This window comes from Mucilaginibacter sp. GW821-FHT07G05 (assembly GCF_059418565.1).
This window is the reverse complement of the sequence record NZ_JBWKQC010000008.1, coordinates 1-115,343: the sequence shown is the minus strand read 5'-3', so window position 1 is coordinate 115,343 and position 115,343 is coordinate 1. Positions and strand designations below refer to the sequence as shown.

At 43.3% G+C, this 115,343-nt stretch carries 118 protein-coding genes (1 of these 118 running past the window's edge); 39 read left to right on the top strand and 79 right to left on the bottom strand.

Going from position 1 to position 115,343, the window contains the following annotated elements; all coding sequences use genetic code 11:
• Positions 1 to 765, top strand: the 3' portion of a protein-coding gene (gene pepT, locus AC07NA_RS19475) for a peptidase T (protein WP_494899187.1). The gene continues 486 nt to the left of window position 1, outside the view; only the last 765 of its 1,251 coding nucleotides appear in the window; its start codon lies off the left edge, out of view; it ends in the stop codon at positions 763 to 765.
• A 385-nt stretch (positions 766 to 1,150) separates the two neighbouring features.
• Here pepT and AC07NA_RS19470 read toward each other — a convergent pair whose 3' ends face one another.
• Positions 1,151 to 2,389, bottom strand: coding sequence for a peroxiredoxin family protein (locus AC07NA_RS19470; protein WP_494899186.1), 1,239 nt, complete (start codon positions 2,387 to 2,389; stop codon positions 1,151 to 1,153).
• Positions 2,390 to 2,451: 62 nt separating this feature from the next.
• Positions 2,452 to 3,591 carry an acyl-CoA dehydrogenase gene (locus AC07NA_RS19465; RefSeq protein ID WP_494899185.1) on the bottom strand — a complete coding sequence of 380 codons (1,140 nt, stop codon included), beginning with the start codon at positions 3,589 to 3,591 and terminating at the stop codon, positions 2,452 to 2,454.
• 557 nt (positions 3,592 to 4,148) lie between these two features.
• On the opposite strand from AC07NA_RS19465, the gene pnuC reads away from it, so the two are divergent.
• The 6 genes from pnuC (at position 4,149) to AC07NA_RS19435 (ending at position 9,152) form a co-directional block, all read left to right on the top strand.
• A complete protein-coding gene (pnuC, locus tag AC07NA_RS19460; RefSeq protein ID WP_494899184.1) occupies positions 4,149 to 4,769 on the top strand; it encodes a nicotinamide riboside transporter PnuC in 621 nt (206 codons plus the stop codon).
• A 348-nt stretch (positions 4,770 to 5,117) separates the two neighbouring features.
• Positions 5,118 to 5,645, top strand: coding sequence for an AAA family ATPase (locus AC07NA_RS19455; protein WP_494899183.1), 528 nt, complete (start codon positions 5,118 to 5,120; stop codon positions 5,643 to 5,645).
• Positions 5,646 to 5,779: 134 nt separating this feature from the next.
• Entirely contained in the window at positions 5,780 to 6,352 is a 573-nt protein-coding gene (locus AC07NA_RS19450) for an RNA polymerase sigma factor (protein WP_345212824.1), read from the top strand.
• Positions 6,349 to 6,915: a hypothetical protein gene (locus AC07NA_RS19445; protein ID WP_494899182.1), complete on the top strand. Its 567-nt coding sequence runs from the start codon at positions 6,349 to 6,351 to the stop codon at positions 6,913 to 6,915. The genes AC07NA_RS19450 and AC07NA_RS19445 overlap by 4 nt, the downstream gene beginning before the upstream one ends.
• Positions 6,896 to 8,287 (top strand): hypothetical protein, encoded by a 1,392-nt coding sequence (locus AC07NA_RS19440; protein ID WP_494899181.1) that lies wholly within the window; start codon positions 6,896 to 6,898, stop codon positions 8,285 to 8,287. Before AC07NA_RS19445 ends, AC07NA_RS19440 begins: the two co-directional genes overlap by 20 nt.
• A 103-nt stretch (positions 8,288 to 8,390) precedes the next feature.
• Positions 8,391 to 9,152, top strand: coding sequence for a TerC family protein (locus tag AC07NA_RS19435; RefSeq protein ID WP_494899180.1), 762 nt, complete (start codon positions 8,391 to 8,393; stop codon positions 9,150 to 9,152).
• A 303-nt stretch (positions 9,153 to 9,455) separates the two neighbouring features.
• Here AC07NA_RS19435 and AC07NA_RS19430 read toward each other — a convergent pair whose 3' ends face one another.
• On the bottom strand, positions 9,456 to 10,643 hold the full coding sequence (locus tag AC07NA_RS19430) for a class I SAM-dependent rRNA methyltransferase (RefSeq protein WP_494899179.1): 1,188 nt from the start codon (positions 10,641 to 10,643) through the stop codon (positions 9,456 to 9,458).
• A 269-nt stretch (positions 10,644 to 10,912) separates the two neighbouring features.
• Here AC07NA_RS19430 and AC07NA_RS19425 point away from each other — a divergent pair, with 269 nt between their 5' ends.
• The gene (locus AC07NA_RS19425) at positions 10,913 to 11,746 is read left to right on the top strand and encodes a hypothetical protein (protein ID WP_494899178.1); all 834 of its coding nucleotides are present in this window, start codon (positions 10,913 to 10,915) and stop codon (positions 11,744 to 11,746) included.
• A gap of 8 nt (positions 11,747 to 11,754) precedes the next feature.
• Here AC07NA_RS19425 and AC07NA_RS19420 read toward each other — a convergent pair whose 3' ends face one another.
• Complete coding sequence (locus AC07NA_RS19420) at positions 11,755 to 13,065, bottom strand: carboxypeptidase-like regulatory domain-containing protein (RefSeq protein ID WP_494899177.1); 1,311 nt, start codon at positions 13,063 to 13,065, stop codon at positions 11,755 to 11,757.
• Entirely contained in the window at positions 13,058 to 13,627 is a 570-nt protein-coding gene (locus AC07NA_RS19415; RefSeq protein WP_494899176.1) for an RNA polymerase sigma factor, read from the bottom strand. Before AC07NA_RS19415 ends, AC07NA_RS19420 begins: the two co-directional genes overlap by 8 nt.
• Positions 13,628 to 13,708: 81 nt before the next feature.
• On the opposite strand from AC07NA_RS19415, the gene AC07NA_RS19410 reads away from it, so the two are divergent.
• Entirely contained in the window at positions 13,709 to 15,601 is a 1,893-nt protein-coding gene (locus AC07NA_RS19410; protein ID WP_494899175.1) for a vWA domain-containing protein, read from the top strand.
• A 336-nt stretch (positions 15,602 to 15,937) separates the two neighbouring features.
• Here the strand turns inward: AC07NA_RS19410 and AC07NA_RS19405 are convergent, their stop codons facing one another.
• The 3 genes from AC07NA_RS19405 to pdhA form a co-directional block, all read right to left on the bottom strand.
• Positions 15,938 to 17,722 carry a DUF885 domain-containing protein gene (locus AC07NA_RS19405; protein WP_494899174.1) on the bottom strand — a complete coding sequence of 595 codons (1,785 nt, stop codon included), beginning with the start codon at positions 17,720 to 17,722 and terminating at the stop codon, positions 15,938 to 15,940.
• Positions 17,723 to 18,436: 714 nt separating this feature from the next.
• On the bottom strand, positions 18,437 to 20,107 hold the full coding sequence (locus tag AC07NA_RS19400; protein ID WP_494899173.1) for a dihydrolipoamide acetyltransferase family protein: 1,671 nt from the start codon (positions 20,105 to 20,107) through the stop codon (positions 18,437 to 18,439).
• A gap of 24 nt (positions 20,108 to 20,131) precedes the next feature.
• A complete protein-coding gene (pdhA, locus tag AC07NA_RS19395) occupies positions 20,132 to 21,127 on the bottom strand; it encodes a pyruvate dehydrogenase (acetyl-transferring) E1 component subunit alpha (protein WP_345212836.1) in 996 nt (331 codons plus the stop codon).
• 261 nt (positions 21,128 to 21,388) lie between these two features.
• Between pdhA and AC07NA_RS19390 the strand changes: the two genes are divergently transcribed.
• Both AC07NA_RS19390 and AC07NA_RS19385 read left to right on the top strand, forming a co-directional pair.
• Entirely contained in the window at positions 21,389 to 21,961 is a 573-nt protein-coding gene (locus AC07NA_RS19390; RefSeq protein ID WP_345212837.1) for a C40 family peptidase, read from the top strand.
• 65 nt (positions 21,962 to 22,026) lie between these two features.
• Positions 22,027 to 23,145, top strand: coding sequence for a CapA family protein (locus AC07NA_RS19385; protein WP_494899172.1), 1,119 nt, complete (start codon positions 22,027 to 22,029; stop codon positions 23,143 to 23,145).
• Here the strand turns inward: AC07NA_RS19385 and AC07NA_RS19380 are convergent.
• A complete protein-coding gene (locus tag AC07NA_RS19380) occupies positions 23,142 to 23,327 on the bottom strand; it encodes a hypothetical protein (protein WP_494899171.1) in 186 nt (61 codons plus the stop codon). The two genes, AC07NA_RS19385 and AC07NA_RS19380, sit on opposite strands and share 4 nt — an antisense overlap.
• A gap of 80 nt (positions 23,328 to 23,407) precedes the next feature.
• Here AC07NA_RS19380 and AC07NA_RS19375 point away from each other — a divergent pair, with 80 nt between their 5' ends.
• Entirely contained in the window at positions 23,408 to 24,346 is a 939-nt protein-coding gene (locus AC07NA_RS19375; RefSeq protein ID WP_494899170.1) for an SPFH domain-containing protein, read from the top strand.
• 18 nt (positions 24,347 to 24,364) lie between these two features.
• On the top strand, positions 24,365 to 24,919 hold the full coding sequence (locus AC07NA_RS19370) for a DUF922 domain-containing protein (protein WP_494899169.1): 555 nt from the start codon (positions 24,365 to 24,367) through the stop codon (positions 24,917 to 24,919).
• A 198-nt stretch (positions 24,920 to 25,117) separates the two neighbouring features.
• Here the strand turns inward: AC07NA_RS19370 and AC07NA_RS19365 are convergent, their stop codons facing one another.
• The 32 genes from AC07NA_RS19365 to AC07NA_RS19210 all read right to left on the bottom strand — a co-directional run bounded on the left by AC07NA_RS19365 (position 25,118) and on the right by AC07NA_RS19210 (position 45,391).
• Positions 25,118 to 25,417 carry a hypothetical protein gene (locus AC07NA_RS19365; RefSeq protein ID WP_494899168.1) on the bottom strand — a complete coding sequence of 100 codons (300 nt, stop codon included), beginning with the start codon at positions 25,415 to 25,417 and terminating at the stop codon, positions 25,118 to 25,120.
• Positions 25,418 to 25,511: 94 nt separating this feature from the next.
• Complete coding sequence (gene dnaK / locus AC07NA_RS19360; RefSeq protein ID WP_494899167.1) at positions 25,512 to 27,410, bottom strand: molecular chaperone DnaK; 1,899 nt, start codon at positions 27,408 to 27,410, stop codon at positions 25,512 to 25,514.
• A 1,211-nt stretch (positions 27,411 to 28,621) separates the two neighbouring features.
• On the bottom strand, positions 28,622 to 29,188 hold the full coding sequence (rplQ, locus tag AC07NA_RS19355; RefSeq protein WP_494899166.1) for a 50S ribosomal protein L17: 567 nt from the start codon (positions 29,186 to 29,188) through the stop codon (positions 28,622 to 28,624).
• Between the two features lie 156 nt (positions 29,189 to 29,344).
• The gene (locus AC07NA_RS19350) at positions 29,345 to 30,337 is read right to left on the bottom strand and encodes a DNA-directed RNA polymerase subunit alpha (RefSeq protein WP_345212844.1); all 993 of its coding nucleotides are present in this window, start codon (positions 30,335 to 30,337) and stop codon (positions 29,345 to 29,347) included.
• A gap of 95 nt (positions 30,338 to 30,432) precedes the next feature.
• Complete coding sequence (gene rpsD / locus AC07NA_RS19345; RefSeq protein ID WP_345212845.1) at positions 30,433 to 31,041, bottom strand: 30S ribosomal protein S4; 609 nt, start codon at positions 31,039 to 31,041, stop codon at positions 30,433 to 30,435.
• A 68-nt stretch (positions 31,042 to 31,109) separates the two neighbouring features.
• Positions 31,110 to 31,499, bottom strand: coding sequence for a 30S ribosomal protein S11 (gene rpsK / locus AC07NA_RS19340; RefSeq protein WP_345212846.1), 390 nt, complete (start codon positions 31,497 to 31,499; stop codon positions 31,110 to 31,112).
• Positions 31,500 to 31,608: 109 nt separating this feature from the next.
• On the bottom strand, positions 31,609 to 31,986 hold the full coding sequence (gene rpsM / locus AC07NA_RS19335) for a 30S ribosomal protein S13 (RefSeq protein ID WP_345212847.1): 378 nt from the start codon (positions 31,984 to 31,986) through the stop codon (positions 31,609 to 31,611).
• A 79-nt stretch (positions 31,987 to 32,065) separates the two neighbouring features.
• Positions 32,066 to 32,182, bottom strand: a complete 117-nt coding sequence (ykgO, locus tag AC07NA_RS19330) for a type B 50S ribosomal protein L36 (protein ID WP_022833269.1) — start codon at positions 32,180 to 32,182, stop codon at positions 32,066 to 32,068.
• Between the two features lie 9 nt (positions 32,183 to 32,191).
• Positions 32,192 to 32,410, bottom strand: coding sequence for a translation initiation factor IF-1 (gene infA, locus AC07NA_RS19325; RefSeq protein ID WP_022833270.1), 219 nt, complete (start codon positions 32,408 to 32,410; stop codon positions 32,192 to 32,194).
• Positions 32,411 to 32,474: 64 nt separating this feature from the next.
• Positions 32,475 to 33,266, bottom strand: a complete 792-nt coding sequence (gene map, locus AC07NA_RS19320) for a type I methionyl aminopeptidase (RefSeq protein ID WP_494899165.1) — start codon at positions 33,264 to 33,266, stop codon at positions 32,475 to 32,477.
• 6 nt (positions 33,267 to 33,272) lie between these two features.
• Positions 33,273 to 34,616: a preprotein translocase subunit SecY gene (gene secY / locus AC07NA_RS19315; protein ID WP_345212849.1), complete on the bottom strand. Its 1,344-nt coding sequence runs from the start codon at positions 34,614 to 34,616 to the stop codon at positions 33,273 to 33,275.
• Between the two features lie 6 nt (positions 34,617 to 34,622).
• Positions 34,623 to 35,069: a 50S ribosomal protein L15 gene (gene rplO, locus AC07NA_RS19310; RefSeq protein ID WP_345212850.1), complete on the bottom strand. Its 447-nt coding sequence runs from the start codon at positions 35,067 to 35,069 to the stop codon at positions 34,623 to 34,625.
• Positions 35,070 to 35,073: 4 nt separating this feature from the next.
• The gene (gene rpmD / locus AC07NA_RS19305) at positions 35,074 to 35,253 is read right to left on the bottom strand and encodes a 50S ribosomal protein L30 (RefSeq protein WP_345212851.1); all 180 of its coding nucleotides are present in this window, start codon (positions 35,251 to 35,253) and stop codon (positions 35,074 to 35,076) included.
• 5 nt (positions 35,254 to 35,258) lie between these two features.
• A complete protein-coding gene (rpsE, locus tag AC07NA_RS19300) occupies positions 35,259 to 35,777 on the bottom strand; it encodes a 30S ribosomal protein S5 (protein WP_345212852.1) in 519 nt (172 codons plus the stop codon).
• A 12-nt stretch (positions 35,778 to 35,789) separates the two neighbouring features.
• Positions 35,790 to 36,143, bottom strand: coding sequence for a 50S ribosomal protein L18 (gene rplR / locus AC07NA_RS19295; RefSeq protein ID WP_345212853.1), 354 nt, complete (start codon positions 36,141 to 36,143; stop codon positions 35,790 to 35,792).
• 5 nt (positions 36,144 to 36,148) lie between these two features.
• The gene (gene rplF / locus AC07NA_RS19290) at positions 36,149 to 36,706 is read right to left on the bottom strand and encodes a 50S ribosomal protein L6 (protein ID WP_345212854.1); all 558 of its coding nucleotides are present in this window, start codon (positions 36,704 to 36,706) and stop codon (positions 36,149 to 36,151) included.
• Between the two features lie 17 nt (positions 36,707 to 36,723).
• The gene (gene rpsH / locus AC07NA_RS19285) at positions 36,724 to 37,122 is read right to left on the bottom strand and encodes a 30S ribosomal protein S8 (RefSeq protein WP_425562992.1); all 399 of its coding nucleotides are present in this window, start codon (positions 37,120 to 37,122) and stop codon (positions 36,724 to 36,726) included.
• 167 nt (positions 37,123 to 37,289) lie between these two features.
• Positions 37,290 to 37,559, bottom strand: coding sequence for a 30S ribosomal protein S14 (rpsN, locus tag AC07NA_RS19280; protein WP_345212855.1), 270 nt, complete (start codon positions 37,557 to 37,559; stop codon positions 37,290 to 37,292).
• Positions 37,552 to 38,115 (bottom strand): 50S ribosomal protein L5, encoded by a 564-nt coding sequence (gene rplE / locus AC07NA_RS19275; protein WP_345212856.1) that lies wholly within the window; start codon positions 38,113 to 38,115, stop codon positions 37,552 to 37,554. The genes rpsN and rplE overlap by 8 nt, the downstream gene beginning before the upstream one ends.
• Positions 38,115 to 38,459 (bottom strand): 50S ribosomal protein L24, encoded by a 345-nt coding sequence (rplX, locus tag AC07NA_RS19270; protein WP_345212857.1) that lies wholly within the window; start codon positions 38,457 to 38,459, stop codon positions 38,115 to 38,117. The genes rplE and rplX overlap by 1 nt, the downstream gene beginning before the upstream one ends.
• A 1-nt stretch (position 38,460) precedes the next feature.
• Positions 38,461 to 38,829 (bottom strand): 50S ribosomal protein L14, encoded by a 369-nt coding sequence (gene rplN / locus AC07NA_RS19265; protein ID WP_067059744.1) that lies wholly within the window; start codon positions 38,827 to 38,829, stop codon positions 38,461 to 38,463.
• A gap of 1 nt (position 38,830) precedes the next feature.
• The gene (gene rpsQ, locus AC07NA_RS19260) at positions 38,831 to 39,085 is read right to left on the bottom strand and encodes a 30S ribosomal protein S17 (protein ID WP_345212858.1); all 255 of its coding nucleotides are present in this window, start codon (positions 39,083 to 39,085) and stop codon (positions 38,831 to 38,833) included.
• 19 nt (positions 39,086 to 39,104) lie between these two features.
• Positions 39,105 to 39,314 (bottom strand): 50S ribosomal protein L29, encoded by a 210-nt coding sequence (rpmC, locus tag AC07NA_RS19255; RefSeq protein WP_345212859.1) that lies wholly within the window; start codon positions 39,312 to 39,314, stop codon positions 39,105 to 39,107.
• Between the two features lie 126 nt (positions 39,315 to 39,440).
• Complete coding sequence (gene rplP / locus AC07NA_RS19250) at positions 39,441 to 39,863, bottom strand: 50S ribosomal protein L16 (RefSeq protein WP_345212860.1); 423 nt, start codon at positions 39,861 to 39,863, stop codon at positions 39,441 to 39,443.
• A 50-nt stretch (positions 39,864 to 39,913) separates the two neighbouring features.
• Positions 39,914 to 40,807: a 30S ribosomal protein S3 gene (rpsC, locus tag AC07NA_RS19245; protein ID WP_345212861.1), complete on the bottom strand. Its 894-nt coding sequence runs from the start codon at positions 40,805 to 40,807 to the stop codon at positions 39,914 to 39,916.
• Between the two features lie 6 nt (positions 40,808 to 40,813).
• Entirely contained in the window at positions 40,814 to 41,242 is a 429-nt protein-coding gene (gene rplV, locus AC07NA_RS19240) for a 50S ribosomal protein L22 (RefSeq protein ID WP_494899164.1), read from the bottom strand.
• Positions 41,243 to 41,248: 6 nt separating this feature from the next.
• Complete coding sequence (gene rpsS / locus AC07NA_RS19235) at positions 41,249 to 41,515, bottom strand: 30S ribosomal protein S19 (RefSeq protein WP_078347776.1); 267 nt, start codon at positions 41,513 to 41,515, stop codon at positions 41,249 to 41,251.
• Entirely contained in the window at positions 41,515 to 42,339 is an 825-nt protein-coding gene (rplB, locus tag AC07NA_RS19230) for a 50S ribosomal protein L2 (RefSeq protein ID WP_345212863.1), read from the bottom strand. Before rplB ends, rpsS begins: the two co-directional genes overlap by 1 nt.
• Positions 42,340 to 42,347: 8 nt before the next feature.
• Entirely contained in the window at positions 42,348 to 42,638 is a 291-nt protein-coding gene (gene rplW, locus AC07NA_RS19225; protein ID WP_345212864.1) for a 50S ribosomal protein L23, read from the bottom strand.
• Between the two features lies 1 nt (position 42,639).
• Positions 42,640 to 43,272, bottom strand: coding sequence for a 50S ribosomal protein L4 (gene rplD, locus AC07NA_RS19220; RefSeq protein ID WP_345212865.1), 633 nt, complete (start codon positions 43,270 to 43,272; stop codon positions 42,640 to 42,642).
• A 1-nt stretch (position 43,273) separates the two neighbouring features.
• Positions 43,274 to 43,891, bottom strand: a complete 618-nt coding sequence (rplC, locus tag AC07NA_RS19215) for a 50S ribosomal protein L3 (protein WP_345212866.1) — start codon at positions 43,889 to 43,891, stop codon at positions 43,274 to 43,276.
• A gap of 240 nt (positions 43,892 to 44,131) precedes the next feature.
• Positions 44,132 to 45,391 (bottom strand): NAD(P)-binding domain-containing protein, encoded by a 1,260-nt coding sequence (locus AC07NA_RS19210; RefSeq protein ID WP_345212867.1) that lies wholly within the window; start codon positions 45,389 to 45,391, stop codon positions 44,132 to 44,134.
• Positions 45,392 to 45,613: 222 nt separating this feature from the next.
• On the opposite strand from AC07NA_RS19210, the gene AC07NA_RS19205 reads away from it, so the two are divergent.
• Positions 45,614 to 46,342: a hypothetical protein gene (locus tag AC07NA_RS19205; protein ID WP_494899163.1), complete on the top strand. Its 729-nt coding sequence runs from the start codon at positions 45,614 to 45,616 to the stop codon at positions 46,340 to 46,342.
• A gap of 51 nt (positions 46,343 to 46,393) precedes the next feature.
• On the opposite strand, the gene AC07NA_RS19200 is transcribed toward AC07NA_RS19205, so the two are convergent.
• Both AC07NA_RS19200 and AC07NA_RS19195 read right to left on the bottom strand, forming a co-directional pair.
• Positions 46,394 to 46,948 (bottom strand): hypothetical protein, encoded by a 555-nt coding sequence (locus AC07NA_RS19200; RefSeq protein WP_494899162.1) that lies wholly within the window; start codon positions 46,946 to 46,948, stop codon positions 46,394 to 46,396.
• Positions 46,949 to 47,012: 64 nt separating this feature from the next.
• The gene (locus AC07NA_RS19195; RefSeq protein WP_494899161.1) at positions 47,013 to 47,354 is read right to left on the bottom strand and encodes an MmcQ/YjbR family DNA-binding protein; all 342 of its coding nucleotides are present in this window, start codon (positions 47,352 to 47,354) and stop codon (positions 47,013 to 47,015) included.
• Between the two features lie 135 nt (positions 47,355 to 47,489).
• Between AC07NA_RS19195 and AC07NA_RS19190 the strand changes: the two genes are divergently transcribed.
• A complete protein-coding gene (locus AC07NA_RS19190) occupies positions 47,490 to 47,894 on the top strand; it encodes a VOC family protein (protein WP_494899160.1) in 405 nt (134 codons plus the stop codon).
• 68 nt (positions 47,895 to 47,962) lie between these two features.
• Here the strand turns inward: AC07NA_RS19190 and AC07NA_RS19185 are convergent, their stop codons facing one another.
• The 8 genes from AC07NA_RS19185 to AC07NA_RS19150 all read right to left on the bottom strand — a co-directional run bounded on the left by AC07NA_RS19185 (position 47,963) and on the right by AC07NA_RS19150 (position 54,864).
• On the bottom strand, positions 47,963 to 48,250 hold the full coding sequence (locus AC07NA_RS19185) for a type II toxin-antitoxin system RelE/ParE family toxin (protein WP_494899159.1): 288 nt from the start codon (positions 48,248 to 48,250) through the stop codon (positions 47,963 to 47,965).
• Positions 48,247 to 48,453 carry a DUF2683 family protein gene (locus AC07NA_RS19180; protein ID WP_494899158.1) on the bottom strand — a complete coding sequence of 69 codons (207 nt, stop codon included), beginning with the start codon at positions 48,451 to 48,453 and terminating at the stop codon, positions 48,247 to 48,249. Before AC07NA_RS19180 ends, AC07NA_RS19185 begins: the two co-directional genes overlap by 4 nt.
• Before the next feature lie 120 nt (positions 48,454 to 48,573).
• A complete protein-coding gene (gene rpsJ, locus AC07NA_RS19175) occupies positions 48,574 to 48,879 on the bottom strand; it encodes a 30S ribosomal protein S10 (RefSeq protein ID WP_022830652.1) in 306 nt (101 codons plus the stop codon).
• A gap of 157 nt (positions 48,880 to 49,036) precedes the next feature.
• Complete coding sequence (gene fusA, locus AC07NA_RS19170) at positions 49,037 to 51,148, bottom strand: elongation factor G (protein ID WP_494899157.1); 2,112 nt, start codon at positions 51,146 to 51,148, stop codon at positions 49,037 to 49,039.
• 99 nt (positions 51,149 to 51,247) lie between these two features.
• Entirely contained in the window at positions 51,248 to 51,715 is a 468-nt protein-coding gene (gene rpsG, locus AC07NA_RS19165; RefSeq protein WP_345212873.1) for a 30S ribosomal protein S7, read from the bottom strand.
• Between the two features lie 20 nt (positions 51,716 to 51,735).
• Positions 51,736 to 52,149 (bottom strand): 30S ribosomal protein S12, encoded by a 414-nt coding sequence (rpsL, locus tag AC07NA_RS19160; RefSeq protein ID WP_345212874.1) that lies wholly within the window; start codon positions 52,147 to 52,149, stop codon positions 51,736 to 51,738.
• Between the two features lie 726 nt (positions 52,150 to 52,875).
• Positions 52,876 to 53,865, bottom strand: a complete 990-nt coding sequence (locus AC07NA_RS19155; protein WP_494899156.1) for a hypothetical protein — start codon at positions 53,863 to 53,865, stop codon at positions 52,876 to 52,878.
• Between the two features lie 30 nt (positions 53,866 to 53,895).
• On the bottom strand, positions 53,896 to 54,864 hold the full coding sequence (locus tag AC07NA_RS19150; protein WP_494899155.1) for an NAD-dependent epimerase/dehydratase family protein: 969 nt from the start codon (positions 54,862 to 54,864) through the stop codon (positions 53,896 to 53,898).
• 296 nt (positions 54,865 to 55,160) lie between these two features.
• Here AC07NA_RS19150 and AC07NA_RS19145 point away from each other — a divergent pair, with 296 nt between their 5' ends.
• Complete coding sequence (locus tag AC07NA_RS19145; protein ID WP_345212903.1) at positions 55,161 to 56,342, top strand: formimidoylglutamase; 1,182 nt, start codon at positions 55,161 to 55,163, stop codon at positions 56,340 to 56,342.
• Positions 56,343 to 56,395: 53 nt separating this feature from the next.
• On the top strand, positions 56,396 to 57,568 hold the full coding sequence (locus tag AC07NA_RS19140; RefSeq protein WP_494899154.1) for a redoxin domain-containing protein: 1,173 nt from the start codon (positions 56,396 to 56,398) through the stop codon (positions 57,566 to 57,568).
• A 521-nt stretch (positions 57,569 to 58,089) separates the two neighbouring features.
• Here the strand turns inward: AC07NA_RS19140 and AC07NA_RS19135 are convergent.
• Complete coding sequence (locus tag AC07NA_RS19135; protein ID WP_494899153.1) at positions 58,090 to 60,645, bottom strand: ligase-associated DNA damage response DEXH box helicase; 2,556 nt, start codon at positions 60,643 to 60,645, stop codon at positions 58,090 to 58,092.
• Positions 60,646 to 60,707: 62 nt separating this feature from the next.
• Between AC07NA_RS19135 and AC07NA_RS19130 the strand changes: the two genes are divergently transcribed.
• Positions 60,708 to 61,319 (top strand): hypothetical protein, encoded by a 612-nt coding sequence (locus tag AC07NA_RS19130; RefSeq protein ID WP_494899152.1) that lies wholly within the window; start codon positions 60,708 to 60,710, stop codon positions 61,317 to 61,319.
• A gap of 144 nt (positions 61,320 to 61,463) precedes the next feature.
• On the opposite strand, the gene AC07NA_RS19125 is transcribed toward AC07NA_RS19130, so the two are convergent.
• From AC07NA_RS19125 to AC07NA_RS19100, 6 genes are all read right to left on the bottom strand, one after another.
• Positions 61,464 to 61,898 carry a hypothetical protein gene (locus AC07NA_RS19125; RefSeq protein ID WP_494899151.1) on the bottom strand — a complete coding sequence of 145 codons (435 nt, stop codon included), beginning with the start codon at positions 61,896 to 61,898 and terminating at the stop codon, positions 61,464 to 61,466.
• Between the two features lie 10 nt (positions 61,899 to 61,908).
• A complete protein-coding gene (gene trpC, locus AC07NA_RS19120) occupies positions 61,909 to 62,691 on the bottom strand; it encodes an indole-3-glycerol phosphate synthase TrpC (RefSeq protein WP_494899150.1) in 783 nt (260 codons plus the stop codon).
• A gap of 89 nt (positions 62,692 to 62,780) precedes the next feature.
• Positions 62,781 to 63,398, bottom strand: a complete 618-nt coding sequence (locus AC07NA_RS19115) for an anthranilate synthase component II (protein WP_494899149.1) — start codon at positions 63,396 to 63,398, stop codon at positions 62,781 to 62,783.
• 115 nt (positions 63,399 to 63,513) lie between these two features.
• Entirely contained in the window at positions 63,514 to 64,923 is a 1,410-nt protein-coding gene (locus AC07NA_RS19110; RefSeq protein ID WP_494899148.1) for an anthranilate synthase component I family protein, read from the bottom strand.
• 208 nt (positions 64,924 to 65,131) lie between these two features.
• Entirely contained in the window at positions 65,132 to 65,578 is a 447-nt protein-coding gene (locus tag AC07NA_RS19105) for a cytochrome B (RefSeq protein WP_494899147.1), read from the bottom strand.
• Between the two features lie 230 nt (positions 65,579 to 65,808).
• On the bottom strand, positions 65,809 to 66,999 hold the full coding sequence (locus tag AC07NA_RS19100; RefSeq protein ID WP_494899146.1) for an anhydro-N-acetylmuramic acid kinase: 1,191 nt from the start codon (positions 66,997 to 66,999) through the stop codon (positions 65,809 to 65,811).
• Positions 67,000 to 67,513: 514 nt separating this feature from the next.
• Between AC07NA_RS19100 and AC07NA_RS19095 the strand changes: the two genes are divergently transcribed.
• The 3 genes from AC07NA_RS19095 (at position 67,514) to hflX (ending at position 73,408) form a co-directional block, all read left to right on the top strand.
• Positions 67,514 to 68,629: an acyltransferase family protein gene (locus AC07NA_RS19095; RefSeq protein WP_494899145.1), complete on the top strand. Its 1,116-nt coding sequence runs from the start codon at positions 67,514 to 67,516 to the stop codon at positions 68,627 to 68,629.
• Between the two features lie 163 nt (positions 68,630 to 68,792).
• Positions 68,793 to 71,654 carry a M16 family metallopeptidase gene (locus tag AC07NA_RS19090; RefSeq protein ID WP_494899144.1) on the top strand — a complete coding sequence of 954 codons (2,862 nt, stop codon included), beginning with the start codon at positions 68,793 to 68,795 and terminating at the stop codon, positions 71,652 to 71,654.
• A gap of 569 nt (positions 71,655 to 72,223) precedes the next feature.
• Complete coding sequence (gene hflX / locus AC07NA_RS19085; RefSeq protein WP_345212889.1) at positions 72,224 to 73,408, top strand: GTPase HflX; 1,185 nt, start codon at positions 72,224 to 72,226, stop codon at positions 73,406 to 73,408.
• A gap of 63 nt (positions 73,409 to 73,471) precedes the next feature.
• Here the strand turns inward: hflX and AC07NA_RS19080 are convergent, their stop codons facing one another.
• Entirely contained in the window at positions 73,472 to 74,113 is a 642-nt protein-coding gene (locus AC07NA_RS19080) for a DNA-3-methyladenine glycosylase family protein (RefSeq protein ID WP_494899143.1), read from the bottom strand.
• The gene (locus AC07NA_RS19075) at positions 74,110 to 74,778 is read right to left on the bottom strand and encodes a hypothetical protein (RefSeq protein ID WP_494899142.1); all 669 of its coding nucleotides are present in this window, start codon (positions 74,776 to 74,778) and stop codon (positions 74,110 to 74,112) included. Before AC07NA_RS19075 ends, AC07NA_RS19080 begins: the two co-directional genes overlap by 4 nt.
• Positions 74,779 to 74,842: 64 nt before the next feature.
• Between AC07NA_RS19075 and AC07NA_RS19070 the strand changes: the two genes are divergently transcribed.
• Complete coding sequence (locus tag AC07NA_RS19070; RefSeq protein WP_494899141.1) at positions 74,843 to 76,123, top strand: replication-associated recombination protein A; 1,281 nt, start codon at positions 74,843 to 74,845, stop codon at positions 76,121 to 76,123.
• 475 nt (positions 76,124 to 76,598) lie between these two features.
• Here AC07NA_RS19070 and AC07NA_RS19065 read toward each other — a convergent pair whose 3' ends face one another.
• The 9 genes from AC07NA_RS19065 to AC07NA_RS19025 form a co-directional block, all read right to left on the bottom strand.
• Positions 76,599 to 78,353: an ABC transporter ATP-binding protein gene (locus AC07NA_RS19065; RefSeq protein WP_345212893.1), complete on the bottom strand. Its 1,755-nt coding sequence runs from the start codon at positions 78,351 to 78,353 to the stop codon at positions 76,599 to 76,601.
• A gap of 74 nt (positions 78,354 to 78,427) precedes the next feature.
• A complete protein-coding gene (gene frr, locus AC07NA_RS19060) occupies positions 78,428 to 78,991 on the bottom strand; it encodes a ribosome recycling factor (protein ID WP_345212894.1) in 564 nt (187 codons plus the stop codon).
• Positions 78,992 to 79,158: 167 nt separating this feature from the next.
• On the bottom strand, positions 79,159 to 79,863 hold the full coding sequence (gene pyrH / locus AC07NA_RS19055) for a UMP kinase (RefSeq protein ID WP_345212895.1): 705 nt from the start codon (positions 79,861 to 79,863) through the stop codon (positions 79,159 to 79,161).
• Positions 79,864 to 79,890: 27 nt separating this feature from the next.
• Complete coding sequence (nagA, locus tag AC07NA_RS19050) at positions 79,891 to 81,015, bottom strand: N-acetylglucosamine-6-phosphate deacetylase (protein WP_494899140.1); 1,125 nt, start codon at positions 81,013 to 81,015, stop codon at positions 79,891 to 79,893.
• Positions 81,016 to 81,152: 137 nt separating this feature from the next.
• Complete coding sequence (tsf, locus tag AC07NA_RS19045; protein ID WP_345212897.1) at positions 81,153 to 82,004, bottom strand: translation elongation factor Ts; 852 nt, start codon at positions 82,002 to 82,004, stop codon at positions 81,153 to 81,155.
• Between the two features lie 90 nt (positions 82,005 to 82,094).
• Positions 82,095 to 82,934 (bottom strand): 30S ribosomal protein S2, encoded by an 840-nt coding sequence (gene rpsB / locus AC07NA_RS19040; protein ID WP_345212898.1) that lies wholly within the window; start codon positions 82,932 to 82,934, stop codon positions 82,095 to 82,097.
• A 21-nt stretch (positions 82,935 to 82,955) separates the two neighbouring features.
• Positions 82,956 to 83,342 (bottom strand): 30S ribosomal protein S9, encoded by a 387-nt coding sequence (gene rpsI / locus AC07NA_RS19035; RefSeq protein WP_345212899.1) that lies wholly within the window; start codon positions 83,340 to 83,342, stop codon positions 82,956 to 82,958.
• A gap of 26 nt (positions 83,343 to 83,368) precedes the next feature.
• On the bottom strand, positions 83,369 to 83,806 hold the full coding sequence (gene rplM / locus AC07NA_RS19030; RefSeq protein ID WP_345212900.1) for a 50S ribosomal protein L13: 438 nt from the start codon (positions 83,804 to 83,806) through the stop codon (positions 83,369 to 83,371).
• A 629-nt stretch (positions 83,807 to 84,435) separates the two neighbouring features.
• Complete coding sequence (locus tag AC07NA_RS19025; protein ID WP_494899139.1) at positions 84,436 to 85,263, bottom strand: hypothetical protein; 828 nt, start codon at positions 85,261 to 85,263, stop codon at positions 84,436 to 84,438.
• Positions 85,264 to 85,923: 660 nt separating this feature from the next.
• Between AC07NA_RS19025 and AC07NA_RS19020 the strand changes: the two genes are divergently transcribed.
• The 8 genes from AC07NA_RS19020 to AC07NA_RS18985 all read left to right on the top strand — a co-directional run bounded on the left by AC07NA_RS19020 (position 85,924) and on the right by AC07NA_RS18985 (position 92,262).
• Positions 85,924 to 86,598: a hypothetical protein gene (locus AC07NA_RS19020; RefSeq protein ID WP_494899138.1), complete on the top strand. Its 675-nt coding sequence runs from the start codon at positions 85,924 to 85,926 to the stop codon at positions 86,596 to 86,598.
• Positions 86,599 to 86,707: 109 nt separating this feature from the next.
• Positions 86,708 to 87,577, top strand: a complete 870-nt coding sequence (locus AC07NA_RS19015; RefSeq protein WP_494899137.1) for a PKD domain-containing protein — start codon at positions 86,708 to 86,710, stop codon at positions 87,575 to 87,577.
• A 117-nt stretch (positions 87,578 to 87,694) separates the two neighbouring features.
• Complete coding sequence (locus AC07NA_RS19010) at positions 87,695 to 88,387, top strand: hypothetical protein (RefSeq protein WP_494899136.1); 693 nt, start codon at positions 87,695 to 87,697, stop codon at positions 88,385 to 88,387.
• A gap of 93 nt (positions 88,388 to 88,480) precedes the next feature.
• A complete protein-coding gene (locus AC07NA_RS19005) occupies positions 88,481 to 88,669 on the top strand; it encodes a hypothetical protein (protein WP_494899135.1) in 189 nt (62 codons plus the stop codon).
• Positions 88,612 to 89,502, top strand: a complete 891-nt coding sequence (locus tag AC07NA_RS19000; protein ID WP_494899134.1) for an LLM class flavin-dependent oxidoreductase — start codon at positions 88,612 to 88,614, stop codon at positions 89,500 to 89,502. Before AC07NA_RS19005 ends, AC07NA_RS19000 begins: the two co-directional genes overlap by 58 nt.
• A 76-nt stretch (positions 89,503 to 89,578) precedes the next feature.
• Positions 89,579 to 91,057, top strand: a complete 1,479-nt coding sequence (locus tag AC07NA_RS18995; protein ID WP_494899133.1) for a DUF5687 family protein — start codon at positions 89,579 to 89,581, stop codon at positions 91,055 to 91,057.
• 2 nt (positions 91,058 to 91,059) lie between these two features.
• Entirely contained in the window at positions 91,060 to 91,764 is a 705-nt protein-coding gene (locus AC07NA_RS18990) for an ABC transporter ATP-binding protein (protein ID WP_494899132.1), read from the top strand.
• 3 nt (positions 91,765 to 91,767) lie between these two features.
• Positions 91,768 to 92,262: a GNAT family N-acetyltransferase gene (locus AC07NA_RS18985; protein ID WP_494899131.1), complete on the top strand. Its 495-nt coding sequence runs from the start codon at positions 91,768 to 91,770 to the stop codon at positions 92,260 to 92,262.
• 237 nt (positions 92,263 to 92,499) lie between these two features.
• Here the strand turns inward: AC07NA_RS18985 and AC07NA_RS18980 are convergent, their stop codons facing one another.
• Positions 92,500 to 93,372 (bottom strand): menaquinone biosynthesis family protein, encoded by an 873-nt coding sequence (locus AC07NA_RS18980; protein WP_494899130.1) that lies wholly within the window; start codon positions 93,370 to 93,372, stop codon positions 92,500 to 92,502.
• Between the two features lie 296 nt (positions 93,373 to 93,668).
• Positions 93,669 to 94,355: a futalosine hydrolase gene (mqnB, locus tag AC07NA_RS18975; protein WP_494899129.1), complete on the bottom strand. Its 687-nt coding sequence runs from the start codon at positions 94,353 to 94,355 to the stop codon at positions 93,669 to 93,671.
• 77 nt (positions 94,356 to 94,432) lie between these two features.
• Here mqnB and AC07NA_RS18970 point away from each other — a divergent pair, with 77 nt between their 5' ends.
• The 4 genes from AC07NA_RS18970 (at position 94,433) to AC07NA_RS18955 (ending at position 100,371) form a co-directional block, all read left to right on the top strand.
• Positions 94,433 to 94,849, top strand: a complete 417-nt coding sequence (locus AC07NA_RS18970) for a 6-pyruvoyl trahydropterin synthase family protein (RefSeq protein WP_345213180.1) — start codon at positions 94,433 to 94,435, stop codon at positions 94,847 to 94,849.
• Positions 94,850 to 94,858: 9 nt separating this feature from the next.
• A complete protein-coding gene (gene folE / locus AC07NA_RS18965; protein WP_494899128.1) occupies positions 94,859 to 95,497 on the top strand; it encodes a GTP cyclohydrolase I FolE in 639 nt (212 codons plus the stop codon).
• A gap of 167 nt (positions 95,498 to 95,664) precedes the next feature.
• The gene (gene fabD, locus AC07NA_RS18960) at positions 95,665 to 96,552 is read left to right on the top strand and encodes an ACP S-malonyltransferase (RefSeq protein WP_345213168.1); all 888 of its coding nucleotides are present in this window, start codon (positions 95,665 to 95,667) and stop codon (positions 96,550 to 96,552) included.
• Between the two features lie 69 nt (positions 96,553 to 96,621).
• Positions 96,622 to 100,371 carry a sensor histidine kinase gene (locus AC07NA_RS18955; protein WP_494899127.1) on the top strand — a complete coding sequence of 1,250 codons (3,750 nt, stop codon included), beginning with the start codon at positions 96,622 to 96,624 and terminating at the stop codon, positions 100,369 to 100,371.
• 494 nt (positions 100,372 to 100,865) lie between these two features.
• Here AC07NA_RS18955 and AC07NA_RS18950 read toward each other — a convergent pair whose 3' ends face one another.
• Positions 100,866 to 101,786, bottom strand: a complete 921-nt coding sequence (locus AC07NA_RS18950; protein WP_494899126.1) for a DUF8428 domain-containing protein — start codon at positions 101,784 to 101,786, stop codon at positions 100,866 to 100,868.
• A 244-nt stretch (positions 101,787 to 102,030) separates the two neighbouring features.
• On the opposite strand from AC07NA_RS18950, the gene AC07NA_RS18945 reads away from it, so the two are divergent.
• On the top strand, positions 102,031 to 103,590 hold the full coding sequence (locus AC07NA_RS18945; RefSeq protein ID WP_494899125.1) for a glycoside hydrolase family 10-like protein: 1,560 nt from the start codon (positions 102,031 to 102,033) through the stop codon (positions 103,588 to 103,590).
• Here AC07NA_RS18945 and AC07NA_RS18940 read toward each other — a convergent pair.
• From AC07NA_RS18940 to AC07NA_RS18930, 3 genes are all read right to left on the bottom strand, one after another.
• Complete coding sequence (locus AC07NA_RS18940) at positions 103,587 to 104,372, bottom strand: DUF1835 domain-containing protein (protein WP_494899124.1); 786 nt, start codon at positions 104,370 to 104,372, stop codon at positions 103,587 to 103,589. The genes AC07NA_RS18945 and AC07NA_RS18940 overlap by 4 nt on opposite strands.
• Positions 104,373 to 104,491: 119 nt before the next feature.
• Positions 104,492 to 106,207, bottom strand: a complete 1,716-nt coding sequence (locus AC07NA_RS18935) for a TonB family protein (RefSeq protein WP_494899123.1) — start codon at positions 106,205 to 106,207, stop codon at positions 104,492 to 104,494.
• 7 nt (positions 106,208 to 106,214) lie between these two features.
• Positions 106,215 to 106,583, bottom strand: coding sequence for a BlaI/MecI/CopY family transcriptional regulator (locus AC07NA_RS18930; protein ID WP_345213165.1), 369 nt, complete (start codon positions 106,581 to 106,583; stop codon positions 106,215 to 106,217).
• 150 nt (positions 106,584 to 106,733) lie between these two features.
• Between AC07NA_RS18930 and AC07NA_RS18925 the strand changes: the two genes are divergently transcribed.
• Positions 106,734 to 108,137 carry an MBL fold metallo-hydrolase RNA specificity domain-containing protein gene (locus AC07NA_RS18925; RefSeq protein WP_494899122.1) on the top strand — a complete coding sequence of 468 codons (1,404 nt, stop codon included), beginning with the start codon at positions 106,734 to 106,736 and terminating at the stop codon, positions 108,135 to 108,137.
• Between the two features lie 141 nt (positions 108,138 to 108,278).
• Here AC07NA_RS18925 and AC07NA_RS18920 read toward each other — a convergent pair whose 3' ends face one another.
• Positions 108,279 to 109,187: a T9SS type A sorting domain-containing protein gene (locus AC07NA_RS18920; RefSeq protein ID WP_494899121.1), complete on the bottom strand. Its 909-nt coding sequence runs from the start codon at positions 109,185 to 109,187 to the stop codon at positions 108,279 to 108,281.
• Positions 109,188 to 109,324: 137 nt separating this feature from the next.
• On the opposite strand from AC07NA_RS18920, the gene AC07NA_RS18915 reads away from it, so the two are divergent.
• Together AC07NA_RS18915 and AC07NA_RS18910 are read left to right on the top strand one after the other, a co-directional pair.
• Entirely contained in the window at positions 109,325 to 111,178 is a 1,854-nt protein-coding gene (locus tag AC07NA_RS18915) for a sensor histidine kinase (RefSeq protein WP_494899120.1), read from the top strand.
• 30 nt (positions 111,179 to 111,208) lie between these two features.
• Positions 111,209 to 111,901, top strand: coding sequence for a response regulator transcription factor (locus AC07NA_RS18910; RefSeq protein ID WP_494899119.1), 693 nt, complete (start codon positions 111,209 to 111,211; stop codon positions 111,899 to 111,901).
• A gap of 285 nt (positions 111,902 to 112,186) precedes the next feature.
• Here AC07NA_RS18910 and AC07NA_RS18905 read toward each other — a convergent pair whose 3' ends face one another.
• From AC07NA_RS18905 to AC07NA_RS18895, 3 genes are read right to left on the bottom strand one after another with little or no spacing between them, the layout of a single operon-like run.
• The gene (locus AC07NA_RS18905; protein WP_345213158.1) at positions 112,187 to 112,549 is read right to left on the bottom strand and encodes a bleomycin resistance protein; all 363 of its coding nucleotides are present in this window, start codon (positions 112,547 to 112,549) and stop codon (positions 112,187 to 112,189) included.
• Positions 112,550 to 112,551: 2 nt separating this feature from the next.
• Positions 112,552 to 113,007, bottom strand: a complete 456-nt coding sequence (locus AC07NA_RS18900; RefSeq protein ID WP_494899118.1) for a nucleotidyltransferase — start codon at positions 113,005 to 113,007, stop codon at positions 112,552 to 112,554.
• A 4-nt stretch (positions 113,008 to 113,011) separates the two neighbouring features.
• Positions 113,012 to 113,215, bottom strand: coding sequence for a hypothetical protein (locus AC07NA_RS18895; protein WP_494899117.1), 204 nt, complete (start codon positions 113,213 to 113,215; stop codon positions 113,012 to 113,014).
• Positions 113,216 to 113,323: 108 nt separating this feature from the next.
• On the opposite strand from AC07NA_RS18895, the gene AC07NA_RS18890 reads away from it, so the two are divergent.
• Positions 113,324 to 114,892 (top strand): M28 family metallopeptidase, encoded by a 1,569-nt coding sequence (locus AC07NA_RS18890; protein ID WP_494899116.1) that lies wholly within the window; start codon positions 113,324 to 113,326, stop codon positions 114,890 to 114,892.
• Positions 114,893 to 115,343 lie beyond the last annotated feature (451 nt).

Here is a 115,343-nt window from a genome sequence, read left to right as displayed (position 1 = left end):
ATCAATAATCCGGAGATAAAACATGGAAAAATCCGGGTATTGTTTACCCCGGATGAAGAAGTTGGTAAAGGTGTGGATAACGTAGATATTGAAAAGCTGGGCGCTTATGCAGGTTATACTATTGATGGCGAAAGCGCGGGCAATATGGAGAACGAAACCTTCTCGGCCGATGGCGCTAAGCTTACCATTAACGGGATCAGCACGCACCCCGGTTTTGCCAAAGGCAAGATGGAAAGCGCCATAAAGATTGCCGGTAAAATAGTAGCGGCATTGCCGGATAACCTGTCGCCCGAGCATACCGAAGATATGCAGGGTTTTATACACCCGGTTGGTATACAAGGCTATGTGGAAACAGCGGTAATCGACTTCATTATCCGCGATTTCGACGATGAAAAACTGCACCAACATGCCGAAGTATTGAAGCAGGTGGCAGATGATATACTTGCAGGATTTCCCGGTTCATCATACTCATTAAAAATAACCGCCCAATACCGCAACATGAAAAAAATGCTCGACCAGCATCCCGAAATAGTTGAATACGGTATGGAAGCCATCAAACGCGCCGGGTTGAACGCAAAGCTATGCAGCATCCGCGGCGGTACTGATGGTTCGAGGCTATCATTCATGGGGCTACCGTGCCCTAACATATTTGCAGGCGAACATGCCTTTCACAGTAAACAGGAGTGGGTATCGGTACAAGACATGCAAAAAGCGGTAGACACCATATTGCATTTATGCGCGATATGGGAGGAGCGGGCTTTTTAGTTGTGGGTTGTGGGTTGTGTGTTGTAAGTTGTGAGGGGAGGGTTTCAGGATTGGGGTTTCAGGGTAGGGAGGATAAAAACCTGAGAGCTCCATTAGAATTACTCATCCGGTCTTAGCTTCGCTCCACCACCTTCTCTGCTGCGCAAAGAAGTGATAGCTGTACTCCGCCCTCTTTACGAAGTAGAGAGGGTCGACCAGCGAAGCGAAGTCGGGGTGAGTTGATTGCCCGTTTATCCGCGATGCAATCGCTAACCCATATTAAGCACACGTCGCAGACGTGCGCAATTAGAAAAGAAAAAGGGTTACGAAGTTTTCAAAACTTCGTAACCCTGTCTTATCCCTCGAAAGGTCCTGATTCCTGTCTCTTAATTCCTGAATCTAAACCTCACTCTCCTGCTTTCTCCGCCAGCAAATCATCCGTCAGTTTCTCAAATTCGCTGATGAATTCGGTGTAGTGGGCGCCTGTAGCCGGGCCGCTAAACCCGGTGTGTATTTTGCGTACTTCGCCTTTTTTATCAATGATAATAGTTGTTGGGAAGCCCACTACTTTGCTCAACGCGGGTAAGCTTTTGGCTGTTTCTTTTTTGTCGCTGGTGTAACCGGTTACCAAAATTGGGTACGGAATATTGAACCTGGCTTTCAGCGGCAGCAATGCCTTTACCGATTTGTCGAAATCTTTGGTACGTTCATAAGCCAGGCCTACTACCTCTACGCCTTTAGCCTGGTATTTTTTGTAATAGTTAACCATGTAAGCGGTTTCGTCCATACAGTTTGGGCACCACGAACCTAATATTTGTACAATAACCACTTTGTTTTTGAAGCGGTCGTCGCTGGTGGAGATAGTTTTGCCATCTAAACCGGGAAAGCTGAACTCCAGTTTTTTATAACCCGGGTTTAAAGCCGTCAGCGAGTAAGCATCCGGGAGTTGGGCGTTCTCGTTGCGTACGGCTGTCCAGGTGGCAGAGCCTGAATAGCCCGAATAAAACCTGCCCGATGTTAGTATATTGGCATCGCTGATTTTCGCCTTAAACAAAAACGCGTGGCCGCCATCAAAGCACGAAAGGTATAAACTATCGGCAGCTACAACGCCCTCTAAAAAGCGGTAATCGCCGGTGGTAGTTAAAAATGTACCTGTAATTTTTTGTCCGCTTTGCTTAAACTCACCTACGGTGCTGTCGCGCCCTTCGCCCTCACCAAACACTGCCGACCAGCGGCCGCCTAAATTTTGAGTTGGTTTTGCCGGTTCTTTAAAAAAACGCCAGTTGGTGTTGGGGGTAGCGGTAAAATCGGTAAGTACATCGGCAGTCGCGGTATGTTTTATCCATTTACCGGCGAGGTTGCCGTTGGTTTGTTTCAGCTTAAATTCGGTGTTAAACAGCGGCATCTTTATAAATACCGAATCGCCCTGTGTGGTAACGTCGGTTACTTTAAAATGCTCGTTGCCGTTAATAATGGCCAGTTGCGGTTTGCCACCTTGCTGACTAACCTCAAAATTAAAAGGTATCTCATTGCCCGACGCGGTTTTTAAAGCACCACGCCAGGTGCCTGTTTTTAGTTGTTGTGCAAAGCCTGCGGTAAATGTAAATAGTACTGCCGCGGCCGTTATAAATATTTTATTGATCATCCCTCTTGAAAAAAATCTACTAAGTTGATATACTTTCTTCCAAAGGTAAATAAAAAGCCCAATTACTTTAGCACTTCGCGGGAAATGACAATCTTCTGAATTTCGGAAGTGCCTTCGTAGATCTGCGTAATTTTGGCGTCGCGCATCAACCGTTCTACATGATATTCTTTTACGTAACCATATCCGCCATGTATCTGCACGGCTTCAACGGTAGTTTTCATAGCAGTTTCGGAAGCGAAGAGTTTGGCCATAGCGCTCATTTTGGCGTAGGGTTGTCCATTATCTTTCAGCCATGCCGCTTGCAGGCAAAGCAGGCGGGCCGCTTCAATTTCGGTAGCCATATCGGCCAGTTTAAATTGAATGGCCTGGTGCTCGGCAATAGGTTTTCCGAACGATTTACGTTCTTTAGCATATTGCACCGCCAACTCGTAAGCTCCCGAGGCAATGCCCAAAGCCTGCGCGGCTATGCCTATACGACCACCCTCCAACACCTTCATGGCAAACTTAAACCCAAAGCCATCTTCGCCAATGCGGTTCTCCTTCGGCACTTTAACATCGGTAAACATCAGCGAATGTGTATCCGACCCACGGATGCCCATCTTATTTTCCTTTGGCCCTACAGTAAAACCGGCCATGCCTTTTTCTACTATAAAAGCGTTGATGCCGTGATGCTTTTTCGCCGCATCGGTTTGCGCGATAACGATATAGGTTGATGCCGAATTACCATTGGTGATCCAGTTTTTGGTGCCGTTGAGCAGGTAATGGTCGCCCATATCAATAGCCGTGGTGCGTTGCGAAGTAGCATCAGAACCGGCTTCGGGTTCCGACAGGCAGAACGCGCCTATCTGCTCGCCCTTGGCCAGTGGTACCAGGTATTTCTCTTTTTGGTAATCGCTACCGTAGTTTTCCAGCCCATAGCAAACCAACGAATTATTTACCGATACCACTACCGATGCAGAAGCGTCCACCTTTGAAAGCTCTTCCATAGCCAGCACGTACGATATGGCATCGAGGCCACTGCCGCCGTATTGGGGCGCTACCATTATGCCTAAAAAGCCCAGTTCGCCAAGTTTTTTAATTTGTTCTGCCGGAAACTTCTGGTGTTCGTCGCGCTCAATTACACCGGGTTTTAATTCGGTTTGTGCAAAATCACGCGCGGCCTGGCGTATCATCAACTGCTCTTCGGTTAATTGAAAGTCCATCGGTTTATAATTTAATTGAAGGTATGCGTTTGGTATGCAAGCATAGTAAATTTTAGTCAAAAAAAAAGAGAGCTTTTTTGAAGCTCCCTTTCCCCTAATTAATTTAAACTATTGATTAAACCCAAAACAAAGAACATAAAATCCCAGCCTGGGCGTCTGAGAATTCAAAAACAAAGTTTTTCAAAGGTAGATGTTGTTTTATATTTCTTCACAGATGATGCAAGGTCGATAAGGGAATAACAAACACGAAGCCACAATTTATAAACTTTGAAAAGGGGAGGTAACTAACCTGTTACAAATGGCCGGAATAAAATATTTTAACTGAAAAATTAACCTGATTGTAATTTTTTTAAGAAGAATTTATTTTGACAAATAATACATGTTACAACCTTAAAACATACGCTATTTTGTACACTGTATGTTATTTAAAACACATTTATGTATTTTATTCACTACAATGTCTTATTTTGATGGCACTTTTTGAGTAGTATTTGTGTGCAATTTTGTGTTGTTAACGTTTTGCTGCCATTTCGTTGAGGTTAATATAAATGCTTAACATGTTATATTTGGCAATAATGAACATCAGCCAGGAATTAAGCCAGTGGTGGCACCAGCAAACAGCTATCGAAATGGCTGGCTTTGTAACCGGCCTGGCCTGCGTTTACCTCGCGGCCAAAAACAATATCTGGAACTGGCCTTTCGCCATCGTTAATGTGAGCATCTATATCTTCATTTTTTTCAAGGCACACCTTTTTGCCGATATGTATTTGCAGGTATACTTTTTATGGATGAATATTTACGGCTGGTATTACTGGAGCCATAAGCCCGGGGCGGCACTTAAAACCCCGGTAAAATTAATTACCCGGCAACAGGTTTTGCTGTTTTCGGCAGCAATAATAGTGTTCACCGTTATATTAGGCAGCGTTTTAAAATACACCACGGCATCATACCCATATATCGACAGCTTTTGCGCCGCTTGTAGCATGGGCGCGCAAATATTAATGGCCCGCAAGGTATTAGAGAACTGGCTGATATGGATATTTGTTAACGTAGTATATGTAGGCGTATACCTGTTTAAAGATCTTCACCTTACTGCAATAATGTACGCCGTGTACATTGGTATAGCATTATTAGGCTATATTGAATGGCGACGAGACTGGAAGAAGCAGGTAGAGTGATGAAGAAAATGGAGTTATTCGTCAGCAAACAGCTTCGGGCGAAAGCGGGCAGAACTTTGGTGGCCCAAGAGCGCAAAGGCGGGCATAGCGAACTTGTTGCATGCGGGATGGAATAGCGCAGTGGGGCAAAAGTTCCAGCCCTAAGTTCTGCACGGTTTGCAGGGCATGGATATGTGCGGCAAGAAGCCTTTTGCTGGACAAGCCTTTTGTTACTTTTGGGCTCAAAAGTAATGGGGCACTGCGCCCAAGAGCAGACTAACGTTGATTACAGCACAAGCAAAACCTAAGTGGAGATTGCTTAGTACCTCGCGATGACAATCATCATTATTTTTTAATAACAAAGCATAAATGAATAACCCCTCTATAATAAAAATAGCCATCGTTGGGCCCGAGTCAACGGGAAAGTCAACCATGTCGGCGTACCTGGCGGAGTATTATAATACGATATGGGTACCCGAGTATGCACGCGGGTATTGTGAAAAACTTACCGAACCCTGTACCTGGCAGGACGAGATCAACATGTTTTACGGACAAATAGCTCTGGAAGAAGAGATGCTGCCACAGGCCAACCGTATTTTAATATGCGATACTACCTTTATTACCGTAAAAATATGGAGCGATGAAATATTCGGTCGCTCCCCGCAGGAGGTACTCGACGAACTACCAAAACACCCTTATGACCTGTACCTGCTGTTGGATATCGATATGCCGTGGGCGGATGACCCGCTGCGAAACTTCCCCGATATGCGTGAGCACTTTATGCAGGTTTGGCATAATGAGCTAAAAGCGCTTAATGCCAATTACCGGGTGATCTCCGGCCTGGGTGATGAACGCTACCAAAACGCAGTAAACGCTATCGACGCGTTTATTGGCTAACTATTATTACTGTGCTTTGGTAATATGCTTATTTTTATAATTGTTTGATATTTAGCTGTATTAATAAAATATTAAATAATTTATCACTCTCCGTGCAACGTTGGTAAATATCATGTGTCATATAACCAGAAAGCTTGATATCACAGTTGGAAGCCATATATATAGATAAACATTACGACCTGGTGGTTGAGTGTAAGCAGGGCAGCAAAAAAGCCTGCTACGAGTTATACCGCCTGTATTCTAAAGCCATGTTGAACGTGGCCTTCAGGATATTGGGAAATATTGCCGAAGCCGAAGATATTCTTCAGGAGGCTTTTCTGCACGCCTTTAACAAGGTGCACGATTTTAGGCAGGAAACCACTTTCGGGCTATGGCTCAAGCAAATTGTGGTATCGCGCTCCATCAACCTGCTGCGTAAACGCAAGCTGGAATGGGCCGAAATGGAAGGCGACGAGCTGGAAAACATACCCGATGAGGTAGCGCCCGATGATGATGAAACGCAATATAAAGTGGCCCAGATAAAACAAGCCATGAACGAATTGCCCGAAGGTTACCGTGTAGTATTATCGCTATACCTGCTTGAAGGCTACGATCATGAAGAGATAGGACAGATTTTGAATATTACAGAAAATACATCAAGAACACAGTTTTTGAGAGCAAAAAGAAAGTTGAGTGAAATTTTAAACAGAAAGGGAATTAAACAATGAGCAAGCGATTAGAAGATTTCATTAGAGCTAACCACAATGAGTTTGATGAGCTTGAGCCCCGCATGGAGCTTTGGGATAACATTGAAAAGCAGCTGACATTAAAGGGCGGCGATCAGCCAAAAAAGCAAGAGGCCAAAACCTTCTCGCTTGGCTTTGTGCTCCGGGTGGCCGCTTCCGTTATCGTTGTGATGGGTATAGGTTTCGCGTTGTATCTGCACAACGGCAAAAAACAAGGCGTAGACCTGGCCGCTATTAACCCAACTTATGCCAAACAACAAGTGCAGTATGCCTCAATGGTGCAAACCAAGCGTACCGCTTTAAAAGAACTGGCAAAATCAGATCCACAGCTATATAAAGAATTTAATGCCGAGTTGACAAAAATGGATTCGGCCTACAAAAAATTAAGTGTTGATTTAGGTACCAGCCCTAACCAGGAACGTGTTTTACGTGCAATGATCCGGAACTTGCAAATACAAACCGAAGTGCTTAATCAGCAGCTAAATGTGATAGAACAATACAATCAGATGAAAAAGGAAGAGAAAAATGAAATCAAAAGTATATAACCCCGCACTTTTTGTACTTATAGCGTTTTTGGCTATCAGTACACCCGGCCTGGCACAAAATGCCATTGCAGTGCCCCCAACACCACCTGCAACTCCGGCTCCGCAGGTAAACCCGGTTCCGCATGTTATTGTGATACCGAAAGATTACCACATTAGTAAGGATAAAGATTACCAAAAGAGCATGGCCAAATTGCAAACTCAAATGAAAGAGCTGCAAAAAAAGATGAGTAAGCTTAAGCTGGATAAGAACCTGAACAAGACCCTTACTTATACTTTTAAAAATTTGGATAAAACTATTACGACCAGTGTTAACAGCAGCTTAAGCAATCTCAACACCGATCTGGATATCAACTTTGATCACTTTGAGCCGCTGGCATCGGTTAATTATGATACCAACTCAAATACGATATTAATTAGTGGCGACAATAACATTCAAACACAGGATCTTGACGAGCAGGTGAAAACCTACAGCAAAAGTTACTCTGCCGATAGGAATGATGTACTTAGCATTGATAACCGTTATGGTAAGGTAACCATAAATACATGGACCAAAAACGAATTTAAGGTTGATGTGCAGATAAAAGTAGGTACCAACCGCGAAGGTGAAGCCAAAAAGATGCTGGATAATGTGAACATCAGCGATGGTAAGGATGGCGAAACCGTATGGTTCAAAACCAAAATTGACGATGAAAGCAATGGCGGCTCGTGGTCATCACTCTTCTCGGGCAGAAAAGTGGTACGTAAAATGGAGATCAACTATATTGTATATATGCCGGTTAAAAATGGACTGATAGTAAGTAACCGTTATGGCGCTACCGTACTGCCCGACCTCACCGGAAAGCTGAATATCAACAGTGCTTATGGCAACCTTACCGCGAAAAATTTGAGTAACCCCGATAACGTGATCAAGGTGAAATACGGCAGTGCCAATATCGAAGGCCTGGTAGGCAGCGACCTCGATGTGGCTTATGGCAGCCTTATACTGGGTGCCAGCGATAAACTAACCGCTAATGTAAGTTATGGTTCGGCCAAAATTGGCAGCATCAAAACATCGGGCAATATCAACGTACGCTACAGCGGCACGCTTAATATAGCAACGCTCGATAGAAACCTAAAGGCCTTGCAGGTAAATTCATCCTACTCGGGCGTAAAGGTAGGCATGGGCGCCTTAGATAATGTTGACTTTGACGTAACCGTACATTACGGAAGCTTTAATTATGATAACAATACCGTAAGCGTGGTTAACCAAACCCCATCCGAAGAAGAAAAAGGCTGGAGCTCTACCAAAAACTATAAAGGTAAGCTGGGTAAAGGTAATGGCGATAAAGTGATTACCATTAAATCAAGCTACGGCAGCGTGAAATTTGAATAAGCCCCCTTTCGATTTTAATTAATATACTAATTACCGCAAACCCTTGCCCCACGGCAGGGGTTTTGTTATTTTAGGCACTCCAAACACTCACACTGCCCATCCTATGGAAATATTTTCGAACCCGGAAACGTGGATCTCCCTCATTACCCTTACTGTGTTAGAAATTGTATTGGGTATTGATAACATCATCTTCATCTCCATACTTGCCGATAAGTTACCTAAAGATGAACAGAACAAGGGCCGCAAGGTAGGTTTGGGCATGGCCCTGATCACCAGGATATTGTTATTGCTGTCTATCAGCTGGGTAATGAAACTCACCTCGCCACTGTTCAACCTTTCGGGCTTGTTTGGTATTACCAATGCCGAATGGGTAGAAAAACTGGCTATCTCCGGCCGCGATTTGATATTGCTGATAGGGGGCTTGTTCCTGATTTATAAAAGCACGCATGAGATACACGGCAAAATTGAAGGCGAAGAAGAAGAAACCAACGTTAAGCCGCATTCTTTTTGGGGAACCATCTTCCAGATCATGATACTCGATATCGTTTTCTCGCTCGACTCGGTAATCACCGCCGTGGGCATGGCCGAACACGTGGAGATCATGATAGCGGCAGTAGTCATCGCGGTGGGTATCATGATGTGGGCATCTGAAAGTGTGGCCGGCTTTGTGAATAAGCACCCTACTGTAAAAATGCTCGCACTGTCGTTCCTGCTGCTCATCGGCGTGTCCCTGCTTGCCGAAGCCTTAGAACAGCACATCCCGAAAGGATATATCTATTTCGCCATGGCTTTCTCGGTACTGGTTGAAATGCTGAACCTTAAAGTTAAAAGTAAAAGCCAGGCAAAGAAGGCAGCCAAGAAATAAAAGAATTTGAAAAGCATCCCTCCCGAGGGAGGGATGCTTTTCAAACGAATATTCGTCTCTTAATTCTTAACTCTGCGATCGGTGTTATCAACAGTGTTCAGAAGATTATTTTAATTCCCTCCTTGAGGAGGGGTGTGTTGGGAACAGTGATGGGAGGGAGGTGTTTATGCAGTATTTTAAAATAGCTGATGAACCCAGATAGTTGACGTCGCTTGTACAGACCCCTCCCTACCCTCCCGTGGGAGGGATGCCTTTCAAACAAGTATTCTCGTCTCTTGATTCTTAACTCTTGCGTCTCAAAAACTAAAACACTCTGCACAACAACCCCTTCAAATACTCACCTTCGGGGAAGGATGACCTTACCGGATGATCTTCGGGTTGGCAAAACTGGTGGATGAACTGTACTTGTTTACCGGCATCCAGCGCGGCCCAGGCAAGTACCTGTTTAAAGGTTTCCATATCCATAGCGCCCGAGCAGGAGTAGGTAGCCAGCAAACCGCCCTCGTTAAGCAATAGCATGCCTACACGGTTAAGGTCTTTATAGGCGCGGGAGGCACGATCGAGCGCGGAGCGCGATGGCGCGTATTTGGGTGGATCGAGTATCACAATGTCGAACTTTTCGCCTTCTTCTTTGAACTTGCGTAACTGCTTGTTTACGTCAGACTGTACCGAGGTATGTTTACCAGTGTCGAAATTATTCAGACGGATGTTTTCTTGCAGGGTTTCAATGGCCAACGCCGAACTATCTACACTGCATACCGATGAAGCGCCGTTTTTGAAGCTGTTAAGCGTAAAGCCGCCGGTATAAGAAAAGCAATCGAGCACCTTTTTGCCTTTGGCGTATGATGCTACAATTCGGCGGTTATCGCGCTGATCGCAGTAAAAGCCCGATTTTTGTCCTTCGGCGATGTTGATGCCGTAGGTTATACCATTCTCTTTTACCTCCACCAGTTCGGGTGGATGTACGCCGGCCAGCAGGTTATTCACAGTTTCTAAACCCTCATGCGCACGGGATGATGCATCGCTTTTATCAAAAATACTTAATGTGTTGAGCAGCTTTTGTAGTTCATCGATAATTACCGGCATCACATTTTGTATGCCTGATGTAAGCACTTGTACAGCCAAATGATCGGCATATTTATCAACGATAAGTCCGGGCAGGTAATCGGCTTCACTAAAAATTAGGCGACAGGTATTGGTACTGCCATCTTCTAATATATGCTTGCGGGCGGCCACGGCGGTAGCTACTTTGGCACGAAACCAGGCTTCGTCAATAGCTGTTTCCTCGTCCCATTCCAGCAAACGTAAAGCAACCCGCGATTGATCGTTGTAAAAACCATAGGCCATAAATATGCCCTGCGCGTTCAATAACTTTACCACATCGCCATTAGCCGGTTTACCCTTTACCTTTTCAATAGCCCCCGAAAACACCCACGGATGACGTTGTAAAACCGCTTTCTCCTTACCCTTTTTAAGTATAGCATTGATCATAACCGCAAAGGTAACGAAATTAAGAGCAGGCAAATAAGAATTAAGTATTAGCAGTAATCTATCCAATGGCATATTATAGACGGGTCATCCTGAGCTTGTCGAAGGATTGTGTGCAGAGGCCTTTTACCCACGTACCCTTTGACAAGCTCAGGGCGACAGCCCATCCCAAATCATATATCATTACACCCTTAAAGTGCTCCCGGAATTTTAAACTCAGTAGGAAATACGTTTTTTGTTACTTTTGAACATTGCCTTTACCATTACATATTATGAAAAAGCTTGTTTACGCGTTATTAGTTGTCATTCTTTACGCTTCGTGCCAAAGTAAAACCACGCATCAGGATGATGATACCTCTAAAATTGTTGCACCCATAGCTAACGATGCGCCGGAACTTATAAATACTTTTAAGCCTATAATTAATGGCATCTGGATTAAAAAAGATTATATCGATAAGATTAGTAAAACCAAATCGCCATACGCGGCAAAAGATCTGGCCGAAGGTATAACAGGGATGGAGATCAAAGTAGGCTCTATTAAAGATGATAGCCTTATGGTATTAGTCGGATGGAATAATCACGATGCTGGTGAGATGCCTTTGAAATTTCGCAAAGGGAAAAGGCCATTTACAATTTTGCTTGGTGGAAACGATTTTGGATACGAGATAAAGGGCAAGGATACTCTGCTTGTTTTGTACTATGCGGAGGGAAATGTTAACCAAACTATTAAATTTATAAAGGCGCCCAATTTAAGCCCTGATGCTGGTTTACAGCCAGGTTTGGATAAATTAGTAAATCAAGCCATAATAACAGGTACTTACATTTTAAACGATAGCTTAAATGTGCATAATAAAGTACAGTTTACTACGGATGGTAAGGTAAATGGCTTAAGCAATTTTGAATTATATAATCTCCAAACCGATTTTAATTCAGGCCCAATGAATAATATGGATGAAATAGCTTTCGATGAGTATAAGAAAAATCAAGCTAACTTCATTTTTTTAATAAATAGGGATACATTGAATATTTATGAAACGCTTGCCAATGCCGATTCTTCAGAACTGGTTTTAGGAACGTTAAAGTATAAATTGGTCAGAAAGCATTAGTAACAATACTACTCCGTTTTCCTGAACTTGATGCTTAATTTGATCTCCTTAGGTTCGCCGTTGAGTTCGCCAATCCATTTAGGGCCTTCCTGTACCAAATCTATAGCCTGCTGATCAGTTTTAGGGCTTACGCTTTTCAGTATCTTAAACTCGCTTAAATCACCATCTGCTTCAACAATAAATGATAGTTTAACGGTTCCCTGTTTGCCATCCGGCGATTCGGCTGTTTGACCCAGATATTTGTTATACTCTTTCCAGCCGACTTCGGGGTGGGCGCTTTTTACAGGCTTTTGTGGTCTGCTATAGCCTGAAACTACTACCTCGTTTAAAGATTTTGAGTTAGGTTCCATAGCAATAACCAAAGAATCGAGGTTTTTATTAACCTTGATCTGTTTATTTTCAAAGCCTATAAAGGAAATATCTAATATTGATTTTTCGGGAACAACAGCAATTTTAAATTGACCGCGGGCATCTGTTTGTGTTGCTGTATTAGCGCCAATTACACGTATATTCACACCCGGAAAAGGCATGCCTGCTTCATCTAATACAGTTCCTGTAAAATAGCTTGGCGATATTTTTAAACCTGAAACTCTTCCTGCTAATGTATTTTGTACATCCTTTGATGCTTTTTTCAGAATATCATTTTCAGATACTTTTGCGTCCGCTGCATTATTTCCAAATACAATAGGTGAGGTGCCCGGTTTAGCATTGGCTGATAAGGATTTGTCTTCCTGTTTTTTGGTTGAGTAATCCATCACAACCATTTCTTCAAGCGCGCCGGTTGAATCTTTACCCTTACTGCTCTTATCAAATAACGGTACGCTTTCTTTTACTACAGGGGGGGCAAATCTTTTAGCCCGGTATCTGGTAGGGATGTATGCTTGTGCGGGAGGTTCCGTTTCAATTATCACTTCATCATTTGTAGCAGAATCCGGTTTTTTTTGCAAATCTACAGGCGGTGGCGGAGTTTGCTGTGCTTTTTCGGCCAGCGCTATCTTAGGTTTTTGCGCGCTTTGTTTAGTATCCTTATTTAATACCAATATACCTACAGTTAGCACAATCAGTATTGATGCGGCTATAGAAATTACCTTCCAGGGGATAAGCCTTTTTACAGGCGGATTCAGGCGTTGCTGTAACCGGGCTTGTATATCGTTCAGGTTACTTCGCTGATCGGCAGCCGCTTTTTCGTAGCCCTCTATGGCATCTGCCAAAAAAGGATCGTGCAGTGCTTCGCGTTCCAGTTGGTGCATAGCACGGGCATCCAGTTCCCCGTTAAGGTACTTGGTTATTCGCTGCGATATGTCGGTTCGTTTATTCACTGTTCTTCTCCAGGCAAATTTTAAGGTTGCGCTTTCCGTTTTGTATATAACTTTTTACTTCGTTTAAGGTATAACCGGTTACTTCGGTAATTTCTTTGTAGCATTTTTGCTGCAAATAAAATTGGTTTACGCTTTCTTTTTGCGCGCCGGGTAACTTATCCATACATCGTTCCAAAGCTTTAATGTGCTCTTCACTATATTCATTATCAGGATGCAAAACGGGAGTGAATTCCATAAAGTCGTCCAAATTAACGGTATCTACCTTTTTGGCCGACCGCAATTGCATCAGGCAATAATTACGGCTTAGTACGTAAAGCCAACTCCGGAACTGCTTAATATCGTGTTGCTTAGCTTTGGTTATCAGTTCTTCAAATATAGCCATTACAGCATCTTTGGCAGCATCTTCATTGGGCAGATACTTTAAACAAACACCATAAACTATAGGAGCATATTTTTCATACAGCGAGCCTAAAACCGACAGGTTACCACTGCTGCGGTAGCTGTTCAGCAACGCCGTATCATCCGCGTCGTCAGGTTTATTGGTTCGTTTAAAAAAGTTCATTTATGGCGTCACAAAATAAATTTTTTAAATGGTTTATGGAAATCTGCTTTTGGGTGCATCCTATCGGCAAAACCAGTAATCATGAAAAGGATCATTATCATTATTTTGCTGTTCACCGGCTTAACGGCATTTAAGCTAAACAGCAGCCGAACTATCAGCGGTACCGTATCTGATCAATTGGGCGTATTGCCAGGTGTGTCGGTAATTGTTAACGAAACAAATATCAGTACAGTTACCGATGCAAAAGGTTATTACAGTATTACGGTGCCCGATGGCAAAAAATATCTCACTTTCAATTTTATAGGCTTTATTAAGCAAACAGTTAAAATAGGGTCGCTTAATATCATCAATGTAGTACTTAAAGAGGATGGTAAAGCGTTGAACGAAGTTGTGGTTTCGGGCTATGCGTCCCCTGTAATAACGAAAAAAATGCGCCGCTCTGCCGAAAGTGTTATGATGTATAAGGCAACAACGAAAGATGTAAATTATGGATATTCAGATAATAAAGCCTTTTCGCCACCACCAATGGCCGAGAATACCGAAAGCTACAAAGGCATCACCGAAAACGGCTTTAATATAGCTAAGAGCAACCCATTATCCACCTTCTCGGTAGATGTGGACGCGGCATCATACAGTAATGTTCGTCGTTTTATAAATGGTGGGCAATTGCCGCCTGCCGATGCGGTGCGCATTGAGGAGATGATCAATTATTTTAATTACAACCTGCCGGGCCCTGCGGGTAATGAGCCGGTAGCTATCCACACCGAGCTATCATCAGCACCATGGAATAGCAAACACCGCCTGCTGCGCATCGGCCTTAAGGCTAAAACTATACCTGTTGATAATTTACCTGCCTCGAATTTGGTTTTTCTGATCGATGTTTCGGGGTCAATGGAGAGCGAAAATAAACTGCCGCTGGTAAAATCATCTATGAAAATGCTGGTAAACCAGTTGCGTGCTAAAGATAAGGTAGCTATTGTGGTATACGCAGGCGCGGCAGGTTTAGCCTTGCCACCAACCGACGGCGATAAAAAAAGCACTATTAACAATGCCATTGATAACCTGAATGCCGGTGGCTCAACAGCAGGCGGCGAAGGGATTAAACTGGCTTACCGTGTAGCTGCCGAAAACTTTTTAAAGGAGGGCAACAACCGCATTATACTGGCTACCGATGGCGATTTTAACGTAGGCGCTTCCAGCGATGATGATATGGAAAAGCTGATCACTAAAAAGCGAGAAAGCGGTATTCATCTATCGGTATTAGGCTATGGCATGGGTAATTATAAAGATAGCAAGATGGAAACCCTTGCCGATAAAGGTGATGGCAACTATGCTTATATAGATAACATTACCGAAGCCCGCAAAACGCTGGTTAGCGAGTTTGGTGGCACTTTATTCACCGTGGCTAAGGATGTTAAGTTGCAAATTGAGTTTAATCCGGCCAAAGTACAGGCTTATCGTTTGGTGGGTTATGAGAACCGGATGCTGAATAAAGAGGATTTTAATAACGATAAAAAGGATGCCGGTGATATGGGCAACGGGCACACCGTTACCGCCTTATACGAAATTGTACCTGCCGGGATAAAAGATGACTACAGCGGTTCGGTTGATGCTTTGAAATACCAGAAGACCGATGAAAAACCGGCGGCATCAAGCTCTGATGAAATGATGACTATTAAATTCAGGTATAAAGATCCTAAATCATCAACCAGTAAGTTAAGCCAGGTGGTTGTGAAAGATATGCCTAAAGAATTTAACAATACTTCTACCGATTTCAAATTTGCCGCTTCTGTAGCTGAAATAGGGATGTTGCTGCGCGATTCGCAATTCAAGCAGAACGCTACTTATGATCAGGCCATCCGCATAGCCCGTTCAGGCAAAGGCGACGACCATGAAGGCTACCGCGCCGAATTTATCAAACTGGCAGAAAGCGCGAAGCTGTTGGCGAAATCGGAATTGGCGGCGGGAAAATAGGGTGGTTTTAGAGTCAGGAATTTAGATACAAGAGACAAGAAAGAGACGGGAACAGATAGACAAGAGTTAGCCCGAAGAACCTACTTAAACCATATATATCACAAACAGAACCAGCGGTGGGGAAGCCACCGCTGGTTTGCTATTTTACTCTTTTGTTGTTGCATTTTACATTGATCGTCATTGCGAGGAGGAACGACGAAGCAATCTCTAAACTATACAGAGCGGCTCTGAAAGTCGGGGATTGCTTTCCTACGTTCGCAATGACGATAGGGGAATATTGTTAATCACACGTTCCGGACTTCCCGTCTTTCCGACTTCCGGACTCCCGCAAAAAAATTACTTCTGTTTCGCAGCCCAGGCGTCCATTTTACTTTCGAAAACGCTTAATGGCATGGCGCCGTCTTTTAATACCTGATCGTGGAATTCGGCGAGGTTGAATTTGTTGCCCAGCAGGCTTTCGTAACGGTTGCGCAGTTCGCGTATTTTTAATGCGCCGGTTTTGTAGCCTAAAGCTTGTGCCGGGATACCCATGTAGCGCTCAATTTCGGCGGTAGCGCCTTGCTCGCTGATGGCTTCGTTATCCATCATGTATTTAATGGCTTGCTCGCGGGTCATGCCTTTGGTATGGATGGCCACGTCGACCACTAAACGGATAGCGCGGTGCATTTCATCGCCCAAAGCACCCATGTGCTGATATGGATCGGTATACAAGCCAAGCTCCTTACCTAACGATTCGCAATACAGCGCCCAGCCTTCTACATAAGCGTTTTCAAATATCAAGAACCTGCGGAATTTTGGCAGCGAAGTATTTTCCTGTGTTAACGAGATCTGGTAATGATGCCCCGGGATGGCTTCGTGCAGGAACAATGATTCCATACCTGAAGTAATATTGAACTTGGTAGCATCCAGTATAGGCACATAAAAAATGCCCGGCCTTGTACCGTCCGCCGAACCCTGGTTGTATTCCGCGCTTGCTGACGCGGCTCTGAACGCTTCGGTTTGCCTGATCACAAATGGTGTTTTAGGCACGTGGTTAAACATTTTTTTCAAGTTGGGTTCCATACGTTTATGGATGTTCTCGAAGGCGTCAAGCACCTCTTTAGGCGTTTTATACGGTGTAAACTTAGGGTCGTTCTTCATGTATTCAAAAAACGCCTTTAGGTCGCCTTTAAAATCTACGGCATTTTTAATGCTATCCATCTGCTTGTTTATGCGGGCCACTTCATCCAAACCTATCTGGTAAATTTCGTCGGGCGTACGGTCTGTAGTGGTTTGTTGTTTTACCAGGTAAGCATATTTGGCAGCACCATCAGTAACCGACGATAAACCGGATGTACTGCGGGTGTGTGGCAGATAATCTTTTTGCAGGTAATCGGCCAGGCGCTTATAGGTAGGCACGGCCACTTCGTTTATAGCTTTTATGTAGGCATCGGTAACGGTCTTTTTATCGGCCTCGCTAAATTCTTTCGGCAAGTTTTTCACCGGCTCGTAAAACAAGCTCTTGGTGGCATCGGTAACCACAAAACTTTGCATTTGCGGTATCATTTTCACCACTAACGATTTTGGCAGTACCACACCTGTTTTAATACCCTTGTTAAAGTTGGCGATGGCAGTATCGGCCCAAACAGAGAATGCGCCGAGGCGTTTCAGCCAGTCGTTATAATCTTTAACGGTTTTAAAAGGCTGCGCGCCTGATCCCGAACCCAGCTGACCAATAGTAAGCGGCAAGGCGAACATCTGGTTAAACGGCAGGTATTCGAGGTGGTGTTTAAAGCCATCAAGCGCGGTTTGTGTTTCGTAAACAAATATATCGTACGATAGCTTGTCGTTATCGTTCAGCTCTTCGCGGTTAAAGGTTTTTACGCTATCAAGATAGGCGGTATAAAAATCGTGTGATTTTTTGAGGAAGTCCGCAGCGCCGTTATTGGTTAGTTGATCGTTATAACGCGTGTCGCCAATGTAGGTGGCAGTCAGCGGATCGAGCTTTAAATAGCCTTCATAATAGTTGTCGAACAGTTTGGCGAGATCTTTATTCTCTTCGCCCGTTGCGCTGCCCGATTTAGGCTGCTTACAAGCCGCGAAGGCGCAAGCAAGGCACAGGATTAAAATTGGTTTTTTCATTATTGCGGTAAGTTAATAACGTAAAGCTAATGATTGTGACGGGATTATCAATCGGGCGATTGGAAATCACCCTTTATGGGGGAGAAGGGGATGATTCGGGCAAATTTTCCACTTCACTCACCCTTTACAATGCTGAGTTCTTATGCGATTGGTTTTTGCGTCGATTAGTTCTTCGTTAGGAATGTTTCTGCTATTATTATCGTTAGTGGATGTTACTTTCTTTTTTCTCTCAAAAAAGAAAGTAACCAAAGAAAAAAGTCGCGGCTGCGCAAGGAACTATGCTTGGGTTGTGCTTAGGCAGGGCTTGTGCTACCCGTTCCTTACGATGCCGCATTTTCGTCGGTTATTAAGAGGTTGTGCGTTTGCATGGTGTTGGATAGGCAACCCTTGACAACTTTTTAAAAGTTGTCAAAGGTATCGTATAACTAATCCTCTTTCTCTCTAAAATCCTCAAAACCTCCGTTTAACTCCGTGAAAATCTCCGCGCACTCTGTGGTTAAAATAAACAAATGCCAAAGTTATTCACATAGCCAACTCTCTTTCACCTCCTACACTCAAAGCCTCCGCGTAACTCCGTGAAAACCTCTGCGCACTCTGCGGTTAAATCAACAACATATCGTCATCAACAACATGTCCCCACCATCAAATCTCCACAAAACAAAAAAAGCGATGAGCCTGAACTCATCGCTTTTCAATATGCTAATTCTTGGTTGATTAGATCAGTAACCTAACCGGTTCTTCAAGGAATGATTTTAACGTTTGCAGGAATGCTGCTGCTGATGCGCCGTCAACAGTACGGTGATCTGCACTCAGGGTAACTTTCATGATGTTGCCCGGTACTACCGCGCCATTTTTAACTACCGGTACTGCCTGTATACCGCTAACTGCCAATATACATGAATCAGGAGTGTTAATGATGGCGGTAAACTCGTCAACGCCGAACATACCTAAGTTAGAGATAGTGAAAGTTGAACCTTCCCAGTCAGATGGTTGCAGTTTTTTATCTTTCGCTTTCTTGGCAAATTCTTTTACCTCGGCAGATATGTGGCTTAATGATTTACCATCGGCAAAACGTACAACCGGTACTAATAAACCTTCGTCAACCGCAACGGCTACACCAATGTTCACATGCTCGTTAAAGCGAATTTTATCGCCCAACCATGATGAATTGATAACCGGGTGTTGTTTCAATGCTTTAGCAGTAGCTTTAAGCACTAAATCGTTGAAAGAGATCTTAACCGGTGCAACTTCGTTCATTTTGTTACGGGCCACAATAGCAGCATCCATATCAATTGACATAGTTACGTAGAAGTGAGGCGCGGTGAACAAGCTCTCAGATAAGCGTTTGGCAATAACCTTACGCATTTGAGTAACCGGTTTCTCGGTGTATTTCTCTTCGCCAACGTAAGCAGGGATTGAGATGGTTTGGCCACCTTTGGCTGCTTCTTTAGCAGGCGCTTCTGCAGGTTTGCTTGCAGCGGCTTCCTGTACTTCTTTGGTAGAAGGGGTAAAGCCTTCAATATCTTTCTTAACAATACGGCCGCCTTCTGCGCTGCCTTTTACATCGTTAAGGTTGATGCCTTTATCTTTAGCTATTTTACGTGCCAGTGGAGATGCTTTTACACGGCTGTCATCATCAGATGAACCACCGGCTTGAGCAGTTGCCTGCGGAGCGCTTTCTTTAGCTTCAGGAGCAGTTTCTTCTGTTGCAGTTTCAGCAGCAGGAGCGTCGCCGCCATCCTGTAATAATGGGGTAATATCGGTACCTTCTTTACCTACAATGGCAATAATGCCATTAACAGGAGCAGCTTCACCTTCTTTTACGCCAATGTATAATAATGTGCCTTCTTCATAACCCACAACCTCCATGGTAGCCTTGTCGGTTTCCACATCGGCCAGTGAATCGTCGGCCTTTACTTTATCGCCTACTTTAAAGTTCCATTTATTGATCACACCTTCTGTCATGGTGTCGCTCAATAATGGCATGCGTATTACAGCAGCCGGGATGCTTGAAGTATCAACTTTTTGAGCAACCGGCGCATGTTTTTTATCTTCGGTCGGTTTTTCTTCGGCGGCAGGTTTTTCTTCTTTGGTTTCGGCAGCAGGTGCGCTTCCTTCGCCTTCTAAAGCGGCTTTATAGTCTTCGCCATCCTTACCTAAAACGGCAATTACAGCATCAACCGGAACAGCTTTACCTTCCTCAACTCCAATATACAATAAAGTACCATCCTGGAATGATTCGAAATCCATTGTGGCTTTGTCGGTTTCCACTTCGGCAATTACATCGCCTGATTTTACCTTGTCGCCAACTTTTTTATGCCATTTAGCCAATACCCCTTCGGTCATGGTATCGCTCATTTTAGGCATTTTAACTACTTCAGCCATATTAATTCAGATGTATATAATGGGTTAGTCTAAAATGTAAGGATAATCTTTTTGCACGTAAACATCAGTGTATAGTTCTGATGCCTCAGGCCAAGGTGACTCTTCAGCAAATTTTACCGCTTCATCAACAGTGTTTTTTATTTTGGCATCAATTTCCTCAATCCATTTCTCATCAGCATAACCTTCTTTTAATATGGTTTGTTTTACCACCTCAATAGGGTCTTTGGCTTTGTAGCTTTCAAGCTCCTCTTTAGTACGGTATTTTTGCGGATCAGACATCGAGTGACCTTTGTAGCGGTAAGTACGCATTTCAAGGAAGGTTGGGCCTTCACCTGCACGTGCGCGTTGCGCGGCTTCGTCCATAGCGTTGTGTACAGCTACCGGATCCATACCGTCAACAGCAGATGATGGTATACCGTATGGTAAGCCTAATTTATATATATCAGGTTGAATTGTAGTACGTGCTACTGAAGTACCCATGGCGTAACCATTGTTTTCGCAAACGAAAATAACAGGCAGTTTCCAAAGGGCAGCCATGTTAAAGGTTTCGTTAAGCGCGCCCTGGCGTACGGCGCCATCGCCCATGTAGGCAACGTTTAAAAACTCGGTACCTTTAAATTTTTCGGCGAAAGCGATACCGGCACCCAGCGGAATTTGACCGCCTACAATACCGTGACCACCGTAAAAATGGTTTTCCTTATCAAACATGTGCATTGAACCACCTTTGCCTTTTGAACAGCCGGTAGCTTTACCATACATTTCGGCCATAATGGCTTTAGGGGTTGTGCCTTTTGCAAGGGCATGAGCGTGATCGCGGTACGCGGTGATCATACTATCCTCATGACGTAATACCGACATGGCACCGGCCAAAACAGCCTCCTGCCCAATATATAAGTGGCAAAAGCCCCTTATTTTTTGTTGTCCGTATAATTGTCCGGTTTTCTCCTCGAACTTACGCATTAGCATCATCGACTCGTACCACATCAGGTAGGTGTCTTTATTTATTTCGATTGAACTCATTATATTTTAAAAGAACCAGTTTTGTGTTAACAGAAGCGCAAATCTAACTATATACTTTAAATTATGAAAATACATTACAAATGTTACTTACAATTATCCGGGTACGTAATGCAGGCTGCAAAAATTACATTAATTTAAAAAAAGTGTGCCATAAATTTGCAATTTTAAAATGTTTGGATAGCTTTGTATTCAACAATAGACACACTGTATAGTTTAATAAACAATCTGTTGAACCCCTATTAACAACAAGGTAAGGATTAAATGAAGAAAATTACTATTGCTATTGCACTAATTATCAGCGTGCTAAGTGCAAGTGCACAAACAAAGCCAGCCACGGCGGCTACTGATAATGCGGCAGATGATCAGGAAAGTTTAGCTAAAACATACCTCTCTCAAATAATGGGTGTAGCTTTATCGGCCACCTCAAACTTAAAACTTTTTGAATTTGTTCATGATTGGATCGGTACTCCGTATCGTTTCGGCGGAACTTCGCGCAGGGGCATCGATTGTTCGGCCTTTACCAAAGAGATGTACAGCAAGGTTTTTAACCTGAGCATCAAACGCAGCTCACGCGATATTTTCAGCATGGTTAATCCTGTTAGTAAAGATGAGTTGAAAGAAGGCGATTTGGTTTTCTTTAAAATACACAGCCGCAGCATATCACACGTAGGTGTGTATTTGGGCAACGGCAGGTTCGCGCACGCTTCATCAAAGGGTGTTGCCATATCAAGCCTTGATGATAACTATTACAACCGCTACTTTTATAAAGGCGGCCGTTTGCTGGCATCATACAAAGATCAGCTGGAAAACGAAGAAGAAGATGACAGCCAATAAGATTTTTATATCTTTGAATTAATATTTGAATCCTTTCGTTATAACGAAAGGATTTTTTTTTGACTATGAAACAGTACCTGAACCTTTTACTGATCACCCTGTTATTTTCGGCCTGTCGCTTCAATAGCGAACAGGGGCAAAAGCCCGATTCCGCGAATGTTCTTCAAAACGATACTGCCACCAAAACAGTGGTTAAGCACGGGGCCGATTCTATATGTATTGCCGCCGTTGGCGATATTATGCTTGGTACATCATATCCCGATAAGCATACTTTACCGCCGGATAGCGGCAAGAACAGTTTTAAGGCTGTGGCCGATGAGTTACGCAGTGCCGATGTCACCTTCGGCAATCTCGAAGGTGTACTCTTGGATACCGGCGCGGCTGCCTATTATAAACTGCACCAGGTAAGTAAAGCCTATTTGTTCCGGATGCCGCGGCATTATGCCGGTATTTTGAAGGATGCAGGCTTTGATGTGTTGAGCATTGCCAATAACCACGTAGGCGATTTTGGCCTTGCCGGGCAAAAGAGTACCGTAAAAATGCTCGATTCGGTAGGCATAAAATATGCCGGACTGCACAAATATCCTTCCACCATATTTAAAATAAATGGGGTTACTTATGGCTTTTGCGCCTTTTCGCCAAACGCGCCAACGGTATCACTGCTCGATCATGCCAAAGCAGCCGCGATCATCAGCGAATTAAAGCAGCGGGTTGATATAGTGATCGTATCGTTTCATGGCGGTGGAGAAGGAACCGATCATGAACACTTGCCTCCCGGACCTGAATCTTACAAAGGCGAACGCCGTGGCGATGTTCGCTTGTTTGCCCACAACGCCATTGATGCCGGTGCTGATGTGGTTTTGGGCCATGGCCCGCACCTTACAAGGGCTATGGAGAAATACAATAACCGTTTTATAGCGTATAGCCTGGGTAATTTTTGTACCTATAAAGGTGTGAATACTACAGGCGTTTGCGGCATTGCACCCCTTCTTAAAATTTATATCAACAAAAGTGGAGAGTTTTTGAGCGGCCGTATCATTTCAACCCGGCAATCAATGCCGGGTGGTTTACGTGTAGATACTGCTAACCGTGTAGTAAAGCGCATAAAAATGCTCAACGCTACTGATATCCCCGAAGCCGGCCTCAACATCAGCGACTCCGGGATTATTACACCCGCGGGTTAGGCTTCGTCTTTGGTGTTGCGCACAAGGCCAACGCCTGTAAAAAAGAAAATGATAGCGATTATGCCTACTACTATTAAGGTGGTGTAGGCTGAGCTTTTTTGTATCACACCCAGGCCGGTATAAATAAGTCCGATGATGCCCAATATGGTGAGTACAGTGCCGAAAGTACGTTTTAAGTTCATTGATTTTAGATTTACATTGTTAAAAAACAAATTATACACCAATAATTAATTTATATTTATTCCGTAATCAATTATTAATCATGGCGTCAACTATAAGCATTTCAATAGTAGTTTTTGTTTTAATTATTATTTTGTTCAGCTCGTTTGTAACTGTAAAGCAGGGTACCATAGCTGTAGTAACAGTATTCGGGAAGTATCGCCGGATACTTACACCAGGCCTTAATTTTAAGGTTCCGCTGATTGAAATGATCTACTCGCGAATCTCTATCCAGAACCGCTCGGTTGAGCTGGAATTTCAGGCAGTAACTTTTGATCAGGCCAATGTATACTTTAAGGCCATGCTGCTTTATTCGGTACTTGATCAAAATGAAGAGACCATTAAAAACGTGGCCTTTAAGTTTGTGGATGAACGTAACCTGATGCAGGCGCTGGTGCGTACCGTTGAGGGCTCTATTCGTGCGTTTGTGGCCACCAAACGCCAGGCAGACGTACTGATACTGCGCCGCGATATTGTAGAGCATGTAAAAGAACAGTTGGATAATATATTGGAGAGCTGGGGGTATCACCTGCAAGATTTGCAATTAAACGATATTACTTTTGATGATGTGATCATGAAATCGATGAGCCAGGTAGTGGCTTCCAACAATCTTAAAGCCGCTGCCGAGAACGAAGGTCAGGCTTTACTCATCACCAAAACCAAAGCCGCCGAGGCCGAAGGTAACGCCATCAAAATATCTGCCGAAGCCGAACGCCAGGCTGCTCAACTGCGCGGACAAGGTATCGCGCTATTCCGCGAGGAAGTGGCCAAAGGTATGACGGTAGCCGCCAAAGAAATGCAGCATGCCAATATGGATACCTCGGTGATCCTTTTCACCATGTGGACAGAGTCGATCAAGCACTTCTCCGAGAACTCTAAAGGCAACGTGATCTTCCTTGATGGCTCGGTTGAAGGAATGGAACGGACACTGAAAGAAACTATGGCATTAAACCTTTTAAAACAGGATGACGTCAAAAAGTAAAAACTAACTTTTTGATGTATGCTTTCTACCATTAAAAAAGCGATAGCTGCAAGCGTATTGCTGCTGTCGCTTTCCTCAATATCATTTGCCCAGGGCTACCGCATACTCACCGCGGCCGATTTTCAGGGTAGTCCCAAAATAACTAATTACGGTGCCGTAGCTTATACCAATTGCAGCATCAGTTATAATTACCAGGTTCGCCGCTTAAACGGTGTGTTCAAGCTCAATTTTAATGTGCAAATGGTAATGAATAAAGGGCTATCGTGGCTCAACCGCAGCAAAATAACCAACGATATGTTACCCGAAGTATTAAAGCACGAACAAGGCCATTACATTATAGCCTATCTCCAACAGCAGGAAGTATTGCGGACATTCAGCCAGACCCGTTTCGGCAGAGATTACAGCATTGTTGTCGCCAATATATTTAACCGTATTGATGCCAAATACCGCCAACTCAATATCGACTACGAAGCAGACACCAACCACATGCAAAACCGAGTACAGCAAGTAAGCTGGGATAGGTATTTTGCCAAATGTTTGGATAATATGCCGGCGGTAGGGGCTGGGTATTGATCTTGCGCTCGTTTGTAAGCACAAGTGTTGGGAAGGCCATAAAAGTCATGCTGAACTTGTTTCAGCATCTCACGAGCAAGGGAAACAATTTGCTTATTTGATACTTTTCTAATGAGATGTTGAGATAAATTCGGCATGACGGACTTATAATTTAATATTCTCACACTGCCAGTTGCAAATGAACGCAAGTAATCATCTTTAATTATTAATATCCAAAATTGCAGCTTTAAGCTCTACGGTAATATCAACCCACCGGGTTACGTCAGTTATTTTCAATGTGCACGAATATTCGTCTTTAACAACGCTGGTTATGTGTTTATACCAATCCAAATATGACCATTCTTTGGGCTTTGGTGAGTATAAATATTTGTTGTTAATATCCCAATGCACTTCAGTCGCACTCCGCCAAATCAAAGTGAAGTTTTCTTTCTCGGGTTTAATAAATAATTGACCGACACTGTCGATGCCTATTTCAATAATATTATCAGTTTCGCTCATAAGACTATTTTTCAAATATAGCACGTAATTCCTCCCAAACGCAAAACGGCCTGACTGATCACTCAGTCGGGCCGTTTTTATATGATGAGTTATATTATTTTACCTCTTCATAATCAACATCGGTAACGCCATCAGCATTGCCTGCTTGTGCACCAGGGGCACCGGCATCAGCACCCGGTTGTTGACCTGCTTCTGCCGAAGCTTTGTACATATCTTCAGAAGCTGAAGTCCATGCAGTGTTCAATTCGTTTTGAGCCACTTCAATATCGGCCAAGTTCTTAGATTCGTATGCTGCTTTCAATTTAGTTAAGCCTTCTTCAATTGGGGCTTTCTTGTCAGCAGGAATTTTATCGCCATACTCTTTCAGTTGTTTTTCTGTAGAGAAGATCAGGGCATCAGCAGCATTCAGTTTTTCAACTTCTTCTCTTGCTTTTTTGTCCGATTCAGCATTTGCTTCTGCTTCGTCTTTCATTTTCTTGATCTCGGCATCAGTTAAACCTGAAGAAGCTTCGATACGGATCTTTTGCTCTTTACCGGTTGCTTTATCTTTTGCAGATACATGCAATATACCGTTGGCATCAATATCAAAAGTTACCTCAACTTGCGGCACACCACGCGGTGCAGGTGGAATACCATCTAAGTGGAAACGGCCAATAGTACGGTTGGCAGCAGCCATTGGGCGCTCACCTTGTAATATGTGGATCTCAACTGATGGCTGGCTATCAGACGCGGTTGAGAAAGTTTCCGATTTTTTAGTAGGGATAGTAGTGTTAGCTTCGATCAGTTTGGTCATTACACCACCCATAGTTTCAATACCTAATGAAAGCGGGGTAACGTCAAGTAACAATACATCTTTAACTTCACCTGTTAATACACCACCTTGTATAGCGGCACCAATAGCAACAACCTCATCAGGGTTAACACCTTTTGAAGGCGCTTTACCGAAGAATGATTGTACAGCTTCCTGAATTGCAGGGATACGGGTTGAACCACCTACCAAAATAACTTCGTCGATATCAGAAGTGCTTAAACCTGCGTTTTTCAATGCAGAACGGCAAGGATCGATAGTACGTTTGATCAGGCTATCTGCCAATTGCTCAAATTTAGCACGAGTTAAAGTTTTAACCAAGTGCTTAGGCAAACCGTCAACAGCGGTAATGTATGGTAAGTTAATTTCAGTTTGCGCAGTGCTTGAAAGCTCAATTTTAGCTTTTTCAGAAGCCTCTTTTAAGCGTTGTAAAGCCATAGGGTCTTTACGCAGATCAATACCTTCGTCGCTTTTGAATTCATCAGCTAACCAGTCAATAATTACCTGGTCAAAGTCGTCACCACCTAAGTGAGTATCACCATCGGTTGATTTTACTTCAAACACGCCATCACCTAACTCAAGTATCGATACGTCATGCGTACCACCACCGCAGTCAAATACCGCGATTTTCATATCCTTGTGTGCTTTATCCAAGCCGTAAGCAAGGGCAGCAGCAGTAGGCTCGTTGATGATACGGCGTACTTTTAAGCCTGCAATTTCACCGGCTTCTTTAGTAGCCTGGCGTTGTGCATCGTTAAAGTAAGCAGGCACGGTAATAACCGCTTCTGTAACTTCATGACCCAGGAAATCTTCAGCAGTTTTCTTCATTTTTTGAAGCACCATAGCCGAAATTTCTTGCGGAGTATATTTACGGTCGCCAATTTCAACGCGTGGTGTGTTGTTTTCACCCACAACTTTGTATGGTACACGTGAAGCTTCTTTAGTAACCTCGTTAAACTGGTTACCCATGAAGCGTTTAATAGAATAAATAGTTTTTGTAGGATTGGTGATCGCCTGACGTTTTGCCGGGTCACCCACTTTACGTTCGCCGTTGTCAACAAATGCAACTACTGATGGCGTAGTGCGTTTACCCTCGCTGTTGGCAATAACTACAGGTTCGTTACCCTCCATTACTGCTACGCACGAGTTTGTTGTCCCTAAGTCGATTCCAATGATTTTAGACATATGATTGTTTTTTCTTATTTAATTGTATTTACCACTGCTATTTATCAATGCTTGTGCCAATTGACAAATGGCAGTAATACTGCTTTATAATGGCATTTGGCAGGGATATTTTTGCAGAAAAGGTGTATAGTGAAATGACAGGTTGTCAGAAATGGCGTTTGTTATGGCAAGTCTTATTCATAGCGTAAAATGTGTCATTGAGAGAATTTAATCCTTTTTGACGTTGGAGGTAAAATGACGATGACTCCCCCTCTCCCTGTCATGCTGAAGAACGAAGCATTTGGGTTTTAGGGGCCATTGTTGTAATTGACGCTATAAGTGTGTAATGGGAGTTAAATAATGTTAGCTTATCAGAAGGAGGTAAAAGCCTTATCTAATAACTTTCAGCAATCTACTGCACCTGGTGGTTTAGCTCCCCTCTCCCCTATGAAAGGATGCTTTATATTTCTTATGATTCGTTTCCCGTCAGCAAACAGCTTCGGGCGAAAACGGGCAGAGCTGCGGAGGCCACGAGCGCAAAGGCGGGCATAGGAACTTGTTGCATGTGGGGAGGAAATGAGTGTCGGAGCAAAAGTTCCAGCCCAAAGTTCTGCACGGTTTGCAAGGAAGGCCTTGTGCGGCAAAGAAGCCTTTTGCTGGACAAGGGTTTTGTTACTTTTGCCCTCAAAAGTAATGGGGCACTGCGCCCAAGAGCAGACTGTCGTTAATATAGCATCGGCACAGCCTAAGTAGAGATTGCTTCGTACCTACTCTTTACGTATTAAAAAAACTGTTATTCTGAACGTTTAAAGAATCTTCTTCGCTATGCTTATCTGCGATAGATGCTTCGTTCCTCAGCATGACAGTGGAGAGTGGGTGTGGGCAATCGTCATTTTACCTTCAAAGTGCAATTATACATTTTTCCTTACAGCCCTTACAGGGAGTAATTACACTAATAAGAGGAAAAGTTCTGCGAATTCAACAGGGGCGAATTTATTATATATCCATTATCAGGGCGTTACCTTCGGCCCGGGTTATTCGCTCATACGCCTACAGGCCTTATGCGCAATGGCCGGTATCCGCTACTACCCCTAACGCGAAACGGAGAAAATGTTATGGCATACCTCACGCAATTGAAAATGCAAGTGGCTGTTAATCCAAGAAACTGCCATAAACGAAAAACGCCCCACTTAAATAAGCGGGGCGTTTTTCGTATTGATCTCTTTTAAAGATTACTCACCTTTTTCAGCGTTTTCTTCTTTATCAGTTGCAGCTGGTGTTTCAGCGGCAGGAGTTTCTTCAGTAGAAACTGCTTTTGGAGTTTCTTCAACTACTACTGCTTCTTCAGCAGGAGCAGCGTCAGCAGCTTTAGCTTTACCAGAACCACCACGACGACGTGTTGTTTTCTTAGCAGCAGGAGCAGCATCAGCACCGTAAACAGTGTTATAATCTACTAATTCAATTATTGCAACTTCAGCGTTATCACCTAAACGGTTTTCCAGTTTGATGATACGTGTGTAGCCACCCGGACGGTTAGCTACTTTTTCAGCTACTTCGCGGAACAGGATAGAAACAGCATCTTTATCTTTAAGATAGCTGAATACTGTACGACGTGAGTGTGTAGTATCGCTTTTTGATTTTGTTATCAAAGGCTCTACATAAACGCGTAAAGCTTTCGCTTTAGCTAAAGTAGTTGTAATACGCTTGTGTAAAATAAGCGAAGTAGCCATGTTACTTAACATCGCCTTGCGGTGACTGTTGGTACGGCCTAAGTGATTTACTTTTTTTCCGTGTCTCATTGTTTTTTGTTGTTATGGCACGTGCATACCGTTGGGCGGCGTTACCGTCAAGCCCTCGGAATTATGCCGGGTTAAATTTATTTGATTTAAGAATAAAGAGCCAGGATGCAAGACAGAAGTCCTGATTCCTGACTCTTTGCTCTTTATTTCTGTTGATTATTCTTCGTCTAATTTAAATTTAGACAGGTTCATACCGAATGACAGGCCTTTTGATTTAACCAGGTCCTGAATTTCAGTTAATGATTTTTTACCGAAGTTTCTGAACTTTAACATATCAGCTACATCATAAGAAACCAGGTCTGCAAGGCTGCGGATATCGGCAGCTTTAAGGCAATTTAATGCACGAACAGAAAGATCAAGATCAACCAGTTCAGTTTTTAGGATCTTGCGCATGTGCAGAATCTCTTCGTCAACCTCTTTGGTTTCTTCTTTAGCTTGTGCTTCAAGCATCATGTTCTCATCAGAGAATAGCATAAAGTGTTGGATAAGGATCTTAGCCGCTTCTTTTAATGCATCTTCCGGATGGATCGAGCCATCAGTAGCAATATCAAGTACCAGTTTCTCGTAGTCGGTTTTTTGCTCAACACGATAGTTCTCGATAGTGTATTTTACGTTTTTGATAGGGGTGAAGATCGAATCGATAGCGATCACGCCTATGTTGGCATCAGGGTTCTTGTTTTCTTCGTTTGAAATGTAACCACGGCCTTTGGCAACGGTTAATTCAACTTCAAGTGTAACTGATGAATCCATATTGGCCAAAACCAAATCAGGATTTAAAACAGTAAAGTTATTTGAGAATTTAGTGATATCACCGGCTTTGAAAGTATCCTGACCGTTGATGATAACAAATACTTTTTCGTTGTCGCCTGATTCACCTGTCTTTTTGAAACGAACTTGTTTTAAGTTCAAAATGATTTCGGTAACGTCTTCAACAACGCCTTTGATCGTTGAAAATTCATGCGTAACTCCTGAAAAACGAACAGAAGTAATAGCAAAACCTTCTAACGAAGAAAGTAAGATACGACGCAGAGCATTACCAATGGTTACACCGAAGCCTGGTTCTAACGGACGGAATTCAAACGTGCCATCAAAATCAGTTGATTTTTGCATGATAACCTTGTCTGGTTTTTGAAATGCTAAAATTGCCATTTATATCCTTTGTTTATTGTTTTTAATTGAATTGATTTAAACCACAAAAATGATTGGTTTAATAAACCAACCATTATGTGGATAAGTATCATTACTTATTTAGAGTACAACTCGACGATCAGGTTTTCCTTGATGTTTTCAGGGATCTCATCACGATTTGGATAGGTTAGGAATTTACCTGTTAAGGTGTTAGCATCCCATTCTAACCAGCTATATTTATTGATCCTGCGGCCTGCTACAGAAGTAGTAATAGCCTCAAGAGATTTTGATTTTTCGCGTACGGCAACTACATCACCAGCTTTTAAAGCGTAAGAAGCGATGTTTACCACTTCACCATTGACAGTGATGTGTTTGTGACCTACCAACTGACGGGCAGCTGAACGGGTTGGAGCGATGCCTAAACGATATACCGCGTTATCTAAACGAGCTTCTAAAAATTTAAGCAAGTTTTCGCCGGTGATACCTTCTTTTGCTGATGCACGGTGAAACAAGTTTTCGAACTGACGCTCTAATACACCGTAAGTGTATTTAACTTTTTGTTTCTCTTGCAATTGAGTAGAGTACTCAGATTGTTTTCCTCTTCTTTTAGAGGCGCCATGCATACCCGGTGGGTAATTTTTTCTTTCCAGTGCTTTATCCGGACCGAAGATCGGCTCGCGGAAACGACGTGCAATTTTGGACTTTGGTCCTGTGTATCTTGCCATTTTTGTTTGTTGTTTAAAGTATCAGGCAGCCTGTAGCTGCTGAATCTTAGCTTTAAAAATCGAATTAATTAAACTCTTCTTCTTTTTGAAGGACGACATCCGTTGTGCGGAAGCGGGGTGATATCTTTAATGGTAGTTACCTCGATACCGGTTGTTTGTAAAGTACGGATAGCCGACTCACGACCTGAACCCGGGCCTTTAACAAATACCTCTACTTTACGCAAGCCTAAATCATAAGCAACTTTACCGCAATCGGCAGCAGCTTGTGAAGCAGCGTAAGGAGTGTTCTTTTTTGAACCTTTGAAACCCATTTTACCGGCAGATGACCATGAAATAGCCTGTCCGTTTTTGTTGGTAAGGGTTAAAATGATGTTGTTAAAAGTAGCGTTGATGTGTGCTTCGCCAACCGGCTCAACAATTACGATACGTTTTTTGGTAACTTTTTTAGTTTTAGCCATTTTTTTAATTATTGAGCTAACGAATTACTGGATCAATGCTATAACCCGGACCCGTTGAGCTGTTTTATAATTTTATAGTCCTGGCAGGCGTTAACCTGCCAATCAGTTATTACTTAGTAGCTTTTTTCTTGTTAGCAACTGTTTTACGTTTTCCTTTACGGGTACGTGAGTTGTTTTTAGTGCGCTGACCACGTAATGGTAAGCCCTTGCGATGACGGGTGCCGCGGTAGCAACCAATATCCATTAAACGCTTAATGTTAAGCTGTACTTCTGAACGCAGTGCACCTTCAACCTTTAAACGGTCGTTAATGATACCACGGATAGCGCTTAACTGCTCATCGGTCCAATCCTGTACTTTAATGTTAAAATCAATACCTGCCTCAGTCAAAATGCTTTGAGCTGTAGTACGGCCGATACCGAAAATGTAAGTAAGTCCGATCTCTCCTCTTTTATTTTTTGGTAAATCAATACCTGAAATCCTTGCCATATTTTTTTATTTGTTGATTTGTTGAATTCATGAACATTGAATTCACTCATTCAATTCTTCAATCCTTCACTAATTGTTCTTAGCCCTGGCGTTGTTTAAATTTGGGGTTCTTTTTGTTGATCACATAAAGTTTCCCGTTGCGGCGGATGATCTTGCAATCAGCACTGCGTTTTTTAATGGATGCTCTAACTTTCATCGCTTTATTTTATTTGTATCTATAAGTTATTCTGCCCTTGGTTAAATCGTATGGGCTCATCTCCAGTTTCACCCTGTCGCCAGGAAGAATTTTGATGTAGTGCATACGCATTTTACCAGATATGTGTGCAATAATCTCGTGGCCGTTTTCCAGTTCAACCCTGAACATTGCATTTGACAATGCCTCCCTAATTGTACCGTCCTGCTCAATCGAAGATTGTTTCGCCATATTTTGTTGATTATTACTTAATTATCCAGCCTTAAAAGCGGGACGCAAAATTAATAAAATTTTTTTAATTATTATTTTTTTCTTTTAAAACATCATCAATGTATGAAAACGTTGATAAGATGTCTGCTTTTCCCTTTTTTACCGCAACGGTATGCTCGTAATGCGCTGATGGTTTGCCATCAACAGTTGATACTGTCCAGCCATCGTCCCAAAACTTAACCCCGGCACGGCCGGCATTGATCATCGGTTCAATAGCTATCACCATACCTTCTTCAAGCTTAATGCCTGAGCCGCGTTTACCGTAGTTAGGCACTTCGGGTTTTTCATGCAGCTGTAAGCCTACACCGTGACCAACCAGTTCTTTCACCACACCGAATTTATACTGTTCAGCATGCTCCTGTACCGCGCTGGCTATATCGCCTACGCGTAAACCTGCTACGGCTTTCTCAATCCCTTTATCAAGGCATTCACGGGTAACACGCATCAAAGTCCTGGTAGTTTCGTCAACCTCGCCTATAGCGAAAGTAAAGGCCGAATCGCCGTAATACTTATTCAGTATCACACCGCAGTCAACCGATATAAGGTCGCCGTCAACTAGTTCTTTTTTACCTGGAAAACCATGGACCACCTGATCGTTAGGCGAAATGCATAACGAATAGGGGAATCCATGATAATTCAAAAATGCCGGTACGCCGCCGTTGTCCCTTATAAAGGTTTCGGCAAGCTCATTTAGTTTTATGGTTGTTACACCCGGTCCAATTACTTTGGCTACCTCTGCAAGCGTTTTGGATACTAACAGGGCACTTTCCCTGATCAGTTCAATCTCCTCTGCCGACTTGTAATGGATCTTAGACATCGATAATTAGATAGCCGGTGGAACAGTGCCTGTGGCAGCCGGAACGGCTGAACGGCCTTTAATTCTACCTGTTTTCATTAAGCCATCGTAATGACGCATCAATAAGTGGCTTTCAATCTGCTGTAAGGTATCAAGTACCACACCCACTAATATAATCAGTGATGTACCTCCAAAGAATCTTGCGAACAGGCTGTTTACACCTACAACACTTGCCAGGGCAGGTATGATAGCGATAATAGCCAGGAAGATTGAACCTGGAAGGGTGATCTTTGAAATTACATCATCAATATAATCTGCAGTAGTTTTACCCGGTTTAACGCCTGGTATAAATCCGCCGTTCTTCTTCATATCGTCTGACATTTGGGTTGGATTAACCGTAATGGCAGTATAGAAGTAAGTGAACAGGATGATCAGCACTGCAAACAGCACGTTATGTGCCCATGAGTTGTAGTTTGATAATGACATCAGCACACTGTTAGTAGCCAGGCTTGGCACAAACTGAGGGATAGTAGCCGGAATAAACATCAGCGCCTGGGCGAAGATGATCGGCATTACACCTGCAGCGTTTACCTTTAACGGAATGTACTGACGTACACCACCGTATTGCTTGTTGCCCACCATACGTTTAGCATATTGTACGGCAATTTTGCGCGTACCCTGTACTATAAGTATAGTAAACATTACTACCAGTATCAATGCTACAATTTCAACAATGAAGGTAATTAAACCACCACTGCCGCTTGTGCGCGTTTGAAACTCGGTAACAAATGCACCCGGTAACTGCGCGATGATACCCACCATAATGATGAGTGATACACCGTTACCGATACCTTTATCCGTAATTTTTTCACCCAGCCACATTACAAATAAAGTACCTGCGGTAAGTACGAAAGTACTTAAAATAGTGAACAATGGTTCGCCTATCAGTTTAGCTTCAGGTGTAATTTGTGCACGTGAGTAGGCTATTGACTGTGCTATGGTGATAGCAACTGTCAAATAACGGGTCCACTGATTGATTTTGTTACGGCCGCTTTCGCCTTCTTTTTGCATTTTAGCAAAGTAAGGTACAGCAATACCTAATAGTTGCACTACGATAGACGCCGATATGTAAGGCATTACACCTAATGCAAAAATAGAGGAACGTGAAAACGAACCTCCTGCAAACATATTCAGCAACCCAAGTAATCCCTCTTTAGCATTTTGGCTGTTAAGCGATGCCGGATCTACACCCGGCAGAACCACGAATGAGCCTATACGATATATTAAAAGAAATAAGAGTGTGTTAATAATACGCACTCTTAAATCTTCAATTTTCCAGATATTGGATAATGTAGTGAATAATTTCTTCATTGAAATTTACAACTTAACGATGGTACCACCAGCTGCTTCAATTGCTTTTTGCGCAGTAGCAGTAAATGCATGAGCTTTAACGTCTAACTTGGCTGTAAGTTCGCCACGGCCTAATATTTTAACAAGGTCGTTTTTTGAAGCCAGGCCATGCTCTTTCAATGTATCAAAATCAACTACGGCAATTGAATATTGCTCGGTTAATTTTTGAAGCACATCAAGGTTTACACCTACGTACTCAATACGGTTAGGATTTTTGAAACCTACCTTTGGTACACGGCGTTGTAACGGCATCTGACCACCTTCAAAACCAACTTTAGTGCTGTGACCTGAACGTGAACCGGCACCTTTGTGACCGCGTGTTGAAGTACCGCCACGGCCTGAACCTGTACCACGGCCAATTCTTTTTCTGCTTTTGGTAGAACCTTCAGCAGGTTTAAGATTACTTAAATTCATAATATTAAATGCTTTCTATTGCTACCAAATGATTAACTTTTCTTACCATACCGATGATAGCCGGAGTAGCTTCAACTTCCACGCTATGGTTTATTTTTCTTAAGCCCAGTGCCTGCACTGTCTTTTTCTGGCGCTCACTTCTATCGATCACGCTTTTAATCAGGGTTATTTTGACTTTTGCCATGATGATTATCCGTTAAATACTTTACCTAAATCTACACCACGGTGCTGAGCTACTGTAAAGGCATCACGCATTTGCGCTAATGCTGATACAGTTGCTTTAACCACGTTGTGCGGGTTTGATGAACCTTTTGATTTTGCAAGTACGTTGTGTACACCTGCCGACTCTAATACAGCACGCATCGCACCACCTGCAATTACACCGGTACCGTTTGCAGCCGGTTTCAAGAATACGAAACCACCTGAAAATTTACCGATTTGCTCGTGAGGTATAGTGTTGTTGATAATCGGAACCTTTACCAGGTTCTTTTTAGCATCATCAATACCTTTGGCAATAGCCTCGGTAACCTCTTTTGCTTTACCTAAACCGTAACCAACTACGCCGTTTTCATCACCTACTACCACAATGGCAGAAAAGCTGAAAGTACGACCACCTTTAGTTACTTTGGCAACACGTTGTATGCTTACCAAGCGGTCTTTTAATTCGATCTCGCTTGTTTTTACTCTTTTTATGTTGATTGTTGACATCTCTTGTTTCGATTAAAAGTTTAAACCACCTTCACGTGCACCTTCAGCCAGTGATTTAACACGGCCATGGTACAAATAACCATTTCTATCGAAAACTACATCTTTGATGCCAGCCGCGATTGCTTTTTCAGCTACCAGTTTGCCTACGGCTACTGATTGATCTGATTTAGTGCCTTCTGCTGCTGTGAAATCTTTTGATAAAGATGAAGCTGATACTATAGTTTTACCGGTTACATCGTCAATGATCTGAGCGTAAATACCTTTGTTGCTCCTGTATACTGACAAGCGCGGACGCTCTGAAGAACCTGAAATACGTTTTCTGATTCCTCTTTTAATTCTGTCTCTTCTTGATAATTTACCTGCCATGACGATTATTTTTTAGATGCTGATTTACCTGCTTTTCTTCTTAACACTTCGCCAACAAATTTAATACCTTTACCTTTGTATGGTTCAGGGGCACGTAACGAACGTATTTTCGCAGCTACCTGACCGATCAACTGTTTGTCGATAGACTCCAGAATGATAGTTGGGTTTTTACCCTTTTCAGCAGTAGTTGTAACTTTAATTTCTTGTGGTAATTCAAATACATAGTGGTGAGAGAAACCCAACACTAAATCTAAAGTATTACCTGTATTAGTTGCACGGTAACCAACACCTACAAGCTCTTGCTGAACTTTGTAGCCTTCAGTTACACCAACAACCATGTTGTTTAAAAGCGAGCGGTATAAACCGTGCAGCGCTTTATGACGTTTTTGATCAGAAGGGCGTTTAACTAATAAGTTTCCTTCTTCTTGCTCTACCGTGATATCCCTATCAACAGCTTGATGCAATTCACCTTTGGGGCCTTTTACAGTTACTACGTTATCTGCTGATACGGTAACTGTTACGCCTGAGGCTAATGCTATAGGTGCTTTTCCTATTCTTGACATTGCTTAAATTCCTCCTATTAATAAACGTAGCATAAAACTTCACCACCAACATTTAACTGACGGGCTTCTTTATCGGTCATTACACCTTTAGAAGTTGACAGGATGGCGATACCTAAACCATTTAATACCCTTGGCATGTTAGCCGTGCCTGCGTATTTCCTCAAACCTGGTTTACTAATACGTGAAATGCTGCGGATTGCAGGAATTTTAGTGATAGGGTGGTATTTCAAAGCTACTTTAATAGTGCCTTGTACACCAACTTCTTCAAACTTGTAATTAGCAATGTAACCTTTGTCGAAAAGCACTTTCGTGATTTCCTTCTTCAGATTTGATGCAGGAATTTCAACAACCCTATGGTTGGCTTTAATAGCATTCCTTACTCTTGTAAGATAATCTGCGATTGGATCTGTATTCATTATTGTTGTTTATGATGGTGGTTTCCTTCTGCTTCACAGCGACGACCTTCCATCGGTTAAAAAATTCATTAATCGGCAAGCGCAGGTATATGTTGCGAATTGCCGGCCGCAAAGGTAAGAATTTAATTCTCAACCTGCAACCGGCAATTCGGTACCTGCTTTTTGTATTACCAGCTTGCTTTTTTAACTCCCGGTATCTGGCCTGCTAATGCCATTTCACGGAATGTTACACGTGAAATGCCAAACTGGCGCATATAACCACGAGGGCGGCCGGTTAGCTTGCAACGGTTGTGCAATTTTACCGGTGATGCTGCTTTAGGTAATTTATCAAGAGCGATATAATCACCAGCTTCTTTCAAAGCAGCTCTTTTTTCAGCATATTTAGCTACTAACTTAGCACGTTTTACTTCACGTGCTTTTACACCTTCTTTAGCCATTAGTATTTTGATTTTTAAATGGTAATCCAAATTGTTTAAGCAATTCCAAAGCTTCAACATCGTTGGTAGCTGAGGTTACAAAGGTAATATCCATACCTTGAATTTTATTGATCTTGTCAATATTGATCTCAGGGAAGATAATTTGCTCAGTGATACCTAATGTGTAGTTACCTCGGCCATCAAAACCTTTATCGTTGATACCTTTGAAGTCACGGATACGTGGCAAAGCAACAGCGATTAAACGGTCAAGAAACTCATACATTGTATTGTCACGTAAAGTTACACGTACGCCTACCGGCATGTTTTTACGCAATTTGAAGTTTGAGATATCTTTTTTAGATTTTGAAGAAACCGCTTGCTGACCGGTAATGGTTGTTAACTCGGTGATTGTGTTCTCGATAAGTTTTTTATCGGTAGTAGCACCACCAACACCCTGGTTGATTGCAATTTTTTCAAGCTTAGGAACCTGCATTACGCTTTTGTACTGAAATTTATCTTTCAGCGCGGTGCGAATTTCGTCCTTATATTTTGATTTTAATCTTGGTACGTAAGTCATTACTTAATTTCCTCCCCTGATTTTTTTGCTACCCTTACTAATTTGCCGGCATCGCTTAATTTGCGGCCAACGCGGGTTGGGTTACCTGTTTTAGGATCAACCAGTGCTAAGTTTGAGATATGGATAGCAGCTTCTTGCTTAACTATACCACCATTAGGGTTAGCAGCATTAGGTTTTGTATGTTTTGATACCAAGTTGGCACCTTCAACTACAGCCCTGTTAGTTGCTGTGATCACTTCAACTATTTTACCTTGTGATCCTTTTGAATCACCGGCAATAACCTTAACAAGATCTCCTTTACGAAGCTTAATCTTGCCGGTTTCTACTTTCTTTTTATATGCCATGTTACAATACCTCCGGTGCTAATGATACAATTTTCATAAATTGTTTCTCACGCAGTTCTCTTGCAACCGGGCCGAAGATACGTGTACCTCTTGGCTCATCCTGGTTATTTAACAAAACAGCTGCGTTGTCGTCGAAACGGATATATGAACCATCTTTACGACGGATCTCTTTTTTAGTTCTAACCACTACGGCTTTAGATACGGTGCCTTTTTTAACGTTACCTGAAGGTATCGCGCTTTTTACGGTAACAACAATTTTGTCACCTATCGAGGCGTATCTTTTACCTGTACCACCTAACACACGGATAACTAAAACTTCTTTAGCTCCGCTGTTATCGGCTACATTTAATCTTGATTCCTGTTGTACCATCTTATTTAGCCCTTTCTAAAATTTCAACTAATCTCCAGTTCTTACTTTTGCTCAGCGGGCGGGTTTCCATAATTAATACGGTATCGCCAATACCACAGGTATTAGTTTCGTCATGAGCCATAAATTTGGTAGTTTTCTTTACGAACTTACCATAGATCGGGTGCTTCACCTTCCGCTCCACAGCTACAACAATAGATTTTTCCATCTTATTGCTAACTACCAGACCGGTACGTGTTTTTCTTAAATTTCTTTCCATTTTTTCGACGTTTAAAAAATTAATTTTTATCTGAAGCTGACGCCGCTTTACGCTTTGTTATTTCAGTATTTAAACGAGCGATGTCCTTACGCACTTTAGTGATACGGGTTGGGTTTTCAATAGCCGATACCGCATGAGCAAATTTCAGTTTGGTAAGATTGGTTTTCTCCTCACCGATCTTCGCAACCAATTCTTCGGTCGAAAGCTCTAAAATTTCTGAGTTCTTCATTTTCTTTGTTTGTTATTCGTTGTAATGTTGCAAAGTTGTAATGTTTAATGTTGCCTGTCTTTTCAAATGGCAGGTGTAATTTAACATTACAACCTTTCAACATTTACAACCTTTCAACCTCTTTATTTATGCCTCTACGTAATCTCTACGTACTATAAATCTCGTTTGTACAGGTAATTTTTGCGCTGCAAGGCGTAGTGCTTCTTTAGCTACTTCTAAAGGCACACCTTCTGCTTCAAAGATGATCCTTCCGGGGCGTACTACCGCTACCCAGTATTCAGGGGCACCTTTACCTTTACCCATACGTACCTCTGCAGGTTTTTTAGTTACAGGCTTGTCAGGAAATATCCTGATCCATACCTGTCCTTCACGTTTCATAAAACGTGTTACAGCGATACGGGCTGCCTCGATCTGACGGCTGGTGATCCATGCCGCCTCGAGTGATTTTATACCGAAAGATCCAAATGAAAGTTCAGCACCACGGGTGGCTAAACCTTTCATTCTGCCTTTTTGCATCTTTCTGAACTTCGTTCTTTTTGGCTGTAGCATTTTTTTAAGCTTTTATATCTAAACGATGTCTGTCTCGACTTTGTTAATAATTATCTTCTACCTGGTCCACCCGGGCGGTTTCCACCACCCTGTCCACCACGATTCTGACCACCTTGGCCACCACGATTTTGTCCACCCGGACCACGGTTGTTTCCACCCGGGCCACGATTGTTTCCGCCACCTCTGTTATCGCGACGCTCACCGCCTCTTTCGCCGCCGCGCTCATTGCCACGACCGCCAAAGCCTGCGTTACCTTCAGGACGGCCACCTTTGCCGCTGCTGCTGCTGGTGCCACCAATGTTAGGTGATAAATCGCGTTTTCCGTATACTTCGCCTTTGCAAATCCATACTTTAACACCTATTTTACCATAAGTAGTTAAAGCTTCAGCCAATGCATAGTCAATATCAGCACGGAAAGTGTGCAAAGGTATTCTGCCTTCTTTGTATTGTTCAGAACGGGCCATCTCCGCGCCGCCTAAACGGCCTGAAGTCATTACTTTGATACCTTCGGCACCCATTCTCATGGTTGCTGCGATGGTAGTTTTCATGGCTCTACGGAAAGATATACGAGCTTCTAATTGTTTTGCTATGCCTTCAGCTACTAATTGCGCGTCAAGCTCAGGACGTTTGATTTCGAAAATGTTGATCTGAACTTCTTTTTTAGTAAGTTTTTTCAACTCTTCTTTGATCTTGTCAACTTCCTGGCCGCCTTTACCAATTACGATACCCGGACGGGCAGTGTGGATAGTTACAGTGATACGTTTTAAAGTACGCTCGATAACTACTTTTGATACACCACCTTTATTGATACGTGCTGATAAGTATTTGCGGATTTTTTCGTCTTCAACTAATTTGTCGGAGTAGTTGTTGCCACCGAACCAATTAGAATCCCAACCTCTGATGATTCCTAATCTGTTACCTATTGGATGTGCTTTCTGTCCCATTTCAAATTAATTGTTTTCGTTTTTACTATCCACAATAAGGGTTACGTGGTTTGAGCGTTTACGGATACGGTATCCTCTTCCTTGCGGAGCAGGGCGTAATCTTTTTAACTGACGACCACCGCCTACTGATACTTCTTTAACGAATAAACCAGCATCTTCGGCTTTTTTGCCTTCGTTTTTAGCTTCCCAGTTGGTAATTGCTGATACCAGTAATTTCTCAACACGGATAGCAGCTTCTTTATTTGTAAACTTTAATATGTTTAAAGCTGCAAATACATTCTCACCGCGTATCAGGTCAACCACCAAACGCATCTTGCGTGGTGATGTTGGGCAGTTCTGTAACTTAGCAACAGAAGCGCCGCCTAGCTGAGCTTTTTTCTCAGTTTTGCGCTGTGCAATCAGTACAGACTTTTTAATTTTTGTTGTTGCTTCCATTGCTAATTATTTTTTCTTCTCTGCGTGACCGCGGAATGTACGGGTTGGGGCAAACTCTCCCAGCTTATGACCAACCATGTTTTCTGTTACGTACACAGGTATAAATTTATTACCGTTGTGTACTGCAAATGTGTGACCAACGAAATCAGGAGAGATCATGGAACGACGTGACCATGTTTTTACAACTGATTTTTTGTTTGTATCATTCAAGGTAAGAACTTTTCTTTCCAGGTTATGATCAATATAAGGTCCTTTTTTAATTGAACGAGCCATTATTTCTTCCTTCTTTCAATGATGTAGCGATCCGATGTTTTCTTTTTGTCGCGGGTTTTGTAGCCTTTAGCTAATAAACCTTTGCGAGAGCGTGGGTGACCACCTGATGAACGGCCTTCACCACCACCCATAGGGTGATCTACCGGGTTCATGGCAACACCACGAACTCTTGGCCTTCTGCCCAACCAGCGTTTACGGCCGGCTTTACCTAATACCTCATTTGCTTTCTCTGCATTTGAAACAGAACCAATGGTTGCAAGGCAGGTTGACAGTATCATACGTGTTTCGCCTGAAGGCAATTTGATAATGGCGTATTTGCCATCACGTGCTGAAAGCTGTGCGTAAGTACCTGCACTACGTGCGATAGTACCACCCTGACCAGGGTTTAATTCAATATTGTGAATAATTGAACCCAATGGTATGTTTTTCAAAGGTAAAGTGTTACCAACCTCTGGGGCTGCAGTAGCGCTTGAAAGTACGGTTTGACCAACTGTTAGGCCTTCCGGTGCTATCATGTACCTTTTTTCGCCATCAACGTAAAACAATAATGCGATACGTGCTGAACGGTTTGGATCATATTCAATAGTTGCAACCTTTGCAGGTATGTCAAACTTATTGCGTTTAAAGTCGATTAATCTGTATGACTGTTTGTGACCACCACCTAAGTAGCGCATGGTCATCTTACCACTATGGTTACGACCGCCTGATCTTTTGTGCGATACAACCAGTGACTTTTCAGGCACGTTGGTTGTTACGTCCGAATAATCAGCACCTACTCTGAAGCGGGTACCCGGGGTAACTGGTTTAAATCTTTTTACTGCCATCTCTCTTTTTATATAGTGCTATAAAAATCTATTGTTTCACCATCTTTCAACGTAATGATCGCTTTTTTGTAAGTTGCAGAGCGGCCTTGTACGGCACCTGCCTTAGTGTTGCGGGTTTTCAGTTTTCCGATGTACTTCATGGTGTTAACAGCTTTTATGTTTACACCATACATTTGTTCAATTGCTGCCTTGATCTGAATTTTGTTGGCTCTGTGGTCAACTTTGAAAGCATAACGGTTAAGCTTCTCAGTTAATTGAGCTACTTTTTCAGTAAGTAAGGGTTTCTTTAAAATTTCCATATTACTTAGCTAATGCTTCCTCCAAAGTTTTAATAGCACCTTCAGTTAACAAAAGTTTACCGGCGTTAAGCACATCATATGTGTTTAATTGTTCAACCGAAATAACTTTGGTTTTTTTCAGATTTCTGCTTGATAAATAAACATTGTTGTTTTCAGCAGCTGCTAATACTAATAATGTTTTATCATTAGTAACATTAAGATCAGCTTCCATTTTGATGTAAGTTTTAGTTTTGATGGTATCAAAGCTAAAATCTTCCAATATTACAATGTTGTTGTCTTGTGCTTTATATGATAAGGCTGATTTACGTGCCAGTGATTTTAACTTCTTGTTTAATTTGAAGCTATAATCGCGTGGCTGCGGACCGAATACACGGCCACCACCATTAAACAATGGTGATTTTACGCTACCTGCACGGGCACCGCCTGTACCTTTTTGCTTATATAATTTGCGGGTTGAACCTGCAATTTCGTTACGTTGTTTTGATTTGTGCGTACCCTGACGTTGGTTAGCAAGAAATTGCTTAACATCAAGATAGATCGCATGATCATTAGGCTCAATTCCGAATACGGACTCAGGAAGCTGCACCTTGGCACCTGTCTCTTTACCTGAGATGTTTAATACATTAATCTCCATCTTATTTATCCACTATTACGAATGAACCCTTAGCCCCAGGGATTGAACCTTTAACAACTAACAGATTATGCTCCGGGTAAACTTTCACAACTTCTAAGTTTTGAACTTTTACACGTACATTACCCATTTGGCCGGCCATGCGCATACCTTTAAATACGCGAGAAGGCCATGATGACGCACCCAAAGAACCCGGCGCACGTAAACGATTGTGCTGACCGTGAGTTTGCATACCCACACCACCAAAACCGTGACGCTTTACCACACCCTGAAAGCCTTTACCTTTTGAGGTACCAACCACATCCACAAAATCACCTTCAGCAAAAATCTCAACGGTAACAGTGTCACCTAATGATTTTTCGTCTTCGAATGTTTTGAACTCAACCAGTTTGCTTTTTGGAGCAGTACCGGCTTTTTGGAAATGGCCTTTCAGAGGAGCAGTAGTGTTCTTCTCTTTTTTGTCACCATATGCCAGCTGAACAGCTGCATATCCGTCTGTTTCTACAGACCTAACCTGTGTAACTACACAGGGGCCAGCTTCGATCACAGTACAAGGGATATTTTTCCCCGACTCGTCGAAAATGCTGGTCATTCCTACTTTTTTACCAATAATTCCTGACATTTTCTTATTTAGTTTGTGCCCATCGAAGCAGTAGGGCTTCGTTCAAGGCATATTATTCCCCTCGAAAGGGACGGCAAAGATAGAAATTTTAGATTAATTGTCAAATAGTTAGCAAGTTATTTTTAAATATTTATTTACAGACGATTAAACCAAAACCACCGGTGCCGCCATGTACAGAAAAGACAGGTGGAATGCGCGTGAAGAGGGTCGCGGTATTTTTATTTTCAGGCGAAATATTTTTTACTCCGTCATCAGTCGCCTGATGAGTTCGCCACTTTGTTTGTTGCCCTCGGCAAGGCGATCTTTAAAGAAGGCCTGAGTTTCATTAAAATGCTTTTTATAGCCTTCCATATCGCCATATCCTATTATTGCGGCCCACTCGCGCACGGCCGAATGGAACTCCAGATCGTCGCCTCGGATGGTTTTATCATATAATGCCGTTTCAATGGATTCTTCCAGAAGTTCTTCATTTTTAAACAGATACTCGGCAATACCTAAACGCAGTCGGAAAGGTGGCGTTTGCCCGATCAGGTTATCATAAGGGTTTACATCCAGGTGGTACCAGGCATCAACCATACTTAATATGCTCAGGTGCGAGTTGGGTTTTTGAACTTCGGCATTTTGCGATAACGAAAATTCTTTCATTACGCTATCGTTCAGCATAATAGGTTTACGACTTTCATGAAAAACAAACTCACGGGCACGGTACAGCCGCTCCCGAAATTCGTCTTCCTTCTCCATGATCATCAACTTAAACAATTCCGATTCAGATTGCGCGTAGCGTTTAACCTGCTGCCTTGCATAAGGGTTAAGGATAGCCAAACCTGCATATACGTGTGCCTTGTAACTGAATATACGCAGCGTGGTGAGTATCTTTACATTATCGATACCTCCTATGTACGAGCTATTATCCCAAGGGAAGAAACCGGCTGATTTCCAGGCGGTACCCATACTTTCGAAACCTACGTGTGTTACGGCCTGTGTATCGGCCACAATTTTATCGTGCTCGTGGTAATCCTTCAGTTCTACAATGTCTGATCCTATGGCCGTAAACAAGTCGAGCATGCGCTGGTAGGCATCGCCGGTTGAACGGTGGTTGATGAGGATCAGCTTTTGATTTTCGGGCTGAAAGCCAGGCCCGTGCATAGCATGAAAGGTGATGATGTTGGCATCGGCAGGCAAATGTTTTTCAAACATGGCAATCTCGGGCGATTTAACCGAGGTTTGCCCCGCCACAATTGCGCCGTATTTGGTAATAGGACCATATTGAGCAACCACCTGCGGTAGTTTTTCGGCCTCGATAGAATAAATGATGAGGTCGCAGGTGTGTGATACCTCTTTGCCGCTCTCCAGCAGTTTTATGCCAAGCGGACTAAGTTCTTCTTCGAGTTTCTCGCGGTTTTGGGGCATATCGCATCCGCACACATCATAGCCTGCTTTGGCAAAGGCCTTGGCGTATAAACGCCCCATATCTCCTAATCCTATAATACCTATTAACATTCGTTTATTAAAAAGGCTAAATATAATAAGGCTTTTTCTCAATAAGTACAATTAGGTGTGGTATTTTGTACATGTGGGGATATTAGGGCGGTCTTATTGTTCATTGGCCTACCTATAGCCGATTATTGAATAGTTTTTATAGTTTTGTTAAAAACAATGTCAATAATTGGCAATAATTTAATATTAAAATTGTTTTTTAGTACGATATATCTATTTAAGCCCATGATGAACAAATTAGTAAATACCCCGCTACTGGTTTTAATTGCACTTATTACTATTATATCAAACGTGTACGCGCAAGATTCTGTAAAGCGCACAGGCGTTGTTAAACCCACTACGTCGCAGTATGCGAAACCTGTAGTACAACAAGGTGCTAAACCAGGTACGCCGCAAACTACTGCAAAGCCTGTTTACACCCAGCAACAACCGCAACAAGCGCCTGTAGTGAATACCGACCGCACACTTAACGGGCAATACCGTTACCTGCTTACCAAAGTTTATAACTACCAGCAACCGCTTGTAGCGGCACTGTACCGCAACATGACGGATACGCTTAAAATTGCCCGTGCCGAATTGCAAAAAGCTAAGTCGACCGTTAGCAGCCAGGCGGCTACCATAAAAGGCCTGAATGCTGATGTAAGCACTAAAGACGAAACCATATCGGCCTCAAACGCCCGTGTAGACGAGATTCGTTTGCTGGGGATCCCTTTTACCAAGGCAACCTACAATTTATTAATGTGGGGATTGGTTATCGGTTTCGGCGTGGCATTGGCCATTGTGATATTTACTACCGCGAGGTTTAAGCACGAAGCAAAGTACCGCATTAAACTTTACGATGAGCTATCATCAGAGTTTCAAACCTATAAAGCCAAAGCCAACGAAAAAGAAAAGAAACTTGCCCGCGAACTGCAAACCGAGCGTAACAAGCTTGATGAGTTGCTGGGAAGATAGGTTTGAAGGGAGGCAAGAAATAAGAGTCTGGAGACAGGACGCTTTTGATTGTTATGCCTGGTTCAACTCCTTTTTCTTTGTTTTGACGACTCCCCATTTATAGGATACATACAATAGCATGCAGGTAATGCTTAATTGTATAATAGCTATAGCCATAATAGTGTTGCTTATAACGCCGGCATTCTCTATAGTAAAGGGATGCAGTTTGGGCAATGCGTAAGATGGAGGATCTATGGTGGTATGCCAGCCTGCCGTTACATGAGCGGGTGTTATTATCATAGTGCTTAATGTGACGATCATTTGCTCTGCCAATATGATTTGCGCGAGCAGAAATAATCCTGATAACATGATGATACTATTGGAAAATGGCCTGCTGAATTTTTTGAAAAGTTCCTTTATAAAAAATACCAGGAACACCACAAATGTGAATATCAGGGTTACTATCGTGGAGTTTTTGATCACGAAATAGGTATCTTGTAAATTGATATCTAAACTGTAGTTACCTGCTATTGTACCAAGGAAAGGGTATGCTATTAAAATAGTGATGCTGCCTGCAATAGCCAGCCAGGCCAGCTCTATTAATACAATTCGGTAGATAGGTTTCATATAGGTGATAGATGCGATAAGGCACCACAAGATAATAATTTGTGGCATTAACAACAAAAACAGATTATCCCCGCTGTACCATGGCTGCCAGCTTTTTTGGCGCTACAAAGCAATACGCGGTCTTAAGCGCGTCAGTTAGCAGTTGTTCGTTCACTTTAGCGAGGTTTACAATCGTCCAGCCTTGTTTGCCCCATTTATTGGGTACGGGGTAAATGATGGTATTATCGGCCAGTGAAAAAACGTCCTGATCAATTTCGGATAGTTTAAGCGATGCTAATTGCGTGTGCACATCCACAGTGGCAAATATTTTTTTATTAACTCTGAACGATGTTTTTTCAAAATGGGGTTGTTCACTAACCTCGGGGAGCGATAGTGCAATTTGCCGGAGTAGATCGATGTTTACCATTCACCAAGATAAAAACTAATTGGCAACATTTCTGCGATAAGTCACTGGCGCAAATGCCCCCTTAAATTGACAGTATTACACTCCGGTTTTGCAATAAATAGGCGCTATGTTTGAGTAATTAAAAACACTAACATTATGGCAAAGCAAATTTTTGTAAACCTACCGGTAAAAGACCTGAACAGATCTGTTGAATTTTTCACTGCGTTAGGATATACTTTCAACCCGAAATTTACCAATGAAAATGCAACCTGCCTTATTCTTGGCGATAATATCTTCGCGATGCTGCTGGTTGAACCATTTTTTCAATCATTTACCAAAAAGGGTATTGTGGATACCGCTAAAGGTAATGAAGTGATCGTATGCCTGTCGGCCGATAGCAGGGATGAAGTTGATGCGTTTGTTAGCAAGGCCGTAGCTGCGGGTGGCACCGTAGCCGGTGAAAAGGAAGATCACGGCTGGATGTACGGTCACGGCTTTCAGGATCTTGACGGGCACCTTTGGGAGATGTCGTATATGGATATGAGCGCGCTGCCGCAATAGGGGTTTGTATGATTAGTGATCTTCACTGTCACGAGTTTAACAAAGTATAACTCGTGACAGTGGGTAGGTTAAAAGATGGGTTCCTGCCGATTATCCCAAAAGTAAAGGATCTCGATTTTATCTTCAGAAACCTGATAAAACATCGAGCAATTTTTATGTACCAATCCTTTTCTTACAGAAGCGTCTGTTGATATGGCCTGGTATATAAATGGTGATTCGGCTATTATTTCGAGTATGGTGAGGATTCTTTTCTCAAACACCAGCACTTGCTTATTTCCCCATCTGCTCTGTATTTGATTTCTGATGGCATCAAAGGACTCAATAGCATATTCAGAAAATATGATCTGAAATCTCATTCAATAGAAGTCAGCTTTTTTTTGAACTCTTCTAATGATACTGTTCTTCCTGCTTTAATGTCTTCTTTGCCCTTAGCAATACCATTAATTACGTGCTGTGGCAAAGCTTCTTCATTTTTTTCAAACGAGATGTTTAATGCTTCAAGAAAAGCTTTCACAACCTTTTCTTGCGCCTTGGTGGGATATACAACGTAAGCAGCCATTATTACAAAATTATAGTTATTACTTTACATAATCAATAAGTAAATATACAGGCAACGGGCACAAAAAAAGACCATCCGTAAAACGAATGGTCTTTTTTATATCGAAGGTAATATTGCCTATCAAACTTTGATTTCCACTTCAACGCCACTTGGCAATTCAAGTTTCATTAGGGCATCAACAGTTTTTGAGTTTGAACTGTAGATGTCTAATAAGCGTTTGTACGAGCACAGTTGGAACTGCTCACGTGCTTTTTTGTTTACGTGCGGTGAACGTAATACAGTGAAAATTTTCTTTTCGGTTGGTAACGGAAGTGGTCCGCTAACTACAGCGCCTGTAGGCTTTACTGTTTTTACGATCTTCTCGGCAGATTTGTCTACCAAGTTGTAATCGTAAGATTTCAATTTGATCCTGATTCTTTGGCTCATTGTTAATTTAATTGTGGGATTTCACCGTTTATAGATGATTTCGCCGATTTGTTAATTGACTACCCTAAGAGCTATTTATTAGAGCAATCTTGTTTATGTTAAGATTACACCGACAATCTGTGAAATCACATATTTATCGGTGTAATCAAAAAATCAATTACGCGTTTTGAGCAGCTTTTTTGCCTTTTGCTTTAGCAACTACTTCTTCTTGTACGTTACGTGGCGCTTCAGCATAGTGATCAAACTCCATGGTTGAAGTAGCACGGCCAGAAGTAATAGTACGTAATTGAGTTACGTAACCAAACATTTCTGAAAGTGGTACAGTAGCTTTAATTACCTGTGCACCTGCACGTGAATCCATACCTAACAGCTGGCCACGACGACGGTTCATGTCACCGATTACATCACCCATGTTTTCTTCAGGGGTAAGGATCTCGATTTTCATGATCGGCTCAAGCAATACCGGTTTACATTTTGGCAACGCCTCACGGTAAGCCATCTTAGCAGCTAACTCGAAAGATAGCGCATCTGAATCGACCGCGTGGAATGAACCATCAATTAAACGTACTTTTAAGCTGGTTAATGGGTAGCCGGCTAATACACCGTTTACCATTGAAGCTGCAAAGCCTTTTTCAACAGATGGGATAAACTCACGTGGAATAGAACCACCGCTGATTTCGTTAACGAATTGTAAACCTTCTTTACCTTCATCGTTAGGTGAAAGTATAACCTGGATATCAGCGAATTTACCACGACCACCGGTTTGTTTCTTGTAAGTTTCGCGGTGTTGGACAGTACCTGTGATAGACTCTTTATAAGCTACCTGTGGCGCGCCCTGGTTAACCTCTACTTTAAACTCACGTTTCAAGCGGTCCATGATGATATCTAAGTGAAGCTCGCCCATACCTGAAATTACAGTTTGGCCGGTTTCTTCATCCGAGTTTACACGGAAGGTAGGATCCTCTTCGGCTAATTTACCTAAAGCCATACCTAATTTATCTACGTCGGCCTGTGTTTTAGGCTCAATAGCTAAACCGATAACCGGCTCAGGGAAGTTCATCGATTCAAGAATGATCGGGAATTTCTCGTCGCAAAGGGTATCACCTGTTTTAATATCTTTAAAGCCTACTACCGCAGCAATATCACCTGCACCTACGTTAGGTATAGGGTTTTGCTTGTTAGCGTGCATTTGGAATATACGTGATATACGCTCTTTATTGTCAGAACGCATGTTGTGTACATACGAACCTGCATCCAGGTTACCAGAGTATACGCGGATAAAGCACAAACGACCTACGAAAGGATCGGTCGCGATTTTAAATGCTAAAGCTGCAAATGGCTCTTTAACATCCGGTCTGCGTAAAATTTCTTCGCCTGTATCAGGGTTAGTACCAATAATACCTTCAACATCCATAGGTGAAGGAAGTAATTCCATCACATAATCAAGCATGGTTTGTACACCTTTGTTTTTGAAAGATGAACCGCAAACCATAGGAACGATCTTGGCATCTAAAACAGCTTTACGTAAAGCGTCAAGTACTTCACGCTCAGTAATAGTTTCAGGAGCGTCAAAGAATTTCTCCATCAGGCTTTCGTCATACTCAGCTACTGATTCCAGTAATTTTTCTCTCCACTCGGTTGCTTCCTCGATCATATCTTCAGGGATAGGCACTTCAGTAAAGGTCATACCTTTATCATGCTCATTCCAAACGATACCTCTCCAGTTAATAAGGTCAACCACACCTTTAAAGCTTTCTTCAGCGCCAATTGGCAATTGCAATGGCACGGCGTTGCTGCCTAACATGCTTTTTACCTGTTTTACAACATTTAAAAAGTCGGCACCAGAACGGTCCATTTTATTAACGAAACCTATACGGGCAACGTTATAGTTGTTAGCAAGGCGCCAGTTGGTTTCAGATTGAGGCTCAACACCATCAACAGCCGAAAATAGGAACACCAAACCATCCAATACACGTAACGAGCGGTTTACCTCTACGGTAAAATCCACGTGTCCCGGAGTATCAATAATGTTGATGTGGTAGCTATGATCTCTGTATTTCCAGTTTACAGTTGTAGCTGCAGAAGTAATGGTAATACCACGTTCCTGCTCTTGTGCCATCCAGTCCATGGTTGCAGCACCTTCGTGCACTTCACCAATTTTGTGGCTCACACCAGCGTAATACAGGATACGCTCGGTAGTAGTGGTTTTACCGGCATCAATGTGGGCGGCAATACCTATGTTTCTTGTATATCTAAGATCTCTTGACATAATATTTTGATTGAGTGAATTAGCGAAGTAGTGAATTACTGATTAGTATAATGTTACCAAATCAATAATTCACTACCTCATTCATTCAAAAATTATTTATTAGAATCTAAAGTGTGAGAACGCCTTGTTAGCCTCAGCCATTTTGTGCGTATCTTCTTTCTTCTTCACAGCAGCACCTTCACCTTTAGCAGCAGATATAATTTCGCCGGCTAATTTTTCCATCATGGTTTTTTCGCCACGTTTACGAGCGTAGCTGATCAGCCATTTCATACCTAAAGCGATTTTACGCTCCGGACGAACTTCTGTTGGAACCTGGAAGTTTGCACCACCCACACGACGTGATTTTACTTCAACGGCAGGCATTACATTGTTTAACGCTTTTTTCCAGGTTTCTAAGCCGTTTTCACTTGTTTTTTTCTCAACAATTTCAACAGCGTTATAAAATATAGAGTATGCGGTTGATTTTTTACCATCATACATCATGTTATTTACAAACCTTGTTACCAAAGTATCGTTGAACTTTGGATCAGGAAGGATAATTCTCTTTTTTGGTTTTGACTTTCTCATTGCTTGCTATCCTCCTTTAATTATTTCTTTTTACCTTTTGTAGGAGCAGCAACAACCTGTCCTGGTTTAGGGCGTTTAGTACCATATTTAGAACGACGTTGGTTACGGCCTGCAACACCTGAAGTATCTAAAGCACCACGAATGATGTGGTAACGTACACCTGGTAAATCCTTAACACGGCCACCACGGATCAAAACGATAGAGTGCTCTTGTAAGTTGTGACCTTCACCCGGAATGTAAGCATTTACTTCTTTACCGTTGGTTAAGCGCACACGGGCAACTTTACGCATTGCTGAGTTTGGTTTTTTAGGGGTAGTGGTATACACGCGTGTGCATACGCCTCTTCGCTGTGGACAGCTGTCCAACGCTGGTGACTTACTCTTGTCAACCATAGCTACTCTACCTTTTCTAACTAATTGCTGAATAGTAGGCATTTTTTCCTTTTTGTATTTACTGTTTTATCCTTATTTTAAGGACTGCAAAGGTAGGTACAATTTTTTTATTTTCAAGTAGTTGAGTGAAAATAATATAAGTCTAAAACGTGAACCTGTAAAATACCCTCATTTTTAGTATGGTATTTATCATACATGGGCTATGTATTAATTAAATTATGGCTTAGCAGTATGGTTTGTAGCAGGTTACTATTTTCAATAAAAAGTATTAAGGGTATATTATAAAATAATGGCACCTGTTTGGCAAACAATCAAAACTCATCGTATTGGCCTATTCTTGTATTGTTGTTATTTGTATTACTGTTATACGGTAGTGCAAACACATTTTAAGTACGTTGCAGATACAGATCATATAAAAGCAAGTAAACAAGTAGCCCTTGGAGAAGGTAGCATATACGGGCAACTTTTAATGATTATTGTAGGTTTGGGTGCCGCAATAATAATATTAATGCAGGCTATGATTTATAAGAATAACCGGAAGTTTAATTTTATAACTGCGTTATCACTAATAGGAGCTCTGACAGTTTCCTTATACCTGATCGATTTTTTTTGAAAGCAAGTCCGGTAGTGCTTTTGCCGGGCCTGCTCCTGCTTTCCGCTCATACTGCACAGGCCTTAGCCGCATTGGCCGGTATACGCTACAATCAGGTTTAGTTGTGTACGGCAGGGCTCAACTATCCGGATTTAGCTATTACCTATTTTGCCACATCATTTTTCAGTCATTAAAGCTGAAAGGCCGGGTGGGGCGGCCACGTGAACATTGTTTTTATCATCAAGCGTTACCGGCACAACTGTAAACTTGCCTTGATAATACCAAAAAAACTGATTGGATACCGGTGCGGTACTTTCTGAATATGACTTATTAATTAACGGCAGCATTCGTTGTATAAACTTAACAAAGTCAACAGGTTTTGCCTTGCTTATCTTGCAAATCGAAATTAATCCTTTATTAGGTATAGCAACCACAGAGCCCCATTCGCCCACAAATGCAGGCTTATTTATTGCCAGGTTAAGTGCATAACTTGCTGCATAATCTTCATTCTCTAAAAAAGTAAACTCTATTTTGGCGCCATCAATATCTATTGTTGGAGAAGCGCTTGCCATTTGTTTATTAGCTACATTAGCAAGTGCATCTGTAAACACATCATCTGTGTGTTTTTGCCATGCCTCAAATTGTTTTTTGGACACCGGGGTGAATGCATCCGGAAGGTCCAGCATCAGTAATGATTTTGTACCGGCGAGATCGGTTCTGGCAACCAGTGTTTCTGTACCGCCTCTTTGCGCTATAGTGGCATCATTATAAATGCGTACACTTAAATAGGGCTTTATCTTATCGTAATTAAACGCATCAATACCCTTTTGTGCTTCAATTGAGCTGAATATGGCGTTAAAATGCGCTTTTATAATGGTCGGCCATTTAGAATGGTCTGCTTCTTTACTACACTTTAATATTAAATTATCTAAATTAAAAACCTGCATCCCCTGGCCGCTTGCAAGAGTGATGGTGCCATTTTTTACGTTGTCAATTTTATAACGTTTGGCTATTTCTGTAATGGCGGTATCAACAATGGTTTTATATTCGGCTGTGTTAACCGTGTTTTTAAAGCCATCGGGCAGGTTGTAAGTAATTGTTTGAGCAAATAAATTGCAGTGCAGTAAAACTGCCAACAAAAGAGGAGCGAATAATCGTAATCTCATGGTAATTATTTACAGCTTCATATAAAAAGACTATTTACTCAGCTTTGCGCAAACTTCTTTTATACTTTGGCTCACTGGCTTAAACTCAATACCGATAGCTTTTTTGATTTTGCTGTTATCAAACTCTTTTAGCATTACTGACGATTGCGCGGCTATTTTATCGATAAAAGGATCTTTACCGGTTATGGCGGCCACAAATGCGGCTATGCGCCACGCGAGGCCCATCATCCATGGTTTAGCTTCGCTGGCCGGTGGCTTTATGCCGAAGCCTTGGGCAATTTCTTCTACCAATTGCTTGTAACTGCGGTTTTCGGCGTTGATAATATAGCGTTCGGCGGTAATGTCGGTAGCCATCAGGGCGATCATGCTTTTGGCCACATCGGCCACATCTACCAGTCCGGCGGTACCCGGGGTATAAAATTTAAGCCCTTTACGTACGGTTTCAAACAGCTGCCCCGTGCCTTCGGTACCGGCATCGGCACCTAAAATAAGTGATGGGTTTACTATTACGGCATCCAAACCTTCGGCAATGCCACGCCAAACTTCCATTTCGCTTTCCAGCTTTGATATGGCATAGCCGTCGTTTTCGGCAGTCTCTTCAAGGTGATGGTTTTCGGTGATCAGTTCGCCGGGCTTGGCCAGACCTAATGCTGCTATCGAACTTACATGCACCAGCCTCGCGCTGAACCGGATACACAGGTTAACGATATTAGCAGTGCCCTCAATGTTGGCAGCGATCATCGGTTTTTTATCCTTGGTTTTTAACGATACCCAAGCCGCGCAATGGTATACCTGCGTAACGTTTTCAAAAGCGGCTTCCAGCGCGAAAATATCCAGCATATCGGCTTCTGCCCATTCAATTAAGCCGTTATAAGGTTGCAATATGGCAGGTATGGCAGATGAAGCCCGTTTAGTACAACGGATATGCTCGCCTCTTTGTGCCAGCTGCCTTGCTACTTCGGCCCCAAGAAAACCGGTTGCGCCTGTAATTAGTATCATATTTTTGGATGTGCAAATGTGCTGATGTGCAAATGTGCATATTATTGACCACGATTTTGGATCAGAATTTACAGGATTTGAGAATTTACAGAATAAGTAATTAGGATTTAAGAATTTATAGAATGGGGATCAGTATTTTCAGAGACTTGTGTTGTTTTTATACAATTTAGATAATTACGTGTGTAAGCTAAACCATTTAAAATGTGCTGACGTATAATTCATTAATTCTGTAAATTCTTAAATCGTGTAAATTCTGATCAAGATTTCGCACATTTGCATACCGCCATTACACAATGATGTCATTAGCTGATTTTTTTACACCCATCGATATAAAGAAGATAACTCCTAAAAAAGGTTATTATACCAGTCAGTTGGGGCAAAAAATTGAGCACCACTCTGTTGACTTTCCTGATCTGGAACAAAAAGTGGATATTGCCATTGTTGGGGTACAGGAAGACAGGAACGGCACCAATAACGCGGGCAGTTCCTTAGCACCCGATTATGTGCGCGAAAAGCTGTACCTGCTGCACGAGGGCAGCTACACTACCAAGATCGTAGACCTGGGGAATATTAAGCAAGGCGCAACCGTAACCGATACCTATTACGCCCTTAAAACGGTGGTAGAGGAATTGATAAAGAACGATATTCTGCCAGTCATCATCGGCGGCAGCCAGGATCTTACCTACGCCCAGTATCTCGGTTACGAAAATCTCGAACAAAAGGTAGACCTCGTAGTGATCGATTCCCATTTCGACCTTGAAGAAGATATCAATGAGGGTAGCATTGCCACCACATCAAGTTCATTCCTTAATAAGGTTTTCCTGCATGATCCTAACTACCTCTTCAACTACAGTAATTTAGGTTATCAAACCTACTTTAACAGCCAGGAGAGCCTGCGGGTGATGGAGAAGCTGTATTTTGATGTGCACCGCCTGGGCGAGTTAAGCGGCAACATTGCCGTTACCGAACCTGTGATCCGCAACGCGAACATGATCAGTTTTGATATTTCGTCTATCCGTTCGGCTGATGCCATGGGGAATGCAAATGCGAGCCCGAATGGCTTTTACGCCGAAGAAGCCTGCCAGCTATGCCGCTATGCCGGTTTCAACGATAAGTTAAGTTCTATAGGCTTTTACGAGTTTAACCCGGCTTATGATAATAATGGCCAAACCGCTATGCTGCTGGGCCAAATGATATGGTGTTTTATTGACGGTTTTTATAACCGCAAGCGCGATTTTCCGCTCAATCCTAAGTCGCAGTATCTTATTTACAAAACCAGTCTTAAGCATGAAGATCATGAACTGGTATTTGTAAAAAGCAAAAAATCAGATCGCTGGTGGATGCAGGTACCTTACCCTACTGCGGGGTCGCTCAACGAGCGTTTTCACCTGGTGCCTTGCCGATATGACGATTACAAGACCGCTGTATCCGGCGAAATGCCCGATCTTTGGTGGCGTACTTATCAAAAATTGATCTGATAAGGCAATCCCTAACCTGTTTATCCGTTAAAGTAGCTCAAGTTTTTAAATTGATGAAGAAGATATTCTTTTATATAGCGGCTTTTGTGCCGGGATTATCCATGGCGCAAACAGCGCAGCCTTTTACTATTGATGCTAAAATTGGCAAACTGAACGCGCCTGCCAAAGCATTTCTGGCCTATCGTGTGGGCGGTACTAACATTACCGATTCGGCCACTATCAGCAACGGCGCTTTTAAGTTTAGCGGTACGGTTGCTGAACCTGCCAACGCCACGCTTTTTATTGATTATAAAGGTGTAGGGTTTGCCAAATACGTGCAGCAGAATTTCCCGGATGGCGGCCCGTCAAAAACGGCTGATGCGCTTACCTTTTTTGTGGAGAAAGGCACTATTAACATAGCGGGTGCTGATTCGGCCAAAAAAGCCGTGGTTACAGGTTCGCCGGTTAACGATGATAATAAAAAGCTCATAGCCCTGCTAAAACCGGTTAACGATAAAGCGCAAAAGTTAATGGCCGAAAATAAAGCGGCTACCGACGTGCAAAAACAATCGGCCGATTTTCAGAACGCTATGCAGGCTAAATTTAAGGTATTGCAGGACGAGCAAAAAAATGTATTGCGTGCTTTTATCAAGGCCAACCCTAACAGTTACATGAGCCTGCTGGCTTTAGGTTCGTTAGGTGGCCCATCGCCAAACCCTGCCGAAATTGAGCCGGTATTTAACAGCCTGGCACAAAATATACAGGAAACCAATTTGGGCAAATCGCTTAAAAGTTCATTAACTGTATTGAAAGGCGTTTCGGTAGGTTCCATAGCGCCCGATTTTACACAGGCCGATGTTGATGGCAAAGATGTATCGCTATCATCATTTAAAGGCAAGTACGTATTGCTCGATTTTTGGGCTTCATGGTGCGGCCCGTGCCGTATGGAAAACCCTAACGTGGTAAAGGCATACAATAAATACAAAGACAAAAACTTTACCGTATTAGGGGTTTCGTTAGATAACGAGAATGGTAAATCAGCCTGGTTGGCAGCCATCAAAAAAGATGGTTTAACCTGGACCCAGGTATCCGACCTCAGATACTGGAATAACGAGGTTGCCCAGTTATACGCCGTGCAATCCATCCCCCAAAACTTTCTGATCGACCCAACCGGCCGCATCATCGCCCGCGATCTGCGCGGTGCCGATCTGGAAGCTAAATTGCTTGAGTTGTTTGGGAAGATATAAGGTTTTTGAATCTCTTTAACTGTCATCCTGAGTGTAACGAAGGATCTATTATGCGATTGTAGTTCTTCGTTAGGAATGGTTGTGCTTTAATTGAACGTTAGTGAATGTACTTTTTCTTTTCTCCCAAAAGAAAAAAGTACCAAAAAGATACTAAGCGTAGCGACCTAATGAACACCTTAAAAAAGTAAACAACGTCGCGGCTGCGCAAGGAACTATTAACGTTTGTGCTTGAGCAGGGCTTGTGCTCCCCGTTCCTTACGATGTCGCATTTTTTTAGGGTATGTTAGGGTAGTGCGTCTGTTGGTGTAGAGGACTCACCCCGACTACGCTTCGCTGGTCGACCCTCTCTCCACTTTGTGGAAAGAGGGTAAGAGAAAGAAAAAATTAGAAAATCCCTCTTTGCGCAGCAGAGAGGGTGGTCGAGCGCAGCGAAGATCGGGTGAGTTAACTAATCCGTTGCTATGCTGATTTTCAAAAAAATCAGTGAAATCACCAATAAAATCGGTGTAATCCAAAGAAAATTAAAAACCCTTCTTCCTCCTAATCCCTGCCGGGCGCGCTTTCTTCTTATCGGGTTCTTCCTCGTCGCTGCCAATGTCGGTACCGTAACGACGGGCCATTTTGGCTACACGTTCTTCGAGGGTTTCGGTGGTGAGTTTGTCGCGGCTTAGGTTATCTACCATTATCGGGAAGGCGAACGGGGTAGGGCGTTCTATGGTTTTCAGGATGATGCTTTGCTTTTCTATCCGTTGCAGTGCCATCCTCAGCCTGAACTCTTCCAGCTGAAAAGCGAGGGCTTCGTTATAGGCTTGTCGTATCAAAAGGTTGTCGGGCTCATACTCGCTGAATACCTCGAAAAGCAGGGAAGTAGATGCCTGCAAATGCTTGTTCTTGATTTGCTGACCGGGATAGCCTGTAAATACCAGGCCGCCGATGTGGGCAATATCCCTGAAACGGCGTCGGGCCATTTCGTTGGCATTCAAACTATGCAGAATGTCATCTAATAAATTATTGATGGAGAAAAAATCGGCATCTTCCAATATTTCTTCAATGGCGATGTCTTCGTCAGACAGGAGCTCAAAGCCGTAATCGTTCATGGCGATGGAAAAGCTGGCAGGCCTTACCTTGGCAATGCGATAGGCGAACAGTGAGGCCATACCTTCGTGTACCAAACGCCCCTCGAAAGGGTAAAATATAAGGTGGTGCCCCTCGCGCGATTTAAACGACTCTATCAAAAACTCGTGACTTTGCGGCAGGTGCGAAAGTTCGGCCTGTAATTTAAACAGCGGCTTCAGGGCAATCACCTCTTCGTCGGTTTCGCCGCCATGGGCTACTTCGTCCAGTTTGTCCCTGAAAACGGCGGATAGCTGTGATGACAGCGGCATTCGCCCGCCTGCCCAGCTGGGGATAAGGCCTTTTTTAGCATTGGATTTTTTTACAAAGGCCGTCATCTCCTTTACATGTAAAAACTCCAGACTGCGGCCCGCGAACCAAAAGGTGTTGCCCGGTTTCAACTTTGATATAAAGCCCTCTTCAATAGTACCCAAACTACCGCCGCTAAGCCATTTCACCCGGATGCTTAGTTCGCTGGTGATGGTGCCAATGCTAAGTCGGTGGCGCATGGCCACCCTACGGCTATTTACCTTGTATAAGCCTTCTTCAACCTCTACCTTTAAAAATTCATCATATTGGGCGAGGGTTTTGCCGCCGTTGGTAATGAAATCGAGCAGTTGGTTGTACTCGTTGCGATTCAGATCGGCAAAGGCGTAAGTTGATTTTACTTCGTTGAACAATTCATCTGCCCTGAAACCATCAGAAACCGCCAGCGTGACCATGTATTGTATCAGCACATCCATGGTAAGCAGCATAGGGTCGCGGCTTTCAAATATGCCCTGTCTTATGGCCTGTTTAAGCGCCGCGCCCTCCAATAGTTCGAGCGAGTGGGTGGGTACAAAATAGGCCTTTGATACCGCGCCGGGGTGGTGACCGCTTCGCCCTGCACGCTGCATAAAACGGGCCACGCCTTTAGGGCTGCCCACCTGCACCACGGTATCTACCGGCCGAAAATCGACCCCCAAATCTAAACTTGATGTACATACCACTGCCTTCAGTGCTTCGGCATGCAGGGCTTGCTCTACCCAGTTGCGTAATTCATTATCCAGCGAGCCGTGGTGCATGGCCAAAATACCCGCATATTCCGGATAGTTATCGATGATGGCATGGTACCATATTTCTGCCTGTGAACGGGTATTGCAAAATATCAGTGTGGTTTTACTTTTGGCCACCAACTCCATTACCTGCGGTAACAGCTTTACGCCGATGTGCCCCGTCCACGAATAGTTTTCAATATTGGGTGGAATAACTGAACGGATATCCAACTTCTTTTCCAGATTAGCCCGCACCATCTTTATCTTATCCGCCGGGAAGGTATTGCCTAATAATACTTCTGCTGCTTGTTCTAAATTGCCAATGGTGGCGCTGATCCCCCAGATTCTTAGGTGAGTTGTGGGGGTTAAGTGCCCGTTGCTTAGTACTTTTAGTTTGCTTAGGCCCAGTTCAACCTGTACGCCGCGTTTGGTGCCTAATAGTTCGTGCCATTCGTCAATTACAACTACTTGCAGATTTTTAAATATCCTGGGATACTCCTTTTGGGCCAGCATCAGGTGCAGGCTTTCGGGGGTGGTAAGCAGTACTTCGGGCAGCTTGCGTTTTAGTGCCTGTTTTTCGGCGGCAGATGTATCGCCGGTGCGGGTACCAATGCGCCAGGGCAGGCCGAGCTCGTCGCAGGCTTCCTGCATGGCCTTGCGGATATCGTTGGTAAGTGCCCGCAGTGGGGTGATCCACAGCATTTGCAGGCCATTATCCTTACGGGTTGAGTAGGTATCAGGGTGCCGGTTAATATAATCGGCCACGAAGGGTAAAAACAGCGCGAATGTTTTGCCGCTACCGGTAGGAGCATTCAGCAAGCCGGAGTAACCTTGCAGGTAAGTGGCCTCCATTTCTTTCTGAAACGGAAACTGTCTCCAGCTTTTTTCCTTGTACCACGCTTTTATTACCTGCTGCCCTTTACTGCTCATATAATGCAAATAACAAAATAAGGTTGATTTGGTTATATATCTGTTATACCAAAACTACAACTATGTTAAAACGAACTTTTGTTATACTTTTTGCACCGCTAATGTTTGCCTGCAATCAACCCGATAAAAAAACTGAAACTACCGATACTACAGTAGCCAATTCGGCCGATACAGCGGTTGCTACCGTTAAAGAGAATACCGCCAACCAACTCATCAGCCCGGGGCAGGGCATTGGCCATTTGCGTGTAGGGCAGCCTGCCGATAGCGCCATTGTGCTGTTGGGCAGGCCCGATTCGTCCGACGCGGCTATGGGGAGTTCGCTGATGGCCTGGTATGCCAAACACGATAGAAAGGGCTACCGCACCGCCATCTTCGCGCATCGTAACATGGGGGGCAAGGATGAAAACACCAGTTACATCAAAAAAATAATGGTGAACTCGCCATGGTTTAAAACACCCGAAGGCTTATCAACAGGCGCCGGGTTGGAGGAGATAAAAAAAGATTACACGCTAAAGCAGGTAAGCAGTTTTACTGCCGAAGGTAAAAAGGTAATTGTGTACGATGATAACGCCAAGGGAATTACTTTCGAGGTAGATTCGGCAAGTAATAAATGCGTGGCCATAGTGGTGTACAAGCCCAATGAAGGCTCGGGGACTTATTTGGATATGCATTGATGATTAGATGCAAGAGTAAAGATTCAGGAGTTAAGAAAGTGGATTTTACCATAGGCACAGAGATTTACAAGACTTACAGTACTTAAGATAAAACTTTGTGTACACTGTGCAAACCCTCGTTCTCAGTGGTTAATTATACCTGCATTATAAACAAACAGGATGATTTTGCCATAAGAAATGATAACCCGAAGCTTTTTCTTTTATACCAAATGTTCTGTAAGTATAAAAGAAAGTATCAAAACTACACAGCATCACTATCTGACATCCAACAAAAAAAACAGCTATAATATATAGTACAATTGTTGCTGCCTTGTTAGGTTTAATAGGAGTTATAAAGCGATCAATTATGTAGCATATTAAAAGGCAGAACAGGAAATAAACTAATATATCAATCAAAAATTCAACAATAAAGTATTGAAACGACATTGAACTTCCCCAGGCCGAACCGGTATACGGTAATGGAAAACCTTGAAAAGCTGTATTTGGAGCATCGTCAACTTCCACACACCACCATTTTGTAATAACGCCAAATAGGATGACCGTTAGCGGAAGTACTAATTTCAATATCAGTGGTTTCATTCGTTTAGCTTTACAAGCCCTTCACAAACTCCCTTATCGCTGCTCCCGGGTTTTCTTCTTTCATGAAATTTTCGCCTATCAGGAAACCGTTGAAACCGGCTTGTTTTAATTGTTTGATCACTTCGGTATTGCTGATGGCGCTTTCGGAGATCTTTAAAAACTCATCCGGAATATGCTTTGCCAGTTGGAAAGAGGTTTCAACCGATACGGTGAAATCGGCCAGGTTACGGTTATTTACACCAATGGCATCCAGGTTAGGGTTGATGCTGCGCTCCAGCTCTTCGAGATTGTGCACTTCCAGCAGCACATTCAAGCCAAGGCTTTTGGCCAGCGATGCCATAGTTTGTATTTCGGCCGGGGTAAGTATGGCGGCGATAAGCAGGATAATATCGGCACCCATCGCTTTGGCCTCAATCACCTGGTACTCATCAATCATAAAATCTTTACGCAATACCGGGATGGTGTTCAGCTTACGTGCCCGCATTACATCCGCTTTGCGGCCCATAAAAAACTGCTTATCCGTTAATACCGATAATGCTGATGCACCCGCCGCCGCATAGGCCGTCGTTACTTCTTTTACGGTCACCTTATCATTAATGATCCCTTTTGAGGGCGACTTGCGCTTAAACTCGGCGATGATACCGGTGCGGTTCTCGTCGAGCAGGAAATCTTTAAACGAGTATACATCCCGGTGAAAATATTCAGATTCTTCCAGTTTGGTATATGATGTACGGTTTTTTGAGTAAGCTACTTCCTTCTTTTTGTTGGCAACTATTTTATCAAGTATGTTCATAAATTCCCCCGGCCTTCTGCCACTTGGCAAACAGGCTTTATTATGTCAAAATTGTATTAAATCAGTTTATTTTATCCCTATCAATTCCCTTAGTTAGCTTGAGGAATTAACCAGTTTTTCATCATTGCGCGGCCATATTCGGTCAGTATCGATTCCGGGTGAAATTGCACACCCCGAACATCAAACTCTTTATGCCTTAATGCCATTACCGAATTATCTTTTTCATCAATAGCGGTAATAGTAAGCACTTCGGGCAGCGCCTTTTCATCAACCACCCACGAGTGATAACGGCCAACATTAAAGCTTTCGGGCAGGCCAATGAACAGTTGCTCATGGTCGTCGGTAACTTTTATAGGCGTTGCTATACCATGCATCGGCTGACTTAAATTGTACAGCCTGCCGCCAAATACCTCGGCAATAGCCTGCTGACCAAGGCACACGCCAAAAATACTCTTGGTAGGCGCGTAACGCTCAATTACCTGCAACAGCAAGCCCGCTTCTGATGGTATCCCGGGGCCTGGGGAAAGGATGATATGATCGTAAGCATCTACATCTTCAATGGCAAACTGGTCGTTTCTCCATACATCGCACTGCAAGCCAATTTCGTTAACCAAATGCACCAAATTATAGGTGAACGAATCATAGTTATCTATGATCAGGATGCGCTTGCCCTGCGCCTTATTTATATCTTGTGTTATTTCACTCATTTTATTGTTTTTTATTACCACCGATTACTCTGATTTTTTTGCCACCGATTACACGGATTTTAAAAACAGGATTTCACCGATTTCTTCTACTTAACATAATACAACTCACAACTTACTAAAGCTCCTCTGCCAGCTCAATGGCTTTGCGTAGGGCTGCTATTTTATTGTTTACTTCGTTTAGTTCGCTTTCGGCTATTGAGCCTGCTACTATACCGGCACCGGCCTGGTAATGCAGCGTATTGTTTTTGCTCAGGAAAGAGCGAATCATGATGGCGTGGTTAAAGTCGCCGTTGAAACCCAGGAAACCTATGGCGCCGCTGTAAAAGCTGCGTTTAATATTTTCGTTCGCATCGATGATCTCCATAGCACGGTATTTTGGGGCACCGCTCAACGTACCCGCCGGGAAGGTGTCGGCCACAATTTTAAACGATGATGCTCCCGGATGCAGTTTACCGCTCACATGCGATACCAAATGGATGAGGTGCGAATAGTACTGAACCTCTTTAAAGGCTTTCACCTCAACCTGCTCGCAATGACGGCTCAGATCGTTACGGGCCAAATCAACCAACATTACGTGCTCGGCCGATTCTTTAGGGTCGTTTTCGAGGTTGTGTGCCAGTTCGGCATCCCGCTCATCATCGCCGCTGCGTTTAAAGGTGCCCGCTATCGGGAAGATGCTGGCTACACGGTTTTTGATAGTGATCTGTGCCTCGGGCGATGAACCGAAAATGCGGAAATCGCCATAATCGAAATAGAACAGGTATGGCGACGGGTTGATGGAACGCAGTGCACGGTACACGTTAAATTCATCACCGGTAAATTCCTTAGAAAATGCCCTTGAAGGTACTATCTGGAAAACATCACCGCGATAAATATGCTGTTTCATCTTCTCCACAATGGCAATGAACTCCTCATTGGTCAGGTTCGATTTTTCGTCGGACTTGCTTTGGAAAGTATACTCGGGGAAGTTTTTGTTTTTAATGAGGTATTCTACTTTTTCAATACCGCCATTTTCCTTTTCGCCCTCAATTTGGTTGTGGAAAATGTACATCTCATTTTTAAAATGATCAATAGCGATAATGTAGCGGTATATGTAATACTGCATTTCGGGGATCTGGCGGGCAGTATCGCTGCTTTGCTTTAGCTTAATGGTTTCAAAATGCTCCACCGCCTCGTGCGTAAAGTAGCCGAACAAGCCGTTCGATATCATTTTTGCCGGACCATCGGTAGTTTCAAACAACGATAAAAAATCGTTGATCTGCTCCAGCAATTCAAACTCGCCTGGTTTAAACGTTGTTTTGTCATCACCGGGATATTGAATTTTAAGTTCGCCCTGGTTAAGTGCCAGTCCGCTAAGGGGCTCGCAGCAAACATAGCTCATGCTGTTTTCGCGGCTATGGTAATCAGAGCTCTCCAGCAATAGCGAATTTGGGTAAACATCGCGCAGGCGAAGGTATATACTCACCGGCGTTGTGGTATCGGCCAGTAGTTTTTTGTGTGTAGTTACAATTTTATATTTTTTCATCCGTTAAAATCTTAAAAATAAAAAAACCCGTCGAATTGGTGTTCGCCGGGTTCCAAGTAGGTTTATAATTGGTTAGTAGTTTGTATCAAATACTCCATCCGGCTGCCAAGGTTAATTGGTGCCACCAAATGTTTATTTGAGTGATTTTGATCATATTGCGTGGCAAATTTATAAAGAAATTTGAATTACCAAACTTTTTGTGAACTTTTTAGTGCGAAACACCAAATAATGGTCGGCCACTTTGCACAATTGCCACAATAATTACCAATAAAGCTATCCCGTAAAATATCGCGATGGTTTTGTGTTTGCCTTCGGGAAGTACGATCTTTTTAGATTTACTGTGACCGATAGTGATCAAAACTATTGCCAATATCATCATTACCACGTGTTCCATTGTCCAGTAACGGGTTTCGGCATTTTTCATGGTTTGGCTGGTAAATTGCACAAACGGACTTAAAAAGTACAACACTAAACCCAGTAAAAGCTGCACGTGTGCAGATATGAGGGTGAACAAATTCCATTTGCGGTTACCCTCGGTATATGATTTTTTACCCAACCAATCGGCAACAGCTCTTATAATGGCAATTACGATTAGAAAGAACACAATATACCTGAAACCGGAATGTGCTTGCTTTAAGATGTTGTATAAGTTCATGTGTAAGAAATTTTGCGCCAATATACAAGTTTTAAATCATGGGTTGATGGCTTAGTAACCAACTGAAAAGCGTAACGAAATTTTGTTGCTTTTAGATGATAACTCACCCTGTCATCGCTGCGCTCGACTTCCCTCTCTGCTGCGCAAAGAGGGTGTTAGCCAAATTCATATTGCAATTTAACCATCTTTGCAGCAGAGAGGGAGATCCAGCGAAGCGTAGATCGGGTGAGTTAACCCGCAAAACTGAACTTCCCCATCAATACAGCAGGGTTATCCCCTATCTTCAGCGGATTCCCTACCAGGGCTTCATTACCTAATAACGCAAACAATATCGCTTCTTTAGCGTCCGGATTTATCCCTAAAGCGCGGGTATTGGCTATCGGCAAAGCCGGTAATGCCTTTTGCAGCTGTTCAATAATAAATGGGTTGCTTGCCCCGCCTCCGCTGGCAAATAACTTGATACCTTCGCCTGGCAGGTATTTGTTAATAAACGCCGCGATACTCGTGGCTGTAAAAGCGCTTAATGTAGTGATCAGATCGGCCGGGCTGATGTGCGTGGTATCACTTCGTTGTTGTGCTTGTTCTACATAAGCAAGATTAAACAGTTCGGGACCGGTAGTTTTAGGTAGATCGGCCTCGAAAAAAGAGTTATCCAGCAAGGCATCCAGCAAGGCTATATTGATGGTGCCCGAATAAGCTATCCGCGCGTCTTCATCGTAAGGCTTGTTGAAATATTTCTTTGCGGCGGCATCTATCAACGTATTTCCCGGCCCAATATCGGTACAAATTATTCCCGACAGATCGTCGCCCGGCAACCAGGTAAGGTTGGCTATACCACCCATATTGAGCAAAATACGGTTCTCACCTTTTTTGCTGCCCAGTATGGCATCGCCATACAAAGCCAGCGGAGCGCCCTCGCCTCCGGCAGCGATATGTTTCTGCCTGAAATCGCTGATAGTGAGTATGCCTGTTTTTACAGCGATATGATCGCCGTCGCCAATTTGCAGGGTGCTGTTTGGGTAGTCAAGCTGCCCGTGGGCACGTGCCGGGGTATGATAAACCGTTTGCCCGTGACTGGCTATAAAATCAACTTCAGCGGCCTCTATACCCCACTGATCAAGCGCCTGCAATATCAGTTCCGCATGAAGATTGCCGATGTAGGCGTTGAGCAAACAAAGCTTTTCCATATCTGCCGACCGTTTTGCAAACACCTGCCGTACCTCGCCCTTAAAATGGTCATTGTACGCGATAGTGATAAACTTCAACAGCTCAAACTCCGTCTGCAAACCACTGCCTGCAAACCTGCACAAAGCAATATCCAGGCCATCCAACGATGTACCCGACATCAGGCCGATACCAATGCGTTCGGGCTTTTGAGCGATATTAACGAGGTGTTGCAGGTTAGTGTTCAGCGGTATCATGTTCAAAGTTATTAAAATTTGAGTTGTGAGTTGTGAGTTGTGAGTTGTGAGTTGTGAGTTGTGAGTTGTGAGGCTCCCTGTGGGAGCCTCTTTGTTTTTGCGTTTCGTCAGCAAACAGCTTCGGGCGAAAGCGGGCAGAACTTTGGAGGCCATGAGCGCAAAAGCGGGCATAGGACCTTGTTGCATGTGGGGAGGAATAGCGCGACGGGGCAAAAGTTCCAGCCCCAAGTTCTGCACGGTTTGGCAGCGCATAGGCCTCGTGCGGCAAAGAAGCCTTTTTGCTGGACAAGGGTTTATTCGCTGTTTGTTTGTTTTTTATAGGTGCTCATGAGATCGCTTCGCTTAGTATGTTACTTTTGCCCTCAAAAGTAATGGGGCTCTGCGCCCAAGAGCAGACTGGCGTAAATCACAGCACAGACCAAACCTAAGTAGAGATTGCTTCATTCTTTGCACCGACAATACCCCAAAAACAAACACTTTTTTTAACTATGTTTACATATCAACAATACCCTAAATGAGCCAGGCATTACCCGCTAAACGACTGCTTTCTCTCGACATTTTCCGTGGCGCCACCGTTGCTGCCATGATATTGGTTAATAATCCCGGCGATTGGGGCCATATCTATCCGCCGCTGGAACATTCCGTTTGGAACGGCTGTACCCCTACCGATCTCATTTTTCCGTCATTCCTGTTTATCGTAGGCGTATCTATTGTTTACGCTATGGAGAGCAAAAAGGAAACGCCTGCCAATCATACTAAAATGATATTAAGCGCATTGCGCCGTGCGCTGATATTGATCATTATCAGCCTCGTTACGCAACTCATCTTTCATCCCGGTTTTGAGCACCTGCGCTTTCCGGGCGTGTTGCAGCGCATCGGGGTGGTGTTCTTTATATGTTCGGTATTATATATTAAAACCTCACAAAAAACCCGCGACTGGTTATTCGGCATATTACTTATCGGCTACTATATTATCATGTGCTTTGTACCCGTACCGGGTTTCGGCCATGCCAATCTCGACCCCGAAGCCAATATTGGAGCATGGGTAGACAGGCTGGTGTTTACCGAGAACCACCTTTGGAGTCAATCGCGCACCTGGGATCCGGAAGGTTTGCTGGGCACCTTGCCTGCCATTGCCACAGGGCTTTTTGGTATACGGGTGGGCAGCTGGTTAAAAGGTAAACAGCACGATGATGGCACCAAAGTAAGCTGGCTCTTTATTTACGGAACCGCGGCTGCCGTGGCAGGCTTAGCCTGGGGTTTATTCTTCCCCATCAATAAGGCATTATGGACAAGCTCTTTCGTACTCTATACCGGCGGACTGGCAACTATGGGATTAGCCTTTTGTTACTGGCTGATAGATGTGCAGGGCTACAAAAGGTTCAGCGGCATATTTATCCCTTTCGGCATTAACGCTATTACGGCCTACGTGCTTTCGGGTTATATCCCGCATTATCTGTACAAAATAACCTTCCATACCGCATCGGGCGAAAAGAACTTTTACCAGCTTGTTTTTGAGCCATACTTTTCACCGGTGAACGCGTCGCTGGCAGCCGCGGTGGCATTAGTGGTGCTGTTATGGGTAATTATGTGGGCGCTGTATCGTAAAAAGATCATTATAAAAGTGTAGTTTAGCTTTATAATTACACTAAACCAAATGCGTCACATCCACTCTAAAAATAACTTTAGCAACAATTTTATTTTTGATTTTAAGTTAGATGTTAATTGATTAATATTGGCAACTAATTGTTTCGTTTATAGAATATTGTATACTCCCCCGATTAACTAAAAATATGCATATTAATTTAAAGCTCACCGCAGCTGCCCTTGCACTGTTCGTGGTATCACAAGGCGCATTCGCGCAGGTTAAAAAAAAGCCTGTCGTTTCGCCAAAAAATAAACCGGCCGCTCCCGAGGCCCAAATAAAAGCGGCTGTATTGCCTATCGATAAAAATGTGATCATCGGTAAGTTGCCAAACGGTATTACCTATTACATCCGTCAGAACGATTTGCCGCAAAACCGTGCAGAACTTTATCTGGTAAACAAAGCAGGCTCTATACTGGAGAGCGACGCGCAACAAGGCCTTGCCCACTTTACCGAACACATGGCCTTTAACGGCACACGCGATTTCCCTAAGAACGCGCTTGTGAACTACCTGCAAAGTGCTGGTGTAAAATTTGGCGCCGACCTTAACGCTTATACTTCATTTGACGAAACCGTATACCAGTTACCCTTACCTACCGATAGCGTAAAGGTATTTGAAAAAGGCTTTGATATACTGGCCAATTGGGCTGGTTATGTAAGCTTTGATCAGGCTGAACTGGATAAAGAACGCGGTGTGGTACTGGAAGAACTTCGCTTACGCGGAAAGAACGCCCAGGAACGCCTTCAACTGCAAACCCTGCCGGTATTGCTTAATAATTCGCGCTATGCATCGCGTTTGCCAAAAGGTAAAGAAGATATTATTAAAAACTTCAACTTAGCTACCATTAAGAGTTTTTACGAGGATTGGTACCGCCCCGATCTGCAAGCAGTAATTGCCGTGGGTGATTTTGATCCGAAACGTGTTGAGGAACTCATCAAACAAAAATTCTCGGGCCTTAAAAACCCTGCCGGCGAAAAACCGCGCACCGAATACAGCGTACCTGCTACACCGGGTACCATTGTAAAATTTGCTACCGATGGCGAGTTTCCGTACACGCTGGCTCAAATTATTGTTAAGCACCCAAAAACAAACGTTAAAACCATTACCGATTACCTGCAAAGTATGCGTGTGGCCTTGTTTAACCAAATGCTTAATGCACGCTTAAACGAATTGTTGCAGAAGCCAGCTCCACCATTTTTATACGGCAGTGCCAGCTATGGTGGCTTTTTGGCAAATTTAGATGCCTTTTCGTCGGTAGTAGTTGCTCGTCCGGGTGAGTTGGAAGGCGCAGTGAAAACCCTGGTTGCCGAGATAGAACGTGCCCGCAAATTCGGCTTTACCCTTACCGAATTTGAACGCGCCAAACAAAACGCGCTGATTCAAATTGGCAACTCATGGAAAGAACGCGATAAAACCCGCTCTGTTAATTTTGTAGGCGAGTACCAACAGCATTTCCTTACAGGGCAGGCTATACCGGGTATCGATTACGAATACAGCTTTTATGTAAGCAATATCAACAACATCACGCTGGCACAAATGAACGCGTTGGCAGGTAAATTCATATCCGACCAAAATCGTGTTATTATTGTTGAAGCGCCAGATAAGGAGAAAGATAAGTTACCAAATGAAGCTACGCTATTAAGCTGGATCAATACCGCCGGTAAAGCTGTTACCCCTTATGTGGATAATGTAAGCACCAAGCCATTGATGGAGAAAATTCCGGAGGCGGGTACTATTACCGATGAGCAAAAAGATGATTCGATAGGTGTTACCAATATTACTTTATCAAATGGTGTTAAGGTGATACTTAAACCAACCAACTTTAAAAACGACCAGGTGGTAATTACCGGGTACAGCTTTGGCGGTACATCATTGGCTGCTGATCAGGATTATACTTCGGCAAGCTTTGCCGGGCAGGTGGTATCAAGCAGCGGCGTGGGCGAGTTTAACCAAATTCAATTGGACAAGCTGCTTACCGGTAAAAACGTCACCATCAATCCATACATCAGCGATAATACACAAGGTTTCTCGGGTAACGCGGCACCAAAAGATCTGGAAACCGCGTTCCAGTTGATCAACCTGTATTTTACCCAGCCACGTAAGGATTTGGATATTTGGCAGTCAAGCATCTCGCAAACCAAATCGCTTTTAGCTAACCGCGGTCTTGATCCGGGTAGTGTATACCAGGATACCGTAAGCGCTGTAATGAACAATTACAACCCGCGTGCAATGGTGCCTACAGTTGAGAAACTGAGCGCGGCATCGCTTGATAAAGCTTTCGATTTTTACCACAAACGCTTTTCCGACGCCAGCAATTTCACCTTTACACTGGTAGGTAGCTTTAACGTTCTGTCAATAAAACCATTATTAACCACTTACCTGGCCAGCCTGCCATCAAGCAATAGTAAAGAAACTTTTAAGGACCTGAATATGTATCCGGTAAGCGGACAAGTTACCAAAACCGTGTACAAAGGCATTGGCGATAAGAGTAATGTGCAGCTTGTTTTCAGCGGCGATTATCAGTACAGCGAGGATAACAATATACAGATAGATGCCCTTGAAGAAATATTGAACATTAAACTGACCGAGCGCTTACGCGAACAGGAAAGCGGCGCTTATGCGCCGGGGGTAAACGCGCATTACAACAAAACGCCGAAAAGCAAATACAGTATTACCGTATCTTTTGGTTGCGCTCCCGAAAATGTAGACAAGCTGATTGCCGCTACACTTGAAGAAATAAACAAATTGAAACAAAACGGCGCGGTGCAAACCGACATTCAAAAGTTTGCTGCCGAAGACCTGCGTTCAACCCAGGTACAACTGCGCGAAAATTACTTTTGGACAGGCTACCTTGCAGGGGGCTCACAAAACCAGGAAGATCCGCACCGCATTATGTATCACGATAAAACGGTTGCCAAAGTTACCGTACAAAGCACAAAAGAGGCCGCCAATACTTACCTGAACGGCAAAAACCTCATTAAACTGATATTAATGCCGGAGAAGAAATAATCTTTCCCATCTTTATAACATACAAGCTCTGTGAAGCTTTGTGATCTTAGCATACTGTGAATTTAACCACAGAACACTAAGATTTCACGAAGAAACACAGAGCTTTTTTATTTTCCGTATAACTGAATATTAGTGTTTTTAACTATAGAGGATTTAACCACTAAGGACACGGAGGTTTGCACGGAGTTATACAGCGGTTTTTGTTATTGGCAATAGCCCTTTGCCGTAGCCGCTACGGCCCCGGCCGAGTGGCAACTATTACGCGGCGTCCCGCCGCCCACATAAACCCCGACCCTGAAACCCCACAACTTACACCCCACAACTCACAACAAAAATCATTATCTTTGCAACGTCTTAATAATTACTACAATGTATTTAGTATTCGCTTAGTATTTCAATCCCTGGGTTCAGCTATTCCTACATAGCCGGATTGAAATTTATTACCATTAATTATTTTATTGTGTTGCCGGGTTAACTGTGTATGTGCATTTTATGCTATTTTGGCATACGGGTAACTAAAACAACTTGTTTTATTAACTTGGCATTTAGATTGTAAATCATTTTACTGAATGAAACAAAAATTTTATGATACTGCTGTGAAGCAGGAAAGAGCGATTTTGGTGGGCGTAGTTACCGCTAACGAAACCGAAGCGCAAGAGAAAGAATATTTAGAAGAATTAGAATTTCTGGTAGCCACGGCAGGTGGTGATACGGTTAAGTATTTCACCCAAAAGCTGCAACGACCGGAGCGTGCTACGTATGTAGGTACCGGTAAACTCGAAGAGATAAAGGAATATGTAAAGGCCGAAGAAATTGATATTGTGGTGTTTGATGATGAGCTTTCGCCATCACAACTGCGTAATATCGAGAATGAACTACAGGTGAAGATACTGGACAGGAACAACCTGATCCTTGATATTTTTGCAGGCCGAGCGCAAACCGCGCAGGCTAAAACCCAGGTAGAGCTGGCACAGCTGCAATACCTGCTGCCACGCCTTACCCGCTTATGGACGCACTTGGAGCGCCAAAAGGGTGGTATTGGTATGCGCGGACCGGGTGAGTCGCAAATTGAAACGGATAGGCGTTTGATCCTGAACAAGATATCGTTACTGAAGGAACGCCTGAAGCAAATAGATAAGCAGAACGAAACGCAGCGTAAAAACCGTAACCAATTGGTACGTGCGGCGCTGGTGGGTTATACCAACGTAGGTAAATCAACCATCATGAATATGATTTCCAAATCGGAGGTTTTTGCCGAGAACAAATTGTTTGCTACGCTGGATACCACGGTACGTAAAGTGGTGATTGAAAACGCGCCGTTCCTGTTATCAGATACGGTAGGGTTTATCCGTAAGTTGCCTCACCACTTGGTGGAGTGTTTTAAATCGACACTTGATGAGGTACGTGAGGCCGATATTTTGGTGCACGTGGTGGATGTATCGCACCCTAACTTTGAAGACCAGATCCGTACGGTGAACGAAACGCTTAAAGACCTCGGTGTGATTGATAAACAAACTATTACCGTATTCAATAAGATTGATGCTTACCAGCCTGTGCAAACGCATGAAGGCGAAGAAATGCAGCCCTTAACACTGGAAGATTTTAAACATACCTGGATGGGTAAAAACAATAGCCCGGCGGTATTTATATCGGCATCAACCCGCGAAAATATCGACGAGTTCCGCGATCTGCTTTACCAAAAAGTGAAAGCCATCCATACGGAAAGATACCCGTATGATCATTTGCTTTATTAATAGAACATTTTAGTAAATATTGTATAAACCGCTGTTATGCATGGCATAACAGCGGTTTTGTATTTAAGGTAACGGCACGGCTGGATTACGGCCTTTCAAGTACCAATGCCAAAGCAGCATGGTGGCTACCGTTTGGTAAGGTTGCCATGCCCGGGCAATAGCGGCTAACTCTTCTTTACTTGTACCCGCAGGTATATTCTTTACTTTTTTAAGGGCATTTACGGCGGCAAGATCACCTACCGGGAAAATATCCGCACGTTGCAAAACAAACATCAGGTAAACATCAACTGTCCAATTGCCAATACCTTTAAGGGCGGTAAGTTTGCTGCGGATCTCGTCATCGGGTAAAGCGGCCAATTCTTCCAAATTAATCTGTCTGCTCAATAAAGCTTCAGCAAGGTAACGGGTATAGGTGGTTTTTTGGCGACTAAAATAGCAAGCCTTTAACTCTTCATCGGTAAGCAGTAAAACCCTTGCCGGTGTAATGTCCTCTATCCGTTCGCGTAATTTATTAAGTGCCGATAACGCCGAGGCCAGCGATACCTGCTGCTCCAGTATGATATGCACCAACGTTTCAAACGTGTTCGGCCGCGACCACATGGGCGGGTAACCATAAGTGGCGATAATACCCGCCAGATCAGCATCGGCAGCAGCCAGCTCATCGCAAATGGTATGGAAGGTAGATAAGTTGAACGTTCGTATCATTTTTTTATACGGACTTTATTAAATACAGAATCCCGGTATATGATGTTTTTTCCATGTAAAGTCACTATTTCATTTTTAAAATATCCGGGTAAAAAATGCGGGGCAAGAGTAATAGTATAATCAGCAGCTGCACTGTCCTTTAAATTAAAAACCCAGGGTTTATAAAAATAAGCCCCAAAATCAAACACTAAATTGTCGTATTTACCTACCTCAACACTAAAATCTCTATAAGTTTTGTGGAAACTGATGCCAATCCAGTTGTCGTTATGCGAAACCCCGGAAAATCTTATAGTCTCACCTATAAGGTTTTTAAAGGAAACTTTTATTTCATTATTATTATTTGAGTTTTTGGATAAATGCCAGTATCTAAGCGCTTCGGTTGTATCATTATCGGAACTATTAAGGATTAACTTATTATCATAATTTTTATACCATACACCGCTCGTCGCAGTATGTGAACAATCGTAATTTGCTCCCCTTGATGTATCAGATGGGTTAAAAAACTGCTGGATATCTAATTTCTCATATTGAAATGTATGATCGGCATTAATTTTTAATACATTATAATTACTGTTTTTATAACTGTAAATACCAACAATTTCGGGTTTAGTTGTTTTACAACAAGTGAATAGAATAATGATAAGGTATAAAATAGATTTTTTCATGTTTGGCAACACAATTTACTAACTTTTTTAGGATTTAGCGTTTAGTTTTCTGAATTTTACTCGTATGAATAATCTGCCTCCTTTAGCCGAACGCATGCGGCCAAAATCGCTTGATGATTATGTTGGCCAAAAACATTTGGTTGGCCCCGGTGCGGTACTGCGCAAAGCGATAGAAAGCGGTTCGCTGCCATCTATGTTGTTTTGGGGGCCGCCGGGGGTGGGTAAAACTACGCTGGCTTATATTATTTCGCAATCGTTATACCGCCCGTTCTTTTCGTTAAGCGCTATTAATTCGGGCGTTAAGGATGTACGGGAGGTAATTGAAAAGGCATCCTTACTGAAAGAACAGGGTGAAATATTGCCGATATTGTTTATAGATGAAATTCACCGTTTCTCTAAATCGCAACAGGACTCCCTGCTTGGCGCGGTAGAACGCGGCATTGTTACGCTGATAGGCGCTACTACGGAGAACCCGTCGTTCGAGGTAATATCGGCTTTACTGTCGCGATGCCAGGTGTACATTTTGCAGCCCCTTGCAGAGGACGATCTTGTAAACCTGCTACAAAAAGCGATGAAGGAAGATGTGGTGTTGAAGGAGAAAAAGATCAACATTAAAGAGCATGAGGCCTTATTACGCTTGTCGGGTGGCGACGCACGCAAGTTGCTCAATATATTTGAACTGCTGATAAACGCTTTCGATAGCAAGAAGATAACACTCACCAACGATGTAGTGCTGGAGCACGTACAGCAAAACATGGCGCTGTACGATAAAGCCGGCGAGCAGCATTACGATATTATTTCGGCCTTTATAAAATCAATGCGGGGCAGCGACCCTAACGGTGCCGTTTACTGGCTGGCGCGAATGATAGTAGGGGGGGAAGATCCCTCGTTTATAGCCCGGCGGATGTTGATATTGGCATCTGAGGATATTGGCAATGCTAACCCCAACGCGCTGCTGCTGGCGCAAAGCTGCTTTGAGGCGGTAAATGTGATCGGTATGCCCGAATCGAGGATCATCCTGTCGCAAACGGCCATTTACCTGGCTACTTCGCCAAAAAGTAACGCGAGTTATATGGCCATTAATGAGGCTATTTCACTTGTGCACCAAACCGGCGATCTGCCTGTGCCGCTACATCTGCGTAACGCGCCTACCAAATTGATGAAGAATATTGGCTACGGTAAAGATTATAAATATGCCCACAGTTATGATGGCAACTTTACCGATCAGGACTTTTTACCTGCCGCCATAAAAGGCCGCAAAATATACCAGCCCGGCAATAACCCTAAAGAATACGAAATAAAAGAGAAGCTTAAAAAGCTTTGGGGCGACAGGTATAAGTATTGATAGAGAAGTAAGAGTAAAGATTCAGGATGAATAAATCGCGTCATTGCGAGGAACGAAGCAATCTCTACTTAGGTTAAGCTTATGCTATTATTAACGTCAGTCTGCTCTTGGGCGCAGGCCCCATTACTTTTGAGGACAAAAGTAACAAAACCCTTCGTCCAGCAAGAGGCTTCTTTGCCGCACTTGGCCATGCCCTGCAAAACGGGCAGAACTTGGGCTGGAACTTTTGCCCCAACGCATAATCCTACCCACATGCAACAAGCTCCTATGCCCGCCTTTGCGCTCCTGGCCGACAACGTTCTGCCCGTTTTCGCCCGAAGCTGTTTGCTGACAGAAAAAGCCTTGCCTAAATCCTCTCCAAAGGAGAGGATTTGCTTAGCGAAATGGTATACTTTTTACCTGTACAACCAACAAATACCGGAACCTGAAACCTCATCTCCCCTCACAACCTTCAACCCGCAACTTACAACTCAGATCAAATCTCTTCAGTAACCTTTTCGCCGATTTGCTGCCTCCACATGGCGTAGTATAGGCCTTTTTGGTTGAGCAGGTCGAGGTGGCGACCCGATTCGATGATGTTGCCCTTTTCCAGTACGTATATCCTGTCGGCATGCATAATGGTTGACAGGCGGTGAGCGATCAGTATGGTGATATGGTCGTTCTCTACCGATACATCGCGGATGGTTTCGGTGATCTCTTCTTCGGTTAACGAATCTAACGCGGAAGTAGCCTCGTCAAACACCAGCAGGTCCGGACGGCGCAGCAGGGCACGGGCGATAGACAGACGCTGTTTCTCGCCACCCGATACCTTAACGCCACCTTCACCAATTACGGTATCCAACCCTTTATCGGCACGGGCTAATAAGGTTTGGCAGGCGGCACGCTGCAATACATTCATACACTCGGCATCTGTAGCACCGGGACGAACGAATTGTAAATTCTCCCGGATAGTACCCGAGAAGAGTTGCGTATCCTGGGTTACAAAACCTATCTTTTCGCGCAGCTGGTCGAGGTCGATATCCTTACTTAAGATCTTATTGTATAAAATATCACCTTCCAGTGGCTGATATAAGCCCACCAGTAGTTTCACCAGGGTGGTTTTACCCGAGCCGGATGGGCCAACAAAAGCGATGGTTTCACCCATATTGGTTTCAAAGCTAATATTGCTTAGCGCGTTGCGGTTAGCTGTTAAATGCTTAAAAGTAACGTTGCTGAAGGTAAGGTTGGTCACCTTTTCTAATAACACCGGCTTTTCGGGTTTAACATCAATAGGCGTACTCATTATTTTATGGAAGTTACCTAACGATACCTCGGCCTCGCGCCATGATAATATCACATTGCCTAACTCCTGCAAAGGATTAAACAAAAAGAATGAGTAGAACAAAAAGCTGAAATATTGTCCCGGTGAAATGGTGCCTTTAAATATCAGCATCAATAACACTACCACCATTACGCTGCGAACCAGGTTTACGGTTGTACCCTGTACAAAGCTCATACTGCGTACGTATTTTACCTTTTTTAGCTCAAGGTCGAGTATTTTATAGGTGGTTTTGTTGAGGCGCTCAATTTCCTGATTGGCAAGCCCCAAGCTTTTTACCAGCTCGATGTTCCTTAATGATTCGGTAGTTGAACCCGCCAGCGCGGTGGTTTCGCCCACAATATTCTTCTGGATTGTTTTTATACGGCGACTCATGGCCATACTCACAATGGTAATTACCGGGATGGCTGCAAAGTAAACCAACGTAACCTTGTAGCTCACACTTGCCGAATACACAATTACAAACACCATACCTATCAGCGATACAAACAAAATGCTGATGAACGCGGTGATAAATTTTTCGCTATCCAGGCGTACCTTTTGCAAAATGCCCAGGGTTTCGCCGCTGCGCTGGTCTTCAAATACCTGGTAGGGGAGTTGCAGCGAATGCTTCAATCCATCGGCATACATGGCCGCGCCTACCTTTTGGGTAATGATGTTGGTAAAGTAATCCTGAAAATTTTTAGCTATACGCGATACCATGGCGACACCAATGGCCCAGCTCACCAGTTTTAAAACATTGTGCAGGTACTCGTCGTATTGTAGTTTGCTGCGCTGCTCAATAACGTGGTCAACAATTCGGCCGGTTATATATGGATCAAGTAGGGAGAAACCTATGTTGAGGCCCGCCAGTATCAGTGCCAGGGCAACTGTTAAGCGGTGCTGTTTTAAGTAAGATAATAGTACGTTCATATTTCGAGGGGCAAAAATAAAAAAAGGGAATGGCTAAGTAGCTCATTCCCTTTTAATTTGACATTAGTTTGGTTTTATACCGTCATGATGTCTTTTTCCTTAGCTTCTGATAATTGGTCAACCTTAACGATGAACGCATCGGTAAGTTTTTGAACTTCAGCTTCGCCAACTTTTATTTCGTCTTCAGAAACACCTTCTGATTTTAATTTTTTGATCTTCTCGTTAGCGTCTTTACGGATGTTACGGATAGCGATCTTACCGGTTTCGGCCTCACCTTTAGCTTTCTTAACTAAATCGCGGCGACGCTCTTCGGTAAGCGGTGGTACGTTGATGCGGATGATCACACCATCGTTTTGCGGGTTTACACCAAGGTTAGCTTCTTTAATGGCTTTTTCAATAGCCGGAAGCAATGATTTTTCCCATGGCTGAACGATAATGGTACGTGCATCGGGCGTGTTTACGCTACCTACCTGGCTTAAAGGGGTTGGGGTACCGTAGTAATCAACCGATACATCATCAAGCATTGATGGATTGGCTTTACCTGCACGTATTTTATTCAGTTCACTGTCTGCGTGTTCAATGGCTCTATCCATTGATGCTTTAGCATCGCTTATTTGCTTTTTAATGAGTTCGCTCATTTTTAAAAATTTTTGACAAAAATAGTAATTTCTACGATTTTAACTCACCGCAATTTAGTGTTAATGCACATATATCAATGTTTCGCTATCAAATAAATTTGCCTTTAACGAATAAAAGCCTGCAATCTGCAAGCTTTTATTCGTTAAAGGTATTAGTGCATAATACTTTATTTTACGATGGTACCAACGGTTTCACCGTTAGCAATGCGCATAAAGTTGCCCTCTTTATTCATATCAAATACGATGATCGGCAGTTTGTTTTCGCGGCAAAGGGTAATGGCGGTCATATCCATAACGTTTAAACCTTTATCGTAAACTTCCTGAAAAGTGATCTCTTCGTAACGTGTAGCAGTTGGGTCTTTCTCCGGATCGGCGGTGTAAATACCGTCAACACGGGTACCTTTCAATACCACATCCGCTTTAATTTCAATAGCGCGTAATGATGCAGCTGTATCGGTAGTAAAATATGGGTTACCTGTACCTGCGCCAAATATTACAATGCGGCCGCTGTGCAAATGCGTCATGGCACGGCGACGGATATATGGCTCGCAGATCTGCTCCATTTTAATGGCCGATTGCAGGCGGGTTTCAATACCGATATCCTCTAAAGCGCTTTGCATGGCCATACAGTTGATAACGGTGGCCAGCATACCCATATAATCTGCCTGGGCGCGTTCCATACCTGATTTTTCGGCACTTAAGCCCCTGAAAATATTACCGCCACCTATTACTATAGCAATTTCAATACCGGCATCAAAAACAGTTTTAATGTCCTGCGCGTATTGCTGCACCCGGTTATTGTCAATACCATATTGTTTCTCGCCCATCAGCGATTCTCCGCTAAGTTTTAGTAAGATCCTTTTGTACTTCATCAGATGTGTTTTAGATATATGTGTCAGTTAAATTTTGTTAGCATAGATGATGTTACCCTGCAATACGGTTGCCACGGGTGTAAACTTATCATTAAATATTATAAAATCCGCATCAAAACCGGCCTCAATTTTCCCCTTGCGGGTGAGTGATGCCAGCTGCGCCGGATATAAAGAAGCCATGTTTACAGCTTCTGCCAGTTCGATACCTGCTTTTTGTACCCCGTTTTGTACGGCTTTCAGCATGGTAAGGTTCGAGCCGGATAGCGTACCATCGGGCATTACAAAATGATCGCCGTTGAGCCTGTGTTTGTATTCGCCGCCGTTGGCAACCGTTACCGCGTCGGTAATGAAGAAGAGGCGGTCGCCCAGTTCACGTTTGGCCAAAGCGATCATCGCGAAACTTACATGAATGCCATCGGCAACAATGCTGGTATACGGTCGTTTTTCAAAAATGGCAGGGATGATACCCGGTTTACGGTGGTGCATTTGCGGCATGGCATTGTATAAATGTGTAGCTGCCTGTACCTGCCTGTTGAAAAAAGCGGAAGCCTGCTCATAACTCGCATCGGTATGCCCGGCTGAGATGATGATGCCTTGCTGATTCAGGTAGTTGATCACTTCGGCATCCTGTAATTCGGGCGCTATGGTGATCATCTTTATGATGCCTTCGCCTTGCTCAATCCATTGGGTGATCTCGCTTAGCGTAGCTTTCTTGATATACTTTTCGGGATGCGCGCCTTTGCGTGCGGCATTCAAATACGGTCCTTCGAGGTGTAAACCTAAAAACGCGCCTTTGGCTTGTTGGCTGTAACTTTTAGCGGCTTCAATGCCTTGCTCAACCACGGCATCGCTATTGGTTGCAATGGTGGCTAAAAAGCCGGTAGTTCCCTGATTGATCAGGTTATCTTCCAGTTGCTGCAAGGCTGCCACACTTGGCTCACCGCCAAAAAACAAAGTGCCAGCGCCATAAACCTGCATATCAATTAAACCCGGGGCAAGGTATGCGCCGTTAAGGTCAACTGTTTGAATGTTTGAGGGGAGGGCGGCTTTGTCGATAACAGCGCTGATCTTACTACCATCAATTAATACCGCTTTGCCGGAAAGTATAGTTCCGCCGGATATTAGTTGTATGTTATGTAAGGCTATTACCATTCTTTAATTAACGCCGTGTTTATTCCGTAAAAAAGCAATCTCATCGTAATACTGAAATTGCTCAAATGCACCGCTAACTGCGATAACGAAAATATATATCAAAAAAAATCCCCGCCTTTCGGCGAGGATTAAAATATTTAAGCTCCTAAAGCAACTCGCTTGAAGGCGGTAACTGTAAGGCCTTTTTCAACAGTGTTTAAGAACTGTGAAATAGTTTTCGATGGGTCTTTAACGAACTCCTGGTTCAATAAAGTTGAATCTTTGTAGAATTTGTTCAGTTTACCGGCAGCAATTTTCTCAACCATTTCTTCCGGTTTACCTTCTGCACGGATCTGATCTTTAGCGATAGCTAATTCACGCTCAATAGTAGTAGCGTCAACGCCATCTTTATCAATAGCTACAGGGTTCATGGCAGCAATTTGCATTGATACGTCTTTACCTGCTTCATCAGCACCTTCAGCGTTAGCGCTTAAAGCAACCAATACACCTAAACGGAAGTTACCGTGGATGTAAGCGATCACTCTTTCGCCTTCAACTTTTTCAAATTTAGATACACCGATCTTCTCGCCAATTTTACCGGTTTTTTCGGTAGTGGCTTCGCCGATTGTGATACGTGCAGTATCAACATCGATAGAAAGGTTGTTCAGTTCTTCAAGAGTTGCAGGGTTTTGCTCAACAGCTTCGTTAGCGATAGCGTTAGCGAAAGCGATAAACTCAGCGTTCTTAGCCACGAAATCAGTTTCGCAGTTAAGTTCGATGATCACACCACGTTTGCCATCGGCAGAGGTACGTGCAATAACCACACCTTCGTTTGATTCCCTGTCCTGGCGGCTGGCCGCAACTTTAGCACCTTTTTTTCTTAAGAAATCGATAGCAGCTTCAAAATCGCCATTGGTTTCAGTTAAAGCTTTTTTGCAATCCATCATACCGGCACCAGTTTGCTGGCGCAGTTTGTTTACGTCGGCTGCAGATATTTGTACTGTAGACATTGTTAATTTTTTTGTTTTATGTTAAAAAGTTGCGAGTTATAAGCAAAAGTAGGTTACTACTGTTAACTTACAACTCACAACTAAAATAAATTATTCTTCTGAACCTTCAGCAGCAGGAGCTTCTGTTTCGGCTTCAGCCTCAGCAGTTACTCTTTTTCTTTTACCACCTTCGGCAGTTTCAGGAGCGTCAGCTTTTGCTTTAGCAGCAACTGCTTCTTTTTCAGCTTCGTCTTCTTTATCGCGTTTGCGCTCATCTAAACCTTCTTCAATAGCTTTGATGATGATAGAAGTGATCAAAGAGATTGATTTGGTTGCATCATCATTCGCCGGGATAGGGAAATCGATGTTTGAAGGATCAGAGTTAGTATCAACCATTGCAAAGGTTGGGATATTTAACTTTAACGCTTCAGAAACCGCGATATGCTCTTTTTTAACGTCGATCAGGAAAAGCGCAGCCGGTAAACGGTTCAGGTCGGCAATACCGCCCAAAAGGCTTTCCAATTTGATACGCTCACGCTGAATCATCAGTCTTTCTTTTTTAGAAAGATTGCTGTAAGTACCGTCTTTAGTCAATTTATCGATGTTTGACATCTTTTTGATCGACTTACGTACGGTAGCGAAGTTAGTTAACATACCACCCAACCAACGCTCGGTGATGAAAGGCATGTTTACTGTTTTTGCTTGCTCAGCAACGATGTCTTTAGCTTGTTTCTTGGTAGCAACAAACAAAACTTTACGTCCTGATTTTACAATTTGTTTTATAGCTGCAGCAGCTTCTTCAACCTTAGTTAAGGTTTTATTTAAATCGATAATGTGGATACCGTTACGCTCCATGAAAATGTACTGTGACATTTTCGGATCCCATTTGCGGGTAAGGTGACCAAAGTGTACACCTGCATCCAGTAAATCCTGATATGTTGTTCTAGCCATTGTTGAGTCCTCCTTAAAATATTAACGTTTACTGAATTGAAATCTTTTCCTTGCTTTCTTGCGTCCTGGTTTTTTACGCTCAACCATACGGTCATCGCGGGTCATTAAACCTTTAGCACGCAGTGCCGGTTTCTTTTCAGCGTCAAGCTCAACAATAGCTTTAGCGATAGCTAAACGAACGGCTTCTGCCTGTCCTTTAACACCACCACCTGCTACGTTTACCTTAACATCGTATTTGCCTGCAACACCTGCAACTTCAGTTGACTGAGTTACAATGTATTGTAAAGGCAATGTAGGGAAGTACTCTTTGTAATCTTTACCGTTAACGATAATAGCGCCGTTGCCATCGTTAAGATAGATGCGGGCAACTGCTGTTTTTCTTCTGCCTGAAGTGTTAGTTGTTGGCATTTCTTTTCTCCTTTGAAATTAAAAAATTAAATGGCTTTTGGGTTTTGTGCAGCATGAGGATGCTCAGCACCTGCATATACATGCAAATTGCCGAATAATGCTTTGCCCAAACGATTTTTAGGTAACATACCACGTACCGCTTTTTCAATTACACGGTGAGGATGTTTTGCCATTAACTCCTTAGGAGAAATGAATTTTTGACCACCCGGGTAACCGGTGTAAGAAACATATTGTTTATCGCTAAACTTGTTTCCGGTCAACTTTACCTTGTCTGCATTGATAACAATAACATTATCACCGCAGTCTACGTTCGGGGTGAAACCAGGCTTGTTTTTTCCTCTGATGATCATAGCGATCTTAGAAGACAAGCGCCCCAAAATCTCGCCTTGTGCGTCAACAACAACCCATTCTTTGTTAACGGTTTTTTTGTTGGCTGAGACAGTTTTGTAACTTAACGTATTCACTTGCTTAAAATTAAATTAATTAAACGTTTATTATACCCCGTAATTACGGGACTGCAAAGATACGTCTTTTTATATCAATGTCAAATGCTTTTTGCGATTTGTTTTTATACCCGACAATTGCAGGTATAGGGTTGATTGTGTGGTGGGTTATATGCTTGGGTGGTGAGATATAATTCGTTAGTAAAACGAGGCTAAAGTGAGTATGCTGATGAAAGCTAATATGTGCCGAATTGCAATAATGTGTTTTATATGAAAATCAATGGCTGTGGTGCTTTTGTTCCGGTAGCCCCGCTTTTCGCTCATACGCACACAAGGCCTTAGGCGCGGGGCAGGTATCCGCTCCAATCGGGTTTAGTTAGGTTTTGAGGTTCGGGGTTCGGGTGGGGACGTGGGGTTTGGGGCATCAGCATAAGCGTAAATAGTTCAAATGCTACAACAAAAACATGTCGCGTAAGCAACTCACCCGATCCAGCGCTTCGCTGGATCTCCCTCTCTTTGCAAGCAAAAAGAGGAAATGGAACAAATTAAAAAATAGAAAAACCCTCTTTACGCTTGCGTAGAGAGGGTCGACAAGCGAAGCAATGTCGGGGTGAGTTAAAATAAAGTGCAGATCAACTTATACTCTCCCGCTAAAAAGTAGTTGTATAACCCTGCTTTATAAATACTGCTTCATCTATCCCGCTGCCGGTAATTAAATATTGGGCGTATTGTGGTTGGTATACTGCTTTGTGTAATATCCGCTGGTAATTATTAATGAGCTTTACCCTGCCAATAATTGTGGGGTTTTTATCCTTGCATCTTATTTCACTCACTATCTCGTCGTTTTTCAGCGTACGGCTAATCGTGCAGTCATCTGAAGTAATATAGCTCGACTCTATATGCACGATATCGGCAATCTCCATATTTTGCTTTAACTCGAAAATATGATCGATAACGGCGTTGTAGGTATTGCCGATGTGCCCCCGTTCGCTTACCGCTATGGCTTTTTTTCCGTTGATCATTAAAAAGCGTATGAGTGGTGTTTTTACGGCTTTCGGGCTGTTCTCATTGGCTTCCATCCATTTGCCATTGATAACTTGAGGAGCACTGCTTACCTGGTTTAATGTTGTGCTATGCGCAATTAAATTATAGCTGATACGATTTGCCGAACGGAGTTTTATCATATACAGCGCAACATCGGCATTGTAACTTATCTTAAATATCAAGGGTTGCGATACCGCCCTGGCATCGGCTAATATCTTCTTTATTTTATTCTCTACCAGTTGGGGCAATGCCTCTTTGGGGCTTATAGAATCGTTATAGGTTACAAAGCTATTGTCGGACCGTTTGATAGCCAATAATGCATTCGCTTTGCTTTGCGCTATAGCTAAGTTAGTAATAAGGCAGAGCCATATAGGTGCAACTATCTTTAAGAGGCGCCGATGGGTTTTTAACAAGTCAATAGTTTTGTACAGCATGTTGAAATTGTAAAAGGTTGGGGGGAACCAGTGTAGAATTGGTGGCTAAAATTACTAAAAGCCTTACAAAACGTATGTGTATTTACTACACATATTAGGTACAATTTATAGTGGTATTGTGTGGTGCTAATGGCAGTGGTTGTCCGGCGGTATCTTTTGCTTTTGCCGGGTGTTTTAATCATCGGAAGGAAGAGTGCAGGTATTGGGAAGGCCGATTTCTCTGATCCGTCATGCCGAATTTATTTCGGCACCCCATTGGAAAAATTTCAAATAGGAAAGTGTTTACTCTGCTTATGAGATGCTGAAATAAATTCAGCATGACCTTTTGTATGCTTTCAAACACCTGTGGAAGGGGTGCTGATACACAGCCGCGACAAATAAATCTTATTTTTTTTCAAAATTTTTTCAATACACTAAGTCCTGCTTAAAACCGGTGCTTTCTTAATAAGCATTTTTAAGCGGCGTAACCATGTTGTAACACTTACACACTAAGCCGGTAATTCTTAAAAAAGTTTTATACCCTGTTGTAACGCCGGGCAAAAAAAATCCGTCATGGCTTTCAAATCGTTGCAAATACAGAAGGTACCCTGATTGGCAGCAATAAACATTAACACAATTTATCAATACCCGGGTGTAACAACCCCACAAACTTTACACAAAATGAAAAAATCACTCTTAGCTCTTGTAGCAATAACCACCCTGTTTTTTGGCGCTTGCAAAAAAGACAGCAACAAACCAGGCGATAACAACAATAACGGTGGGGGCGGCGATACCTACCAGCCATTCACCACAGGTTCTGTTTGGAAATACCGCTCAACCTTTTTAGGTGGCGAAGCTCCTGAACTGGATACTACCATCAGCACCATGACTGATAAAACAAAAACCTTCGAGAACAAAAAGTTCCACATTGTTAACTCAACAGATGGTACCGAAAACTACGAAGAATACCTTGGTCTGAACGATCATGTATACAGCACTTACATGTACGATGCCGGCTTGGGTGAAAGCATTGAGTTTGCTTACCTTAACGACAGCAAAGCAAAAGGCGATAGCTGGGTAGTTGCCAAAACCTTTGAAACCGAAGAAGGCAATATTGACGCGCAGATAAAAACCACTATTGTTGAAAAAGGTATCAACAAAACCATACTTGATAAACAATACAGCAACGTAATTCAAACCAAAGTAGAGGTACAGTACAAAGTACAAAACAACTGGGTTACCTTAACCTCTATTGATTTTTACGCTGCAAAAGGTGTAGGCGTTATCGGTATCTATAGTTCAATACAAGGTGAGCTTGTCTCCAAATCAGAATTGTTTAACTATACCATCAAATAATATCACATAACCGGTACGCAAGCATTACCAACGGGCGTACCGGTTATTCATCTGCCTTCCACCTAAACATGCTCCTGGACTTAATACAGGCGCATCACCTCTAATCACCATGAAATCACTAAAACACCTACTATATATAATGTACGTAATGCTTATTTCGCTGGCATTATTCTCGTGCAAAAAAGATAGCAAACCCTCAAAACCCGCAGAGGATAATAATACAGGCGGCGGCGTGGTACGCTCATCATTCAGCTGGACAGGCGAGCAGCGTATAAATGCCGAAATTACCTTCGTTAACGAATCAAAGAACGCCGATACCTATAAATGGGATTTTGGCAACGGCGAAACATCAACCGAAAAAAATCCGGCTAAGGTTAAATATACCGGCGATGGCCCGTATAATGTTATACTAACAGCCACCAAAGCGGGTAAGCACTCCTTTTCGCAGCAAACCATATTAATAGCAGCCGATAACAAGCCGCTGGCGTACTTTTCTTTCACTTTTAAAGATCAGAAAAGTTCAGTACCCGCGGTGGTGCAGTTTAGCAATGAGTCGGTAAACGCTACCAGCTATGTTTGGGAAATTGACGGTACAAGTTTTACTGAACCTAACCCCGAGTATACATTCAGGCAGGCGGGCGAACACATTGTAAAACTTACCGCTAAAAATGGCGACGCTACCGCTACTTACAGTGATACATTAACCGTTGAAGCAAATCACGACCCCGTAGCCGCCTTTGTGCTGGCCTATCATCCATATCCGTATACGGTTAATGAGGAGATTCAACTGGTTAACAAATCAAAAAATGCCGATACCTACCTTTGGCGCTTTGGCACCAACGGACCGCCAAACTCAACCGACGAACATCCGGTAATAAAGTTTTCGGCGCCGGGCACTTATACCATATCGCTTACCGCCAGCCAGAAGGGGGCAGATAAAGCAGCAGGAAAATCAATTAATTTAAAGATAAACCCTTAATGAGTACTTGTCGTATAAGGGTGGTATAGCCACAATCAATAATCGGGATATTTAAATATTTTAATTACTTTTTGGGGTTAAAGAAATTACATATATTTAAATTCCTGATTAATTGATATGAAACATCGTTTACCCATCCTTTTTGCCCTTTGCCTGCTGGCATTATCGTCATGCAAAAAAGATGAGCCCATCTTTACAGGTTATGATCTTACGTTTAACAACGAATTTCAATCGTTAAAGGCAGGCGAGTATTGGGAGTACGAATCTGTTAGGGATACCCTTGATGTTGTTACCATTGCAACCGTGCGCAATACCATTACAGGTGGCACTACGCTTATCGACGACAGGTTATACCACAACGTTAATACAACAATAGAATTTCCCGATCGTACCGAACGCTACCCGAGATATTTCCGGGTGATCAACCACGAGTTCAGCATACGGGAAATAGCCGCTATAAAATCCGCCAGTCCGGAATATTTATACCTTATTGATACTGCCAAAGTAGGCGCCAGCTGGAGCACCCGTATTACCGATAATGGCCTGGCCAACGGCTTGCCGGTACGTTTGGTAGGCACCCTGCTCGAAAAAGATGTAGTTAAAGAAGTAAACGGTACGGTATACGCGGGTGTATCACACACGCATTTACAGGTACTGCTTGACCTGGGTACAGGTACCGGATTAAACGTAGCCGGTACTTATGATTACTATATTGCCAAAGGCGTAGGTATTATACAAATGGAATATGAAACCCTTGGCGGCATTAAAGAAACCCAAACGCTTACCGCTCACGTAGTCCCGCTTAAATAATAGCTGCCTGTAATGGCAATGCCATAATACGCGGGGCTGTCATCTGCGCAAACCTTCCTGCTATACATTTGTGGTCTTATATATTGATTTATAATGAGCACAAAGAAAATACGCTTGAGCGTGCTTGATCAGTCGCCGATACGCAAGGGCGCTACTGCCGAACAAGCCGTACAGGAAACCATAGCTTTAGCAAAACTGACCGATAGCCTGGGTTATTCCCGCTATTGGTATCAGAACATCATAACACCGGCATACTGGCCGGCTCAACGCCCGAAGTGCTGATAGCGCACCTTGCCGGGCAAACCAAAAACATCCGCTTAGGTTCGGGTGGTATTATGATGCCTAACCACAGTACCTTAAAGGTTGCCGAAAACTTCCGGATGCTGGAAGCGCTGTTTCCGGGGCGGATAGACCTGGGCATGGGCCGTGCACCGGGCACCGACAGGATAACGGCCAGCATGCTTAACCCGAGTAACCAGTTCAGGGAGCAGGACTTTATTGAGCAGCTGGACGACCTGGTGAATTACTTTCACGATACAGGCGCGCCCGGTACCATACAAGCAAAAATCAGGGCCATACCACAAATACAAACCGTGCCATCCATGTGGCTGCTAAGTTCGAGCGGACAGAGTGGCTTGTTCGCCGCGCATTTCGGCATGGGTTTGGCTTACGCGCACTTTATTAATCCTTACGGCGGCCCCGAAGCGGTAAAGCTATACCGCGAACGCTTTCAGCCATCGGCAGATCTGCCCCAGCCTGAAGCCAATGTAGCCTTGTTCGTTTTTTGTTCGGAAGATGAAGAAAAGATAAAGCAACATCGTGCCGTAATGGAACATCGCTTTTTGCAGTTTGAAAAAGGCGGGCCTATAGTACCGCTGGCTTATGAAGATGTTAAGGATATTGTATACACCCCATCCGAGTTGGAGCGCATAGCCCATAACCGGCCCCGGGTAATAACCGGTACACCCGGCGAAATCAAACTGCGGTTAAAATGGATAGCCGAAGATTATGATGTGGATGAAATAATGGCCGTAACCATTACCGAAGATTTTGAAGACAGGATACGATCATACGAATTACTGGCCGGGGTTTTTGAGCTGGAAGCAAAGGTGTAAAGTGTTTGTTGTAATTTTTTTGTGGTAGTTTGGGTAACAAAATTGTCATTATTGTATCTTAACAAAAAACTACTAAATGACCTCAACTTTTATAAGCCACGAATTAAAAGCGTTTTGGCGCACAAAAAACAAAGGGAAGTCTATTGCTGTAAAAATTATTATGGCCCTGCTGATGTTGTATCTGCTTGCCTGCGTATTTATAGTAGGTTTCGCGCTCGATAAAATATTAGAAAAGATGTTCCCGAAGGATGAATTAGTTGCTTCCTTTAGCGGCATATTGATCCTTTATTACCTTTACGACCTGCTGCTGCGCCTGCAATTACAGGAACTCCCGACTTTAAGGGTACAGCCCTATCTGCATTTGCCTATTAAACGGAACTCGCTGGTGAGCTATTTGGCTGCAACATCGCTGCTTTCGGTATTTAACCTGTGGCCGTTTATACTGTTCTTCCCTTTTATATTTAAGGTGATCATATTTGATTACAGCGCCTTGGTTACGCTGGCCTTTATAGTCGCTATTATCGCGCTGGCGGTTTTTAACAACTACCTGGCCCTGTACATTAAACGTAAAGCCAACCTTAACGGCTGGGTGTTTTTGGTTGCTGTAGGTATAGTAATACTGCTTACCATGGGCGATTTTAGCTGGCACCTGTATTCAATCCGCGGTATTTCGTTCGCGTTTTTCGGTAAGCTGATCACTCAACCGGCTTTGGCGCTGGTACCTGTGCTTATCGCGGCAGCCATGTATTACCTCAACTTTATCTACCTTAAACAAAACCTGTACCTCGAAGATCTTAACTCGTCAAAGGCCTCTGCCTATAAAAGCAGTACCGACTATCCTTTACTCAACCGTTTCGGCAGTGTTGGCGATTTGGTAGCCAACGAGATCAAACTGATATTGCGCAATAAACGTTCGCGTTCGGCACTTACTATGGGTTTGCTGTTCATGTTTTACGGGTTGATATTTTACACCAGGCCAAAAGAGTTTGGAGAATGGTCGAAAGTGTTTGTAGGCATGTTCATGACCGGGATATTCATCATCAACTACGGGCAGTTTATGTATAGCTGGCAGTCCTCACATTTTGATGGTATACTGGTAAGCAAGGTAAACTTTACCGACTTTTTGAAAGCCAAATACATGCTGTTCACCATGGTGTCAACCGTAGCGCTGTTACTTACTACGCCTTATGTTTATTTCGGCTGGCGGGTACTGATGATCCATTGTATCATGTACGTATGGAACCTGGGGGTTAATACCACCATTATATTATACTTCGCTAACCGCAACCACAGGCGTATCGACCTATCGAAAGGGGCATCGTTCAACTGGGAGGGTGTGGGCGCTACGCAATTTCTGGTTTCGTTCCCGCTGCTGGTTACGCCATTTATTATATATATACCGTTTAGCCTGTTGGGGCATGTTGATATCGGCCTGGGCATTATTGCCGCTGTGGGCATACTGGGTATTTTAACCCGCCAATTCTGGATAAAAAAACTGGTAGAAGATTATAACACAAAAAGATACACCTTAGCCGAAGGCTTCAGAAATAAATAATTATGATAGAAGTAAAAGACCTTATTAAAGCTTATGGCGGTAAAACCGTTGTAAATGTACCTCAACTTACTATAAATAAAGGCGAAAGCATTGGTCTGGTTGGCAACAACGGTGCTGGTAAAACTACCCTGTTCCGTATGGTGCTCGATCTTATCCGTCCTGAAAGAGGCGAGATCCTGTCGAAAGGCGAAGCAGTAGCCGGGCAAGAACATTGGAAAAATTACACGGCCTCGTATCTTGACGAAGGTTTTTTGATAGATTACCTTACCCCCGAAGAATACCTGTACTTTATAGGTGGCTTGCACGGCCAATCAAAAGCGCATGTTGATGAGTTTTTGATTACGCTTACCGATTTTTTTAACGACGAGATCATTAAAAAAGGAAAATATATCCGCGACCTATCTAAAGGTAACCAATGCAAAGTAGGTATAGCCGCTTGCTTACTGCAAAAGCCCGAACTGCTGATGCTTGATGAGCCATTCGCCAATATCGACCCAACTACGCAAATCCGTTTGAAGAACCTGTTGAAAGAACTGAACAGGAACGGGGTTACCACCATTGTATCCAGTCATGACCTTAACCACATTACCGATGTGAGCGATCGTATCATTTTGATGGAAAAAGGCGTTATTATTAAAGACATCGCTACCAGCTCGTCAACACTGGCCGATCTGGAAGATTATTTCGCGGTGGGGCAAAATATTTAATAAATGTACTTTATACGAACTGCTACGGTTAACGACGTAGAAACTATCATGCAACTGGCCGAAGATACCTGGTGGCCTACCTATTCGCCGATACTGGAGAAAGAACAGATCAGCTTTATGCTGAACGAAATATACAACGCGGAAAAGCTAAGGGATTTGATCGCCAACAATAAGCAAACATTTTTGCTGCTTATTGAAGATGAAAAACCGGTAGCTTTTGCCGCCTACTCGCCGCGCGAGGAGGATACCGATATTTACAAGCTGCACAAACTATACTGCCTGCCCGCTACCCAGGGCAAAGGCTACGGCAAGGTGCTGATTGATGCCGTTGCCGAAAAAGTAAAAGAAGCCGGTAAATCAGTCCTCGACCTTAACGTGAACCGCTACAACAAATCCACAGGGTTTTACCAAAAAATGGGCTTCGAGATAGCATACGAAGAAGACATAGCCATTGGCCCTTACTGGATGAATGACTATGTAATGCGGAAGGTTATTTGAGTTGTAAGTTGTGGGTTGTAAGTTGTATGGAGTGTTGGAGAATCGCTGGAGTTACTCGTGAATAGCGAAGTTTTTAAGTTTCCCCTCCTTGGAGGGGGCGCGTAGGGCAATGTAGTGGCAGGGGTGGGTTTATGCACCATGCTCTACATCCAAACTCTTAGAAGCTAATCGCATAAACCCACCCCTGCCTTCGCACAATTCTGCCCGCCCCTCCAGGGAGGGGATGAAAAAAAACTTCTAAACAGCAGTCAAAAACAAGTCCTTCTTAATTTCCGGAATCACATTTTTCTCTGTAGCGGTATCAAAAAGAAGCTTGATCGCTTTTCTGCCTTCCTCGCCTAAATCAACCGAATATTGGTTTACGTAAAGCTCGATGTGTTTGTACATTACTTCTTCGCTCATTTCCTGGGCATGTGAGCGGATAAACTCCAGTCCGGATTTTGGATTGGCAAAGGCGAACTCTACCGATTTGCGCAGAACGCGGTTTATTTTATGCTGCACCTCAACAGGCAGATTGCGGTTAGCCACAATCCCCCCCAGCGGAATTGGGCAGCCGGTGCGTTTTTCCCAGTAATCTCCCAGGTCGATGATCTTCTTCAGGCCTTTATCCTGGTAGGTAAACCTGTTCTCGTGGATGATCAATCCGATGTCGATCTTTTCCTGCAATAAAGAATCCTCGATCTCGGAGAAAACGATCTCCTGTTTATTGGTCGCTTCCGGGAACGCCAGTCCGAGTAAAAAGTTAGCCGTGGTGTATTTGCCAGGGATACCTATTTTGAGATTTGAGATTTGAAAACTGAGATTTGTGATAATTTCATCAACCGATCCCTGCGCGGCGTAATCCTTTTTAGAGATCAGCATAGGGCCAACACCAAAACCCAGCGCGCTGCCTGCATCCAGCAGAATATACTTATCGGCCACGTAGGCAAAGGCATGGTAACTGAGTTTGGTAATATCCAGTTCGCCACGCAGGGCCTTTTGGTTAAGGGTTTCTACATCGTCATAAAATACCTCAAACTCTAAACCCTCGGTATCAATTTTATGGTGAATAAGGGCATCAAAAATAAAAGTATCGTTAGGGCAGGGCGAAAAGCCAAGTGTTAGTTTCATAGTTCTGTTTGTTTGAAGGTTGGAACGTTTGAAGATTGTAACGTTGTAAGGTTGAACAAACTGAGCTTGTCATTGCGAGGTACGAAGCAATCTCGTAGCTATGCAAATCGGCTTTGTATTGTTCGCGATTGCTTCGTGCCTCGCAATGACAAATTTATAAACGCGTGTCTGTAAAAACGAGTCATCCTGAGCTTGTCGAAGGATCGTGCGCAGAGGCTTTCACCCACACACCCTTCGACAAGCTCAGGGTGACAGGCCACGGTATTCACATGCTGCACTATTCGCAAACGTTATTTCTAAACGCTCTTCAAATATTCCACAGCAAATGTATTCAGATTTTTTATGGCCAACCCTATCTTCCAGGCTTCGCGGTTACGCTTTTCCACGTAATTTGACACTGCCCTGATTTGCATGCAGGGAACGCCCATCTGCCGGCAGGCATAAAAAAACGCGGCGCCTTCCATGCTTTCAAGCTGCGCGTTTATACGGCTGCTTAGTTTTTGTATGGATGCCTCATTGCCATGAACGGTGTTTACAGTAATGGCCGTCGCCTGTGCAATACCCGCATCGGCAGGTAACGTATAGGTAGCGTTGAATGTTCCCTCGCCAAAACCCAATTGGGCTATCGGTATAAATTCCTCATCGTCTTCGGCACCCAGTTCAGCAAAGGTGTCTTCGGTAATGTTTACAATATCACCAAGGGCGATTTCGCGGTCGAAACTACCTGCTATACCTAAATTAATAGCCAGATCATACCGGTTAGCAGCTAAGTGTTGGCCTAAAGCAAATGTAGTGGGTACCATGCCTGCGCCGGTGATAAGGGCGGTGGGTTGAGTTGTGAGTTGTGAGTTGTGAGTTGTGTGGGGTGAGGTTCCGGGTTCGGGGTTTGGGAGGCCGGTAGTGCAATCGTAAATGGTAAATGGGAGGGTGGTGATCAGTTCGTTTATCTCTGGCCTGGTGGCTGCTACTATCAATATCCGCATAAGGGCAATATTTTGACTGCTAAGATAAAACAACTCGGCTGTTTTTGTTTTGTATATTTGCACCCACAATAATTATGATGATTTATATAACGCGCAGAGAACATTTTAATGCGGCCCACAGAATGTACCGTGAGGAGTGGAGCGAAGAGAAAAATGCCGAGGTATTTGGCAAATGCGCAAACCCAAACTGGCATGGCCACAATTACAACCTTTTTGTAACCATTAAGGGCCATGTTACGCATGCAACAGGTTATCTGATGGATTTGAAAGATCTTAAAGTGATCATCAACAAATATGTTGTTGATAAGCTCGATCATAGCAATATTAACAAGGATGTTGATTTTATGCAAGGTAAAATGGCATCAACCGAACTGCTTTGTATTGAGATATTCAACCAGTTAAAAGGCCCTATTGAAGAAAACGAAGGCGTGTTTTTACATTCGGTGAAATTGTTTGAAACCGAAAATAACTCCGCGGAATACTTTGGCGACTAACCCTGCATCATGAATAACGAAAACCATATACCTGATCGCGATGATGATATTGGCGGTTACGAAAAAATAGACCGTTACAATCCCGATCTTATTCAAAGCCTGTCGGGCCATTACCGTGAAGTGCTTAAACAAATAGGCGAACACCCCGACCGTGAAGGCTTGCTAAAAACTCCCGAGCGTGTGGCAAAAGCCATGCTGTACCTTACCCATGGCTATGATCTGGATGCTAAGGAGATCCTCAACTCGGCTATGTTTAAAGAAGAATACAGCCAGATGGTGGTAGTAAAAGACATTGAGGTATACTCCATGTGCGAGCATCACATGCTGCCGTTTTTCGGCAAAGCGCATGTAGCCTACATACCTAACGGGCATGTGGTTGGCTTAAGTAAAATACCACGCATTGTTGACGTGTTCGCGCGCAGGCTGCAAGTGCAGGAGCGCCTTACCAACGAAATACGCGATTGTATACAGGATACCCTTAACCCTATAGGTGTAGGTGTTGTTATTGAATGCCGCCACCTGTGCATGAGCATGCGCGGTGTGCAAAAGCAAAATTCGGTAACTACCACATCGGCATTTAAGGGTGAATTTTTGAAGGAAAAAACCCGTACAGAATTTTTAAACCTGATAGCATCTAAATTAAGTTAAGCGGTAAAACAGTTATTGCAGAGTAGTGATCTTAAGGGGATTAATATTTGTTTGGCACGCAAACAAATATTGAACAAAAACCTTTAAATAAGCTAAGCTGTTATTGCTGACTGAACCGTTTGCTATACATAAACCGATCTTTGATCAATAACTAACAAATTATTAATTTGAAAGCATACATTTTCCCCGGACAAGGTGCGCAGTTTGTAGGTATGGGTAAAGACCTTTACGACCAATCAAACGAGGCCCGCGAATTATTTGAAAAAGCTAACGCGATATTAGGCTTTAGCATTACCGATATTATGTTTAACGGCACCGATGAAGGCCTTAAACAAACCAACGTAACACAACCGGCCATCTTTTTACACTCGGTAATTTTGGCCAAAGTTTTAGGTGACGATTTTAAACCTGAAATGGTAGCCGGGCATTCATTAGGTGAGTTTTCGGCATTGGTTGCTGCCAAAGCCTTAAGCTTTGAGGACGGACTTAAACTGGTAGCCGCACGCGCGAATGCCATGCAGAAAGCCTGCGAATTGCAACCATCAACCATGGCGGCAATTTTAGGTCTGGATGATTTTACTGTAGAAGATATTTGTCAGCAATTAACCGATGTGGTTGTGCCGGCCAACTATAACTGCCCTGGCCAGCTGGTAATTTCAGGAACTATTGCCGGTATTGATGCCGCTTTAGAGAAGCTAACCGCCGCAGGTGCTAAACGTGCTTTAAAATTAAACGTAGGTGGCGCTTTTCACTCACCGTTAATGGAATCGGCAAGGGTTGAGCTTGAGGCGGCTATTGTGGCTACCGATATTACCGCGCCAATTTGCCCTATCTACCAAAATATTGATGCCAAACCGTATACCGATCCGGCAAAAATTAAAGAGAACTTAATAGCCCAGCTTACCGGTGCCGTACGCTGGACACAAACCGTACAACACATGCTGGAAGACGGCGCCACTTCCTTTACCGAAGTAGGGCCGGGCAGTGTGCTACAGGGCCTTGTTAAAAAAGTAAACAGGGCGATACCAACCAGTAGCGCCGAATTGCCATCATAATTTTACAGAGCCATCAACCGATGGCTTTGTTTTTTTATCTTAATTTTATACCATCTACACGAAAACAAATTGAGTTACCGGGCGAAAATACGTTTACTGCTGGCCTTATTAACCGTCAGCCTGCTCATCACGGCTATTATTGTGCCGCGGTCGTACACGCCTGTTAACAGTTTAGAGCAAACCGCTCACATCCTCGAAAGTAACGTAAACAAAAAGGAGCGCTACATTGCTGGTCTGCTCAATGATAAGGATTGGTATAGTAAACTAAAAACGGTAGACGTAAACCAGCAAACCGGACTCAAATACATACAGGATGTTACGGTAGACCATCGCGTATGGTTTGTTATACTGCGTAACAACAAACTCACCTTTTGGAGTGGTGTTAAGGTATTGCCGCCGCAACCCGAGCGTATAAAAGAAGGTTACTCCTTTACCCGGCAGCCTAATGGTTACTATGAAAGCTTCCGCAAAAACGATGGTGATTTTTCGGTGATCTTTTTTTTCCCGGTGAAGATCAGTTACCAGTTTCAAAACAAGTACCTGCATAACGGCTTCGACAAGGATATTTACGATGAAGATAATATCCAGCTGGCCGAGTTTACCGATACCGAGATCTATTCGGTACACAGTATCACCAATGCCTACCTGTTTTCGGTTAAGCTGAAGCCCGATACGGTTAATTACCGTTTCCTGTACTCCGAAATTACACTGTGGATCTTAACGCTGATCACCTTTTGTGTATTGGTTCATGATCTTTGCGGTTATGTAGCTTACAAAGGTTTCGGCCTGCTCTCGGTGCTGCTGCTGGCCTTGTTTATTGTGGGCGTACGGTATATAAACCTGCGCTATCAATTGCCCGATTTTACCCTCCGGCTCGATCTTTTCAAGCCCATCCTGTATGCATCGAGCAAAGTAAACCCCTCCCTTGGCGATTTCTGTATCAACCTGCTGGGTATATGCTGGCTGGTGGCTTATGCTTACACACAGCGTAACAGGCTGGTGCGTAATGTGAAGAGCCGGGTATTGAGCTATATAATACTCGTTAGCTGTATTTTGATCATGATAGGGGTATCCACGGCCTTGCTTAATCTGTTTTATGGCCTGGTAATTAACTCGCATATCAATTTTGACGTAACCAATGTGCTTAACCTAACCGGGTTTAGTGTTATTGGGCTCGTTATGCTTTGTTTCGCCTTCCTGATATTTTACCTGCTTAACGATACCTTCCTTAATATTTGCATAAAGCTGCCGATATCAAACTCGCATAAATTCTTCGTGTTCAGCATAGCTGTGATATTGGCAACGGCAATATATGCTTATAATAACCAGTTTACGCTGTTCTACTTTTTAATGGCTACGCTGGTATTTATACGGGGCTACTCGTTCAGGTATAAGCATGGTAAGTTGTCATCATCGTCGTTATTGCTTATCGTACTGGTATGCGCCCTCATGTCTTCACTCGAACTGGTGAGTTTTGGCGACATAAAAGAGGGCGAAACCCGCAAGGCTTTGATACAAAAACTGCTGGTTCCCGATGATGGTACGGCAAACCTGATGATCAAAAAAATCGAAAAGAAGATCATCAACGACCGCCGTGTACGGGAACTTTTTAATGATACGAACCGCGTTAACAGTTTAAAAAACCGGCTCGAAAAGCTGTATTTCGACGGTTACCTTTCTAAATACAGCATCAGTGTGCACGAATTTGACGCGAACGATAAACCTTTATCGGGCGATCAAAACTATTCGCTGGATGTTTTTAACGATATGGTGCTGTACAGTTCGTTCAAGGTGTCCGATTATTTTTTCAGGGAGAACGAGTCTTTCGGTTCGCAAAACTATTTTGCTGTTATCCCGGTTAAAAAACGGGGCAAACACGCGGGTACTATCGTTATTGAGTTACGGTCGAGAGATCCGCGGCAGAGCAATAAGTTCCCCGAACTGTTAACCGAAGGCTTTGGTACCTACCATGATGAATTTAAAGAGTATTCGTACGCGTTTTATACCGACGATAAGTTGGTGAACCAAAACGGTACTTTCGTATACGACCTGGTGAACCATTACTTTAAAGCGCCCGAACAAAAATACGCTTTTAAAACATCCGCCAGTATTTACCCCGAGTGGTACCGTCGCTTTACTACTTATAACCACCTGATATTTAAGCCTGCCAAGCGTAACCTGATAGTGGTGAGTAAAGAGGAGAACAAACCTTTTTACGTGATCACTTCACTTACCTTCTTCTTTGTGATGCTGCTTTTATTCAGCATGCTGGTCATATTGGTGCAATGGCTGTGGCTGCGTATCAAAATTCTTTCCATCAGCGAAAATAAGATCCGCTGGAACTTCCGGATCAATTTTGATAACGTATTATACAAAACCCGTATCCAGTTCTCCATGATAATGGCGGTAGTGGTTACGCTGGTAATGGTTGGTTTTATCACCTTCCTGTTCATCAGTACGCAGTATAATACCCAGCAGGAAAAAATGATCCGCGAGAAGATCAACCGCATTACCGACGCGTTTGAGGAGGGGCTGTTCAACAAGTATATCAACAATATACAAAAGGAAAGTATGGTTGATTTTGATGAACTGGCTAATACTTACGCTGCCGACCTTACCTTGTTCGATACCAGCGGCATCCCGATAATTACCACACAGCCCAAGTTTTACGAATATGGCTTGCATGCCCGCCGTATGAATGCAAAGGCCTTTATTCAGCTTAATAAACTGCATAAGGCAGAGGTAGTGAATGATGAAACCATTGGCGAACTGAAATATAAATCGGTATACGCGCCATTAAAGGATAGCAAGAGTAAAACCGTAGCTTACCTGCAATTGCCTTATTTCTCTAACGAGGCCGATTATAATGAGCGTGTTGGCTCCTTGCTCAACGCTATGATCAATGTATACGCGCTTATCTTTATCGCCATAGGTTTGTTTGCCATGGCGATAGCACGACAAATTACCTCGCCGCTAAACTTTATACAAAGCAAGTTGAGCGGTATAATTTACGGTAAAAAGAACGAACCTATTAAATGGGGGCGCGATGATGAGATTGGTTCCCTTGTAAAAGAATATAATAAAATGATTGCCGCGCTGGAGAACAGCGCGCAAAAGCTGGCGCAATCTGAAAGGGAGAGCGCCTGGCGCGAAATGGCCAAGCAGGTGGCCCACGAAATTAAGAACCCGCTTACGCCGCTAAAGCTGGGCTTGCAATTGTTAGATAAATCTTGGAAGGATAAAGACCCTAAGTTCGATCAGAAGTTTGAGCGGTTCAGTAAGTCGTTCGTAGAGCAGATAGAAAGTTTGTCGTCGATAGCGTCGGAGTTCTCGGCATTTGCCAAAATGCCAGATACCAAGCTGGAGCAGATCAACGTGTTTGAAATGCTTAACCAGGCTGTTACCATATTTAAGCAGATGGATAACCTGCAAATTATGTATCAGCCACCCGAAAAGCCATTCATTATACTGGCCGACCGCGACCAACTGCTGCGTTGCTTTAACAACCTGCTTAAAAACGCCATTGAAGCTACCCCTCCCGACCGGACAGGATTGATAGAGATCAACGCGTTAATAACCAGCAAAAATATTTTGTTAAGCATCAAGGATAACGGCAACGGCATCCCCGAAAATATGCGCGAAAAGATCTTTGAACCCAACTTTACCACCAAAAGCTCGGGTACAGGTTTAGGCCTGGCCTTTATCAAAAACTCCATAGAGAACGCAGGCGGCAAAGTATGGTTCGAAACCGTTATTGGCACAGGTACCACCTTCTACTTGAGCCTGCCTGCTGCTGCGGGCACGGAGGAAGGGGTTTAGTTGTAGGTTGTCTGTTGTGTGTGTTAGGCTTCAGGTTCGGGTGTTTACTACATAGTAAAATGACAATAGCTCACAACCCCTCTCCACTGTCATGCTGAGGAACGAAGCATCTATCGCACATAAGCATAGCGAAGAAGATTCTTCAAACGTTCAGAATGACAGTTTTTTTAATACGTCATAGGTAAGAATGAAGCAATCGCGTCGTGTTTTATATCGTATTGTTACGGTCGCTAACCCGTGTTAAGTTTCTTTTTCAACTGCAAGTGTTGAGAAGAAAATGTCATTTCGAACGAGGTACGAGGAGAAATCTTCTGATTAATAAAAGTAGCAGACTTACATGGCGAAGAAGATCTCTCACTGCGTTCGAGATGACAGCGGTTTTACCAAAATTTACGATTACAGGCCGGAATTATTACAACATACAACCCACAACTCATTGCATAAAAAAACCGATGGTAAGTAGCCATCGGTTTTTTTATGCAATGAATCTTTAATTATTTCAATGTGATGCTTGTTTTACCCATGGTGAAACCATCGGCATAAAGCAGCACGGTATATGTGCCTTTGGTGAATGGAGCAGGGTTTATCCAGTCGATAGTATAGGCGCTGCCATCATCTCTAAAGTCGATAGATGTTTTGTAGGTGTATTGCTGCTCCTGGGCATCGGCGGTAAAATTGCCTGAGTCATCCTGGGTTAACAGGTTGCCCGATGGATCTATCACGCGTACATATACATCATGCAGGGCTTTGTCGGCAACAGAATTGGCCGCGAGTGTAAAGCTGATCTTTAGTTTTTTAGCTGTTTTAGCTTTAGTTACGTCAGATTCTTTTCCGCTGCTTTTTATTTTGTAAGCAATTACTTCAGATGTAGCCACTTTAAGGGCCGATGCTTCCTGTACTTTAGCGCTCAGGTCTTGATTTTGTTTTTCAAGAGTAGTAGCTTTTTCGCTAACAGTTTGCAGGTTGGTTTTTAAAGTATCCCTTTCGGTGATCAATGAGGTGTTTTGTTTTTTAAGCTCCTCAATATCGGCAGTATATTTAGTAACAAAGTAACGCAGTTGTTTTACATCTTCCTGTGCTTTGGCAAGCTCTTCTTTAGTTAGTTTGCCCTTAGCCAACGCTACGCGCAGGGTTCTGATCTTGGCTACCAGCGAATCGTTTTTAGCCTGCAATTCGGCAGTCATTTTGGTTTTAACGCTGTTTACCTGCTCTATTTGTGCTTCCAGACTGTCAAGCTCGGTTTGTAAGCGGGTCTTCTCGTCGTTTTGGTATACTATCTTAGTGTCCGACTTGTTTTTTTGCAGGTACAGGTAAACATCTGTTCCCAGCAGAGCTATTACAACTATAATAAGAAAGTAAATTACATTTGAATTTCTTTTAGCCGGTTGCTGCTCAGGTTGATAATTATTCTCCATTATAAACTCTTTTTGTGGTAAAAATAATAGCTAATACAAGCCTTATAGGTATAATATATACGTAAAAACTACAGAAATATGATAAACGGGTATGATTTTTTTAATTTAAAATATAGCGTTGTATCACTGCTAAAGTAAGTACAATATGGTTAAACACAAAATGCAGGCAATTATTATTGGTAATAATAAATGGGCATTGTAATGAGTTTATATCTTTGCACCTGCTCAATAAACCGATTTATTAATGCATTTATATAAAAAGCTTATACCCCTGCTGATACTGCTGTTTGCCTTTGCTACCACCAAGGCACAGCCTGATAGCCAAATAGATATAGAGGATGCTTACAAGCCGGAACCCAAGCGCGAGTTTAGGGGTGTGTGGATTGCTACCGTAGTAAATATTGATTGGCCATCGAGCTCAAGAATTGGACCCGACAGGCAGAAAAAAGAATTATTAAGCCAGTTAGACGCGCACCAAAAAACGGGGATCAACGCTATTATGCTACAGGTAAGGCCTGCGGCCGACGCGCTTTATGCTAAAAGTTTTGAGCCATGGTCAAAATATTTAACCGGTAAACAGGGGCAGGCGCCTGGTGCAGATTTTGATCCGCTGGAGTTTGCCACTACCGAGGCCCATAAACGCGGCATGGAGATGCACGCCTGGTTCAACCCATACCGTGCCACCTTTGATGGTAACTTCGCCGCCTTGGCCAGTGATCATATCACCAAATTGAAACCCGAATGGTTTTTTATATACGGAGGTATCAAATTATTTAATCCGGGTATTCCCGAAGTGCGCGAGTATATTGTACGTGTGATATTGAACGTGGTGGATAATTATGATGTAGATGGCATCCATCTCGACGATTATTTTTACCCCTACCAAATTGCCGGGCAGCGCATCAACGACTCCGACGCTTATGCCAAATACGGCGGTAATTTTACCGATATTAAAGAATGGCGTCGCGATAACGTGAACCAGCTGATAAAAATGCTGGGCGATAGCATTCACAAGCATAAGCCGAGCATGAAGTTTGGTATCAGTCCGTTTGGGATATGGGCCAATAAAGGACAAAACCCCGAAGGATCAGAAACCCATGGCGGTTCATCATACTACGAACAGTTTGCCGATACCCGTAAATGGGTGCAGGAGGGCTGGATAGATTATATCAACCCGCAACTGTACTGGCAAATAGGCAACCGCTCGGCGGCGTTTGATACGCTGCTGGATTGGTGGAGCGATAATACCTATAACAGGCACTTATATATCGGTATAGCGGCTTACAGGGTGCTTGAGCGTAAGCTGGCCGCCTTCCGCGATCCTAACCAGTTGCCATCGCAAATACAATACCTGCGCGAGAACCCACGGGTACAGGGCAGTGTATACTTCAGCTCCAACTCGTTGTTAAGTAATCCGCTTGGCTTTACCGATTCGCTTAAAAACAACTATTATAAGCATCCGGCTTTGCCTCCGCCAATGCTTTGGCTCGATTCTATTCCGCCTAACGCGCCGCGTGAATTGATAGCTAAGGGAGGTGCCAATGGTATCTATCTTAAATGGCAAATGCCTTTACCGGCAGAAGATAAAGAACCGGTATTCGGTTATGTGATTTACAGGTTTGATGAAGGCGAAAAAACGGATTTGAACGATCCGAAGAACATATTGAAGATACAATACAGTACCGATTTGTTCTACACTGATACCACGGCCGAAAAGAGTAAAAACTACCTCTACGTAGTTACCGCGCTCGACCGCATCAAGAACGAAAGCGACCGTACGCCTGCCATAGCGGCATCGTATTAAATAAGGTTACGTTTACCGAGGCTATCAAGGTAAATGTCCAGCTCGGTATCGCCCATGCCGTATATTTTTTCGGCTATCCAAAAGGCTTTGTAAATTTCGGGTTTGGTAGTGATGCCGCTGTGGTAAATACCAACCAGCTTTTGCTCAATATAATTGAGTCCGCTTTTGTTAAGTTGCAGGCGTTTTAGGTGCGCTTGCAGGGCGGGGCCCAACAGGTGCAGGTTACCCCAAAAACTGATACCATCCAGCCATTCGGTTAACAGCGCCGCATTGCCGCTCAGGTAGGTTTGCCAGGCTTCGGTAGCTAAAGAAAAATCGTATTCAGTAAGTTGCACCCTTATGTTATCGTATAAAAATTCCAGCTGGTTGCCATTGAGCTCGCCCATGCCGGCAAAGTCATCCTTACCCGGGAAGCTATCCGGACTGATCAGGTAAACTGCCGGGGCCGACATGTTGGTCATTTGCTCCAGTAGCATCATCACCCCAAGCAGGTTCACCTGACAATGCAGGTCGAACTCAAACCATAGGTTGATCTCATCGTAAGGTTCATTAAGCTTACCCAATTGGTCTACCACATCGTGCTGATAAGTTTCGGGCGTGGTATTAAACGTTTCGGTTATCCAGGCTTTACGTGCTTCCCAAAAGGCTGCCGAACTAACATCATTAAACAATGGTCCTTCCGAAAAAACTTCGCGCCAAATAAGTGTATCTCCATCAATACCGGTTTGTTTAAACCCGTGCCAGGTAGAGTCGCCGTTAAGTACATGCAGTATGTTTGCCATAAGGTTGCTTTGCTATATAACGCAAAGCTATGTGTATCGTTTTACCTGTACTGTCATTTCATTAAAAAAGCCCGCTTGCGTAATGCAGCGGGCTCGCGGTTTGGTTGAAGCCTTGGTATTTACTTTTTTGTGGTAATAGCTATGGTACTGTAGCCTTTTTCGCCGGTTTTCTTTTCGGCGTCTTTAGTAATATCGATGCTGGCAATTGTTTTAGGGTCAAGGGCATCCATTTCTTTTTTAGTGATCTCTTTACCATTAAGCGTTATGGTTACATCATCTAAAGTAGCTTTGGTGCCATCTGTTTTGTATCCTCTAACAACAACGTTGCTAAGGCCTTTACTTAAAGAGTCGGGCGTTGAAGGATAGCCTACTACAACAATACCGCTTACTTTGCCTTTTATATTTTTCGGATCTATAACGACAGCTTTTTTGGTTGTTTTGTTAACCTTTTTACCGCCATCGGCATCAGTTAGTGTAAAGTTGATAGGCATGGTAAACTGTACGCGTACCAGGTGATCGTTTTGCACGCCCGGCGACCATTTTGGTGATAGCGACATGGCGCGTACCGCCTCGGCAGCAAGTGTGGTGCTTGGCGCTCGTAACGATTTTATATGGCTTATTTTGCCATCCTCTTCCACTATAAAGCTTACTATTACTTTACCTTGTATGTTCTTGTCCCGATCAATTTTTGGATAATTTACTGTTTTGCCTAAAAATTGGTACAGTTTTTCCATTCCGCCCGGAAAATGAGGCGGTTCTTCAACCTGTGTAAATATTTCACTTTTTCTATCGGGTACGGTGTCAACAGTCTGCATTTGTCTTTCAGATACTACTGCTTTTTCCATTACCGTGGCGGGTATTACCACATTTTCGCGGGCATTATCTATTTCTTTTAAAACAGCCTTGGCAACATCGTTATTAACTGACCTTATTCTCGATATAACCACAGGCGTTGCCGGTGTGGCAAATACCTGTTCGGCTGTTTTATTAATGGTTTCTACGGCTTTGCTCTCGTTCACCGTTGCCGATGAAAGTACAAGCATGAGGGCAAACAGGGGTGCTGATAACCCATATTTTATGAGCTTTATGCGCTGCGATCTGTTCTTCTGTAACATCATAATTCGTTGTTTTAAAAGGCTGTGATTAAAAAATGGGTTTACTAAAGTATGTGAAGGGTTATTAAAGGTTTGTTTTAATAGCAGCATAGCATAACCGGCCTTATCAATACCGGTTGCAATTACGCGGCTATCGGCAATAAACTCGTGTATGTGTTTAATGGCGCTGCGGTACAGGTATACTACCGGGTTAAACCAGTTGAAGATCATTATCAGCTCAATCAGCAGCACATCTACCGAGTGCCATTGTTTGGCATGTACTTCCTCGTGCGATGTAATAGCTTCGGCATCATCATCGTGCACGGTTTCGCTCAGCTTTATCTTGTTAAAGAAGGAATAGGAGGTAGCAGCTTCCGGCTGTTTTATAATGCGGTTAAGCTTGATGAGCTGCCATGCAAGCCTTATAATAAGGAAAGCCACGCCTGCCCCGTATAGCATGCCCAGCACATCGCCAACCATAAGTTGAGTATCGGGCACCTGCGGCGCTTTTATGGTAAACACCGGGCTGTTATAAATAACATACTTAACCTGTTGGGTAATAAATAAGTTCTTTACCCAATCGGCCTGTATGGCCGGTATCAAAAACGATAACAAAGCTGCCGCCACAAGATAGATCCTGTTAAGCTGAAAAAATGTTTCTTTGCGAAGCAGCAGCGCGTAAAACCCGTAAAATAATACCAGATACAGGTTTGCCAGTAATAAATATTGCCACCAGGTCATTGCTATTTTATTTTTTTAGTTTTTCAATCAGTTTCATAATCTCATCGGCCTCTTTCAGGTCAATCTTTTCTTTCTTCACAAAAAAAGAAAGCATGCGGTTAACCGAATTATCAAAGTATCCGCTCAGTAGCTTGTCCGACGCGAAATCCTGGTACTGCTCCTTGCTGATCACCGGGAAATACTCATGGCTTTTGCCGAATGCCTCATGATCTACAAAGCCTTTTGTTTCCAGTATCCTGATAATGGTTGATACCGTGTTGTAAGCAGGCTTTGGTTCGGGCAAAAGTTCAAGTACATCTTTTACATACCCCTTTCCCAGCTGCCATAATACCTGCATAATCTGTTCTTCCGCTCTTGTTAATTCTTTAAATTCCATATTGTACCGGCTTAATTTTTGGTTTGTTAGTGATTGTTGAACTAAGGTATTAGTTATAAATGATATTTGCAACTAATTTTTTAGTTTATTTTTTATAATGAACTTTTATCGCTCAATTTAGTTTGATATTACACAGCTTAAAAATAATATATGCACATAGTTTTTCATGGTGCTGCGCGCAATGTTACGGGCAGTAAACATTTGGTCCGTTTAAATGATGGCACCGGTATATTGCTTGATTGCGGCATGTTTCAAGGCATGGGCGAGCAAACCGAAGATATGAACGAGCACTTTGGTTTTAACCCCAATAAGGTGGACTATATGATCCTCTCGCATGCTCACATTGACCATTGCGGTTTAATACCCCGCCTGGTGGCCGAAGGCTTTAACGGACAAATATTTTGCACCGCCCCCACAATGGACCTGGTGCGGATACTGCTGATGGATTCGGCACATATACAAATGCAGGATACCGAGTACAGCAACCGCCACAGGCAGCGTAAAGGGCAGCCGCTGCTTGAACCCTTGTATAACGAAGAGCAGGTGATGGAAGCCCTGCGCTTATTTAAAATTGTTGATTACCACGAAGAATATGAGATAACCCCGCGTGTAAAGTTTCAGTTTACCGATGCCGGGCACGTGGTGGGCAGCGCGGCTGTGCATTTAACCGTGCTGGAAGACGGCAAGGAAACCCGCATTACTTTTAGCGGCGATGTTGGTCGTTACGGTGATATGCTGCTTAAAAGCCCCGAACCTTTTCCGCAGGCCGATTATATTTTGCTGGAATCTACCTATGGTGATTCACTACATAAAGACCTGGCGCCAATTGAAGATGCCCTGCTGGAGATTATCAAACAAACCTGCGAGATAAAAAAGGGTAAAGTGATTATCCCCGCGTTTAGCGTTGGGCGTACGCAGGAGCTATTATATGCGTTAAATTCGTTGGAATTAAAAGGCGTATTGCCTGATTTGCCTTATTTTGTGGATAGTCCGCTATCTGAAAAGGCTACCCGTGTACTGATGGATCATCCCGAGGTATACAATAATAATGTGAATGAGGTATTAAAGGTAGATGCTAATCCCTTCGCGTTTAAGGGGCTGCGGTTTGTGCAGTCAACCGAAGAATCTATCGCGTTGAACAGTGATCCGCGGCCTTGCGTAATCATCTCATCATCGGGTATGGCCGAGGCGGGCAGGGTGAAGCACCATATTAAGAACAACATAGGCAACCAAAAGAACACCATATTAATAGTAGGCTATTGCGAACCCAATTCGTTAGGCGGCCACCTGATGCGCCACGAACGCGAGGTGTATATATTTGGTGAGCAATACGAGGTAAAGGCCGAGGTGGAGGTTATCAAATCAATGAGCGCCCACGGCGATTATGAAGACCTGCTGCATTTTATCTCCAATCAGGATCCGGCCAAAGTAAAAAAAATCTTCCTGGTGCATGGCGAATACGATGTACAGCAAAACTTTGCAGAAAAGATAAAAGAACAAGGCTTCAAAAATGTGGAGATCCCGGCACAGCATAGCAGGGCTGATTTGGAGTAGGGGGTAAGTAAGATAGAAATTCAACGGCAAAAATATCGTCATGGGTAGGTACGAAGCAATCTCTAAGCTATACAGAGCGGTTCTGTAAATCGGGGATTGCTTCGTCGTTCCTCCTCGCAATAACGCGATTTTTTAATCATATCAATCTTCCTTAACAATTCGCTTTACCGCAGTAGCCGCGCCTTGCTTAATTTGCAAATAGTATATACCGTTTAAAGCCAGGGTAAATGTTTTGCTGAAAGCGCCCGCGTTGGCCTTATCGCTCCAAAGCAATTTGCCTTCGCTATCTTTAAATTGTACTTCGGCGTTGGTTTTCGTAGGGAGGTTAAAGGTCAACGTGGTTTTCCCTGTAGAAAACTCCGGCGACAGGTTAAGGTCTTTCAGGCCCAGCTCCGCCTTATCAACACCTGCAATTTTGGTAATCTTTTCTTTTGAGGCATCGCTTACCCGGTAGCTGATATGGGTGCTTATGCCATCGTTATCGGTACTGGTGTAGTTAAAGTTTTGTGTATTGCGTACATCAAAGCCATCAAACGCGCGGCGTAAAAACACCTGGTTGTCGGGCCCGTTGTTCATTTTATAATTAAACGCGAAGTTTTCTTTTTTGTCGCCGGGTTTACCGGTGCGCAGTTCAATTACTTTACCCAGGCTGTCTTTATAAATCACACGGTCGGTAACCATGGCCAGTTCATTGTCGGTATCGCCACCGCTCCTGATAATAATACGGCGGTTGCCATTTTTATCGTTAGTGGTGCTGCGCTGAACAAAAACCTGCCCTCTGCCGCTATTATCTTTAATAATATCAAATGCGATGTTACGGCTGGTTTCCTGCAAATCGCGCAGGGCATTTTCGCGGTCGCTGCCTTTAAGGTCTTTCAGGTTTTTACCGTTTATAACGGTGTCGCCATCGGTAATACTTATATCAATATTCTTCTTTACTACTGTTTCCTTCTTATTTTGTGCAAGCACCAACGGAGGCAGGCACATAATACTGATGATGCTTAAAGCGAACACGCTCTCGAAGCACGGTTTTAATATTAGTTTCTTCATGATTAGTGATTTAAGTATTTACAATTATCAAAAATACCAAACTACTAAATACCAAGATGTTAAATGATTTTTTAAAATTGTTAAAAATTGTTAAAAGCGATGGTTATGCGTTTATTTAAAATATTTTTGTTGAAAGGATGAAGAAGAGAAGCATTAGATTGATTATTGGGCTGATGGGGCTTGCGCTATTGGGCGTAATGGCAATGCAATTCTATTTTCTGCGCCAATCGTACATTATGCAGTCGGAACTTTTCGACCGCGATGTTAACGAGGCCCTGGGTAAAGTAGCCAGCAAAGTTGCCAAGCAGGATGCCATGACGTTTTTGAACAACAAGGCACAGCGTACCTACACATCGGTAACGCCGTTGCACGATGCCATAACCACCATTACCACAACCACGCAAAAAACGCAGATAACTGTAAATCATAAGCCCTTTAACGAGAACTCCATCAAAAAGAAGCTTTCGCCGCGCCAGCGCAAACTGGCTTTACTGCGCGACAGCCTGCGCCGGATGGTGATGCAAAAACAAATGGACGAAGAGATGGATGCCCTCACACAAGAGGGATCGTTAAATTTCAGGATCCGTATTGAGGAGTTTACCGATGAGTATGGCGAGGTACATGGCCGTATGATACCCGAAGTAGTGCGCACGCTGAAACCAAAAGCCAAAAGACTCGGCCGGCCTAAAAAATACGATACCCTGCATTTTACTTATGCCGATCCGCAATTTGGTCAGCAGGTAATATCATATCCGCGCATTAATCCGCAGTGGAAACTGGAACAGGAGCGCCTGCGTAAAGAGCGCCAACTGCAACAGGTGAAAAAATTACTGGAGGCCGATTCTATTGAGAACCTGGCGCAACAGCAGGCCGGCAAAAAGAAACCAAACGTTATTGAAAACCTTGCCGAAGAATACAGCAAATCGGGCGAGCCGCTTAACAAACGTGTTAACCCTTTCTGGATTGATTCGCTGCTGCGTTTTGAGCTGCATAACAAAGGCATATACCTGCCCTTTAGCTACGAGGTACTTACTGCCAACAGCGACTCGCTGATATTCGCCAATGCAATGGATATGCAGGGAGGTGCCAAACCAGTATTTATCGAGGCCAATACTTATCAAACCTCCATCTTCGGTAACGAGGTAATTAACGATCCGGGTAAAATCAAGATCGCTTTCCCCGAAAAAAACTCCTTGATATTGAGCCGCATGACGGCCAGTATGGGTACTACCGCCGGTTTATTGCTGGTGCTGATCTTCTGCTTCGGGTACACCATATTTTCAATACTGAAACAGAAAAAGGTATCTGAAATGAAGATCGACTTCATCAACAACATGACCCACGAGTTTAAAACCCCGGTATCAACCATCATGATTGCCAGCGAGGCTTTAAAAGATGATGAAATAACGGAGGATAAAAGCAGGGTATCGCGTCTGGCCAATATTATATATGAGGAGAACCTTCGCTTGGGCAGCCATATTGAAAGGGTGCTCAACATTGCCCGTATAGAAAAGAACGACTTTAAGCTGGATACCAAACCGCTCGACGTAAATGAGATGATCAGCGTGGTGCTGGATAGTATGGCGCTTAAGCTGCAAAAATGCGAAGCACAAACCATATTACACCTCGATGCTGAAAGGCCGATGATCATTGCTGATGAGCTCCATTTTTCTAACGTGATATATAACCTGGTGGATAATGCCATAAAATACAGCAACCAACCGCCCGAAATAACCATTACCACTACCAATAAAAGCGGCCACATTATTATTAGGGTAGCCGATAAGGGTATAGGTATGGGCCGCGAACAGCAGGCAAAAATATTTGAACAATTTTACCGCATACCTACCGGCAACCTGCACGATGTGAAGGGCTTTGGGCTTGGTTTAAGTTATGTGAATACAATAGTGAAAAGGCTTAACGGCACCATTGGCGTTAAATCTGAAAAAGAAAAAGGCTCGGAGTTTGAACTTAAGTTTAACTTAGCCTGATCCATAATTAATTACCTTTTATAGCCCCTGATGAAGAGAATACTGCTTGTTGAAGACGACCCCAATCTTGGTTTACTGTTACAGGATTACCTGCAACTAAAAGGCAAATTTGACGTGGTTTTATGTAAAGATGGCGATGAAGGTTTGCGCGCGTTCACCAAACAAATATACGATTTGGTGATACTGGATGTAATGATGCCCAAAAAGGATGGCTTTACCCTGGGTAAGGATATCCGTAAGATCAACGAGCATGTGCCCATTATATTTGCCAGTGCGAAAGGGATGATAGAGGATAAAACACAAGCTTTCAATCTCGGCGGCGATGATTACATTACCAAGCCCTTCCGCATTGAAGAACTGCTGTTGCGTATTAACGCGCTGTTGAAGCGGTCGGAAAGCAGTGAGAAAAAGACCGAAGAGCAACAAACGCAGTTTAAAATAGGCAAGTACGATTTTGATTATAAAGCCCAGCAGATCAACATTGGCGAACATCAGCAAAAGCTCTCAACTAAGGAAGCCGAATTGCTGCGTTTACTTTGCATCCGTAAAAACGAGGTGCTCACCCGCGAAGAAGCCCTGCTGAATATCTGGCACGATGATAACTACTTTAACGGCCGCAGCATGGATGTTTTTTTAAGCAAGATCCGCAAGTATTTAAAGAATGATCCAACTGTGGAGATTATCAACGTGCACGGCAGGGGGTATAAGTTATTGATTAACTAATATAGAGTACGCCCCTCCCTTCCTGTCATTCTGAGTTTTAAAATCCTGAGAACTATGAGAGTGAGGTGACGAGTGAAAAATCAGATAAAGGCATAGCCTGTCACCCTGAGCTTGTCGAAGGGTGCGTGGGTAAAGGCCTCTGCGCACGATCCTTCGACAAGCTCAGGATGACCCATTTATAGGCATTTTTCAAACACGTCATGGGTAACATAGTGAAGAATCGTCGTCGCGCTGCTAAGCCTGTGATAGATCCTTCGTTCCTCAGCATAACAGGATTATAGAGCACTACTCTTCATCATCCTCGCCAATATCTTCACCAAAATGGATAATGTTGCCGTTGTTATCCAATATCGAGAACTGACGCATATTCCATGGCATATCGGTTAGCGCTCCATTCGGGTGAATGATGTTGTGTACTTTATATTCTTCGTACAAAGCATCAACTTCCGTTACGTTTACGTAGCAGCCTGTATTTTTAGGGATGTCCGGGTTTTGGCATGGCCACAGGTGTATCTGTACGCCCTCTCTGCTAAATATTAAATACCCCTCCCAACCGGAGTGAAACGTGAAACCCAGTACTTCTGTGTAGAATTTTACGGTTTCGTCCTCATTTAACGAGGCTAAGATGGGGATGGCGTATTTCAGCATGGTTATCTGTTTAAATTTTCAAGATCGTCAATATCTTTAGGCCTGCCAGATGCTATTTTAGCATTTATCAAGTTATCAATATGAATTGTCCTTACCTCTATTCCGTCATCCTCAAAGAAAACCGCATTTTCAAAACAGTCATCAAAACTCAAACCTAATACCTTAACCATAATATCAATTGATGAAGGCGGGTTACCAAATGTAAATACATCCCATGACGGGTGGTTTAGAAAATTATTCTCTGTCATATCAAAAACAGGCATTCCAAAATTTAAGAAAGCTTGTTTTAACTTCTTATAGTTTTCCAGGGTTCTGTCAACCCAAATATCCATATCACCCGTGGTGCGTGAATAACCATGCAGAATAACGGAATAGCCGCCAACTAATATATATCTTACACCAGTACTATTCAGGCATTGGATAAAGTCTCTAAAATCTTCATTAAAGATGTTACCCATATTATCAACGAGATCTTACTTTAAACACTGTTTTATCTAAACGCGGCGGTTCATTTTCAGGATAATTGTATGCCACACTGTTTAAATAATTAGCTATCCGCATGCGTTCCTGCCATGTCAATGTCTTATAATATTCTGCATGATAATCCGAGGCCTCTTTAGCAGTATGTGCTTTAAATGCCGTTTTATCCAATCTGTAGGAACTCATACCCAAATATAACTCAATTATGCCACCTGTAACAACTTTGTTAAAACCTGTTACTCAGTTTATTTTTGGATAGATTTGGGCAACTGATCATTTTTAACTGACTGACAAATGAAAAAACACTTACTCCTATCATGCCTTCTTTTAGCAGGCATAGGCACTTCCGTCTATGCACAGGAACCCGTGGATGCCGCCATGACCCCAAAAATTCGTGAAGAGGGTTTGAAAAACTCCAAGGTTATGGAAACCGCTTTTTATCTTACCGATGTATCCGGCCCCAGGTTGGCAGGTTCACCCGGTTTAAAACGCGCGCAGGAATGGGCCGTTGGCCAGCTTACCAAATGGGGAATGGCAAACGCTAAACGCGAACCATGGGGCAAATTTGGTAAAGGCTGGGAAGTGCAAAAAAACTATGCCGCTATCACCGTACCTTACTACCATGCCATTATAGCCATACCAAAAGCATGGACACCCGGCACCAACGGCTTGCTGAAAAGCGAAGTAATATTAATTAAAGCCGATACTATTACCGATTTAGATAAATACAAAGGCAAATTGCAAGGCAAAGCGGTAATATTTGATGTGGCCACCACCATTAAACAAAGCTTTAAGGCCGATGCAAACCGCTACACTGATAGTGCCTTAACCGCCATGGCCAATACTAAACCGCAGGCAAGCCGTCAGCAACAGCGCCCGGCAGATTTTGCTAATTCGCCGCAATTTGCAGCCATGCGTAAGGCGAGGGCTATGCGTACCGCCATCAACGCTTTCCTGAAAAACGAAAATGCAGGCCTGATCTTGAGCATGGCCCGCGGATCTGACGGAACGGTATTTACCACCAACGGCGCGTCGTATGCCGATACCGCGCAAACCGTAGCTCCCGAACTGGAAACCAGCGGCGAAGATTACCTGCGTATTTTACGTTTAATAAAAGGCGGACAAAAAGTAGAGATCGAGGCTGATATAAAAACCCAATTTTTTACTGATGACCTGCAGGGTTATAACGTAGTTGCTGAAATACCGGGCACCGATAAAAAACTGAAAGACCAGGTAGTAATGATAGGCGGTCACCTCGATTCGTGGCATGCCGCTACCGGCGCTACTGATAACGCGGCGGGCAGCGCGGTAATGCTGGAAGCTATGCGCATTTTAAAAGCGGTTGGCTTTAAACCAAAACGTACCATCCGCATAGCGCTTTGGAGTTCGGAAGAGCAAGGCTTATACGGTTCACGTAATTACGTACTTAATCACCTCGGCGATCCTAAAACAATGTTGCTTAAACCGGAACAAAGTAAAATATCAGCTTATTATAATTTAGATAACGGTACAGGAAAAATCCGTGGTATCTATCTGCAAGGCGATTCGGCTGCCGGACCGATCTTCCAAACCTGGCTCGATCCGTTTAAAGACCTTGGCGCAGCTACCGTTACCGCAGGCAATACCGGCGGAACAGATCACCTTTCGTTCGACGCGCTGGGTATCCCGGGCTTCCAATTCATACAAGATCCTTTGGATTACGGAACCCGTACCCACCACACCAATATGGATACCTTTGATAAACTGATTGAAGACGACCTTAAACAAGCAGCAACCATAGTTGCATCATTTGTTTACAACACTGCTCAACGCAAGGATATGATTCCGCGTAAAGCGTTGCCTAAAGCGCCGGAAGTAAAATAAGGGGTTCTGAAACGAATTTAAAAAGGCTGAATAACGGATTACTCTGTTATTCAGCCTTTTTTTTGTGAGGATAAAAAGATTGCCGGTGTATCGAAGAAGTTCACTTCGGTTTGGTTTGTGCTACAATCAACGTTAGTCTGCTCATTGCCGCAGAGGCTATTACTTTTGTAGCCACAAAAGATAACAAAAAGGCTTGTCCAGCAAAAGGCTTCTTTGCCGCACATGGCAATTACCCTGCAAACCATGCAGAACTTAGGGCTGGAACTTTTGCCCCTCGGCGCCATCCCTACCCACATGCAACAAGTTCGCTATGCCCGCCTTCGCTCCTTGACCTCCAAAGTTCTGCCCGCTTTCACCCGAAGCTGTTTGCTGACTGTCTCGTCCTAAAAAAAGTTTACAGGTTTTTAAGATAGTCCTGTCATGTGTTTACGGTTACAGTGATGTCCTGGGC

Bases quoted from the DNA above. Each gene is read 5' to 3' on its own strand.
- AC07NA_RS19365 (WP_494899168.1), bottom strand. From the start codon at position 25,417: ATGAGCGAAACTGATAATATTATTGAAATAGGCATCGACAGTGTCGGT.
- rplO (WP_345212850.1), bottom strand. From the start codon at position 35,069: ATGAATTTAAGTAATCTTAAACCTGCTGAAGGTTCTACCAAAAGCAGA.
- AC07NA_RS19400 (WP_494899173.1), bottom strand. From the start codon at position 20,107: ATGGCTGAAGTAGTTAAAATGCCTAAAATGAGCGATACCATGACCGAA.
- AC07NA_RS19350 (WP_345212844.1), bottom strand. From the start codon at position 30,337: ATGGCAATTTTAGCATTTCAAAAACCAGACAAGGTTATCATGCAAAAA.
- AC07NA_RS19415 (WP_494899176.1), bottom strand. From the start codon at position 13,627: ATGAACTTTTTTAAACGAACCAATAAACCTGACGACGCGGATGATACG.
- AC07NA_RS19185 (WP_494899159.1), bottom strand. From the start codon at position 48,250: ATGAGATTTCAGATCATATTTTCTGAATATGCTATTGAGTCCTTTGAT.
- AC07NA_RS19020 (WP_494899138.1), top strand. From the start codon at position 85,924: ATGAAAAAATCACTCTTAGCTCTTGTAGCAATAACCACCCTGTTTTTT.
- rplQ (WP_494899166.1), bottom strand. From the start codon at position 29,188: ATGAGACACGGAAAAAAAGTAAATCACTTAGGCCGTACCAACAGTCAC.
- rpsI (WP_345212899.1), bottom strand. From the start codon at position 83,342: ATGCCAACAACTAACACTTCAGGCAGAAGAAAAACAGCAGTTGCCCGC.
- rpsQ (WP_345212858.1), bottom strand. From the start codon at position 39,085: ATGGAAAGAAATTTAAGAAAAACACGTACCGGTCTGGTAGTTAGCAAT.
- AC07NA_RS19405 (WP_494899174.1), bottom strand. From the start codon at position 17,722: ATGAAAAAACCAATTTTAATCCTGTGCCTTGCTTGCGCCTTCGCGGCT.
- AC07NA_RS18985 (WP_494899131.1), top strand. From the start codon at position 91,768: ATGTACTTTATACGAACTGCTACGGTTAACGACGTAGAAACTATCATG.
- rpsE (WP_345212852.1), bottom strand. From the start codon at position 35,777: ATGTCAACAATCAACATAAAAAGAGTAAAAACAAGCGAGATCGAATTA.
- AC07NA_RS19155 (WP_494899156.1), bottom strand. From the start codon at position 53,865: ATGAGATTACGATTATTCGCTCCTCTTTTGTTGGCAGTTTTACTGCAC.
- AC07NA_RS19430 (WP_494899179.1), bottom strand. From the start codon at position 10,643: ATGATCAATGCTATACTTAAAAAGGGTAAGGAGAAAGCGGTTTTACAA.
- AC07NA_RS19150 (WP_494899155.1), bottom strand. From the start codon at position 54,864: ATGATACTAATTACAGGCGCAACCGGTTTTCTTGGGGCCGAAGTAGCA.
- AC07NA_RS18915 (WP_494899120.1), top strand. From the start codon at position 109,325: ATGAAGAAGAGAAGCATTAGATTGATTATTGGGCTGATGGGGCTTGCG.
- AC07NA_RS18935 (WP_494899123.1), bottom strand. From the start codon at position 106,207: ATGACCTGGTGGCAATATTTATTACTGGCAAACCTGTATCTGGTATTA.
- rplX (WP_345212857.1), bottom strand. From the start codon at position 38,459: ATGGCATATAAAAAGAAAGTAGAAACCGGCAAGATTAAGCTTCGTAAA.
- rpsS (WP_078347776.1), bottom strand. From the start codon at position 41,515: ATGGCTCGTTCAATTAAAAAAGGACCTTATATTGATCATAACCTGGAA.
- AC07NA_RS19435 (WP_494899180.1), top strand. From the start codon at position 8,391: ATGGAAATATTTTCGAACCCGGAAACGTGGATCTCCCTCATTACCCTT.
- AC07NA_RS19470 (WP_494899186.1), bottom strand. From the start codon at position 2,389: ATGATCAATAAAATATTTATAACGGCCGCGGCAGTACTATTTACATTT.
- rpmC (WP_345212859.1), bottom strand. From the start codon at position 39,314: ATGAAGAACTCAGAAATTTTAGAGCTTTCGACCGAAGAATTGGTTGCG.
- AC07NA_RS19100 (WP_494899146.1), bottom strand. From the start codon at position 66,999: ATGATACCGCTGAACACTAACCTGCAACACCTCGTTAATATCGCTCAA.
- AC07NA_RS19445 (WP_494899182.1), top strand. From the start codon at position 6,349: ATGAGCAAGCGATTAGAAGATTTCATTAGAGCTAACCACAATGAGTTT.
- AC07NA_RS19070 (WP_494899141.1), top strand. From the start codon at position 74,843: ATGAATAATCTGCCTCCTTTAGCCGAACGCATGCGGCCAAAATCGCTT.
- AC07NA_RS19465 (WP_494899185.1), bottom strand. From the start codon at position 3,591: ATGGACTTTCAATTAACCGAAGAGCAGTTGATGATACGCCAGGCCGCG.
- AC07NA_RS18900 (WP_494899118.1), bottom strand. From the start codon at position 113,007: ATGGGTAACATCTTTAATGAAGATTTTAGAGACTTTATCCAATGCCTG.
- trpC (WP_494899150.1), bottom strand. From the start codon at position 62,691: ATGAACATACTTGATAAAATAGTTGCCAACAAAAAGAAGGAAGTAGCT.
- map (WP_494899165.1), bottom strand. From the start codon at position 33,266: ATGTCTAAGATCCATTACAAGTCGGCAGAGGAGATTGAACTGATCAGG.
- AC07NA_RS19455 (WP_494899183.1), top strand. From the start codon at position 5,118: ATGAATAACCCCTCTATAATAAAAATAGCCATCGTTGGGCCCGAGTCA.
- rpsJ (WP_022830652.1), bottom strand. From the start codon at position 48,879: ATGAGCCAAAGAATCAGGATCAAATTGAAATCTTACGATTACAACTTG.
- mqnB (WP_494899129.1), bottom strand. From the start codon at position 94,355: ATGCGGATATTGATAGTAGCAGCCACCAGGCCAGAGATAAACGAACTG.
- folE (WP_494899128.1), top strand. From the start codon at position 94,859: ATGAATAACGAAAACCATATACCTGATCGCGATGATGATATTGGCGGT.
- AC07NA_RS19010 (WP_494899136.1), top strand. From the start codon at position 87,695: ATGAAACATCGTTTACCCATCCTTTTTGCCCTTTGCCTGCTGGCATTA.
- AC07NA_RS19075 (WP_494899142.1), bottom strand. From the start codon at position 74,778: ATGAAAAAATCTATTTTATACCTTATCATTATTCTATTCACTTGTTGT.
- AC07NA_RS19065 (WP_345212893.1), bottom strand. From the start codon at position 78,353: ATGAACGTACTATTATCTTACTTAAAACAGCACCGCTTAACAGTTGCC.
- infA (WP_022833270.1), bottom strand. From the start codon at position 32,410: ATGGCGAAACAATCTTCGATTGAGCAGGACGGTACAATTAGGGAGGCA.
- rpsB (WP_345212898.1), bottom strand. From the start codon at position 82,934: ATGGCTAGAACAACATATCAGGATTTACTGGATGCAGGTGTACACTTT.
- AC07NA_RS19135 (WP_494899153.1), bottom strand. From the start codon at position 60,645: ATGAGCAGTAAAGGGCAGCAGGTAATAAAAGCGTGGTACAAGGAAAAA.
- AC07NA_RS19125 (WP_494899151.1), bottom strand. From the start codon at position 61,898: ATGAAACCACTGATATTGAAATTAGTACTTCCGCTAACGGTCATCCTA.
- AC07NA_RS19025 (WP_494899139.1), bottom strand. From the start codon at position 85,263: ATGCTGTACAAAACTATTGACTTGTTAAAAACCCATCGGCGCCTCTTA.
- secY (WP_345212849.1), bottom strand. From the start codon at position 34,616: ATGAAGAAATTATTCACTACATTATCCAATATCTGGAAAATTGAAGAT.
- rplW (WP_345212864.1), bottom strand. From the start codon at position 42,638: ATGGAAATTTTAAAGAAACCCTTACTTACTGAAAAAGTAGCTCAATTA.
- frr (WP_345212894.1), bottom strand. From the start codon at position 78,991: ATGAGCGAACTCATTAAAAAGCAAATAAGCGATGCTAAAGCATCAATG.
- AC07NA_RS19015 (WP_494899137.1), top strand. From the start codon at position 86,708: ATGAAATCACTAAAACACCTACTATATATAATGTACGTAATGCTTATT.
- AC07NA_RS19080 (WP_494899143.1), bottom strand. From the start codon at position 74,113: ATGATACGAACGTTCAACTTATCTACCTTCCATACCATTTGCGATGAG.
- AC07NA_RS18910 (WP_494899119.1), top strand. From the start codon at position 111,209: ATGAAGAGAATACTGCTTGTTGAAGACGACCCCAATCTTGGTTTACTG.
- rpsD (WP_345212845.1), bottom strand. From the start codon at position 31,041: ATGGCAAGATACACAGGACCAAAGTCCAAAATTGCACGTCGTTTCCGC.
- AC07NA_RS19410 (WP_494899175.1), top strand. From the start codon at position 13,709: ATGAAAAGGATCATTATCATTATTTTGCTGTTCACCGGCTTAACGGCA.
- AC07NA_RS19375 (WP_494899170.1), top strand. From the start codon at position 23,408: ATGGCGTCAACTATAAGCATTTCAATAGTAGTTTTTGTTTTAATTATT.
- rplV (WP_494899164.1), bottom strand. From the start codon at position 41,242: ATGGAAGCAACAACAAAAATTAAAAAGTCTGTACTGATTGCACAGCGC.
- AC07NA_RS19190 (WP_494899160.1), top strand. From the start codon at position 47,490: ATGGCAAAGCAAATTTTTGTAAACCTACCGGTAAAAGACCTGAACAGA.
- AC07NA_RS18895 (WP_494899117.1), bottom strand. From the start codon at position 113,215: ATGAGTTCCTACAGATTGGATAAAACGGCATTTAAAGCACATACTGCT.
- rpsM (WP_345212847.1), bottom strand. From the start codon at position 31,986: ATGGCAAGGATTTCAGGTATTGATTTACCAAAAAATAAAAGAGGAGAG.
- rpsH (WP_425562992.1), bottom strand. From the start codon at position 37,122: ATGAATACAGATCCAATCGCAGATTATCTTACAAGAGTAAGGAATGCT.
- hflX (WP_345212889.1), top strand. From the start codon at position 72,224: ATGAAACAAAAATTTTATGATACTGCTGTGAAGCAGGAAAGAGCGATT.
- pyrH (WP_345212895.1), bottom strand. From the start codon at position 79,863: ATGAAGTACAAAAGGATCTTACTAAAACTTAGCGGAGAATCGCTGATG.
- rplD (WP_345212865.1), bottom strand. From the start codon at position 43,272: ATGGAGATTAATGTATTAAACATCTCAGGTAAAGAGACAGGTGCCAAG.
- pnuC (WP_494899184.1), top strand. From the start codon at position 4,149: ATGTTATATTTGGCAATAATGAACATCAGCCAGGAATTAAGCCAGTGG.
- AC07NA_RS19145 (WP_345212903.1), top strand. From the start codon at position 55,161: ATGTCATTAGCTGATTTTTTTACACCCATCGATATAAAGAAGATAACT.
- rpsL (WP_345212874.1), bottom strand. From the start codon at position 52,149: ATGCCTACTATTCAGCAATTAGTTAGAAAAGGTAGAGTAGCTATGGTT.
- AC07NA_RS19105 (WP_494899147.1), bottom strand. From the start codon at position 65,578: ATGAACTTATACAACATCTTAAAGCAAGCACATTCCGGTTTCAGGTAT.
- AC07NA_RS18905 (WP_345213158.1), bottom strand. From the start codon at position 112,549: ATGCTGAAATACGCCATCCCCATCTTAGCCTCGTTAAATGAGGACGAA.
- AC07NA_RS18995 (WP_494899133.1), top strand. From the start codon at position 89,579: ATGACCTCAACTTTTATAAGCCACGAATTAAAAGCGTTTTGGCGCACA.
- AC07NA_RS19130 (WP_494899152.1), top strand. From the start codon at position 60,708: ATGTTAAAACGAACTTTTGTTATACTTTTTGCACCGCTAATGTTTGCC.
- AC07NA_RS18970 (WP_345213180.1), top strand. From the start codon at position 94,433: ATGATTTATATAACGCGCAGAGAACATTTTAATGCGGCCCACAGAATG.
- rplP (WP_345212860.1), bottom strand. From the start codon at position 39,863: ATGCTACAGCCAAAAAGAACGAAGTTCAGAAAGATGCAAAAAGGCAGA.
- rplN (WP_067059744.1), bottom strand. From the start codon at position 38,829: ATGGTACAACAGGAATCAAGATTAAATGTAGCCGATAACAGCGGAGCT.
- rpsN (WP_345212855.1), bottom strand. From the start codon at position 37,559: ATGGCTAAAGAAGGTGTAAAAGCACGTGAAGTAAAACGTGCTAAGTTA.
- AC07NA_RS19195 (WP_494899161.1), bottom strand. From the start codon at position 47,354: ATGGTAAACATCGATCTACTCCGGCAAATTGCACTATCGCTCCCCGAG.
- rpmD (WP_345212851.1), bottom strand. From the start codon at position 35,253: ATGGCAAAAGTCAAAATAACCCTGATTAAAAGCGTGATCGATAGAAGT.
- AC07NA_RS18950 (WP_494899126.1), bottom strand. From the start codon at position 101,786: ATGGAGAATAATTATCAACCTGAGCAGCAACCGGCTAAAAGAAATTCA.
- AC07NA_RS19425 (WP_494899178.1), top strand. From the start codon at position 10,913: ATGAAAAAGCTTGTTTACGCGTTATTAGTTGTCATTCTTTACGCTTCG.
- AC07NA_RS19005 (WP_494899135.1), top strand. From the start codon at position 88,481: ATGAGCACAAAGAAAATACGCTTGAGCGTGCTTGATCAGTCGCCGATA.
- AC07NA_RS19380 (WP_494899171.1), bottom strand. From the start codon at position 23,327: ATGAACTTAAAACGTACTTTCGGCACTGTACTCACCATATTGGGCATC.
- rplB (WP_345212863.1), bottom strand. From the start codon at position 42,339: ATGGCAGTAAAAAGATTTAAACCAGTTACCCCGGGTACCCGCTTCAGA.
- AC07NA_RS18940 (WP_494899124.1), bottom strand. From the start codon at position 104,372: ATGGCAAACATACTGCATGTACTTAACGGCGACTCTACCTGGCACGGG.
- AC07NA_RS19370 (WP_494899169.1), top strand. From the start codon at position 24,365: ATGCTTTCTACCATTAAAAAAGCGATAGCTGCAAGCGTATTGCTGCTG.
- AC07NA_RS19210 (WP_345212867.1), bottom strand. From the start codon at position 45,391: ATGTTAATAGGTATTATAGGATTAGGAGATATGGGGCGTTTATACGCC.
- nagA (WP_494899140.1), bottom strand. From the start codon at position 81,015: ATGGTAATAGCCTTACATAACATACAACTAATATCCGGCGGAACTATA.
- AC07NA_RS19110 (WP_494899148.1), bottom strand. From the start codon at position 64,923: ATGAAAAAATATAAAATTGTAACTACACACAAAAAACTACTGGCCGAT.
- rpsK (WP_345212846.1), bottom strand. From the start codon at position 31,499: ATGGCTAAAACTAAAAAAGTTACCAAAAAACGTATCGTAATTGTTGAG.
- AC07NA_RS19140 (WP_494899154.1), top strand. From the start codon at position 56,396: ATGAAGAAGATATTCTTTTATATAGCGGCTTTTGTGCCGGGATTATCC.
- AC07NA_RS18945 (WP_494899125.1), top strand. From the start codon at position 102,031: ATGCATTTATATAAAAAGCTTATACCCCTGCTGATACTGCTGTTTGCC.
- rpsC (WP_345212861.1), bottom strand. From the start codon at position 40,807: ATGGGACAGAAAGCACATCCAATAGGTAACAGATTAGGAATCATCAGA.
- rplC (WP_345212866.1), bottom strand. From the start codon at position 43,891: ATGTCAGGAATTATTGGTAAAAAAGTAGGAATGACCAGCATTTTCGAC.
- AC07NA_RS18890 (WP_494899116.1), top strand. From the start codon at position 113,324: ATGAAAAAACACTTACTCCTATCATGCCTTCTTTTAGCAGGCATAGGC.
- tsf (WP_345212897.1), bottom strand. From the start codon at position 82,004: ATGTCTACAGTACAAATATCTGCAGCCGACGTAAACAAACTGCGCCAG.
- rplR (WP_345212853.1), bottom strand. From the start codon at position 36,143: ATGGCAGGTAAATTATCAAGAAGAGACAGAATTAAAAGAGGAATCAGA.
- AC07NA_RS19205 (WP_494899163.1), top strand. From the start codon at position 45,614: ATGATGAACAAATTAGTAAATACCCCGCTACTGGTTTTAATTGCACTT.
- AC07NA_RS19090 (WP_494899144.1), top strand. From the start codon at position 68,793: ATGCATATTAATTTAAAGCTCACCGCAGCTGCCCTTGCACTGTTCGTG.
- rpsG (WP_345212873.1), bottom strand. From the start codon at position 51,715: ATGAGAAAGTCAAAACCAAAAAAGAGAATTATCCTTCCTGATCCAAAG.
- pdhA (WP_345212836.1), bottom strand. From the start codon at position 21,127: ATGAGTTCAATCGAAATAAATAAAGACACCTACCTGATGTGGTACGAG.
- rplE (WP_345212856.1), bottom strand. From the start codon at position 38,115: ATGACTTACGTACCAAGATTAAAATCAAAATATAAGGACGAAATTCGC.
- rplF (WP_345212854.1), bottom strand. From the start codon at position 36,706: ATGTCAAGAATAGGAAAAGCACCTATAGCATTAGCCTCAGGCGTAACA.
- ykgO (WP_022833269.1), bottom strand. From the start codon at position 32,182: ATGAAAGTTAGAGCATCCATTAAAAAACGCAGTGCTGATTGCAAGATC.
- AC07NA_RS18925 (WP_494899122.1), top strand. From the start codon at position 106,734: ATGCACATAGTTTTTCATGGTGCTGCGCGCAATGTTACGGGCAGTAAA.
- dnaK (WP_494899167.1), bottom strand. From the start codon at position 27,410: ATGTCTAAAATCATTGGAATCGACTTAGGGACAACAAACTCGTGCGTA.
- AC07NA_RS19385 (WP_494899172.1), top strand. From the start codon at position 22,027: ATGAAACAGTACCTGAACCTTTTACTGATCACCCTGTTATTTTCGGCC.
- fusA (WP_494899157.1), bottom strand. From the start codon at position 51,148: ATGTCAAGAGATCTTAGATATACAAGAAACATAGGTATTGCCGCCCAC.
- AC07NA_RS19200 (WP_494899162.1), bottom strand. From the start codon at position 46,948: ATGAAACCTATCTACCGAATTGTATTAATAGAGCTGGCCTGGCTGGCT.
- AC07NA_RS18930 (WP_345213165.1), bottom strand. From the start codon at position 106,583: ATGGAATTTAAAGAATTAACAAGAGCGGAAGAACAGATTATGCAGGTA.
- AC07NA_RS19115 (WP_494899149.1), bottom strand. From the start codon at position 63,398: ATGAGTGAAATAACACAAGATATAAATAAGGCGCAGGGCAAGCGCATC.
- AC07NA_RS18920 (WP_494899121.1), bottom strand. From the start codon at position 109,187: ATGAAGAAACTAATATTAAAACCGTGCTTCGAGAGCGTGTTCGCTTTA.
- AC07NA_RS19390 (WP_345212837.1), top strand. From the start codon at position 21,389: ATGAAGAAAATTACTATTGCTATTGCACTAATTATCAGCGTGCTAAGT.
- AC07NA_RS19440 (WP_494899181.1), top strand. From the start codon at position 6,896: ATGAAATCAAAAGTATATAACCCCGCACTTTTTGTACTTATAGCGTTT.
- AC07NA_RS18990 (WP_494899132.1), top strand. From the start codon at position 91,060: ATGATAGAAGTAAAAGACCTTATTAAAGCTTATGGCGGTAAAACCGTT.
- AC07NA_RS19180 (WP_494899158.1), bottom strand. From the start codon at position 48,453: ATGGCTGCTTACGTTGTATATCCCACCAAGGCGCAAGAAAAGGTTGTG.
- AC07NA_RS18980 (WP_494899130.1), bottom strand. From the start codon at position 93,372: ATGAAACTAACACTTGGCTTTTCGCCCTGCCCTAACGATACTTTTATT.
- AC07NA_RS19095 (WP_494899145.1), top strand. From the start codon at position 67,514: ATGAGCCAGGCATTACCCGCTAAACGACTGCTTTCTCTCGACATTTTC.